The following is a 112580-nucleotide window of genomic DNA, read 5'->3' as shown; positions in this document are numbered from 1 at the left end:
ATCGCATCAACGGCGCTCCGGGCACCCCGCTCGTCATCAAAAAGCCCGAACACCGTCGGGCCACTTCCCGACATCAGAGCCCCCTGGGCCCCGCGCTTCAGAAGCTCGCCCTTGATCTCCCCGATCACGGGATGACGGGGGATGGTAACCGTCTCAAGATCATTGGCCAGCACCGAACACAAATCGGAAACATTTTCAAAGAAGCGTGGAATTTTAGCCTCACCCTTCCCGCTTGTCAATTGCAAATTTTGGTACACCCAGGCCGTGGAGACATGGACATTGGGATTGACCACGGCAAGCCAGACCGCCGGAACACCGTCAAGAGGGGTCAGCACCTCGCCGATGCCTTCAGCAAGTGCGGTTTTTTTGAAGATGAAAAACGGGACATCGGCACCAAGCTTAACCCCGATTTCCATCAAGCGCTCATCCGAGAAGCCCAAACCCAGAAGCTCGTTCACCCCCATGAGCACCGTCGCCCCGTCGCTGCTTCCGCCGCCGAGTCCCGCCGCCACCGGGATGTTCTTGGTTATGGCAATATCGAGTCCAGCCGTTTTCCCGGCAGCCTCAAGGAGGGCATCGGCCGCGCGCCATGCGATGTTGCCCGGCCCGTCGGGAATCCCTTCGCGACCACAGGAGACCCTGATTCCCGGCGCGTCGGCCACGGTTATCGTGATCTCGTCACACAGGTCGATCCGCTGCATGATCATGCGCAGATCGTGGTAGCCGTCAGGACGGCGGCGCAGGACGTCGAGCCGGTAGTTGACCTTGGCCGGAGCCTTGAGCGTAAGGCTGTTCATGGCACGAAACCTCTCGGGGACTGATTTATGCGAAAGGGGTGACATCTTAATCCAATCGCTCGATAAATCAAGGAAGAAATTCCGCCCCCCCAGGGAGAACGGTCGGCGGCATCTCCCCGCTGGACCGGGACAGGACACAAAAAAAGCCGCATCCGGAGATGCGGCTTCTGATGCCTGAATCAGGCTGATTACTTCGCGGCCGGAGCAGCAGGAGCCTCGGCAGGCTTGGCTTCTTCCTTCTTCTCGGCCTTCTTGGCCTTCTTGTGCTTCTTGTGCTTCTTCACCGGCTTCTTCTCTTCTTTCTTCACTTCGCCAGCGGCCGGAGCAGCGGCGGGAGCAGCTTCCTTGGCAGGCTCAGCAGCGCAAACGATGCCGGCGAAAGAGATGGCGACGAGGGCAGCAACAACGGACGAAAGGACTTTTTTCATTTCGGGATCCTCCCCATTTGGTGTGTGATGCAACGCATCTGTCATCAACCTTAGCAGAGAGCGTGCCAGAATCATCGGAAGCCGCACGCCGCGGCGCGGCGGCATATTTATCGAAAATCCGACGACATCCTCCCCCTTTCGCTACCTCAATGGGGCAACCGGTCACCCTATTTGCGGCATACGCTTCACTCGCATCACTCCAGCGGCAAATCCGAGAGCCTCACAAACCGGAATCCCCGGGCGCAGAGAGTAGGGATAGCCGCCATCACCCCTGCAGCAGTCCCCGACTCGGGGTGGTTCATATGCAAAATGGCGACGTCCCCGGGACGGACTTTCAGAAGCGCAGCCCGCACCTGGTCGGCACCGTAGGTGGCACCGGCATCCCCCAGGACTGAAAAGCCCGCCACCTGTTGACCGAGGGCGGCAGCAACCTCCACCGCCACCTCGTCGTAATAGGCAGTCCCGGAGCGATAAAACACCGGCCGTCGTCCCGTAATCTCCCCGATGCGCCGCGCGTTCTTCTCGATCTCGTCCACCAGTTCGCCCACATCCCGGGTGCCGGCGATGCCGTAGGCCTTTCTCCCCCCGACGGATGCGGGGCGGTGCCGGTCGCCATGATTGGCGATCTCGAAGAGCGGGTTGGTCGCCAGGCGCATGAAGAGGCCGGGATTGGCCTCGATCCAAAGGCCGCTCACGAAAAGGGTGGCCGGAATCCGCTCCCGCTCCAGAAAGCCGATCAGAGCGGCATCGAACCCCTTCCCCCGCGGGCTTCCGCAGGCATCGAACGTGAGCGCCACAACCTTCTCGCCGGTTTTCACCCTGGTCCGGACACCCCGAACCGCCTCCCCCCACTCCTGTGGCCTCCGCGCACCGAACTGCGTCACGATTCGCCCGCGCAGGCGGCTGTATTCCTCCCCCTGAACCTGGCGGAGGGGCTCAACTCCGGTGCTTTCGGCTGCAGCAACGCCCCATCCGGCATTAAGCGCCAGCAGCAAGGCGACTGCGGCAACAAAAACACATTTTCGCTTCATGGCTTTAACCTCCTCTGAGGGCTCCAATCCTAACGCCATCGCGTTCAAGACAAAAGAAAAAAGCGGGCCCCGTCCGGACGGCCCGCTCCAATCTCCCCATCGGCGGGAGAGGCTATTTTTTCTTGACGACGAGACCGTCGCCCGACACGGAGAGATCGACCCGTACCGTATCCCCCTCCTGGAAGTGTCCGTCGAGGAGCATGATGGCCAGCGGGTCCTGGACCTTGCGCTGGATGGTCCGCTTGAGGGGGCGGGCGCCGTAGGCGGGATCATATCCCTCCTGCGCCAGATAGGCCCGGGCCCTGTCGGTGATCTCCAGGGTAAGATGACGTTCCGCGAGACGTTTCGCAAGCCCCTGGATCTGGATATCGACGATCTCCTTGATCCGCTCCAGCGGCAAGGCGTGGTAGATGGCGATCTCGTCGATCCGGTTGAGGAATTCGGGCTTGAATCCCTCCCGCAGGGTCTCGGTGACCATCTGCTTCATCCGGGCGTAGTCGCTGCTGCCATACTGCTGGATCCACTGGGAGCCGAGGTTGCTCGTCATGATGATGACCGTGTTGCGGAAATCCACGGTCCGTCCCTGGCCGTCGGTAAGCCGGCCGTCATCGAGCACCTGCAGCAGGACGTTGAAGACCTCCGGGTGGGCCTTCTCGATCTCGTCGAAGAGGACGATGCTGTAAGGGCGACGCCGGACCGCCTCGGTGAGCTGCCCCCCCTCCTCGTACCCGACGTAGCCGGGAGGGGCGCCGATGAGCCGGGCCACCGTGTGTTTCTCCTGGTATTCGCTCATGTCGATCCGGACAATGGCCTGATCGTCATTAAAGAGAAACTCCGCCAGCGCCTTGGCGGTCTCGGTCTTCCCCACCCCGGTGGGGCCGAGGAACAGAAAGGAACCGATGGGGCGGTTCGGGTCCGAGAGCCCCGAGCGGGCCCGCCGGATGGCGTTGGCCACCAGCACCAGCGCCTCGTCCTGGCCGATCACCCGGCTCTTGAGCCGATCCTCCATGTGGACGAGCTTCTCCGCCTCCCCTTCCATCATCCGGGAGACCGGGATGCCGGTCCACCGGGAGACGATCTCAGCCACGAGCTCGCCATCCACCTCTTCGGGGAGCATCTTCCCCTCCTTGCGGGTCTCCTCCAGCTCGGCGCTCTTCGACGCGATCTCCCTCTCGATGGCCGGGATCTCACCGTAGCGGATCTCCGCCGTCCGGCCCAGATTTCCCTCCCGCTCGGCCTTCTTCGCCTCCTCCCTCTTCTCCTCGAGCCGCTGCCGGAGCCCCCCCACCTGGCCGATGATCTCCTTCTCCCGCTGCCAGTGGGCCTTGAGCGCGGCGGATTTCGCCCGCAGCTCCTCCAGTTCGTCGGCGAGCTTCTTCAGCCGCTCCTGGGCGTGGGGGTCCTGACTCTCGCGGAGCAAGGCCTGCTTCTCGATCTCCAGCTGGATGACCCGTCGCTCCACCTCGTCGATCTCCGTCGGCATGGAGTCGATCTCGATCCGCAGCCGCGAGGCGGCCTCGTCGATCAGGTCGATCGCCTTGTCGGGAAGGAAGCGGTCAGTGATGTAGCGGTCCGAGAGGGTGGCGGCGGCGATGATGGCGCTGTCCTTGATCCGGATGCCGTGGTAGTTCTCGTACTTCTCCTTGAGCCCCCGCAGAATGGCGATGGTGTCCTCAACGCTCGGCTCGCCGGTGTAGACCTGCTGGAACCGACGCTCCAGCGCCGCGTCCTTTTCGATGTACTTGCGGTACTCGTTGAGGGTGGTGGCACCGATGCAGTGGAGCTCCCCCCGGGCCAGGGCCGGCTTGAGCATATTGGAGGCGTCCATGGCCCCTTCGGCAGCGCCGGCCCCCACCAGGGTATGGAGCTCGTCGATGAAGAGGATCACCTTCCCTTCCGACTTTGCCACCTCCTTGATGACCGCCTTGAGACGCTCCTCGAACTCCCCCCGGTACTTGGCGCCGGCGATGAGCGCCCCCATGTCGAGGGCAGCCAGCCGTTTGTCCTTGAGCGTTTCAGGCACGTCGCCCGAGACGATCCGCTGGGCAAGCCCCTCCACGATGGCGGTCTTCCCCACCCCCGGTTCTCCGATGAGGACCGGGTTGTTCTTCGTCCGCCGCGACAGGACCTGCAGCACCCGCCGGATCTCGTCGTCGCGGCCGATGACCGGATCGAGCTTCCCCTGCCGGGCGAGGTCGGTCAGGTCCCGGGCATACTTGGCAAGGGCCTGGTATTTATCCTCCGGGCTCTGGTCGGTCACCCGCTCACCGCCGCGGATCTCCTGCAGCGCCGCCAGCACCGCATCCCGCGTGACACCGGCATCGAGGAGAAGCCGGCTCGCCCCCCCCTGTTTTTCCGCGAAGAACCCGAGGAGCAGATGTTCGGTGGAGACGAACTCATCCTTCATGGCGTCGGCTTCCCGCTGGGCCCCGTCGAGAATCCGGTTCAGGGCGGGCGAAAGGTATGCCTGGGCGGTGGCCCCGCTCACCTGGGGAAGCTTTCTGAGAAGGGCGGCAACACCTTCCCGCACCGCCTCCGGGGCAACCCCCACTTTCCGGAGTATCGGGCCAACCAGGCCTCCCTCCTGTTCCAGCAGGGCCGCCAGCAGGTGTTCCGGCTCGATGGCACCGTTTCCCTGGCGCGCGGCAAGCTGCTGGGCCGAGGCGAGGGCCTCCTGGGTTTTTATGGTCATCTTCTCGGGTCTGATCATGGGGCGTTCTCCTTTCCTGGTCCAAGGAAAACATAGGCACGCCCCGGGGCGATGTCAAGGAAGGGGAACGACGAGAAAAGGGAGAGCGGGGACGGGGGGAGTCAGGGGGTGGACAGAAGATCGAATTCGAGCTGGGTCCAGTTCTGCCGTTTGATCTTCGGGCCGGGGTAGTAGCGGGGGCAGGAGGAGATGACGACCGTTGCCACCTGCTTGCAGTGGCGGCGGCAGGAGCTGCAGAGCTTGTTGGGCTCGGTGTTACGTTTCATGGCACCTCCGGCCGGGGTGGATGGGGAGCCGGACCGGCTCCGCTGACATCGCCATGGTAGCAAAAAACGGGACAAAAAGAAAAGGCGGCATCGTGCCGCCCTCTCTTTTCGTGTCACACGTCGTCGACCGGGTCAGGCAATCTTCCGCACCCAGCCGAAGCTGTCCGCGACCCGGCCGGTCTGGATGCCGGTCAGCGTATCGTAAAGCTGACGGGTAATCGGTCCCACGCCACCGTCGCCCACCGTATAGGTCTCGCCCTTGTAGGCGAAGGTGCCGACCGGGCTGACGACGGCGGCGGTTCCGCTGCCGAAGGCCTCGGTCACCTTGCCGGCGCGGATGTCGGCCAGCAGTTCGTTCACATCGATGAGCCGCTCTTCGATGGCATAGCCGAGGCTTGCCGCCAGCTTCAGGACCGAATCGCGGGTAACGCCGTTCAGGATGGTGCCGGTGAGGGGGGACGTAACGATGGTCTTGCCGTAGGCGAAGAGCATGTTCATGGCGCCCACTTCCTCGATGTACCGGCGCTGGATCCCATCGAGCCAGAGGACCTGGTCGTACCCCTTCTTCTTCGCTTCGAGGCCGGCCTTGAGGGAGGAGGCGTAGTTCCCCCCCGTTTTGGCCTCGCCGGTGCCGCCGGGGACGGAACGGACGTAGTGGTCCTCCACCATGATCTTTATCGGGTTGAACCCGGCGGCGTAGTAGGCACCGACCGGCGAGAGGATGACATAGAAGTAATAGTGGTCGGCCGGCTTGACGCCAAGAACCGGCTCCACGGCGATCATCGTGGGGCGGATGTAGAGCGAGGTCCCCTCCGAGGCGGGAATCCAGTCGCGCTCCAGGGATACGAGCTTCTCGATGCCGCCGAGAAAGAGCTCCTCCGGCACCTCGGGCATGCAGATCCGTTCGGCGGAGTGGTTGAAACGGCGGGCGTTCATCTCGGGACGGAAAAGAGCGATCGTTCCGTCGGCCCACTTGTAGGCCTTGAGCCCTTCGAAAATCTCCTGGGCATAGTGGAATACGGCACAGGCAGGATCGAAGACAAACGGCGCGTAGGGCTCGATGCGGGCATCGACCCAGCCCTGGCCGGCCTTCCATTCGGCCACGAGCATCCGGTCGGTGAAGAGCTTGCCGAAACTGAGCTGCGACTCATCGGTAAACTTGGGCTTTTTCCGTTCCTCCGGGAGCGGCGCGATTCTGATCTCCATCTGCGGGAACCTCCATTGTACGGCGCGGTGCGTCGGAATAGGAAACTCTTTCTTGTCTATCACACGCCCTCGTGGGGGGCAAGGTGTTTTTCCCTCGGCCCCCGTCGTTCGCCGTCACTCCCCCTCGATCCTGCCGATGAGCCGCAGGAGCCCATCCAGGATCGCGGCCGGATGGGGGGGGCAGCCGGGGATATAGAGATCCACCGGAAGGATGCCGTCCACGCCGTCGTGGGCCTCGGGGGAGCCGGCAAAGGGGCCGCCGCCGATGGCGCAGGCGCCGCAGGCGACGACGATCTTCGGCCCCGGGATCGCCTCCCAGGTCATCAGCAGCGCCTCCCGCATGTTCTCCGTCACCGGGCCGGTGACCCAGAGGCCGTCGGCGTGACGGGGGGAGGCGACGAACTGGATGCCGAAGCGCCCCAGGTCCCAGCCGATGGTGGAGAGGACGTTGGTGTCGGCCTCGCAGGCGTTGCAGCCGCCGGCGCTCACCTCGCGAAACTTGAGGGAGCGCCCGATGAGGGAGCGAAGCCCCGGCTCCAGGGGGTGGGCCAGGTGGCGTTCACCGCCGGGGCGGACCACGAGCTGCTCCCGTCTCGTGGCCGCCAGCCGGTGGTCGGTGGTGAAGCGGACGAACTCGCCGGCGGTGCATTCGGGGCAGAAGAGGCAGCGTCCCATATCGAGGACGATGCCGCCGTCGCAACTGATGGCGCCGTGGGGGCAGGCCGCGGCGCAGGCGTCGCCGCCGGCGCGCTCCGCCCCGGGAGTAAACTCCGGATATCCCCGGAACCGTTCGGGAAGGTGCACCGGCTCCTTCGGATAGGCCATGGTCCGGTGCCCCTGCTTCAGCCGTGCGATGATCGCTCTCAGCACTTACCTTTTTCCTTTCTGACGCCTACAGATCGAATCCGCAGTACGACAGGTTGAAGCTCTTGTTGCAGAGGGGGAAGTCGGAGATCTGCTCTCCCCGCAGCGCCATGGCAAGCCCCTGCCAGTTATGGAACGAGGGGTCGGTCACCTTGTAGCGGAGGAACCGCCCCGCATGGTCGGTGATCGCCACGTGGCAGATCTCGCCCCGCCACCCCTCGGTGAGGGCCACGGCGACCCGGTTTCCCTGCAGGTTCCCCGCTTCGCCCCGGCACCCTCCCTCCGGCAGGTACCGGAGCTGGTCATGGATGAAGTCGAGAGATTTTACCGCCTCCTGCCACCGGACCGTGGTGCGGGCGCAGACGTCGCCATGGTGGGCGGTGACGAGAGGGACCGGAGCCGTCCGGTAGATGCCGAAGGGGTGGTCGCGCCGCACGTCCCGGTCGAGACCGCAGGCCCGGGCCGCGGGCCCCACGAGCCCCAGATCCCGGGCGGTGTCGGCGGAGACGGTGCCGGTGTTCTCCAGCCGGCTCATGACCGACGGCGTGCTCCAGAGGAGCTCCACGGCGTTCTCCAGGTCGGTCCGGGCGGCGGCGAGGCGGGCCAGGAGGTCGTCGCGCTCCGCCTCCCCCAGGTCGAAGAGGACCCCGCCGGGACGGAGGAGCCCCCGGCCGAACCGGCTCCCGCAGAGGACCGCAGTCATGGTGAGGAAATCCCCCCGGATCCTCCCGCAGAAGGAGGAGGTGGGGAGATACCCCACGTCGCCGGCGATGGCCCCCAGATCCCCCGTGTGGTTCGCCAGCCGCTCCAGCTCCAGAGCGATCCCTCGCAGCGCCTCGGCCCGGGTCGGGACCTGGACGCCGGCAAGGGCCTCCATGACCATGCAGTATGCCTGCATATGGCCGATGGTGGTGTCGCCTGCGATGGTCTCCATCCGGAAGGGGGTGCGTGGATCGGGCCCCCCCGCGAGCCCCCGCTCGACCCCCCGGTGCTGATAGCCGAGCGATATCTCCAGGTGGAAGACCTCCTCGCCGTGGCACTGGAACCGGAAGTGCCCCGGCTCGATGATCCCCGCATGCACCGGCCCCACCGCCACCTCGTGGACCTCCTCCCCTTCCACCCGGTAGAACTCCATGACCCCGGGGAGGATCGGGTCGTCGGGGGCCCGTCCCCAGGCGTCGCGGCCCGGGACGAAGGAGCGGTGGAATCGCACCGGTTTGAACCACGGATGCCCCTCGGCGGGGATGCCGCACTGCTCGGCGATCTCCCGTTCGAAGAGCTGCACCTGGGGTACGAGGCGGGCGATGGAGGGGAACGCGCCCACCGCATCGGCCGTTGCGACGCCGATGACCCCGTCGGCAGCGGACGACAGGACGCAGCAGAGGGTGGCCCCGCTCTCCGTCGGGATGCCGAAATAGGAGGAGACGCGCCAGCCGCGGTCGGTGGCGTCGATGATCGCCTGGAGGAATGCGGTCGCCTCCAGGCGCGGCACCTCGCCGAAGGGGACGGCGGCGCCGTTGGGGAACGTGCGGAAGGGAACGGTCATGGCCGGGCCTCCAGGAGGGCGGCCCCGTCCCGCAGGAGCTGCCGGAAGGGCTCCGGCAGCCAGACCCCGAGCATGAGGATGAGCCCCAGGAGCGCCAGGGGGGGGCCGACGGTCAGGAGCCGGTCGCGGTACCCCGTCCGCTCCGCATCGGCCGGGGGCTCGCCCATGACGAGGGGGAGGACGGTGAGGGCCATGCCGATGAAGACGATGGCGAGAAAGAGGAGGAAGAGCCCCCCCACCAGGTAGCGCCCCTCCACGAAGGCGCTGCTCACGATAGAGAACTCACTCACAAAGGGGGAGAACGGCGGCGAACCGGTGATGGCGATGAAGCCGGCCAGGAAGAGCCCGGCGGACCAGGGGAGCCGCTCCAGGGCGCCGCGGACCACCTCGGTGCTCTTGCTGTTGTAGCTGCGGTGGATGTTGCCGGAGGAGAGGAAGAGGACCCCCTTGGTGAGGCCATTGTTCAGCAGGTGGAAGAGCGCCCCGAACAGAGCCCCCTTGCCGAGCCCCAGGGCGACCGCCAGGATGCCGACATGCTCCACGCTGGAGTAGGCGAGCATCCGTTTGAAATCGGCCTGGCGCGCCATGAAGACCGCCGCGAGCCCCATGGAGAGGAGCCCCATCACCAGAAGCGCCTTCTGGAAGAAGAGGTACTCGCCGCCGGCGGCGAGGCTGATCTGGTAGACCCGCAGGATCGCCAGGAAGGCGCAGTTCACGAGCCCCCCCGCCAGGAGCGCCCCCACGAGCCCCGGCGCCTCGCCGTAGGCATCGGGCTTCCAGGAGTGGAGCGGCGCGATCCCCATCTTGGAGCCGAACCCCACCAGCATGAAAATGAACGAGGCGTGGAGCCACCCCGGGTTCAGCTCCCGTGCCGAGGCAAGGATCGGCCCCAGCAGCAGCGTGGCGTCCCGCTGGGCCACCAGGGTGGCGTAGGCGAGGAAGAAGAGCCCGAGGAGCGCCAGGGCGATCCCCACGGAGCAGATGAGGAGGTACTTCCAGGTGGCCTCGATGGAACGGGCGTTACGGTTGAAGTAGATGAGCGGCGCCATGGTCACGGTGGTGGTCTCCACCGCCACCCAGAGGAGCCCCAGGTGCTGGGAGACGGTGACCAGGGTCATGGCCGAGAGGCAGGCGAGCATCCCCATGCAGAGGACGCGGCTGGAGCGGTCCCGCCGGTAGGCCAGGTACCCCACGGCGTAGACGGCACAGACCAGGAAGAGGATGCTGATGGTCAGGAGCACGATCTTCCCGAGGGGGTCCAGAGCGATCCACCCCTGGGGGGACGGCGGCGGGGTCCATGCCAGGAGCGCCACGGTCAGGGCCAGATGCGGGACGGCCACGGCCGGCAGCACCAGGGGGCGAAACCGGTTGTCCGGGACGATCCAGGCGGCCAGGGCGCCCACGAGCGGCAGGAGGATGGCGGCGGTCAGCATCGCGGTCACTCCTCCCTCAGGGCGCTCAGGCGCGAGGTGTCGATGGAGGAGAACTCGCGGCTGATGTGGTTGATGACGATCCCCATGACGAAGATCCCGACGAGGAGGTCCAGCAGCACCCCGGCTTCCACCATCACCGGCATGGCGGTGGTGAGCAGGAGGCTGAAGATGAAGATGCCGTTTTCCAGCACCAGGTAGCCGATCACCTGGGAGATGGCCTTGCGCCGGGTGGTCAGCACGAGAAAGCCGGTCATGAGGGTGGCGATGGCGGCAGGGACGAAGAGGAGATCCCGGTGCTCCGGCATCAGGGGGAGCCGCTCCGCGAAGACGAAGGCCAGGGCCGTGCCGATGGCGCCGAGGATCAGGGTCGGGACGTAGCCGATGAACGGCTCCACCTCACGCTTGATACCGGCCTTGCGGACGGCGTCGCTGATCAGCCGGGGGATGACGATCCCCTTGGCCGCGATGATGCCGGCGGTGATGGCCACCAGGTGCCAGGAAAAGGAGTGGATGATACCGGGAAGCACCCCGAGGATCACCCCCTGCAGCGCCGCCGCCCGGATACAGAAGGCCATCCGGCTCGACCCGAGGACGACGAAGTTGATGAGCATGACCAGCACGAGGAGTTGATCGGCAAGGGAGTCCATGGATTACCTCAGTATCAGGAGCATGGAGAAGGCGGAGAGGATCGTCGCCGCCACCAAAAGCTGCGGAACCCGCACCAGCCGCAGCCGGGCCATGACCGACTCCACCACGCCTATGGCCACCGCCAGGACGACCATGGACGCCACGAAGACTCCCCAGTCCGTCAGGGGATCGCCGGTCCGCAGCGGCAGCGCCACGTTCATGAAGAAGGCCCCGAGCACGAAGAGCTTGAGGGCCGCGCCGTAGAGGATGAGCCCGAAGGCCGGCCCGCTGTGGTCGAGCACCATAACCTCGTGGATCATGGTGAGCTCCAGGTGGGTGGTGGGGTCGTCGAAGGGAATGCGGCAGTTCTCCGCCAGGAGCACGATGAAGAGCGCCCCCACCAGGAGCAGCAGGGAGGCCCCGGTCTTGAGCCAGTCCGCCACGGAGGGGTGGGTGAGCATCGGCGTCAGGGAGAGACTCCCGCTCATCCGGGCCAGGGTGACGAGGGCGAAGAAGAGGGTCGGCTCGGCCAGGCAGGAGAAGGTCACCTCCCGGGCCGCCCCCATCCCCTCGAAGCTGGAGCCTGTGTCGAGGGCGGCGACGGTGGTGAAGAACCGGGCCAGGCCGAAGAGGTAGGCGAAGAGGACCATGTCGCCGGCGAAGGAGATGGGTGCCCCGTGGTTGCCGAGGGGGACCAGCAGCGCCGCCACGGCGGTGGCGGCCAGGGTCACCACCGGTCCGGCGCGGAAGAGCCAGGTGGTGGTGTCGCTGAAAACGCTCCCCTTGCGCAGCAGCCGGGCGATGTCATAGTATGGCTGCAGCAGCGGGGCGCCGACCCGACCCGCGAAGGCAGCCTTGGTCTTGCCGATCACCCCCAGGAGGAGGGGGGGCATCAGGATCGCCAGCAGCAGGTGGATGATCGTATCGAGCATGGTGCACCGTCCCCCGTCAGTGGGCCCAGACCATCAGCAGGAAGAGGGTGGTCAGGAAGTAGAGCATGTAGAGGTGCAGCCGGCCGTGCTGCAGCCGCCGCAGGAAGGCGAAGGAGAGTCCGGCGGCCCGGAAGAGCGGCATGATGATCCGCTCCAGAATCGTCTCCGTCGGCACGAACCGGAACGATGCCGGTGTCGGAAAGATCCCCGCGACGGCCGGTCCTTCCCGGCGGGGAGCGACGATTCCGTCGAACTGGCGCACCAGCGAATCGGCAAAGGAGACGCCGGTATACTGGATTCGCGGTGACGGCGCCAGGTAGCCGCACCCCCAGGTCCCCCCCCGGACGACGGCGGTGCGCTGTAGCCGGAGCGCCAGAAGCACTCCGACAAGGAGCACCGCTCCGCCGAGGAGCCCCATCCCCGCGGCGAGCCATCCCAGCGGCACCAGCGCTTCCAGGGCCGCCGGCGGGATGGTGCCTAAGGCCGCCACCGCCGGCGCCACCAGGCGGAGAAGCGGCGCGGGGGCGATCCCCGCCGCCAGGCAGCCAAGCGCCAGAAGCCCCATGGGCACCCCCATCTGCCAGCCGGGAACGTGGGGATGGGGAACGGCGCGCCGGGGGGTCCCCAGGAAAACCACCCCGTAGAGTTTCACGAAGGTGACGACGGCGACCCCTCCCACCAGGGCCAGAAGCGGCGCCGCCAGTGCCAGGAGCGGGACCGGCGCCGACACCGCCTCCCCGAAGAAGCCGGCATAAAGGAGGAATTCCCCCACGAAGCCGTTGAAGGGTGGCAGGCCGCAGATGGCCACCGCCCCCGCCAGGAAGAGGAGGGCGGTACGCGGCATGGAGCGGGCGAGCCCCCCCATCCGGTCGATCTCCCGGGTGCCGGTCGCGTGGATCACCGCGCCGGCCCCGAAGAAGAGGAGCGGCTTGAAGAGGCTGTGGTTGAGGAGGTGCAGGAGCGCCCCCGTCATCCCGAGGGTGAAGAGGGGAGCGTCGCCGGTCGCCTCCCCCACGAGGGCCGTGCCGATGCCGAGGGCGATGATCCCGATGTTCTCGATGCTGCTGCAGGCCAGGAGCCGCTTCATGTCCCGCTGGGACGCCGCCAGGACGATGCCGGTGAGGGCCGAGACCGCGCCGGTCACCAGGATGGTTCCTCCCCACCAGAGGGGGACCGCCGCGAAGAAGGAGACGGCTCGCAGGATGCCGTAAATCCCGATCTTCAGCATGACGCCGGACATGAGGGCGGAAACGTGGCTCGGGGCACTGGCGTGGGCCGCCGGCAGCCAGAGGTGGAGCGGCATGAGCCCCGCCTTGGCGCCGAAGCCGACGAGGGCGGAGACGACAAGGACCGTCGCCGGCACCAGAGCCGGATTCAGGGAGTGGGGAGCGGGAAAGAGGAACGAGCCGGTGATCCCCCGCAGCAGGGAAAAGAGTACGAAAAGTCCGGCGGTGCCGGCATGGGTCGCCACCAGGTAGACGATCCCCGCCTGCCGCACGGCGGGATCGCGGTGCTCGACGGTGACGAGGAAGTAGGCGGAAAGCGCCATGACCTCCCACGCCATGAGGAGGAGGACGCCGTTACGGGCGACAACCACGGCCGCCATGGCCGCGGCGAGGAGGCCGTAGAAGAAGGTGAGCTTCGGTTCGGTGGCGCGGTTGGCGGCGGCCGGCCAGTAGCCGAGGGCGTAGAGCGAGCCGCAGCCGAAGACGAGGAAAACGGGGATCAGGAAGAGGGCCGAGAGGGGGTCGACGGCGATGTCGCCGGGACCGAAGGGGAGGGTCCAGGCGATGATGAAGGTTGCCGTCCGGCGCTCCACGAGCATGCGGAGCGCGCCGCTCACCCCCAGGAGAGCGGCGCACACCGCCGTTACGGCGGCCAGGAGCTGGCCCGGGAGAAAACGGCGCGCCGTCAGCCCCGGCAACCCGGAAAGAGCCGCCAGAACCACGGCGGCAAGGATCTGTGAGGCGGGGTCTCCCCCGTCGAGCGCGGATTCCATGTTACGTATCACCCACAAAGACGTACGGCGCAACAACACACATAAAAATGTCTAACACCTTGCAAAACTATATGGTACTATTTTTTATACGTCAATAACATTTTATGACGCACAGGAGACAAAGATGCCGAACACCCGTCTGAACATCACGCTGCCGACCCACATCGTCGACGACATCAAGGCGCTCTACGGCCCCCGGGGGCTGAGCCAGTTTCTGGAGGAGGCGGCCCAGGAAAAGCTGGCAGACCTGAAGAAAAAGGCCTATAAAGGGCTCATCGAGGGATACCGGTCCACGGCGGACGAGACGGTGGAGGTCCTGAAGAAGTTCGAGGCGGCGGTGACGGAGGAGCGCGATGTTTAAGCGGGGGGGGATCTATTCGGTCAACCTGGCCCACGAAGGGGACGGCACGCCGGAGATCTGCCCCTGCGTGGTGGTGAGCAACAACATCAGCAACGAATTTTCACCGGTGGTCACCATCACCCCCCTCTCCTTCCGGAACCTGGAGAAGATCTACGAATTCGAGACCTTCCTCCCGGCGGAGAAAACCGGCCTGGCCGCCGACACCAAGCTCAGCTCCCACATCATCATCACCATCGACAAGTCCAAGGTGGTGGGGGAACGGCGGGGGTTCCTGAGCAGGCCGCTCATGGATCAGGTGGAGAAGGCGCTCCGCCTGCAGCTGGGGCTGTGAGTCCATGACGACTTCGGCGGAGATGGCGCCTGCCCGCGCTGCGGGGGGCGGGATCCGGCGATCCCGGGGAGGATGAGCCGATGGCCGGTGGAGGGGAAATGATATCACCCGGAGCGCTCCTGCTCTGCGCCTCCGTTCTGGCCGCCCTGTCGGGCGTGCCGTCCCTCGTCCGGCGGATCTCCCCCACCGTCGGCCAGAAAACAGCCACGGTGCTCATGGTGCTGGCCGCCGTGACGGGGGTCGGCGGAGCCGCCGCCACCCTCATCACCGGCCGGACCGAAACCTTTCTCCTCTCCTGGGGGCTCCCCTTCGGCCCCGCCGAACTGGCCGTCGATCCCCTCTCCGCCTTCTTCGCCCTCCCGATCCTCCTCGTTGCCGCCTGCTGCGCCCTCTACGCCCCCGGCTACCGCCCCGCCCGGGACAATCCCCGTTCCGTGCGCCGGATGACCTTCTTCTTCGGCATCCTCGTGGCAGCCATGATCGGGGTCATCGCGGCACGCAACGGCGTCCTCTTCCTCGCCTTTTGGGAAATCATGGCCCTTTCCGCCTATTTCGTCCTCACCACCGACCACGGCACCCCCGCGGTCCGGGAGGCAGGGACCCTCTACCTGATCACCACCCATATCGGGACCCTGGCCCTCTTCGCCCTCTTTTCACTCCTCAAGGGGACCGGAGGATCGTTCCTCTTTCCCGCCGCGGCATCGCTCTCCGCCGGCGGAGGGATCGGGGCGGGAATCTTTCTGACGGCACTCCTCGGGTTCGGCGTGAAGGCGGGGCTCATGCCGCTCCACGTCTGGCTCCCGTCGGCCCACGCCAACGCCCCCAGCCACATCTCCGCCATCATGTCCGGAGTCATCCTGAAAATCGGCATCTACGGCATTGTCCGGACGGTTTCGTTCTTCTCGGGGATTCCGCTCTGGTGGGGGATCGTCCTGCTGGCGGCGGGGATGACATCGGGAATCGCCGGCGTCGCCTTCGCCCTGGGGCAGCACGACCTCAAGCGCCTCCTGGCCTACCACAGCATCGAGAACATCGGGATCATCGTCATGGGGCTCGGCGTGGCGCTCATCGGGGCGGCCACGGGGGTTCCCTCCCTGACCCTCCTCGGCATGGCGGGGGCGCTCCTCCACGTCCTCAACCACGCCACCTTCAAGGCACTCCTCTTCCTCGGCGCCGGCGCGGTGATCCATGCCACGGGAACCCGGGAGATCGACCGGATGGGGGGGCTCGCCCGCACCATGCCGCGCACCGCCCTTCTTTTCCTCACGGGGGCCGTGGCCATCTGCGGCCTGCCGCCGCTGAACGGCTTCGTGAGCGAATTCCTCATCTACCTCGGGATATTCCGGGAGACGGTCCACGGCGGCGGGACTGCCGCGGCCGTCACCTCGCTGGCCGCCCCGGCCCTCGCCCTCGTCGGCGGGCTGGCGGTGGCCTGTTTCGTCAAGGTGTTCGGCGTGGTCTTTCTCGGTCTCCCCCGGAGCGGGAATGCCGTCGGCGGACATGAGGCGGGGCGGTCCATGCTGGCCCCCATGGCGCTTCTGGGAGGTGTCTGCGCCATCATCGGCCTCGTCCCCGTGGCGGTTGCGCCGCTTCTGGACGCCGCGGTCCGCGCCTGGCGGCCGGAACTGGCCCTCACGGCCCCTTCCCTCGCCGGAATCGCCCCCCTGGGGTGGCTGATGGCCATCGCCGCCGGCGTGCTCGCAGCCGTTGCGTTCCTGGCAGCCTTCTACGGCCGGAAGCTGGCCGCCGCGCCCACCACCACCGTCTCCTCCACCTGGGGATGCGGCTGCCGGGCCCCGACCCCCCGGATGCAGTACACCGCCTCGTCCTTCGCCGCGATGCTGGTCGGCCTCTTCGGCGGCATCCTCCGTCCCCACGGAGAGCGGCCCGAAATTCGGCACCCCTTCCCCCTTCCCTCCCGCTTCCGGAGCCATGTGCCGGAGGCGGTACTGGAATGCCTCTACCTCCCCTTCCTGAGCCGGGCGAACGGGAAACTTGCCACACTCCGAAGGCTCCAGCACGGTCAGTTGCACCTCTATATCCTCTACACCCTCGTCACCCTCGTGACGCTCCTCGTGCTCGGGATGTGAGCCGCGCGTGCTCTTTCGGGGCCCGGAAAACAAAAAGAGCCGCACCCCTTCTCGGGAGTGCGGCTCTTTTTGCGTCGGTCAAAGACGAGCTTACTTGGCAGCGGGAGCGACCGGGGCTTCGGCCGGCTTGGCCTCTTCCTTCTTCACGGTCTTCTTCGCCTTCTTGGCCTTCTTCACCTTCTTGGCGGCCGGCTTCTTCTCGGCCTTCACCGGCGGGTGGCCGGCAGGCATGGCCGGAGCAGCTTCAGTGGCCGGCTCAGCGGCGAAGGCAACGGCGGCGAAGGCAACGGCGACAAGGGATGCGGTGATGGCGGACAGAATGCTTTTCATGGTGAGCTCCTTTACGGGTTGGTGATGACTGCGTTCTGTCTAAACATGAGCAGCAATCGTGCCAGCGTCTCCCCGAACCATAACACGCCGTAATAATTGAAAAAACATTTCACTTCTTCCATTTTTCCCGTTCAGGGCACCCGAATCCCGCTGGATGTTGCCGCAAATGCGGTGACCGATCCCTCTTCCCTCAGTAGATCGCAAAGTTATCCGGATCGGAGAAGATCTCCCGCAAGAGCAGATTGTTGAGATGGTGGCCGGTCTTGAACGCCTCTACCTTGCCGAGCATCCGGTAGCCGCAGGTGTAAAGGTCGCCGATGAGGTCGAGGATCTTGTGGTTGACGAGCTCTTTCTTGTACCGCAGGCCGTGGGGGTTGACGATACTGTCGCCGCCGATGACGACGGCGTTGTCGAGGGAGCCCCCCTTGGCGAGCCCCGCCTTGCGGATCGCCTCGATCTCCTCATGGAGGACAAAGGTGCGGGAGTTGATGATGGAGACGGCGTTCTCCACGTCCATGACCCGCTTGCGCTGTTTGCCAACCGGGGGACGGAACTCGATGGTCATGGTGATGTCGAGGGTGTTCAGCGGCTTTACCCGCACCCAGGCGTCATTGTAGTGCGCCTCCACCGGCCGGAGCACCTTCAGGTAGACCCCGGGCTCGGGGAATTCGTAGAGTCCGGCCCGCCAGATCTCATGGTAGAACTCCCAGGCCGAACCGTCCATGATCGGCACCTCGGGGCCATCGATGTAGACGAGGCAGTTGGTGACGCCGGCATAGTAGAAGGCGGCCATCAGGTGCTCGATGGTGGCTACCGCGACCCCCTCGGCGGCCACCTGGGTGGAGAGGCGGGTGTCGGCCACCATATCATAGCGGGCCGGGATAGTGCGACCGTTATGGACGAAGGCGATGCCGAACTCGCGCCGGGGGAGGAATTCGAGGGTCACCTCCCGGCCGGTGTGGAGTCCGATGCCGCTCAGCTTGAATATCCTGTTGATGGTTGTCTGGCGTTTTATCATGATGGTCCGTCGCCTCGCGATCGAAGAGTGGTGCCCCATCATCGCATATTTCTGACGCATTGCCTACCGGCACGTGGGAGAGAGGAGGGATAACGACCCGACATCGGGCGACATGCACCGTGATGTCGATGGTTTGCCGCCGCTCCCCCTGCTAGCATGGAAGGCAGAAAAGGCGGCAATCAATGAAGGAGGGGAGGAACATCATGAAACGGATCATGGGTGCAATACTGGTAGGGTTCGCCATCATGCTGGCAGGATGCGGCAGCGAGGTCCAGGTATCGGCAACGGTGCCGGTGGTGGTTCCGGTCGTTTCCGGGCCGGGCATCGACTCCATGAGTTTTTCGCTCGACACGGCCCGGCATTTCGTGGTCGGCGCGGTCAACTTCTCGGCCCCCCACGCCGATCTGGACAGCATGACCATCGTGGTGGCCGACAACCGCGGACAGGAGGTGGCACGGACGCTGACCGATCTTCGCTCCTTCGCCGGCTATGCGGCAGGGACCATTTCGTTCTCCATCGACTACATCGCGTACCTGCCGGGGACCTACACCTTTACGCTCTACCTCACCGACCGTACCGGCCTGTTATCGAACCCGGTCTACGGCACCTTCGTGGTGATCTGACGCGGCGCCCCCTGTTCCGGCAGCCAGAGATCCACGGAGGGGGTCTCCCGCTCGTGGGCCTGGAGATCCTGGTGCCAGAGCCCCTGGTCGCGCCGGGCGACGATGAGGCTTCGCCGGTGGCGAACCTTGCGAACGAAAACGGCGCGGTCCCGGGTGTCGAAGTAGATGACCCGCCCCTGGTCACCCCCCAGATCGGCGGAGACGAGGGGAATCCCCTCCGTGCGGAGGAACTCGCGGATGAAGTCGCTGTTGACGCTCCCGACGCAGGAGAAGTTTCCCACTTCACGGGAGTTGGTCAGGATGGAGGCGCCGCCGAAGGCCTTGGCGCGGAGGCGTTCCCGCCGGGCACCGTGGCGGATGAGGGAGTTGACGAGGAGCTCCATGGAGTGGATGCCGTAGCGCCCCGCCTCGGTGATGCTGAAATGCATATCCCGGGCATACCGGCGGTTGCTCAGCATGAAGTGATTCATGCCGGCCACGCCGGCCTCCGGGTCGTAGAGGCAGGCGGCTACGCACGACCCCAGAAGGGTCGAAATGACCACATCTCCCGCCGTGACGAAATACTCGCCGGGGGCGATGCGGGCGACCTTGCGTCCTTTGAACCGAGGGGGATGGAGGGGCATGGGGTGCAGTATAGCAGATCGGCGGCGGGATGCACGCCGGCACATCAGCTACAGCTGCACGCAGATTTGCCGCACGACGCCTTGCACGCCAGGTCGGCCCGCCGGTCTCCCCCCGCCGCCGTAAACCGCTCGATGGCGGGGCGGAGGACGAACCATTCCCCCTCGACCATCTCCCCTGCAAGGATTCCCTGTTTCACGAGCATGAGGAGCCGGAGCGGGGTGGTTCCCAGCTCCCGGGCCGCGGCCTCCAACGATACGAGATCTGTCGCCATGGTGTGAGCCTCGCTTTCCGCCGGCGCCTGAAGCGTCCGGGCCGGCATACCCTCCATCTTCATAAGGCGTGCCAAGGGAAGATCTCTCCGCCCATCGTCCGTCCATCTCCTGCCGGCGGGCGTTTGGGCGCCCGCTGCCTCCGGGCATCCCCCTCCAGTCACGACAACCGTGCCGAATCGTTAGGCACCAGCATGGTCGGGATGGTCAGCAGCGCGCCATCAGGTTGATTTTTCGCACGATGCGGGTAGAGTCTTGAGGAACGATTCTTCAGCGGGAGGGAGCGATGCCCCATGATTCCTTCGATTTCACGGCGTTCGAGAGCGAGGTGACCGGACGGATCGTCCGCGGGATGGGGACGGGAGGAGATGCCCAGAAAATTGCGGCCGTCATGGCGGGGGTTGTCGCTTTCGTCGAGGCGGCCCTGGAGGGAGAGCTGGATGGGGCGGAGCGGACCCTGATGGCCTGCGGGCCGGGATGCGCCACGTGCTGCGTGGTGAACGTGACGGTCCTCTTCCCCGAGGCGGTCGCCATCGCCGCATACCTGCGGACGGCCATGGACGCCGAGGAGCGGGAGGAGCTGGCGGCGGCAATCGAAGGGACCGCCGGGATGGTGCGCTGGATGGACGACGCCGAACGGATCCGGCGCCATATCCCCTGCCCGTTCCTCGACCGGAGCGGACGGTGCCGGATCCACCCGGTCCGTCCCCTCACCTGCCGCGCGGTGACCTCCACCAACCCCGGAGCGTGCCGCCGGGCCCTCGATGCCGTCGCCGGCGGGGACGACGAAGGCGAACCGCTCCTGATGAACCTCTTCCAGAAATTCCTGCTGGAGACCGCCTTCCGGGGGGTGGCGAAGGGGCTGGCCCGCCGGGGGCTGGACGACCGGGGGGGCGAGCTCACGCAATCGATGGCTGAGCTGCTGCGGGGCTAACCGGGGATGATGATGCCTTGGCACCCTTCGGCGGACGCGTCGGTTATCCGCACGGTAATCTCGGTGTTGCCGCACGCCTCGTCCCCAGCAAAGGTCACGGGGATGTAGTTGCGCGACAGCCCCACCAGGAGCCCGTTGCGCCCCCGGTACTGGACAAGGACCGGCAGCTCCCGCCCCACGAACCGCCCGAAGAATTCGCGTTTTTTCCGTTCCGAAAGTGCTCGGAGAATCTCCCCCCGGGCACGGATCGTCCTGGGGTCCACCTGGTCCGCCATGCGGGCCGCCGGGGTACCGTCGCGGCGGGAATAGGGGAAGACGTGGAGCGCCGTCACCGGCAGCTCCTCCAGAAGCCGGACGGTGGTGCGGAACTCGTCGTCGCTCTCGCCGGGAAATCCGACGATGACGTCACAGCCGATGAAGATGTCGGGGAGCGCTGCCACGAGCTTCTCCACCGTCTGCCGGAAGTATTCCGCGGTGTAGCGGCGCGCCATCCGCTCCAGGACCCGGTCGTCGCCGCTCTGGAGCGGGATGTGGAGATGGGGGCAGACGCTCTCCGCCCGGGCCAGGAAGGCGATGAGCTCGTCGGTCACCTCCTGGGGCTCCACCGAGCCGACCCGCAGGCGCTGCACGCACCGCTCCGCCTCCGCCGCCTCCAGAAGCGTCAGAAGGGTTGCGGGGGGATCCAGATCCAGGCCGTATCCACCCAGATGGATCCCGGTGAGGACCACCTCCCGGAATCCCTTGGCGGCAAAGGTCCTGATCCCCTCCAGCGCCTGCGGAAAGGGGACGCTGCGGCTCCGTCCGCGGGCATAGGGGACGATGCAGTAGGAGCAGAAGGCGTCGCAGCCGTTCTGCACCTGGAGAAACGCCCGGGTATGCTCGGCAAAGCTCTCAAGCTGCAGCGCCTCGGTGCTCCGCTCGCGGGAGATGTCCGAGACGAGCACCTTCTCCGCCGGCACCCCCCCCTTGAGGATCTCGGCAAGCCCCTTCTTCTCGCTGTTTCCCACCACCAGCGACACCCCCGGCAACTCCTTCAGCTCGCCGGGAGCGACCTGGGCGTAGCAGCCGGTCACCACCACCCGCGCCCCGGGATTGGCGCGCAGGGCCCGGCGGATGAGGCGGCGCGACTCGGCATCGGTCTTCGCCGTGACGGTGCAGGTGTTGATGACGTAGACGTCGGCCTCCTCGCCGAAGGGGACAATCCGGAACCCCTCCTTGTCGAGACTCTCGGAGATGGCCGCCGACTCGAACTGGTTTATCTTGCACCCGAGGGTGGTTATGGCAACACGCTGCATCGCTACCGCCTCTCCTCGATCCAGCCGCCGCCGAGCACCTCGTCGCCGGCGTAGAAGACCACCGCCTGCCCCGGGGTCACCGACTTCTCCGGCTCCCGGAACCGGACCTCCGCCCGTCCCCCCTCACGCACCGTCACCAAGCAGGGGACGGGGTGGTGGCGATAGCGGATCTTGCACGTCGCCTCCACCGTCTCTGCGGCGGGGGGAGCGATCCAGGTCACGTTTGCGGCCGTGAGTCCCGCAGCCAGCAGTTCTTCCTTGGGACCGACGATCACCTGCCGCCGCGCCGCATCGACCCCGACGACGTAGAGGGGGTGGGGATGGGCGATGCCGAGCCCCCGGCGCTGCCCCACCGTGTAGCGGTAGGTCCCCTCGTGGCGACCGAGGACGTTCCCCGCACGGTCGACGATCTCTCCGGCCATCTCGCCGGCACCCCGCTCCTCCTCCAGAAACCGGACGTAGTCGTTGTCGGGGACGAAGCAGATCTCCTGGCTCTCCCCCTTCTCCGCCACCCGCAGGGCGTAGCGGGCCGCCAGCTGCCGCACCTCCGGCTTGGTCATCCCCCCCAGCGGGAAGAGGATCCGGCCGAGCTGCTCCTGGGTGAGGGTGAAGAGGAAATAGCTCTGGTCCTTCCCCGGATCGAGCCCCCGGAGGAGGTGGAGCCGGCCATCCTCCCCCCCCTCGATTCGGGCGTAGTGCCCGGTGGCGAGGTAGTCGGCGCCGAGCTCCCGCGCCTTGTGCAGCAGGAGCGCGAACTTGATCCGCTCGTTGCACCGGACGCACGGGTTGGGGGTGCGGCCGCGGAAATACTCGTCCACGAAGTCGTCGATCACGAGGCGCTGGAACTCCTCCTCGAAATTCACCACATAGAAGGGGATCCCGACCTGCTCCGCCACCCGGCGGGCATCGTAGATGTCGTCCAGGGAGCAGCAGGTTCCGAACTTCTCCCCGTCGGGTGCGGTGAACTTCGAGTAGTCCCAGACCTGCATGGAGATGCCGATCACCTCGTGACCTTCCTCCTTCAGGAGGGCCGCGGCGACCGACGAGTCGACGCCGCCGCTCATGGCGACGACGATGCGCTGTTTATCCTTAAGAGCCATCTCCTCCCCTTCTCATCCGCGCCACGATCCCCGGCAGCACCTCCAGCACCCGGTCGATCTCCCCCTCCGTGTTTCCCCTCCCCAGCGAAAAGCGGACCGACCCCCGGGCGACCTCGGGCGCAATCCCCATGGCGGCCAAAACCGGCGAAAGCTTGAGGGTGCCGGAGCTGCAAGCGGAGCCGGAGGAGGCGGCAATCCCCGCCAGGTCCAGGGCCATGAGGAGCGAATCGGCCTCCACCCCGGCAAAGGAGATGTTGGTGGTGGTCGGCAGCCGCCGCTCCCGGGAGCCGTTGACCCGCGCGCCGGGCACCAGCGCCAGGATCCCCTCTTCGAGCCGGTCCCGCAGCCTCTTCAGCCGCGCCATCTCCCCTGCCATGGTGGCGGCGGCAATCTCGCACGCCGCGCCGAAGGCGACGATCCCCGCCACGTTCTCGGTCCCGCCGCGGCGGTTCCGCTCCTGGGCCCCCCCATGGATCAGGGGATGGCACTTCACCCCCCGGCGGATCACCAGGGCGCCGACCCCCTTGGGGGCATTGAGCTTGTGGCCGGAGAGGGCGAGGAGCGCGATCCCCGACTCCCGGAACCCGAGGGAGATCTTCCCCGCCGCCTGCACGGCGTCGCAGTGGAGGTAGACCTTACGGCGTGCCGCGATCGCGCCGATCTCCCGCAGGGGAAAGAGGACGCCGGTCTCGTTGTTGGCCGCCATGGCGCAGACCAGGATCGTCCGGTCGGTGATGGCCCCCTCCAGCCGGTCCGGGTCCAGCACCCCGTCGCCATCCACGTCAAGCCAGGTCACGGTGCACCCCAGCCGTTCGAGGTGGAGAAGGGCGTTCACTACGGCGGGATGCTCGACCCGCGTGGCGACGATGTGGTTTCCCCGGTCGGCGAGGGCGGCCGCAACCCCCTTGATCGCCATGTTGTCGGCTTCGGTCCCCGAGGCGGTGAAGACCACCTCCCCCGGCTCGCACCCCACCAGATGGGCCACCCGCTCCCGGGCCTCCTCCACCGCCCCCTTCACGGCGCGGCCGGCCCAGTGGATGCTGGAGGGATTGCCGAATTTTTCCGTCAGAAACGGCAACAACGCCTCCACCACGTCAGGGTGGACCGGCGTCGTCGCGTTGTGGTCCAGATAGATCATCGCGTTGCCTGTGTGTTAAAGCGGGATCGTCGTCCCGCCGGATTTATTCCGCTTCGCCGCGTTCCCGGGCCTCCCGCGTCAGGTCCTCCAGGGTGATGGAGTCGAGAAATCCCCGGATCCGCTCACCGAGCATCTGCCAGACGTTATGGGTGGTACACGCGGCCGGCCGGGTACAGCGCCCCTTCTTCTCATCCATGCACGAAACGGGGGTCAGCGGCTCCTCCACGGTCGCCACGATCTCCCCCACCCGGATCGCCGCGCTCTCGCGGGCCAGGAGGTACCCCCCGCCGGGGCCGCGGACGCTCTCCACGATCCTGCCGCGCCGCAGGCGGTTGAAAAGCTGCTCCAGGTAGTTGAGGGGAATATCCTCGCGCTCAGCGATATCCCGAAGCGCCACGGGCCGCCCCCCCGAATGGAGCGCGAGATCAACCATGGCCCTCACCGCATATTGTGCCCTTGTCGAAAGCCTCATTGCGTCCTTTCGTTACCGCTCTCCCTCGACCTCGCGCCTGAGGGCGGCATGATCGGCCGAGAGTTCGGCATATTTGCGCTCCAGTTCCCGAAGCTGTTCGAACAGACAGGAGATCGCCTTCGCCTCGGGGTCCGGAAGCTTGCCGTGCTCGAAGTCCGCCTTTTCCTTCGGCTTCTCGGTGGCCATGACCACCCGCCCCGGAATCCCCACGACGGACGCGTTGGGAGGGACCTCCTTCACCACCACGGAGTTGGAGCCGATCTTGGCTCCGTCTCCCACCGTGAAGGGGCCGAGCACCTTGGCTCCCGAGCCGATGATGGCGTTGCTCCCGATGGTGGGATGGCGCTTCTTTTTCTCCAGGCTGACGCCGCCAAGGGTGACGCCGTGGTAGATCGTGACGTCATCGCCGATCTCGGCGGTCTCGCCGATCACCACCCCCATGCCGTGGTCGATGAAGAGCCGGCGGCCGATGGTCGCCCCCGGATGGATCTCGATGCCGGTGAAAAATCGTCCCAGGTGCGAGAGGAAACGCCCCAGGAAGAAGAATTCGTGCCGCCAGCACCAGTGGGAAAACCGGTGGAACCAGATGGCGTGGAGCCCGGGATAGCAGAAGAAGACCTCCAGCGCGCTCCGCGCCGCGGGGTCGCGCTCCTGGACCGATTGGATATCCTCGCGCAGTCGTGCAAACATCGATCTTCCTTCCCGGGGGAGAGCCCCCTGCTCGGGGTTGGCGCCGGAAACGCTGCCCCGTCGGCCGGCGTCCGACATCAAGGGCATTATCAGTCAGGTATCATACCATACAATTTTTGTCAACTATGGTTTCGGTTACTCCAGCTCCCACTCTCCCCGCTCCCAGCGATCGAGCGCGACACTGGCCCGAAAGCCGAGAAGACCCGGCTCTCCGGCAAGCCGGCGAAGAACGGGCACGCACCGCTCCGGAGCATGGCGAAGCGAATACACCGCCGCCATTCCGGCAACCGGCCCCCCGCCCCGCTCGGCCAGGAGCACAAGTTCCTCTCGTCCCTCCGCCCCACAGCGGACGATCTCCCCGTACAGCCGCTGGACGATGGCGGCATGGTGCCGGGCCCCCTCTTCGTCCATCGCCTCCACCGCCGCGGCATGGAGCGACGCCGCAGCCGCAAAGCGGTGCAGAAGCCGCTCCAATCGCTCATCAACCATCTCATTCCCCCCAAAGAAGAAAAGGGGCCCGGCCTCATTGGCCAAGCCCCCTGTGTTCCTACTGGCGCCCGGAGCCGGGATCGAACCGGCACAGCACTAAATGCCGAGGGATTTTACGTTTTCCAGACAACACATCTCGGCAGCACTGGGCAGATAAAGAGTACGACAATTCCAACACGTAACACAAGAATATTTATCGGCAGAGCATTGCCGTTACCAGACGAAGGTCGCGCCAGTTGCTCTGATTCTACACTCAAACCGGTGGCCAAAAATTGCCGGAGGCTAATCATCATCAGGCTGATTCACCGAGAAGAGGACCTTGCCGTCGGCATTTTTCCGGTGTGCCCGGTCCAGCCAGTCTGCCGCCTCTTGCGCCCCTTTCAGCTTGCCATCCAGCACCCTCAGGATCAGCTCCTGGGTGAGCACCGTATTGAAACGCCCCCGGTAGGTAAGCCCCTCCCTCTGATGCGGGAATTTAACCATGAACGGAACATGCTCGTAGTCGGTCTCCCCGTCATAGGTATTGGTCCTCCAGTGGTGATCCGAGGAGATCACCACCAGTGCTCCATCCCAGGTCCCCTCCCGCTCCATCTCGGCACGCAACTCCTCGAGACAGCGGTCGGCCAGCGTCATGTTGTCCAGGTACCCCTGGCGTTCGTCGCGGTTGAAGGCGAGCCGGCCGCTTCCCCTTTGGTAGATGTTTGGAGAATGCGGCAGCGGGTAGTGGAGGAAGATGAAGGAGGGGCGCTCTTTCCTCACCGCCGCGGCCACGTCCGAGCGCATCCGCTCGACGATCCGGATATGATTGTTGCCAAGGATGGTGTTGCTGAAGGGGAGAAAACGAAAGTCCCAGACCTCGTACAGCTGGAAGAGGAGCACGTCGCGCAAGCGGTCCGAGGTGAAGAAGTTGTAGCGCGGGTAGTCGCGGCAGAGATCGACGCCGTGCAGGAGCCGGCTGTAGGGGTGATACCAGCCGAAGAGGGCGGTGCTTCCCTGCCGTTTCTTGACCCGGTCGAAGATGGTCTCCTGGGCGGCGAAGTCGAGCCGCGTCCCGTCATTGGCGCGGACCAGTTCGAGGCGCCTCGCCCCGAGCGGGGTGGTGGTTTTGAGCGGGATCCCGGTCAACAGGGCCGGCAGCGATACCAGGGTGGCGTCGCTGGGCGAATAGGCCTGGGTCGCCCACAGGGCGTTCTCCCTGAACTTGTCGAAGGCGGGAAACGCGAGACCCGGCGGGCGTTTCTCGAAGAGTATCCGGTAGTCCGTCTCATCAAAGATCGCCCACACCACGGGGATCCCGATCCGGTCGACCAGAGGGGCGGGGGGATCGATCCGGTGCGGATGAAAGCGGGCTGGGGGCTCAATGGCGGCAAGCGCCGCGGCGGCCTGTCCGAAGGTGACCGGGAGGAACGGGACGAAAAGGAGCGGAAGCACGGAAAGAAACCGCGCTAAAACTTCCCGGTACCTCGCCACCACGTACACCGCGGTCAGCGTCGAAAGCCAGCAGGCGATCTCAAGGAACAAGACACTGTGGGGACCATAGAAAAAGGCGAACCGGGCCAGCGAAATTCGGGAGATCCCGACCCCGTAGAGGGCAGCCACCGCCACCAGGGGGACGAGAATGACGTGCAGCCAGGAGTTGAGGGTTCGGCTCCCCTTGGTCACGCGGAACAAGCAAAAGAATATCACCCCCCACATGGTGACGTTGAGCATCAGGGCGAGGTAGCTGTTGTAGGGAGAGGACGGCAGGAGGTAATCGCTGCCGCCGCGGTAGGGAAGGAGCTTCAGCCAGAGCCTCAGGAACATGAGGTTTGCCAGCGACAGTGAGGCGGCCAGATCCCGCAGCCTAGCGACCATTGTGTTTCTCCATCAGGTAGAGTATGCGTCCGTGATTGCCAATCCCGGTCTGTTTGAGGATCCGGAAGTGCGCCGCGGCGGCCTCCTCGAACACCTCGGGGGTCAGATGCCGATGCAGCGCCTCGTGCCCGCGGGCGATACGCAGAAACTGCGGGTCGTCGGGGGGGACGTACTCGGCGACCAGGTAACGTCGGGTCACCTGAGCCGCCAGAGAGAAGAGTTTCGGAAGCGGGATCCGGTCGGTTACCAGCAGGTGGTGGATCAGGGCGAGCATCAGGAGCGCATCGAAGCCCCCCCGGCTCCGCTCCAGGAAGGAGGGGGTCTCGGCATAGTCCCACCCAAGCGCCGGGGTGGGGCGTGCGAAGTCCACCACCAGGGGGAGAATGTCCCGTCCGTTCTGGCGTGCCTCCCTCCAGAGTGCGCCAACCACCGTTGGGTCCCGGTCGATCGCCACCACCTCCGCTCCCGCTTCTGCGGCGAGCCGGGAGAAATGCCCGGTGTTGCACCCGACGTCGAGCACCCGCGCAGGGCGGGCCTCCCGGAGGAACTCCTCGACGAAGGCGCTCTTGGCCGCAAATGAACTCTCGTCATAGCAACAGCTGCGGCAGTAGTCGTTCCAGGCGCTCCCTTTCACAGAAGCCGTCGGGATCCGATCGATATCGCGGCGCAGACGCCGGAACAGGGAGCCGAGCACGAAGCGCGCCTGCTCAGCGCTCCCCATCCGGCGCGGCCGGTAGATAGCGCTCCCCTTCGCCTCCGCCCTCCCCGAGAGCCAGACCGGCAGAGTCACCGTACCAAGAAAGGGAGGCAAGATCCTCCGCAGCGGACCCAACATCCGATAGAGTTCCATCGGTTCCAGGCCGTCGCGGCGGCAGAGGAAGATGGAATCGAGTGGAAGGCCGAGGCGGGCATGTGCCAAAAGAGGGAGGGTGAAGGTGCGGAGGAACTGGGCCTGGGGAAGCCAGATCGGATCGCACGGATGGCGTGGCTCAAAGGAGAGGAGATCGACAAAGACCGGGCGGGGCCCGCGGAACAGGACGTTGTAGGGGGAGGCGTCCTTAAGGCCGACCCCCTGAGCAAGCCCCCGCTCTGCCAGGTCCAGGGTGAGCGAGGCTGCGGCCTTGAGCATCTCCGCAGGCCATTCGGAGGGAAAGGAGGGAAAGGGAATGACCTCATGGGTAAGGAAGAGGTCTTCCTTGGCCGCCAGGGGTGGCTCGCACTCCTGGCGCCGGCAATGGTGCGCCAGCACGGTGTGGCCCCCATCGAGGATTTCGGTACCGATCAGGTCGCCCGAAGCGATCAGCCCGCGCAGGACTTCCCCTTGCAGCAGCGAGCGGTAGACCGGGGCGGCCTCGGCCCGGATCTGCCGGATCAGGTGCGGCCCGATGAAATGGAGACGCCCCGCGGGATCACGGAATGAGCGCACCTAATCGCCCTTCTTGATCAGCTTAACGAGTACCGACATGAACCTCTTGAGATAGAAGAGGAGCCCGAGGCAAAACGACACGCCGAGCTGCCAGAGCATCGTCCCGGAGCCAGGGTCCGTATAGGCGTGGACGGTGGCAGGGAAGAGGAGACCGAGGTACAGGATGAACAACATTTGCCTCATGGCGCACTCCAAGTGTCCAATTTTCATAATGGCCGGCGCGATTCGCCGGTTTCAAGCTACTCCGCGGCCGGCTCCTTTTCGTGGCGGTGCCGCTTACGGAAGATGGGGCAGGAGCCGAAATCACCGACGCAGTAATCAAGCAGGCGTGGGATGGTGGCCCCCGTGATGTTCATGCAATAGCAGTCGTCAAAGGGGTGCTGCAGGTATATGCAGACGTGCAGCCGGGGAGCCGCCACACCCGATTCGCATTCCTTGCGTGGTCTCAACAGAGGTTTCAACAAAGGATTTCTCCATGCACCAGGAGGACGGTGGCCCGGGGAGCGCAATTTAGGACTTCAGCCGGAAAGCCGTGGCCAGGAAGATGGGACCGGCACGGTCGTCAGGCCGTCAGGTTCCGCCCTTTCCTCTTAAGCAACAGCGGTGCCACTGCCTCAACATGCCGGAATTACCGGGCTCTAGGAGGTAAAAGGGGAGATAGGGGTGGGTAAAACGATGAATTGGACGGACGCGGGGGTGGGCAAAATGCAGAGTCGTCGGATTCAGAGGCGGTAGCGCTCCAGAAGGCGCTTGAAGCGGCCGTACTCCACGTCGAGCAGGCGTGCCGCCTCCATCTTCTTCCCTCCGGTGGCGACCAACGCCTGCTGGACCGCTTGGCGCGTCAGCTCGTCGAGGGTGAGCGGTACCCCGAAACCGTCCGCTCCTCCTTTGAGCGAGCTCAGGATGCCGGCAAGCTCCTCAGCGTCGAGGGTCTCTCCGGCAAAGAGGGCCGCCCGTTTCATGACGCTCTTCAACTCGCGGACGTTGCCGGACCAGGGCTGCCGGCTCAAAAGAAGGATGGCGTCGGGGGTGAGGCGCGGGGGGACTCGACTCAGCTCCAGCGAGATCTCGTTGAGAAAGGCCCGGGCCAGCAGCGCAATGTCCCTTCCCCGTTCGCGCAGGGGGGGAAGGGTGATCACCAGGTCGCTGAGGCGATAGTAGAGGTCCTCCCGGAAGGTACCGTCCTTGGCGTCGACGAGGAGGTCGCGGTTACTCGCCGCGATGATGCGGGTGTCGATCTGGACCTTGACGGTCCCCCCCACCGGAAAGAACCACTTCTGCTCCACCGCGTGCAGAATCTTGGCCTGAATCGCGGGGGAGGCGCAATCCACGTCGTCGAGAAAGAGGGTGCCGCCGCCGGCCTCCTCGAAGAGCCCCCGTTTGGCGCCTTGGGCGCCGGTGAAGGCCCCCTTGACGTGACCGAAGAGCTGACTCTCCACAAGAGATTCCGCCAGCGAGCTCACCGTCACCGTGACGAAGGGACGGTCCCGGCGCGGACTCAGCCCGTGGATGAGCGCGGCGAGGTAGGACTTCCCGACCCCAGTCTCCCCCTGAATGAGGATCGAGAAGTCGGTCTCCGCCACCCGCCGGGACTGTTGTATCACCCGCTGTATGGCCGGACTCTCCCCCAGGAGCAGTTCCAGCGATACCTGCTCGCGCCTTCTCGCCTCCTCCAGCTCACGGCGCTGGAGGACCGGCGCAGCCACCCGACTCACTGCAGCCACCAGCTCGCGACAGTCGAGCGGCTTGCGTATATATGCGGAGACGCCGAACTCGATCGCCTGGAGCAGATAGGCGGTATCAGTGAAGGCTGTGGAAAGCACCACCGGGGTCTCCGGGGCACGCTCCCGGATGCACCGGGCAAGCTCCAGCCCGTCCATGATCGGCATCTTGATGTCGCTCACCACCACATCGGGGTGCTCCCGATCGAAGAGTGCCAGCGCCTCCTTTCCGTCCGATGAGGCAATCACCGTCTCGAAGTACATCTCCAGAACGATGCGAATTCGCTCCCGCAGGTCGGGTTCGTCCTCCACGTAGAGGACCTTCAGGCGCCCCCGTTCATCCATTTCCCACCTCCCCGGCAGCGCTTGCTGCAAGCTCGATCCGGAAGACGGTCCCCTCAGCGGAACTGACGAAACTGATGCGTCCCCCCATGCTCTCCTCCACAATCAGTTTCGACATGTAGAGTCCGATGCCGGTCCCCTTCCCCTCCGGCTTGCTGGTGAAATACGGCTCGTACACTTTGTCCACAAATTCCGGGGGGATGCCGCAGCCATTGTCACGCACCTCAATCAGCACCCGATCCTCGGTGCGCCTCAGGGTTACCACCACCAGCCCCGGCAATCCGGTCGGCCGGGGGGCGGCGCCGTTTCTCGCAACCACGGCGTCGAAGGCGTTGCTCACCAGATTGAGCACGGACTGTTTAAACTCATTCTGGTAGCCGTGGATGAACAACCCTTCACCGTCGGCGGCATCGACCACCTCAAGATGCACCCCCGCGTTGGCGAACTGGGCATCGACCAGCAATACCACCTCTGCGATCTTCTCCCGGACCTCGAACTGCTCCGCCACCTTCTCGGGGCGGAAGAAGTTGCAGAAGTCCTCGATGGTTTCCGACATGTAGTAGAGCTGTTTCTGCGCGTCCGCCTCGGCGCTCTCCAGAAAGGCAGCATCCAGGCTCCCCCGCTCCCAGGCCATGCGCAGGCTCTGAATAGCCGCTCCAAGGGTGGCCAGCGGCTGGCGCCACTGGTGGGCTATGGCGCCGATCATCTCGCCCATGGCCGCCAGACGCGCGTGACGCGCCAACAGACGTTCCTGGTGCAAGCGCCGCTCGGTCTCGGCCTCCACCCGAAGCGTCAGGCTCTCGTTTAGGGCGTTCAGCTCGTTTTCCCGGCACGCGAGTTGTTGCGCCATCTCGTCGAAGGAACGGCCTAACTCCGCCATTTCGCCGCCGGCCAACAGCGGCGACACCCTGACCCCAAGATCGCCGCTGGCGAGCCGCTCCGAGGCCTCGCGCAGTTTATTGATCTGGTTGACGAAAAAGAACTTGCCAAGGAGGCTTGCCAGGACCACGGCCACCAACAGAAAGGGGGAGAGGATGGCGACCTGGAGCAGTTGGGCGCGCTGGGCCCGGGCCAGGGTATCCTTGAGCGGAAGGCCAGCCAGCACGTAGAGGTAGGGAACCTTTTCCTTCTTAAGTCCGATTCTGCCGTAGGAGGAAATCTTTCGCTCCTCGCTCCTTCCGAAATCGAGAAAACTTACCCGATCCGGTCCGGCCGCCATGCGCCGGAATACCTTCGGACAGAGCGGCTTCCCGATCTTCTCCTTGCGGCCCCAGTTCCGGTAGACGACTATCCCGTTGCGGTCGGCGAGGGTGAACAGAGCCCCCTTGGGAAGTCCTTCCTCCGTGAGCAGGCCGTTCAGGTATTCGAAGTTGACGGTGATGGCGAGGACTCCGTCGATTTCCCCCCGAGAGTTCAAAACCGGGTATCCGAAACCGATAGTCGGTTTTCCTGAGATCTTCTCGACGGTATACTCACCGGAGGAGAAACGCCTGGTGCGTACCACATTTTGGAAAGCAACGGTGTCGGCGATGGAAACCCTCCCGAGGGAAGGAAGGGCGGAGGCCCAGACGGTGCCGTGGCGGTCGGCAATCAGGATGTTGGCAAACTCTCCCTTCATTTGCAGGATGTTGGCGAGCACGGCATTGACCTCGCCCACCTTGCGTTCCTTCACGATGGGGAGGATGGAGAGCACGGTCCCCAACTGTTCCGCATCCCCGGTCAGGCTGTACTGCTCCGTGAGGATGCTGTGCACCAGCATCTTGGTCTCGGAGACGCCGGCGTTGAGCGCGTCGGTGCGTTCCTCGTATCCGGAATAGACGATGAAGATCACCGCCGGCAGGCTAAGCAGCAAGGCTATTAGCAGCAGGTGGGTTCTCAGTCGCCAGGAAAATAGAAATCGGGTAACCGCATTCATGCCATAACTCTTCGGTAACGCGCTCCAGGGTAACGATCCATTCTAACGCAGACGGTGGCGGGCGGACAAGGGAGATTCGACGGATCCAGCCGGGAGTCGGCAAGAGATGGAAAAAAGGAAAGCACGCAGCGGGAGGATCCGGCGGGGCGCCCGAAAAGGATGACCTTGACATGGAGGATCTCTGAGTGGTCATGCAACGGGGAATCGACGGAAACTGCACCCCATTTGCATAAAGTTCAAGCAGCGAAACGAATAAAGGCTTCACGGGTTATCCGTGAAGCCTTTATTCATGCTGGTGCCCGGAGCCGGGATCGAACCGGCACAGCACTAAGTGCCGAGGGATTTTAAATCCCTTGCGTCTACCAGTTCCGCCATCCGGGCGGCTTCAGACTACCCTTCCAGGTCGTTTACCCGCTCCCGAAGCTCCTTGCCGGTCTTGAAAAAGGGGGTCTTCTTGGCTGGGATCTTTACAATGGCGCCGCTCTTGGGGTTGCGCGCCTCGCGGGCGCCCCTCTCGCGGACGGTAAAGCTGCCGAAACCGCGGATTTCAACCTTCTCGCCCTTCCTGAGCGCCTCACTGATGCTGTCGAACACGAGATTAACGATCGTCTCCGAGTCCTTGCGGGTCAGCCAGGTATTAATTTCCGCCAATTGCTCGACCAATTCACTTTTCGTCATTACTGCACTCCTTGCTGCGATGGTAAGTGCGGCCCGGGCGCCGACTCGGCCCGGGCCAGTCTGCGGGGTGCCGCGAGGATCGTAAATCAGTCGTTGCTGTCGCCGTTCTTCTTGAGCCCTTCCCGGAGGAGCTCGCCGAGGTTCGAGGTGGCCTCGCCCTGGGCCTGCATGTAGGACTCGATCTCCGCCTTCTCGGCGGCGGCCTGGAGCGACTTGACGGAGAGCGCGATCTTTTTCTCGCCCTCGTCGACACTGAGAACCACCGCATCCATCTCGTCGCCGACGTTGGCGACATCCTTGGGCGAGGCGACCTTGTCGCGGGAAAGTTCGGAGACGTGGATCAGCCCTTCGATCCCTTCCTCGATCTCAAGGAAGACGCCGAAGTCGGTCACGGAGGTCACTTTTCCCTTGACGCGGGTGCCAGGACGGTACTTGACCGGAATCTCCCCCCAGGGATCGGGAGTGAGCTGCTTGATCCCGAGGGAGAGCCGCTCGTTCTCGACGTCGATATTCAGCACCACGGCCTGGACGGTTTGTCCCTTGGTGTAAATCTCGCCCGGGTGTTTCACCCGCTTGGTCCAGGAGATGTCGGAGACGTGAACGAGGCCGTCGATCCCCTCTTCGATGCCGATGAACACCCCGAAGTCGGTGATGCTCTTGATCTGCCCCTCGAGCTTGGTTCCGACCGGATATTTGTCCTCCAGCTGGGTCCAGGGATTGACCTGGATCTGCTTGAGGCCGAGGGAAATCCGGCGGTTCCCCATATCGACACCGAGGACGACGGTTGCCACCTCGTCCCCCACCGAGATGATCTCGGAGGGATGGCGGAGCCGGCGGGTCCAGGACATCTCGGAGACGTGAACGAGTCCTTCAACCCCTTCCTCAAGGGCGACGAACGCCCCATAGTCGGCGAGGCTCACCACCTTGCCGCAGACCCGGTCGCCGGCGCGGTACTTGTCCCCAACCGAAAGCCAGGGATCCGGGGCGATCTGCTTGAGACCGAGGGAAATCTTCCCTTTCTCCTGGTCGTACTTGAGGACCTTGACGCTGATCTTGTCGCCCGGCTTGAGCATCTCCGAGGGGTGGCCGAGGCGCCCCCACGACATGTCGGTCACGTGCAGGAGGCCGTCGACGCCGCCGATATCGACGAAAGCGCCATAATCGGTGATGTTCTTCACCACGCCGTCGCGCACCTGCCCTTCGGTCAGCGTTGCCAGCGTCTCCTTGCGGGAGCCTTCCCGCTCCTCTTCCATCAGGACCCGGCGGGAAAGGACGATGTTGCCCCGCTTCTTGTTGAGTTTGAGGACCTTGAACCGGTCGGTGACGCCGATGTAGCGGTCGAGATTCCCTCCCGGACGGACGTCGACCTGGGATGCCGGCAGGAACGCCTGGACGCCGATATCGACCGTGAGCCCCCCCTTCACCTTGCCGGTGATCGTCCCTTCGACGATTCCCCCTTCGCCGCCGGCAGCCTCGATGGAATCCCAGGCGGCGAGGCGCTCGGCCTTCTTCTTGGAGAGGACGGCATATCCCTTCTGGTTCTCCTTGCGATCAAAGACAACGCGCACTTCATCGCCGACCTTGATGGTCAGTTCACCGTTTTCGTCGTAAAACTCGTCGATGGGGATGCACCCCTCCGACTTGTAGCCGATATCCACCAGGACCAGTTCCTGGGTAATGTGTACCACGGTTCCCTTGACGAGCTCACCCACCTGGTGGTGGCGGAGACTGTCCTGGAAGAGCTCTTCGAATTCGCCCCCCCCTTGTTCCATCTCGTCGTCCGCATCGGCGAATCTCTTGATCGTCATGGCGGTACGGTTGTTCATCCCCTTGTCGTCACTCATTACAGCTGGCCTCCCTGAAGCTCGTGAATTAGGATATGCAAACGTAGCACATATCTATCGGAAAACTCAATCTTTTTTCTCAACATCAAGCGCCGCGATCCGGTCGATCACCTCGTCGATAAGCCATTTCGGCGTAGAGGCACCGGCGGTCACTCCCACCCGATTGACCCCTACGAACCACGCCGGGTCGAGCTCCTGGGCGGTCTCGATCTGGTGGGTGCGGGGCTGCAACTCGGTGCAGACCTCGGCGAGCCGCTTGGTGTTGGCGCTGTTGTACCCGCCGATGACCACCATGCAGTCGACCTCCCGGGCAAGGGACTTGGCCTCTTCCTGGCGGACGGCGGTGGCGTCGCAGATGGTGTTGAAGACCCGAATCTCGCCCCCCTTCATGAGGCATTCGAGGACCACATGCTTGAGGTTCTCGAACGACTGGGTCGTCTGGGCCACGATCCCCACCTTCTTCATCTTCGGCAGCCGGGCGGCCTCTTCCCACGACCCGACCACGAAGACCTTTCCCTCGGCGTAGGAGACGATCCCCTGGACCTCCGGATGATCGGCATCCCCCACCACCACCACGTCGTAGCCGGTCTGGGAGAGGCGCTTGACATGCTCCTGTGCCTTCTTGACGAAGGGGCAGGTGGCGTCGACGATCTCCAGCTCCTTGCGGGCCGCCTCCTCCAGTTCCTCGGACGTTACGCCGTGGGAGCGGATGATGATGGTTCCGTCGTTGAGGTTTTCAAGGGTCTTGAGAACCTTCACCCCCATCCCCTCCAGCTTCTGAACCACCTGCGGCGAATGGATGATGGGACCGAGGGTGAAGGTTGCCCCCCCCTTGTCGGCGGCTTCGAACGCCATCTGGGTGGCCCGCTTCACGCCGAAACAGAAGCCGGCACGCTTGGCAAGTACTATTTCCATCTGCTGCGACACTCCTGAACGATTGATACGACCGACACAGCTGTCAGCGTCCCGTCCCGACAAGGAGACGTTCCTTCTCCCGCACGATCGACTCCATCCGGGCAAGCACCTCTTCGAAGGAGAGGCCGGTGGAGTCCACATCCACCGCATCGCCCGCCCGCCGGAGGGGGGCATGCTCGCGGCCCGAGTCCTGTTCGTCCCGCCGGGCCACGGCGGCAATGGTCTCCTCCAGCGTGATCCGCTCTCCCCGGGCGGCAAGCTCCAGCCAGCGACGCCGGCCCCGTTCCTCCACTGAGGCGGAGAGGAAGAACTTCACATCGGCATCGGGAAAGACCACGGTGCCGATGTCCCGCCCCTCCAGGATAACGCCCCCCTGCCGCCCCATCCGCCGCTGGACCTCCAGCAGGAAGTCCCGCACGACCTTGCGGGCCGAGATGGCGGAGGTGAGGAGACTGATCTCCGGCGTCCGGATGGCGTCGGTCACGTCTTCGCCGTTGGCCAGCACGCGGCAGCAGCCGTTCGTCCGCGCGAAGGCGATCTCAAGGGACGTGCAGAGCCGGGCAAGCCCCGCGTCGTCGCCGCCATCGATCCCCGCCCGCTGTGCCGACAGGGCCACGGCGCGAAACATGGCGCCGGTGTCGATGTGGAGGTACCCGAGGCGGTCGGCAAGGGCCTTCGTGATGGTGCTCTTTCCCGCGCCGGAAGGTCCGTCTATGGCGATGATGAGTCCGGTTTTCTCTCCCCCCGCCGTCATCCCGCGCAGATCCTTTCGACAAGCCGGGTGAACGAGGGAAAGGACGTCCCGATGCACGCCACGTCGCTGACAGTGACGCCCCCCGTGGCCACCAGGCCGGCGACGAGCATCGACATGGCGATCCGGTGGTCGCCGAAACTCTCGACGGTGCAGCCGTCGAGCCGTTCCCGCCCGTCGATCTCCATCCCGTCGGCAGTCTCGGTGACCGTCACCCCCGCCGCCCGGAGATTCGTCGCCATGGCGGCGATCCGGTCCGTCTCCTTGACCCGCAGTTCCCGGGCCTCGCGGATCACGGTCCGCCCCTCGGCCAGAGCCGCGGCAACGCAGATGACCGGAAACTCGTCGATGGCGCGGGGGACCACGTCACCGGCGATCTCGATCCCCTTCAGCCGCGACGAACGGACCAGGATGTCGGCAACCGGCTCCCCCGACACCTCCCGCTGGTCGAGCAGCTCGATGGAGCCCCCCATGGCTGACAGGATGTCGAGAATGCCGGTCCGTGTCGGATTGATCCCCACCCCCCGGATGAGAAGCTCGGCGTTCGGCACGATGAGCCCTGCCACCAGAAAGAAGGCGGCGGACGAGATGTCGCCCGGCACAACGATGTCGCGCCCCTCCAGCTCCCGCCCCCCACGCACCACGGCACCGGACGGTGACACCTCGACGTCGGCGCCGAAGTGGCGGAACATCCGCTCGGAGTGATCCCGGGAGAGGTAGGGTTCCGTAACGCGGGTCTCCCCCGCGGCATAGAGGCCGGCCAGCATCAGGGCCGACTTGACCTGGGCGCTCGACACCGGCGAGTCGTAGGAGATGCCGGAGAGTTCACGGCCGACAATGGTCAGGGGTGCCTTTTCCCCACCTTCGCGGCCGAAGATCGTCGCCCCCATCCGCGCCAGGGGCTCCACCACCCGCCGCATGGGACGACGGCGCAGATACCGGTCGCCCGTCAGGACGGTGTAAAAGCGCTGGGGGGCCAGCAGGCCGGTCAGAAGGCGGATGGAGGTGCCGGAGTTGCCGCAGTCGATGACGTCGAAGGGCTCGACGAGGCCATGGAGCCCCTTCCCCGCGATCTTCAACGTCTCGCCGTCGTCGTCGATCGTCACCCCCATGGCACGGAAGGCGTTGAGGGTGGCAATGTTGTCCTCCCCCCGGAGAAACCCGCGCACCGTCGTCATGCCGCGGGCAATGGAACCGAGCATGATGGAGCGGTGGGAAATCGACTTGTCGCCCGGCACGGTGATCTCCCCGCGGATGCCGGTTACCGGCCGTGTAGCATAGGTCTGGACGCAGGTTTCGGTCATGGTGCACTCGGTCATGGGGTAGTTACAGGATTGCGTCCCTGCTCTCCTTCGATTCGCGGAAAAAACGCTCGAGGCCATCGGCATCACCGGCGGCGACCAGGGAGCGGAGCGTGGCGAAGTACGCCGCGAAGTGGTCCATCATCTCGATGACCCCCTCCCGGTTCATGAGGGCGATGTCGCGCCACATGGCGGGATCGGAGGAGGCGATGCGGGTAAAATCCCGGAAGCCACCGGCGGAATACCGGAGAATCCCCTCCTCGAACCGGTCGTATCCCTCCACTGCGTTTACCAGGGCGTAGGCGACCATGTGCGGGAGGTGGGAGATGGCGGCGACGAGGCGGTCGTGCTTCTCCGCATCCATGAGAACCACCTCGGAACCGGCCGCTTCCCAGAGCCGGACCACCGTCCCGAGAGCCGTGACGTCGGTCCGGGGCGTCGGGGTGACGATGCAGCGCTTCCCCTCGTAGAGAGTCGCAAAGGAGGCCTCCACACCGGAATGCTCCGTACCGGCGATGGGGTGTCCTCCCACGAAATGGGTGCCCGGGGGCATCAGCGGTTCGCAGGCGGCGACAACCTCCCCCTTGACGCTTCCGCCATCGGTCACGATGGCCCCCGGAGCGAGATGGGGGATGAGGTCCCGGACTACCGCGGGAATGGCACACACCGGCACGGAGAGAAACACCAGATCGGCTCCCGCAACGCCGGCGGCAAGCGTTTCTGCACCGCAGTCAACAACCCCGAACTCGTGGGCCCGCACCAGGTTGTCCCGGTCGAGGTCGACCCCGACGATCTCCCCCACCACCCCCGCCCGGCGGAGCGCCCGCGCCAGGGAGCCGCCGATGAGGCCGACGCCGATGACGGCCAGCCGTCTGACGATCACTCCCGACATGCTCATTTCGCCCGCGGGTACGACCCGAGAATCTTGACGAACTGGCAGTACCCTTTCAGTTCCTGGACTGCATCGGCGACCATCGGGTCGGTGACGTGCCCCGTGAGGTCGAGGAAGAAAATGTACTCCCACGCCTTTTTCTTGAGGGGACGCGACTCGATCTTGGAGAGACTCACGCCGCGCTTTGCGAACGGTTCGAGCATCCGGTAGAGGATCCCCGGCTCATCCTTCACCGAGAACATGAGGGAGGTCTTGTCGTCTCCCCCCTGCTCCGCCATCTTCTTGCCGATCACAAGGAAGCGGGTGAAGTTGTTGACCTGATCCTCGATCCGCTTCCGGACCACCTTGAGGTCGTAGAGGGAAGCGGCGAATTCGCTGGCGATGGCGGCGGCGGTGTAGTCGTCGCCCACAATCTGGGCCGCGAGGGCGGTGGAGGCGACGTCCACCACCGGCACACCGGGAAGGTTCTCGTCAAGCCAGGTACGGCACTGGGCTATGGCCTGGGGATGGGAATAGACCTTCTTCACGTCCTCCAGCCGGCCGGTGCGGGAGAGGAGATCGTGGGAGACCTCCAGCAGGACCTCGGCGTTTATCTTGAGGTCACTCTCCATAAACATGTCGAGGGTATGGGAAACCATCCCCTCCGTGGAATTCTCCACCGGCACCACCCCGTACAGCGCCCGCCCCTTCTCCACCTCTTCGAATACCGCGGGGATGGACTTCTGGGGAACGAACTCCGCCGAGAGACCGAAGTGCTGCATGGTGGCAAGGTGGGTAAACGTCGCCTTGGGGCCGAGGAACGCCACCTTCATGGGTGCTTCGAGAGAAAGGGATGCGGAGATGATCTCCCGGTAGACCCCCCGGATCGCTTCACTGGGGAAGGGGCCCGGATTGGCACGGGTGAGGCGTTCGTAAATCTCGCGCTCCCGCGAGGGAGAATGGAAGTCGCGCTTTTGTCCCGCCTTGACCCGGCCGACATCGATGGCGAGTCCGGCACGGCGGTTCAAAAGCTCCAGGATACGGTCGTCAATGGCGTCGATATCGCGACGCAACTCGTCGAGGCTTTTCGTTGTGCGCACAGGGACCATCCGGGGGAGGGAGAATGCGGGCGAGCCGTGGAGGGGGTACTCTAGCGGAAAGGGGGCTAAAATGCAAATATTTTTTGGTATACGGCATCATCGGCCGGAGCCGCTCCCGGCCGCGAGGGACGGCATCACTTGAGACAGACCTTCCGGATCTCCTGGATATCGGTAACCCCCTGAAACACTTTGAGAATACCGTCCTGTTTGAGGGTCGTCATCCCGTCGGCCTTGGCCTGGCGGCGGATCAACTCGGTATCGGCGCGTTTTTTCACGAGGGACTTGAGGGGATCGGTCCCTTCCAGCACCTCATGAATCCCCAGCCGTCCCCGGTAGCCGCTCTGCCCGCAGGCGGGACAGCCGACGGGACGCGCCAGCACCAGTTCATTCCCCATGAGGCCGGTGGCGGCAAAATCATCCTCGCCGTACTCGGCGATGATTTCGGCAAGCTCTTCCCTGCCGGGGCGGTAGATCTCCCGGCACTCCTCGCAGAGGCGCCGGGCGAGACGCTGGGCAATCACGCAGAGCAACGAGTCGGAAAAACTGAAGGGGTCGAGCCCGATCTCCAGAAGCCGGGTGACGGTCTCGGGGGCCGAATTGGTATGGAGAGTCGAAAGGACGAGGTGGCCGGTCAGGGATGCCTCCACGGCAATGGAAGCGGTCTCCTCGTCGCGCATCTCGCCCACCATGATGACGTCGGGATCGAGGCGGAGGAAGGAACGGAGAGCCGCCGCGAAGGTGAGGCCGATCCGCGGGTTCACCTGCACCTGCCGCAGCCCCTTCTGGGTGATCTCCACCGGATCCTCGGCGGTCCAGATCTTCACCTCCGGCCGGTTGATCCGCGCAATGGCCGCGTGAAGGGTAGTGGTCTTGCCGCTCCCCGTGGGGCCCACCACCAGGACGAGTCCGTAAGGCTTGCGGATCGACTCCTCGAAGACGCGCATGTTGCGCGCCGTCAGCCCGAGCTTGTCGAAGGAGAAGGTCTCGCCGGTGTTGACGAGCCGGATCACCACGTCTTCGAGGCCCCCGCGGTCGGCATGGTGGCGATGCGGAGCTCGCAGTCCAGCGGCCCGAACTTCTTGAAGTTGATCTTGCCGTCCTGGGGCTTGCGGCGCTCGGCGATGTCCAGCTCGGCCATGATCTTGAGCCGGGAAGGAATGGCGTACTTGTACTTGTAGGGGATGCGCTGGTACACCTTGCAGCCGCCGTCGACCCGCATCCGGACGATCACGTCGTTCTTGCCGGGGTACGGCTCGATATGGATGTCCGACGCCCGTGACTGGTGGGCGTCGAAAATGACCTTGTTGACCAGCTTCACGATGATGCTGTCCCGCTCGGAAACCCTGCGAACCTCGTCCTCGATGTCCGGCTCGTCCTCCACGACTCCGCTGAGAATCTCGGTGATGCTCCCGGGGGATATTTCCAGGTCGGCTTCGTCGAAGCTGTGCGCCGGAGAGGAACCGGCAGCGGTCTTGTAAAGCCGCTGCTGCGCCTGCGCGATCTCCCCCTCCGTCGCGATGACCGGGATGATGCGGCAACGGATGCTCTGCTCAAGCTCCTTCAACTCGTGGAGTTTGAGGGGGTAGGCCATGGCCAGGGTTATGGTGTTGCCAATCTTCGAGATGGGGACGATGCGCTGCTTCTGGGCGTAGCTGGCGTTAATGGCCCGGGCCAGCTCGGGCTCGATCTCGAGGGTGTTGATATGGACGAAGGAGAGGTCGTACTGGGAGGCCACCGCCTTGGCAAGGGGTTCTTCCTCCACGAAGCGGAGCTTGCGGAGCACCCGCTCCAGGGTTGAACCGTCGCGCTTGGCCGCTGCCCGAGCCTGCGCCAGACGCTCCTCATCGATGAGGCGCTCCTTCAGCAGGATGTCGCCGAGCCTCTGGCGCTTGCCGGTCTGTTCGAGAATGTAGGAAAGCTCGCTTTCGGAGAGAAATCCGAGCTTGCAGAGCAACTGCCCCACCGGACGGCCGGGAAAGACCTTCTGCAGCTCCAGCGCCTGACGGAGCTGGTCTTCGGTGATCAGCCGGTTTTCGAGAAGGATCTCTCCGACCTTTTTCTGGGACATGGTGCCGCAGTCCTCCTCACGTCGCCGTTGCGCGCCCCGCTACTCCCGGGAAACGACGGGCCGAATCAGTGGGCGACGATGGTGTAGCCGTTGGCGTCGAGCAGATCCCGGAAGAGCGGATCGAGCTCGGCGTTGGTGAGAAACGCCGGTTCCCCCGCGGCGCCCCGCAGCCGGAAACCGGACATCTGGACGCCGTAGGAGCTCTCCCGCACCGGCAGCAGATCGTGCCGCGCAAACACTCCCGGAATCCGCATCCGTGCGAAGAGCTTTTCGGAAACCTTGCGGAAATCGTCCTTGGGGTCGAGAACGACAACCCGGTAGCCACGGGTCTCGAGAAGCCGCGTCAGCGTGTAGGTGACCGGATCGCCGTCGAAATAGCTCACCACGAAGCGACTACCTCCCTCCTCGAAATAACGGTCGGCCCGCACATAGAGTCTCAGCCCACCGTCCCCCACACCATACAACTCCACGTTGCGGTCATTCTCGCAGTGGACGTTGAGGACGCGCAGGAGGCCGTCGACAACCCCCCGGGGATCGCGGGCAGTGATCTGGTAGAGGGTTTGCGGAGCACGCCCGGCACGGTCGTCGCGGGCCGAGAGCGGCTCAAGGACCTGGAACCCCTCGCGATTGAGGAACTGCACGAGCGAAGGGGGCATATTGCGCTGATTCTCGCCCACGTTCATCAGCACCACGTCATGGTGCAACAGGCTGTCGGGGCTCTTTTCGACCTTGAAGTCGGCGTTGACCGTCAACCGGGGATCGGAGCCGAACTCGAGCGAGATGTTTTCCTCCACCGAGTAGAAGCGGGCTCCCGCCAGCAGTGATGCCATGAAACGCTTGCGATTGCGGGGAGACTCGGAAACGATCCGGATCGACGGATCCTTCGCCTCGATGAGCGCCCGGACCAGAGGGGGGATCTTGCCGCCGGCGTCGACCAGGACCCTTCCCCCGTCAGGGGCGGCAAAGGTCGGAAAGTTTTCGGGATCGAGAGACAGGGAGAAGTTCTTGTCCTCAATGGCGATCGGCTGCGCCGCCTGCCCCTGGGAAGGGACCAGTCCGTCCCACAATTGGCGAACCGGCTCGACCCCTTCGGGCGCGCGCGCGGCGGCAACGCCGGTGAAGATGAGGCTGGCGGTGGGGAAGTACCCCTTCGGGCGCGCGCGCGGCGGCAACGCTCATCATTCGGAGAGAGTGCCCGGCAACCGGCGTGTCGCCATCCCCGGCAGCAACCGGCGCCGCGGCGGCGGGACGTTCGACCCGCTCGGGGCGCCGGGCCTCTTCGCCTCGCGCCGGCCGTTCCCCCGTCCCCGTACCCACTCCCGGAGCCAGAGGAATCCGAATGGACTGCCCCACCCGGAGCCGCCGGATGTCGGAGATGCCGTTGAGTCGTTTCACCTCGGGGACGAGGGCCTCCGCCTCGTCGTTGGAGAGGCCGTAGTCACGCATGAGGATCTTGAAGATATGGTCACCGGGACGGATGGTGTACTCGGAAATACCGGCCTCTGCCTTGGCGCCCTTGCGGGCTTTTTTCACGGCCTTGCCACGGTGCGACGCCTCCCCCGTGCTGTCGAGGAGCCGGGGATCGAGCTCAAAACGGGGATCGATGGCGCGGGCGTGCTCGGGACTCGCGGCAAGAGCGAGGGTTGTGAACGCCAGAGCAGCAGCGAGCCGGGCAGACAATAATCTCATTGAGACTCCCGTTGAATTGTTACTTGGAATAAATGAAGACGCATAATAACAACTTTTCATCCCCTGTCAACGCGCCCGGCCGCTCTGACGGACGGCCCCCCTCTGCAGGTCAGGGAAGAGAGATGACGACCCCGCGCAGCCCCCCCCGTTTCTGCCGATAGGCGACGAACTCTCCATTGCCGGCAGTCCGCCCGCGTTCCACGAGATACTTCCCCGTGACGGAGCGGGTAAGCACCGTCCGGCTGGGGGCTCCCGTGAGGTCCTTCAGTGCACCGTCGACGACCCCCTCGGGGAGCACGGCGCTGCCCCGGGGAATAATCTGAACCGCCCGCAGGGCGCCGTTCTCCCGAAACAGCCGGAACTCTCTCGTTTTTGCCACGTACCGCTCCCAGCCGGGATTGGTCTTGGTGTAGGCAGCATCCCGGTGCGCGGCTGGGATGAACGCGGGAAGGCCCGGTGACGATGCCGCCGGCACCGGCGCTGGCGACGGGGGATGTGGGGCGGGAGCGGGCGGGGGTGCCGGCACTGTTCCGGCCGGCTTTCGCTCGGGGAGCTCCGTCCGGGGAGTTGCGCTGTAAAAGTAGACTCCGGCGCAGACCGCCGCGACGAGCGCGACTCCGGCCACTGACGAGAACAGCACGCGGTTGCCGCCGCACGCCGTTTCGGCGGCAGTGGCACCTGGTGGATCGAGCGGCTCCGGCGGCGGGACGATGATGGTTTCGGCATTGAAGTCGGCAACCGTCGGCAGGCGGCGCTGGTCCGGCACGGGAGGAGGTGCAGCGGGCTCGACCGGTGGCGTTTCAGGCGCGGGAACCGCTACCGGCACTGCAACATCAGCCGGAGTAACGGCTGCAGGAGGAACGAACTCCGCCGGGGTGAGATCGACAGGGAGAGATGCCACGGCTTCCGGCGGGACGGACGGTTCAGGCTCCCCCATCCTGCCATCAGAGGCAAGAATGGGGTGAAACTCTTCCACTTCCGGTACCACCGGAGGAGCCGGAGGGGGCTCGGCGGAGGTGGCCGGTGCGGATGCAGAAGCGGGGGTTTCCCAATCGAAAAACTCGAACTCTCGCCCCTGTTCCGGAGAAGACGCCACCTCCGACACCGAGGGGGCCGCTGCCTCCTCTTCCTGCAAGGAGAATCCTGCCACGGGTGTCGGATTCACGGCGTCAACAGCCGGACTTTCCTGCCAGAGGCCGGCGCTGGCGGCAGTCACCTCGGCACGGAACGATTCGCGCAGCTCCGCCTCCGGCAGAGCGAGATCAACCGTGCCGTCGAACCACTTCTTCCCCCCCTGCGGCTTGAGGGGAGCGGAATGAACCAGTACGATCCGGGGAGCGTCTCCCCGCAGCAACGTCTTGATATGGCGGGCAACCGTCTCGCCCGAGATGCCGGAAATCTCGCTCTGGATGAAGACGGCAACCGGCCGGTTGTCGAAGACCTCCTTGAGCCCCTGGTCGAAATCGGGGGAAAGCCTGATCCTCGCCGTGCTGTGAGACTGCAGATCGGCAATGAGCTCGGCCGCTCGCATGTCGTCTGAGATAAAAAGCAATGAGTTCATATTCCGTCCCTGGATGCCCGGCTCCCACAAGGGCATGCTTTCATTTTAAACACCCATCTTGCCAATGCGACCAAACATGGCGTAACCACTTGCAAATACAAGGCCAGACGTGCCTCATCCGGCATGTCTCAGCCTCCTCCGTGCAGCCGCTCTCACGGGCAAACGTTCACCGTACGGGAAAAAAGCTCGCGCCGCTCGGTCGAAAGGGCCCGAACCTCCACCAAACAGCGGAGATCCGTTTTCCTGCCGACGAGCGCCCCCCCCTTGACGGCAACGATCGCCTGTCCCGACGGCGCTCCGGCGGCTTCTCGAGCCACGTGGAGCACCCCCTGTTCCAGATCGTCAGAAGGAGCGAGATAGCGCGGCTCGCCGACCTGTTCGACCCAGCCGTCGCGCAGGGCGAGATCGTAGACCTCGAGGGGGGCATTCTCCGCCTCCCCCGTGGGCCGGGTCAGCGTGACGTGGAGACGGGCCCCTTCTGAACCGGCGACGTGGGCGGTCCACCCGCCGCGGGTGATGTCCCGCCGGCTCTCGGCCGCCTCCAGGGCAAGCCGCTCGGCGCTGTTTCGCGGCCGGTGCCGCTCCCCCTCCAGGCCGGCGGTGGGGGTTCCCACGGGAGAGCCGGCGCAGGAGACAAGCACCGGCATCACCATCGCAACAATCGAAAACCTCAGCCTCATGACACCCTCCTCCAACTGCAGAGATGACGATCAGCGCTCCGGCATGACCTGCCGTTTCGTCCTTATCGTATCGGCATTCCGGGGCTCTTCCTTGAGTTTTCCGTCTCCCTTTCTTTGGATGGGGGCCGTCCTCCGCCCCCTATCACAGCCGTTCAGCGAGCATGAATCGCGAAATCGCGGAGCACCCGCCGTGCCCCTATCCCACCGTGAAGAAGGTGTTGCCTGCGGCGCCGCAGGCAAACATGTCCTTCAGGTCCAGGATCGATTGGGGGGTCTCTGCCATGGATACCCCATTGGGGATTGGTGTCGCCCGAGCAGTGGCGCGCTCAGAGCCGGATGAGGTCCTCGTGCGCTTCGTCGTGGGGATTGATATGGATCATCACGTCCCCCACGTTGGGAAACCGCTCGAAAATGAGCCGTTTCACGGCGGTGGCAACGTCGTGGGAGCACTTGACGGTCATCTCCGGATCCATGTCGAGCTTGAGGTCGATGATGACGTACTGGCCCGATCGGCGCCCCCTGATCTCGTGGACATGCTCCACCCCCGCGACGCTCTCGGCCAGCGCCGTCACCTCCCGGAGGAGCTCCGCGGCGGGCTGGGCGTCCATCAGGTCGTGGACGGCAGAGGTGAACGTCTCATAGCCGATGTGAAAGATGAAAAATGCCGTGAGCCCCGCTGCCAGGGGGTCCATGAAGCCGACGCCGAAATAGGCCGCGGACACCCCGATGAGGGTGGCGACCGACGTCACGGCATCCTTGCGATGATCCTTGGCCACGGCGAGGAGGGCCGGGCTTTCAAGTCGGCGCCCCGTGGCGACGGAGAAGCGGTAAAGCCACTCCTTGACCCCGATCGTCACCAGGGCGGCGGCAACGGCGAAAAGGTCGGGGGGCTGAAAGGTGCGGTCAACAATGGCATGAACGGCGCTGACGAGGATTCCCGCGCCGGTGCCGAAGATCACGAGGGAGACGATGACCGCGGCGATGCTCTCCGCCTTGCCGTGACCGTAGGGGTGCTTGTCGTCGAACGGCTTGCGGCCGACCCGCAGCGCCACCAGAGTGGAGAAGATGGCGATGAAATCGCAGGCGCTCTCCACCCCGTCGGCGAAGACGGCGTCCGACTTCCCGTAGTGGCCGGCCGCCAGCTTCATGACCATCAGCAACGCATTCACCCAGAACCCGATGGTCATGATCCGTTCGGCACGCGCGAACCGTTCTTCCCGTGGCAGCGACATCGTCATCGGGCCTCTCTGATATCCTTGAGGGCAAGCTGCATTCCACGCCCGCCGTTCCACTCGTTCCAGCGGAGAGAGAAGGCGACGTCCACCGTATCCCCCGCCGAGCGCCCCTGCTCCGCCAGGTTGAAGCCGATGGCGTCGAAGGTGCGGCCGGCGGCCGCGAGGCGCAGCTTCAGATGGTGCTCCTTCAGGATCCGGCGCTCCGTCACCGCGGCGCCGCGCAGGATGAAGAGTGGCTCGGGGTTCCCCATCCCGAAGGGTTCCAGGGCCGCCACCGCCTCCAGCAACTCCGGCGTCACCTCCGCGGGCGAGAGTTCCGCATCGGCGACGAGGACGGGGGTCAAATCCTCGGGGGTGAGAAGGCCGGCGGCCACCTCCTCGAAACGGGCGACGAACGCATCGAGCGTCGCTTCATCGATGGAGAGCCCCGCCGCCTGCCGATGGCCTCCAAATTTCTCCAGATGCTCGCCGCAGGCCGCCAGCGCATCGTGGAGGTGAAACCCGGCGATGCTCCGCCCCGATCCTCGGCCGCTGCCGTCGCGGAGGGCAATAAGGATGGTGGGGCGGTGAAAGATGTCAACCAGCCGCGACGCCACGATCCCGATCACCCCCGGATGCCACGTTTCGGAAGCGAGGACGATGCTCCGTTTCTCCCGCAGGGAGGGATCCCCCTTCACCTGTGCCAGGGCGTCGGCGAGGATCTCCCGCTCCACCTCCTGGCGCTCGGCGTTGCTCTCGTCGAGGAGGGTGGCGATCGTTGCGGCCCGCCCATGATCGCCCTCAAGGAGGAGCTCCACCCCCAGGGCCGCATCCTCCAGCCTTCCCGCCGCATTGAGCCGTGGCGCCAGCCGGAACCCCACGGCGCCGCATCCCACCTCGCCCGTAACGCCGGCCACCTGCTTGAGCGCCCGGATTCCGGCCCGCGGCGCGGTGGTCAGCTCCTTCAGCCCATGTTTCACGAAGATGCGGTTTTCCTCCGCCAGCGGCACCACGTCGGCAACGGTGCCGAGGGCCACCAGGTCGAGGTACTCCCGCAGGTTCGGCTCGCAACGGCCGGCAAAGAGGCCGGTCGCCCGCAGCCGCCTCCGCAGGGCGATCGCCAGATTGAAGGCGACGCCGACCCCCGCCAGGGCCTTGAAAGGGTACGGACAGCCGTCCTGGTTGGGGTTGATGACGGCACAGGCCCGGGGAAGCGCCGCTCCCTGGGTATGGTGGTCGGTGACGATCAGATCGACCCCGAGGGAGGTGCAGAGGTCGGCCTCGGCGCAGGCGGTGATGCCGCAGTCGACCGTGACGATCACCCGCGCCCCCGCCGCGGCCGCGGTCCGGATGCCGTCAGCGGAGAGGCCGTACCCGTCCGTCAGGCGCCGGGGGATATGGGAAAAACAGCGCAGGCCGACGCTCCTGAAAAACCCCATCAGCAGGGCCGTGGAGCTCACCCCGTCCACGTCGTAATCGCCATAGACGCAGACCGGCTCGTCGTCACGGAGTGCCGCGGCAAGCCGTGTCACGGCCTCGTCCATCCCCTTGAGCAGGAACGGATCGCGGATGTCGGCGAGGGTCGACGCGAGAAAACGCCGGGCGCCCTCTCCACCGGACACCCCCCGGCCGGCGAGGAGGCGCGCCACCAGCGGCGCAACTCCGCCATCGCGGGCAATCGCCTCCGCCACGGCGGGGTTGCTTTCCCGCACGATCCAGCGCCTCTCGCTAACAGGTTCCATCGGCACGACCTTGCTTCACGGAATAATCCTCCGGCACGTCATCCGGCAGCACCGCCATCGACGTACCCGGAACAAAAATCCCCGCCGGAGCGGGGAGTTTCTGTCTGTCACTTCTTGAAGAGCGGCGCCGGCGTGGCGCCTTTCGACTGTTGCGCCCCCCGGGCCTGCTCGATGAGCCCTCGAATCTGCTGGGCGCTGGGGCTTGTCGGATCCAACTCAAGGTAGCGGGTCCACACCGCGATCGCCTTGTCGGGCTGCTTCAGATCGTCCATGTAGACGACCCCGAGGTTATAGAGGCTCTGGACATGCTTGGGGTCGATCTTCTGCGCCTTTTCGAAGTTAGCCACGGCCCGGTCGAACCACCCGACCCGCTTGAACATGATCCCCTGGTCGGTGAGGATGTTCGGATTGTTGGGATCCAGTTCCAGGGCCTTGCCATAGGCATTGACCGCCTTCTGGGGCTGATCGGTGTCGAAATAGTCGTTGCCGAGCTGGACCCAGGCCTGAAGATTCCCCGGTTCGCGGGCCACGACCTTTTCGGCCTCGGCGATCCGCTGCTGGTAGTCGACGGGAGCCCCCCCGCCGGCGGGGATTCCGGCATTGACCGGCGATTGACTCTTACCGCTGATGCTGAAAACGAGGTATCCGCCGAGGAGACCTACCAGGAGCGCGACGACTGCGTACAGGACGTTTTCCTTTTTCATCTGACTCTCCGCTTACGCCTTGCTCACCTTCACCCGGTCGCCCCAGACCTCGACGATGGGGCTCGCCACGAAGATCGAGGAATAGGTTCCGACCGCCACGCCCACGAGGAGCGCCAGAGCGAAGTCGTGGATCACCTCGCCGCCGAAGAAGAAGAGGGCGGCCGACGCGAGGAACGTGGTAAGCGACGTGATGATGGTACGGGAAAGGACCTCGTTGATGCTCCCATTGAAAATAGTAACCAGGGAATCCTTCGTATTCTTGTGCATGTTCTCCCGGATCCGGTCGAACACGACCACCGTATCGGTGAGGGAATAACCCGCGATGGTGAGAACGGCGGTGATGAAGAGGAGGTTCACCTCCTTGTTCATGATGAAGAAAACGGCGAACATCGCCAGAACATCGTGGAGGGTCGCCACCAGGGCGCCGATACCGAACTTGAAATCGAAGCGCCAGGCGATGTAGATGACGATGCCGAGCATGGAGATTGCCACGGCGACCAGGGTGTCCTTGCGGAGCTTGTCACCGATGGCGGGGCCGATCTCGGTGGAACTCTCCACCACGAACTGGTTGCCGGCCAGCTCCTTGCGGAACGCATCCTGGATCAGATCGGCCGCATTGGCCTGGGCGACGGAAGTCTTCCCGACCTTCACGAGGAGCTTGTTTCCTCCCGTGATCTCCTGGAGATTGGCCTCCTTCATCCCGTGCCGCGCCAGGGCCTCCCGGGCCTTGTCGATATGGACCGGCTGGGCGAATTTGAGCTGGACCGCAGTGCCGCCCGAGAAGTCGATCCCCATGTTGGCGGTCCCCAGGGCGATCCGGACGATGCCGATGATGCCGATGATGGCGATGATGGCCGAGATGGCAAAGGAAATGTTCTTCTTGCCGATGAAATCGATGTGGGTCTTTCCGATGAATTCCATGCGCTCCCCCCTATACGCTCAGACGCTTCACCCGCACGCGGCCGAGGACAAGGTCGAAGATCGCCTTGGTCCCGAGGAGCGAGGTGAAGAGGTTGATGATGACCCCGAGGCTCAGCGAGACCGCAAAGCCCTTCACCGGTCCGGTTCCGAACTGGAAGAGGACCGCAGCGGTGATGAGGGTGGTCACGTGGGAGTCCATGATGGTCAGGAACGCCTTGTCATAGCCGGCGTCAAGCGCCGCCTTGGGGGGCTTGCCGAGCCGCAGTTCCTCCCGGATCCGTTCGAAGATCAGGACGTTGGAGTCGACCGACATCCCGATAAGAAGAACGATGGCCGCGATCCCCGGCAGGGTGAGGGTTGCCCCCAGTGCCGCCAGCGAGCCCATGAGGTAGACCACGTTCAGCACCATCCCGATGTTGGCGACGATGCCGCAGAGCTTGTAGTAGATCGCCATGAAGACCACCACGAGGGCGACCCCCACGAGACCCGCCATGAGCCCCTTGGTGATGGAGTCCTGGCCGAGGGAGGGGCCCACCGTCACGTTCTGGGCGATCTTGACCGGGGCGGGGAGAGAGCCGGCGCGGAGCACAATGGCGAGGTCCGCCGCCTCCTTTTCGGAGAACGAGCCGGAGATCTGGGCGCTTCCCCCGGAGATCCGCTCCCGGATCACCGGAGCCGAGTAGATGGTGTTGTCGAGGACGATGGCAAAACGTTTCCCCACGTTGGCGGCGGTCACCTGATCGAAGAGCCGGGCACCGGTGGAGTTAAACTCGATGGCGACGTAGGGACGGTTGAACTGGGAATCGATCCGGACCTGGGCGTCGGTCAGGAGGTCGCCGGTGATGATCGCCTTCTTCTTCACCACCAGGGGGGTCTCGGTCACGGCGCCGGTGGTGACGTCGGTCCGCTTCTCCACCAGCATCTCGTCATCCTCGGGCACGGTCCCCGGGGTGGCGGTGGCGGCATTGACTGCCTCATCCACCAGTTTGAACTCGAGGCGGGCGGTGCGGCCGATGAGCTCAATGGCCCGTTTCGGATCCTTGATGCCAGGGAGCTGCACGACGATGTTGGCGAGCCCTTCACGGGCGATGACCGGTTCGGAGACGCCGAACTGGTCAATCCGGTTGCGGATCGTCTCCAGGGCCTGGGCCACGGCGCGGTCCTTGCGCTCCTGGGCCTCCTTCTCGCCCATCCTGAGCTGCATGCTCACGAATCCCCCATCGTCGTAGGGAGGGACCAGCTCCAGCGTCGGATATTTCTCCTTGAGCATCTTCTGGACCGCATCGGCGGTCCCCCGCTCGTAGAAGGTGAGCTGAATCCGGTCGGCAGCGACCCGACCGATCTTCTTGAACCGGAGGGTCTTGGTGGCGAGGGAATCCTCGAGGTCGGTGACGATGAGGTCGAGCGTCCCTTCAACCGCCTTGGGGGTGTCGACCTCCATTACCAGGTGGGTTCCCCCCTGGAGGTCGAGGCCAAGATGGATCCGGTCCTTGGGAAGAATCCCCTTCCACCACGACGGCAGCGGAGAGACCAGGGTCGGGGTCAGGTAGAGGAATGACAGCAGGATAAAGAGCACGATGAGGCTGAAGCGCCAGGTAAGCCCCTTGGACATGCGCGCAGCTCCTTTCGAAAAAGTCAGTGGGTAACGTGGGGTCATTCCCGATCACCACCGGCACGGCGGGCAGACACCGGCGCCGGGGTGATCGGGAAGCGCGTGCTACTTGTCGGCCTTGGTCAGGCTGGCGATGTACCCCTTACCGACCTTGATATTGATGCCGGGGGCGATCTCCAGCGTCACCACGTCGCCGTCGATGCCGCTCACCTTGCCGTGGATCCCGGCGGCGGTCACCACCAGGTCCCCCTTCTTGAGGGAGTCGAGCAGTGCCCGGTGCTCCTTGGCCTTCTTCTGCTGGGGACGGATCAGGAGAAAGTAGAAGATCGCAAACATGAAGATGAGCGGCACGATGTTCATGAATGCCGCTTGGGCGCCCCCTTGGGGAGCTCCTCCCGGTTGTCCCGCCATGGCAAACGCAAGTCCTAGCATCTGTGTAACCTCCGAATAACAAGTAAAGTGAAGAGCTAAACGCTCAGGGTCCGCTTGGCGTAGAATTCACGCCGGAACGCGGCAAACCTCCCCTCGGCGATGGCGGCCCGCGCCTGCGCCATGAGGGAAAGATAGTAGTGCAGATTGTGGTACGTGTTCAGCCGGGCGGAGAGGATCTCCCCCGAACGGTAGAGGTGGCGCAGATAGGCCCGGCTGTAATTGCGGCAGACGTAGCAGTCGCATTCGGGGTCCAGAGGGCCGTTGTCCTCGGCATAGGCGGCCCCCTTGATGTTCACCCGCCCGAAGGAGGTGAAGAGCATCCCGTTGCGGGCGTTACGGGTCGGCATGACGCAGTCGAACATGTCGAAACCGTGGTGGACCGCCTCGATCAGATCCTCCGGCGCCCCGATCCCCATCACGTAGCGGGGACGGTCCGCAGGGAGCATCGGCGCGGCATATTCCATCACCTCGTACATCAGCTCCTTCTCTTCGCCGACCGAGAGCCCTCCCACCGCGTAACCGTCGAATCCGATCTCCCGCAGCTCCATGGCACTGCGCTCCCGCAGGTCGCGGTACATCCCCCCCTGGACAATGCCGAAAAGCGCCTGATCCTCGCGGCGCCGCGCCTCCTTGCAGCGCCGGGCCCAGCGGGAGGTCATCTCCATGGAGCGGCGGGCGTAGTCGTGGGTCGCCGGGTAGGGGGTGCATTCGTCGAAGCACATGGCGATGTCGCTGCCGAGGGCCTCCTGGATGGCGATGGCATCCTCGGGAGAAATGAAGTGATAGGAGCCGTCCAGATGGGAGCGGAACCGGACCCCCTCTTCGGTGATCTTGCGCAGATCGTTAAGGCTGAAAACCTGGAATCCGCCGCTGTCGGTCAGGATCGGGCGGTCCCAGTGCATGAAGCGGTGGAGGCCGCCGAGCCGCCGCACCACCTCGTGCCCGGGGCGGATATAGAGGTGATAGGTATTGGCCAGGATGATCTGCGCCCCGATGCCGGTCAGCTCCTCCGGGGTCATCGCCTTCACCGTCGCCTGGGTCCCCACCGGCATGAAAATCGGTGTCTCGATGGTGCCACGGGGGGTTGTCAAAGAGCCGAGACGGGCGTTGCCGTCCTGCGTAATCAGTGTGAAATCGAGTGCGGGCAAGGAAACCTTTCAAACCTCTCAAACGTTCCGGCGCCGGGCGACGGAGGCCACGATGCCGGTTTTCATGATACGAACATGGCGTCTCCATAGCTGAAAAAGCGGAAACGCCGTGCCACCGCCTCGCCGTAGGCCCTGAAGAGCAACTCCTTTCCCGCAAAGGCGGAGACGAGCATCAGCAGGGTCGACTTCGGCAGGTGAAAATTGGTAATGAGGGCATCCACGGTCTTGAACCGGTAGCCGGGATAAATGAAAATACCGGCCTCCCCCTCCCCCGCCGGCACGGTGCCGTCGGCGGCAGCCGCCTGTTCGAGGGTCCGGCAGACCGTAGTTCCGAGGGCGACCACCCGTCCGCCGTTTCGTTTCCGCTCAGCCACCGCTCGGGCTGTGGATTCGGGGATGGCGTAGCGCTCGCGGTGCATCCGGTGCTCCTCGATGGACTTCACCCGGATCGGCATGAAGGTGCCGAGGCCCACATGGAGCGTGAGGGGTGCGACCTCCACGCCACCCCCTCGCAGTTCGGCGAGGAGGTCGTCGGTCATGTGCAGCCCCGCCGTGGGAGCCGCCACGGCACCACGGTTGCAGGCAAAGACCGTCTGATACCGTTCCCGGTCGTAATCGCCGGACTCCCGCCGGATGTAGGGGGGAAGCGGCATGGCCCCCACCCGGTCGAGCCAGGCGTCGAACCCTTCGTCCGGCGAAAACGCCACCTCCCACGTATCGCCGTCCACGCGGGAGACGACCGTCGCGGTCACCCCCTCGGCAAGGGAGACGACCGTTCCGGGACGGGACGGCTTCGACGAACGGAGCAGGCAGAGCCACCGCTCACCCTCCGCGGGAAGCCGCCTGACCAGAAAGATCTCCACCTTGCCGCCGCTCTCCTTGCGACCGTGGAGCCGTGCCGGGATCACCCGCGTATCGTTCACGACGAGGAGATCTCCGGGAGCGAAGAGTGCTGCGATCTCGCGGAAGGGGCGCTCGCCGATCTCTCCCCGCGCCCGATCCACCGTCATGAGGCGGGTGGCGTCGCGCCGGGGGAGCGGCTCCTGTGCCACCAGTTCGGGAGGAAGGGGGTAAGCGAAGTCGTCAACGAGCATCGTCACGCCCCGCGGCGCTTCGCTCGAGAACTGCGCCGGGATAGTAGTAGTTCAGGATCTCCCGGTAGGAAAAGCCGTCCGCGGCCCGCTGCTTGGCTCCCCACTGGCAGAGCCCCACCCCGTGGCCGTACCCCACTCCGGTGAGCGTCACCCCGTCGTCGGCGACCTTTACCTGAAAGTTCGTGCTCTTGACGACCGTGTAGCCGACTATCTTGCGGAAGGTGACCGCCGAAACGGTGGTCGTTCCCCGCGATGAGACGAGAATCAGGTCGGCAAGCCGCCCGCTCTCGTTCCGCTTCCCCTCACGGATATCCCGAAGCCCCGGCACCGACACCCCCCCCCCTTTGAGGAGCGATTCGAGCTTCTTCAGGGAAAGGGTCTGTTCCCACCGGGCGGAGGGGTTGGCGGCGCAGTAGGCGCACTCGACGCTACGCAGGTACGGGAGCCGGAACCCCCAGACGTTTTCCGCCACCTCGGTCCGGCCGCCGCAGTTCGAGTGATAAAAGGCCTGAATCGGCTGCCCTCCATAGGTCAGCACCTCGCCGGCAGTCTCTTTGACCCCGCGGGCGGCGCGGCTGTCCTCGATGTCGCACCCGTCGTAAACCTGGTCGAGGACTGATGACTCCAGATGGTAGAGAGCGCCGGCCCTGACCCGCTTCTGGTAAACCGCATAGGTCCGGGCCACCACGGCCTGGGCCTTGATCGCCTCCATCGGCCAAAGGGACGAGATCTCGCAGTTGATGAGACCGACCAGGTATTCCTCGATGGGGAGCTCGTCCACCACGAGAAGCCCCTTATCCTGGGGGAGCACCTCGATGGTGCCGCGGTACCGCTTGCCGTTCACCTGAACGGCTCCGGGGGAGGCGAGGACGAGCCTGCGGACGGTTTTCCCGCCGATCGAAACCCCCTCCCGGACACGTTTCGCCGGGAGCGGAAGCGCCAGCCGGAGGGGCGTCCCCCCTTCGTCGGTAGCCAGAACACCATCCCCGTCGATGCGGATGCTTTCTACCCCCTTCACCAGGGCAACCCTGACATTTTCCTGCCGGACCGACGCGCCGCAAGCCGGTGCCACAAGCAGGACCAGCAACGCGGCTATGGCAACTATGTTCTTCACGGTACTCCAGCTACCTTCCGCTCAACTTTTCCCGAAATCTTCCGATAAATACAAATGGGGGAAGAGACGCTCCCCCCTGCTCGCCCTGCTTCGGACACCCGACAGAGCCATCGGTTTTGGCAAACGAATTGCTATATCGAATTGATAACTGCCATTTCGTTCCATTCCGGTTCGTAATCATAGGTGCAGACCGGCGCATTGTCAAGCATTTCGGGCCAGCGCCGGAGCCCCTCCGCCGCAGGCGCGGCGCACCCTGACCGGCGTCGGCGGCACCCTCTTTCAGGAAGCGTCCGAGCAGCCCGAAGAGACCTATAATGAAATGAAAATAATCGCCATTTCGCCGAAAAATATTGCAATAATAAGTCATATGATGACTTCGCGCCGTCGATTCGCCCCGAGGCTCACATAGTGAATTCCCTCAAGATAAAAATTCTCGGGCTGATCACCCTGATCGTGGTGGTGATCGTCGTGGCGGTGAGCTATCTGGAATACCGCAACCAGCGGCAGATCGTCACCCAGATCTCGGCCCGGAACGCGGCCCTCCTCGCCGCCACCGTCCAGAACAACATCGAGGGGGTCATGCTGGGGGGGCGTTCCGACGAGGTGCAGCGCATCCTTGCCCGCCTCAAGTCCCGCGACACCATCGAGGAGATCCGCATCTTCGACGAGAAGGGGAAGATCCTCAACTCCGCGGACAAGGCGGACATCGGCAAGACGGTCAGACCCGATGAACTCGCGTTGTTCAAGAGCGGCAGCCGCGTCAGCCTCATCACCCATGAGGAAAACGGGGACGAGCCGGTATTCGAGAGCATCTCCCCCATCTACAACCGTCCCGCCTGCCACGGTTGCCACGACGCGCGACAGGTCCTCCTCGGCGCCCTCGAGATGGAGCTGTCGGTCAAATACCTTGAGGCGTATCTGACGAAGGGGAAGCAGTACTCCTCGGTGTCGACGCTCGTCATGGTAACCCTCATCCTCATCACCATCGCCCTCTTCCTGAACGCCTACGTGAACCGCCCCCTCAAGACGATCATCTCGTCGATGCAGCGGATTGAAAAGGGGGACTTCACCGTTTCGGCCAGCCTCACCAGCAGCATGGAAATGGCGGCCCTCTCCGACAACTTCAACATGATGGTGAACAAGCTCCGGTTCTACATGGACACCACCATCGGCCACGAACGGGAACTCGCCCGCGCCCAGTCGAAGCTTGCCCACCACCACGAGATGCACCTCATGAACCAGAAGCTGGAGGAGCAACTCCGGGAGATAGAGAACCTCAACGTCAACATGGAGGAGCGGATCGAGGAGATCGAAGAAGCGAACTACAAGATCGCCGACCTCGCCAGCGAACTGGAAGACAAGAATGCCACCCTGGAGCGGGCCGTGGCGCGACTCTCAACGCTCTACAAGGTGGGACTCGCCGTCAACTCCACCATCGACCTCGACCGGCTCTTCACCCTCGTCGTCCAGACCGCGGTATCGACGCTGCAGGCCCAGATCGGCTACATCATCCTCTACTCCCCCGGCGACAGCCTGCTGCGGGTGACCACTCTCCTGGGGCACGATCACCGGCCGGCAGGGGCGACGATCCCGATGAAGCCATCCAGCGTCTCCACGTGGGTCATCGAGAACCGCAAGCCACTGCTCATCACCGACATCAACGAGCATCCCGAATTCGACCGTTACAGCGCCCTCGGCTACGAGCGCAAGACCCTCGTCTGCGCGCCGCTCATGGTGAAGGACGAGATCATCGGCACCATCACCGTCGTCAACAAGGTCGACAACACCACCTACAACGCCGAAGAGCTGGAACTGCTCGCCACCATCGCCGCCCAGGCGAGCATCGCCATCAAGAACGCCCAGCTCTACGACGAGCAGCAGGCGACCTACCTTCACACGATCCAGGCCCTGGTCTCCGCCATCGAGGCGAGCGACAGCTATACCCGCGGCCACTCGGAGCGGGTCACCCGCTACTCCATGGAACTGGCGAAAAAACTCGGCCTCCCCGCCGACCGGCTCAAGGTGATCGAACGGGCCGCCATCCTCCATGACATCGGCAAGATCGGCATCGACCTGAGCCTCCTCCACAAGGAGGGGAAGCTGACCCCCGACGACATCCACCAGCTTCACCAGCACCCGGTCATCGGCATGAAGATCCTGGAGCCCATCGGCTTCCTGCAGGACGTGCGCACCTGCATCGGCCAGCACCACGAGCGGGTCGACGGCCGCGGCTACCCCAACCGACTCACGGCGGACGAGATGCTCTATGAATCGCGGATCCTCGCCATCGCCGACGCCTTCGACGCCATGACCTCCGACCGCCCCTACCGCAAGGCCCTCCCCGTGGAGGCGGCGGTGAAGGAGCTGCTGGACCACTCCGGCAGCCAGTTCGACCCCGAGCTCGTCCGCCACTTCGTCGAACTCCTCGCCAGCGGCGCCCTCGGCTTCACCTTCGCCCGCACCGCCCCGGACGACGCGGCAGCACCCTCCGAAGAACGGTACCTTGAGCGGAAAGTGGTCGCCATGAGCGACTACAGCAGCCGCCCCCTCTGACCGCGCCCCCGTCCCGATTTACGGTTTGCCGCCCCCCGGGGATCGTGGTATAAGGTTTCCGACCTTCGCGAGTCGTCGCCCTTCTCGCCACCCCCATTTTCCGACAGGATCTCCGCGTGCCAGTTCTCCTCTCCATCAAGGGGCTCACCACCCGCTTCCGGGTGCCAGGCGGAACCGTTCACGCCGTGAACGGCATCGACCTTGAGCTCCAGGCCGGCGAAACTCTGGCGCTCGTGGGGGAATCGGGGTGCGGCAAGAGCGTCACCGCCGCGTCCATCCTCCGCCTCGTCCCCCCTCCGGGAGAGATCGCGGGGGGGGAGATCCTCTTCGAGGGGACGGATCTCCTGCGGGCAAGCGATGAAGAGATGCGGCGCATCCGGGGCGACCGGATCTCCATGGTCTTCCAGGAGCCGATGACCTCCCTCAACCCGGTCTTCCGGATCGGAAGCCAGATCGCCGAAGGGCTCATGCTCCACCGGAAACTCTCCCGGGCGGAGGCCCGGGAAGAGGCGGTCCGGCTCCTGGTCCAGGTCGGGATTCCCTCTCCCGCCGCGCGCCTCGGCGACTATCCCCACCAGCTTTCGGGAGGGATGCGGCAGCGGGTCATGATCGCCATGGCCCTGGCCTGCCGGCCCAGGCTTCTCATCGCCGACGAACCGACCACCGCCCTCGACGTCACCATCCAGGCCCAGATCCTGGAGCTCCTCGACCGCCTCAGGCACGAGATCGGCATGGCGCTGCTCCTCATCACCCACGACCTCGGGGTGGTGGCCGAGCGGGCGGACCGCACCATGGTGATGTACGCCGGGCGGATCGTGGAGGAGGGTCCGACGGAGCGGCTCCTGGCTGCCCCCCTTCACCCCTACACCGAAGGGCTCATCGGCTCGCTCCCCCAGCGAAGCGAGCCGGGCCGCCCCCTGCGGACGATCCCGGGACAGGTGCCGGGACTGCGGGAAGAGCTGACGGGATGCGGTTTCTGCGACCGCTGCCCCGACAAGCGATGGGAATGCGCCCGGGAAACGCCCCCTCTCAAGGAAATCGAGCCGGGCCGCCGCGTCCGGTGCTGGAAATACCGATGAACACACCTCTTCTCGAAGCGGACAACCTGATCAAGAGCTTTGCCGTCTCGGCGGGGCCCTTCGCCCCGAAGCGCGAACTCAGGGCAGTGGACGGGGTCAGCCTCCGGATCGCACCGGGCGAGACCCTCGGGCTTGCCGGCGAATCGGGGTGCGGAAAATCCACCGTCGGCCGGATCCTCACCGGCCTCCTCCCGGCGGACGGCGGCGTTATCCGTTACCGCGGCAGGGAGCTTGCCGGGATGCGCCGGGAAGAGCTCACCGCCTTCCGCAAGGATGTGCAGATGGTCTTCCAGGACCCCTTCTCCTCCCTCAACCCACGGATGCGGGTGGGGGAGATCATCGGCGAGCCGCTGGCGATCCACCGCATCGGCCCGAAGGAGGAGCGGCGGGAGCGGGTTGTGGAGCTGATGGCAAAGGTGGGGCTCGCCGCGGACCAGATCAACCGCTACCCCCACGAGTTTTCCGGCGGCCAGCGACAGCGGATCGGCATCGCCCGCGCCCTGGCGGCCGCGCCGAAACTGATCGTCGCCGACGAACCGGTCTCGGCCCTCGACCTCTCCATCCAGGCCCAGATCATCAACCTTCTCCAGGCACTCAAGGAGGAGTTCGGGCTCTCGTTCCTCTTCATCGCCCACGACCTCTCGGTGGTGCGCCACATGAGCGACCGGGTCGCGGTGATGTACCTCGGCCGGATCGTGGAGCTCGGCACCCGCGATGCCGTCTTTTCCCGCTTTCAGCACCCCTACACCGAGGCACTCCTCTCAGCCGTTCCCCACGTGGGGGGAGCGCGGGAGAGAAAGCGGATCATCCTCACCGGTGATCCCCCCACCCCCCTCGACCCGCCCACTGGTTGCCCCTTCCACCCCCGCTGTCCCTATGCGGAGCCGCTCTGCGCCACGGTTTCGCCCCCCCTCGAAGAAAAAGAAACCGGCCACCAGGCCGCCTGCCACTTCAGTAAAAAACTGTTCTGCAGAGCCTGACCTTTTTCTTGACAGTTCTGGTTGGGAACTATATAAATATATTTGGATATTGTCTGTAGCCTGCCGGGAGCGCGCCGTTTCCGGCGCCGCCTTCCCGGTCCGTTTGCGAGGAGACCCATGGAATTCGACAAGAGCAGAAACTTCACCGAAGAAGCGGAGATTTTCAAGGTCCTCGGCCATCCGATCCGGCTCAAGATCGTGGCCGGCCTCTGTACGCGGGAGTGCAACGTGAAGCACATCTGGGAATGCCTGGGGCTCCCCCAGGCCACCGTTTCCCAGCACCTCGCCCTCCTCAAGAACAAGGGGATCATCGAGGGGAAACGCGAAGGGGTCGAGGTCCACTACTCGGTGGTCCACCCCCTGGCCAAGAAGCTGATCGAGGTCCTCGGCTGACCCGTTCCCGCCACACCACAACACAACCGAATCCCCTCCCGTGAGGGGATTTTTTTTGGAGATGACCAATGGAAGAGCAGACCATCCGCATCACCCTCGCCCGCGGCGAAGAACGGAGGATCAAGGGGGGGCACCCCTGGGTCTTCAGCAACGAGATCCGGGAGATCCGGGGGGAAAAGAGCCCCGGCGCGGCGGCCGAGATCTACGACGCCGGCGGGGGATTCCTCGGCACCGGCTACTACAATCCCCACTCCCTCATCGCCGCGCGGCTCCTCTCCCGGGAGCGGACCGACATCGACACGGCGGCATTCTTCCGGGAGCGGATCGGCTGGGCGGCGGAGCTGCGGCGCCGGCTCTACCCCGATCTGACCACCTGCCGGGTGGTTCACGGCGAGGGGGATTTCCTCCCCGGCCTGGTGGTGGACCGGTACGGCGACTGGCTTTCAATCCAGATCCTGACGGCGGGGATGGAGCGGCGGCGGGAGGCGATCGTGGCGGCGCTGGTGGAGCTCTTCGCCCCCCGGGGGATCATTGCCCGCAACGACGTGGCGGTCCGGGGGCTGGAAGGACTCGACGAGCGAATCGAGGTGCTCTGCGGCGAGATTCCGGAGACGGTGGAAGCGGTGGAGCACGGGCTCCGCTTCCGGGTTGATCTCGCCGGCGGGCAGAAGACGGGACATTTCCTCGACCAGAAGGAAAACCATCTGGTGCTGAAGGGGATGGCGGCCGGGAGGCGGGTGCTCGACTGTTTCTGCTACTCGGGGAGCTGGGGGGTCCATGCCGCCCGCTTCGGCGCGGCGGAGGTGACCTGCGTCGACATCTCGGAACGGGCGGCGGCCCTTGCCCGGGAAAACGCGACGCTGAACGGGGTGGAAAAGGTGGTGCGGACAGAGGTCTGCGACGCCTTCGAGCGGTTGCGGAGCCTCAGGCACGAGGGGCGGCGCTTCGACGTGGTGGTCCTCGACCCCCCCGCCTTCGTGAAGAGCCGCAAGCAGCTGAAGGAGGCGGAAAAGGGATACCTGACCATCAACCGGCGGGGGATGGAGCTTCTGGAGGAGGGGGGGTACCTCATCACCTGCACCTGCTCCTACCACATGGGGAGGGAACCGTTCCGTGAGCTCCTCGCCCAGGCGGCCCGGCAGGCGGGGCGGCCGATGCGGCTCGTGGAATCCCGCTCCCAGGCCCCGGACCACCCGGTACTCCTCTCCGTTCCGGAGACCGAGTACCTGAAATGTTTCATCCTGCAGGCGGTGTAACGCCCCCTACCCCTTCGCCCCCACGCCGTAGATCACGCTATAGGTGGCCGGAATCCCCTCCGGCCCACCGAAGCGCTCCCCGTAGAGCCGCATCATCTCCACCATGACCCGGCGATCCGCCAGCCCCGCAGAGTGGCGGGGCGAGGCGTTCCCCGCCCCGATCCGCCGTACCGACCGGAGAAAGGCCGGCACGTCGGAGTGCCATTCCACCTCCTCCTCGCAGGAGAGGGCCCTCACGCCGAAGCCGACCCGCTCCAGCGAGTGCCGGACCTCGTCCGCCGAAAAGAAGTGCTGGGTCCGGTCCTCACTGTCCCGCCCCGCGGCCGCCAGGGCGACACGGTAGGATTCCTGCAGTTCGCGGAAGGTTCCCGCACCGAAGAGGGCGAAGGCGAAGAGGCCGCCGGGGACAAGGACCCGCCACGCCTCGGCGAAGGCCGTATCGAGGCGTTCAAGCCACTGGAAGGTGGAGGAGGAGGCCACCAGATCGAAACGCTCCGCCGCAAAAGGGAGGCGCTCCGCATCGGCCACGGCGACCACCGCATCTCCCCGGCCGGCGAGGGTCCGCCGGGCGGCGGCCGCCATCCCCGGAGCCAGATCGACGCAGGCAAGAACGGCGTCGGGATGGCGCTCGCCGAGGGTGCGGCCGAGGAGCCCCGTCCCGGTCCCCACATCGAGGAGCCGCTTCGGGCTCCCTCCCGCGGCGGCGATGATCTCCAGCAGCCTCGCCACCACCCGCTTCTGGACCACGGCGTGGGCATCGTACTCCTCCGCCTGGCGGTGGAACGCGTTCTGAACCCGGGTGCGATCAATCACCGGCAATGACCTCTTCGAGAAATTCCCCCACGAGCCGGTTGAACCGGGCGGGATCCGACAGAAACGGGGCATGCCCCGCACCGTCGAGGAGCGCCAGCCGCGCCCCCCCGATCCGCTCCGCCAGGAAGCGCCCGGCATCGGGGGGGCAGATGGCGTCCTCCCCGCCGTGAATAACGAGGGTCGGCGTCTTCACCCGGCCAAGCATAGCCCGGTGGTCGCCGCCGGCGAGGGTATCGAGGGTGGCTGCCACCCCCCGGGGGTCAGGGAGGAGCCGGGGGATGACGATCTCGCGGGCGATGCGCTGGTTCGCCTCCCGGTCGAGCTCCCCGGCGGCGAACATCCCCCGGAAGAACTCTCCCATGGTCCGATCGTAGCCGCGGCGGAGCCGCAGCGCCAGCCCCCGCGCCTCGGTGGCGGGAAGGCCGAAGGGCCACTCCGCGGATGCGGTGAATTTCGGCGTCCCCCCCACCAGCACCAGGGCGGCGAGGCGGGCGGCAAGGGGGGGATATGCTTCCAGGGCCACCTGGGCCCCCAACGACCAGCCAACCAGCCCCCCCCGGCGGATCTCCAGTCGGTCGAAAAGCGCCACCAGATCGGCGGCGAAATCGGCAAAGGCGTACCCCTCCTCCGGGGCGGCCGACTTTCCGTGGCCGCGGAGATCGGGCGTGATGAGCCGGAAGCGCCCGGCGAGCTCACGCTGGAAGGCCCAGACCCTCCCGGACATGGCCCAGCCGTGGACGAGGACCACGGGGAACCCGTCCCCCTCCTCCTCGTAGTGGATCGAAACGTTCGGTGCGGTGTCGATGAACGCCATGGTCAGACCACCCCCAGATCCCGGCCGACCCGCTCCATCACCCCCACCGCCCGCAGAATCTCCTCCTCCCCGTGGGTTGCCATGAAGGTGCAGCGGAGGCGGCAGGTGCCGGCGGGGACCGTGGGGGGCCGGATCCCCTGGGCAAAGATCCCCTTGTCGAGGAGACGGGCGGTAAAGGTCATCGCCTCCTCCGCCCCCCCCACGAAGAGCGGGACGATCTGGGTCGCGCTCCCCATGGTATCGAACCCCGCTCCTGCCGCCGCCTCCCGGAAGAGGCGGGCGTTGCGGTCCAGACGCCGGCGCAGCTCCTCCCCCTCGGGGGAGTCGACGAGGCCGATGGCCGCCAGCGCCGCCGCCAGGACCGCCGGGGGGAGCGACGTGGAGAAGATGAAGCTGCGGGCCCGGTTCACGAGGTATTCCACCAGCTCCCGGGAAGCGGCCACGTACGCGCCGAAGCTCCCCAGGGCCTTGCCGAGGGTTCCCATCTGGAGGTCGATCTCTTGCGCCACCCCGAGCATCTCCCCGCTCCCCCTTCCCCCTCCCCCGAGGACCCCGGTCCCGTGGGCGTCGTCCACCATAAGGAGGGCGCCGAACTCCCGCTTCAGCGCCGCCAGCTCCCGAAGCGGCGCCACGTCGCCGTCCATGCTGAAGACCCCGTCGGTGACGATGAGCCGCCGCCCCGTGGTCGGGTTCGCCTCCAGCAGCCGGCGCAGGGCGGCCACGTCGTTGTGGGGGTAGCGGACAAACTTCGCGCGGGAGAGGAGCGCCCCGTCCACGATGCTCGCGTGGTTCAGCCGGTCGGAGAAGATCACGTCCCCCTTCCCCGCCAGGGCCGGAATGATCCCGCTGTTGGCGGCGTATCCCGAGTTGAAGAGGAGCGCCGCCTCGGTTCCCTTGAAGCGGGCGAGCCGCTCCTCCAGGGCCTCGTGGAGCTCCATGGTGCCGGAGACGAGACGCGAGGCGCCGCTCCCCGTCCCGAAGCGCTCCGTCGCCCGCACCGCCGCCTCCTTGAGGCGCGGATGGTCGGCAAGGCCCAGATAGTTGTTAGAGCAGAGGAGCAGCACCTCCCGCCCCGCCACCGTCACCCGGCTCCCCTGGCTCCCGGCGACAAGACGGAGCCGGCGATGGAGCCCCTGCCGGCGCAGTTCTTCAAGTTCGTCGGCGATACTTCCGGACACGCGATCCCCCTCGGAATGATTGACTCGAAGCCCCGTTGTAGCACAGTGGCAGCGCTATCGTCAACTTCAGCAGGAGTCATGGTTAACAAGACATTTCTCAAATTACCCGCCAACTCCTTGCGCCCTGCCGGACGGCACTAAAAATTTTATTGCAACGGCGAGCCGGGATGCTATAAGGAAGAAGACCTTCCACCGCCACCGTCAACGCATTTCCCCTTGTTTTTCATAACGATCCCGAGACTCCCGGAGCCCTTCAGCCCATGAAAAAACGCGTCATCCTCGCCATCGCCGGCCTGATCGTCCTCATCGCCATCCTCGGCGCCGTCAAGGCACTGCAGATCGGCGCCATGATCGACCAGGGGAAGAAGTTCGTCCCCCCTCCCGAAACCGTCTCCACCGCCATGGTCACGGCGGAATCGTGGGAGACCGCTCTCACCTCCGTCGGCACCCTGACCGCCGTGCAGGGGGTCACCGTGGCCGCCGAACAGCCGGGGAAGGTGGTGCAGATCGCCTTCGAGCCCGGCGCCCCGGTGACGAAGGGGACCCTCCTGATCCGTCAGGACACGAGCTCCGAGGAGGCCCAGCTCCCCGGCGCGCTGGCCGAGGCGAAGCTCGCCCGCATCAACCAGCAGCGCACCGACCAGCTGCTGAAGGACGGGGTCATCTCCCAGGCCGACCATGACCGGGCCGTGGCCACCACCAACCAGACCCAGGCCCAGGTCGACACCATCCGGGCCGCCATCGCCAAGAAGACGGTCCGCGCCCCCTTCACGGGGCGGCTCGGCATCCGGCAGGTGAACCTCGGCCAGATCCTGAAGGAGGGGGACCCCATCGTGACGCTCCAGTCCCTCGATCCGATCTACGTCGACTTCACTCTCCCCCAGCAGCAGCTCCCCAAGCTTCACCGGGGATTTCCGGTGCGGGTGGCCACCGACGCCCTGCCCGGGGAGACCATCGAGGGGCGGATTACCGCCATCAACCCCCAGGTGGATGCCGATACCCGGAACATCAAGGTCCAGGCGACGGTTGCCAACCACGCCGAGAAGCTCCGCCCCGGCATGTTCGTCACCGTGGCGGTGGGGCTCCCCGTGCAGCAGAAGGTGCTCGCCATCCCGGCCACGGCGGTCCTCTACGCCCCGTACAGCGATTCGGTCTTCGTGGTGGAGGAGGGAAAGGAAAAGAAGGGGAAGGTGCTCCGGCAGCAGTTCGTCCGCCTCGGCAGCAAGCGCGGCGACTTCATCGCCGTCATCAGCGGCCTCCGGGAGGGGGAGGCGGTGGTGAGCACCGGGGTCTTCAAGCTCCGCAACGGGCAGGGGGCGGTGGTGGACAACCGGCTCGCGCCGCCGTTCCAGCAGGCGCCGAAGCCGGAGAACAACTGACCAGCCATGAAAATAACCGACCTCTTCATCCGCCGTCCCGTTCTCGCCCTGGTGGTCAACCTGATCGTCATCATTGCCGGGCTCCAGGCGATCCGGACCCTGAACGTGCGCCAGTACCCCCGCAGCGAGAACGCGGCGGTGACGGTCACCACGGTCTACACCGGCGCCAGCGCCGACCTGGTGCGGGGCTTCGTCACCACGCCGCTGGAGCGGGCCATCGCCGCCGCCGACGGGATCGAGTACATGGAGTCCCAGAGCACCTTGGGGCTCTCCACCATCAAGATCCGCCTGAAGCTGAACTACGACGGCACCAAGGCGCTGGCGGAGATCAGCTCCAAGGTGGATCAGGTGCGCCGGGACCTCCCGCCGGAGGCCGAGGTGCCGGTGCTCAACATCGAGTCGGCCGACAGCGAGTTCGCCTCGGCCTACCTCAGCTTTTCCTCCGACATCCTCCAGCAGAACGAGATCACCGACTACCTCGTGCGGGTAGTCCAGCCACGGCTCTCGGCCATCCAGGGGGTGCAGCGGGCCGACATCCTCGGCGGCCGCACCTTTGCCATGCGGGTCTGGCTCAAGCCCGACCGGATGGCCGCCCTGAACGTCACCCCGACCCAGGTGCGCCAGGCCCTGGCCGCCAACAACTTCCTGGCGGCCCTGGGGCGGAGCAAGGGGTCCCTCATCCAGGTGAACCTCACCGCCAACACCAACCTGAGCACGGTGGAGGAGTTCAAGCGCCTGGTGGTGCGCCAGCAGGACGGCACCCTGGTGCGACTCTCGGACGTGGCCGACGTGGTGCTGGGGGCCGAGGACTACGACGCCGAGGTCCGCTTCTCGGGACAGACCGCCGTCTTCATGGGGATCTGGCCGCTCCCCAACGCCAACTCCCTGGACGTCATCAAGCGGGTGCGAGCCGAGATGGCGGCGATCCAGAAGGACCTCCCCAGCGGCCTTTCGGCCCGGGTTGCCTACGACGCCACCAACTACATCGACAACGCCATCCACGAGGTGCTCAAGACCCTGGGGGATACGCTGCTGATCGTGGTGGTGGTCATCTTCCTCTTCCTCGGCTCCTTCCGCTCGGTCTTCGTCCCGGTGGTGGCCATTCCCGTGTCGCTCATCGGCGCGGTCTTCCTGATGCAGGCCTTCGGCTTCACGGTGAACCTCCTGACGCTCCTGGCCGTGGTCCTCTCGGTCGGTCTCGTGGTGGACGACGCCATCGTGGTGGTGGAGAACGTGGAACGCCACCTGGGGGAGGGGAAATCCCCCCTGGAGGCGGCCCTCATCGGCGCCCGGGAGCTGGTGGGACCGATCATCGCCATGACCATAACCCTGGCGGCGGTCTACCTCCCCATCGGCCTGCAGGGGGGGCTCACCGGGGCGCTCTTCCGCGAGTTCGCCTTCACCCTGGCCGGCGCGGTGACCATCTCGGGGATTGTGGCCCTGACGCTCTCGCCGGTCATGTCGGCGAAACTCCTCAAGCCGGAGAGCGGGGAGCATGGCCTGGCGGGACGCATCACCCGTGACTTCAACCGCCTGAAGGGTGCCTACGGCCGCTGGCTCGACCGGACCCTGGCGGCCCGGCCGGCGGTCTACATGGTCTGGATCGTGGTGAGCCTCCTGACCGTGCCGATGTTCGTCATGTCGGCCAAGGAGCTGGCCCCCACGGAGGACCAGGGGGTCATCTTCGGCATCCTTGACGCCTCGGCCAACTCCACCCTGGACCAGACCAGCCGCTACGCCGCGGCGGCCAACAAGGTCTTCCTCGGGATCCCCGAGACTGACTTCACCTTCCAGATCACCTTCCCCAACTCCGGCTTCGGCGGCATGGTCACCAAACCGTGGGACAGCCGGAAGCGGACCGTCTTCCAGATCATGCCCGAGGTGCAGCGGAAGCTCGGGGCGATCCCCGGCATCCAGATGTTTCCGGTGACGCCGCCGGCGCTCCCCGGCGGGGGGCAGTTCCCGGTGGAGTTCATCATCGCCTCCACGGCCGACACCGGCCAGATCCTGGAGTTTGCCCGCAAGCTCCAGCAGAAGGCGATGCAGAGCGGGATGTTCGCCTTCCCGCCGATCATCGACGTGAAGATCGATCAGCCCCAGACGGAGTTCGTCATCGACCGGGACAAGGTGGCGGCCCTGGGGCTCAGCCTCGAGCAGGTCGGCGCCGACATCGGCGGGATGGTGGGGGGGAACTACGTCAACCGTTTCGACATCGCGGGGCGGAGCTACAAGGTGATCCCCCAGATCGAGCGGGTCGGCCGCCTCAACCCGGAGCAGCTGAAATCGGTCTACGTCACCGGCCCCGGCGGCAAGCTGGTGCCGCTCTCCACCGTCGCCACCCAGCGCGAGTCGGTGGTCCCCCGCTCCCTCAACCGGTTCCAGCAGCTGAATGCGGTGAAGATCAGCGGCGTGGCCATGCGCCCCCTGGACGAGGCGCTCCGCTTTCTGGAGGGGGAGTCGGCGAAGATCCTCCCCCAGGGATACGTCCTCGACTACACCGGCGAATCGCGGCAGCTCCGGACCGAGGGGAACAAGTTCCTCCCCGCCTTCGGCCTCGCCGTGGTCCTCATCTTCCTGGTGCTGGCGGCCCAGTTCAACAGCTTCCGCGACCCCTTCGTCATCCTGGCCGGGTCGGTGCCGCTGGCGCTCTTCGGGGCGCTCATCTTCACCTTCCTCAAGATGCCCGACCCGAACACGCCGTTCTGGACCAAGGGGTGGACGACCACCCTCAACATCTACTCCCAGGTGGGGCTCGTGACGCTGGTGGGGCTCGTCTCCAAGAACGGCATCCTCATCGTGGAGTTCGCCAACAAGCTCCAGCTCCAGGGGCTCCCCAAGCTGGACGCCGTGCGCCAGGCGGCCATGACGCGCCTGCGGCCGATTCTCATGACCAGCGCCGCCACCATTGCCGGCCACTTCCCTCTCACGCTGGTCACCGGGGCCGGCGCCGCCGCCCGGAACTCCATCGGCCTCGTGCTGGTGGGGGGAATGTTCGTCGGCACCCTCTTCACCCTCTTCGTGGTCCCCTCCATCTACATGCTCGTGGCAAAGGACCACGGCCGGGACCGGGAGCGGGAGGCGGCGGTGGTGGTGGCGGAAGCCTGAGCTATCGCTCCGTCAGGGTCTCGGCCAGCTCACGGTAGACCGCTTCCATGACCCCGTACTGCTGGCCGGCGAGCTTCCGGTCGGGATCCTTGTGACACCATCACGACAGCGCCGAGGGAGAACCACCATGACCATGCCGTTCAAAAACTATTTTTCCACCGGCTCCGACGCCTACCGGACCTTCCGCCCGGGATACCCGCCGGAGCTCTTCTCCTGGCTGGCGGGGCTGCCGCCGCGGCGGGACGCGGCACTGGACTGCGGCTGCGGCACCGGTCAGGCATCGGTGGCGCTGGCGGAGCACTTCGCAACGGTGTACGCCGTCGACCCGAGCGCGGCCCAGATCGAAAACGCCCGACCCTGCGAGCGGGTCGACTACCGCGTGGCCCCGGCGGAGGCGACCGGCCTCCCCGACGGCTGCGTCGACCTGGTGATCGCCGCCCAGGCGCTCCACTGGTTCGACTTCGACCGGTTCTACCCGGAGGTGCGGCGCGTGGCGCGGCACGGTGGCGTCTTCGCCGCCTTCACCTACGGGCTCCTCGCGATCGACGGTGAGATCGACCGGGTGATCGGCCGCTTCTACCGCGACACCATCGGCCCCTACTGGCCCCCGGAGCGGGCCCACGTGGACGCCGGTTACCGCACCCTCCCCTTCCCCTTCGCCGAGATCGCCACCCCCTCCTTCGGCATGACCGCCGAATGGGAGCTGGGACACCTCATGGGATACCTCGCCACCTGGTCGGCGGTGGCGGAGTACCGGCGGCTCACAGGGGGCGACCCGCTCCCGGCGCTGGCAGAGGAGCTCTCCCCCCTCTGGGGGAGGCCGGGAACCGCGCGCCCCGTCTCGTGGCCGCTGGTGCTGCGGGCCGGCACCATTCACCCCTGACCCCCCATCCTCTCCCGGAAGGAGCATCCTCCATGATCCGTCCCATTGCCCTGACCCTGGCCCTCACGCTGCTGACCGCGCTCCCCGCCGCCGGGGACGGCTCCCCCCTCGAACGGGCCATCCTCGACGAGCTGAACGCCGCCCGCACCGCCCCCCGCGCCTTCGCCGGGCACCTGGAGGAGTACCGCTCCCATTTCCAGGGGACGAACTACCTGGTCCCCGGCAGCCGGACCCGCATCATCACCCGGGAGGGGACGAAGGTAGTGGACGAGGCGATCCGCTTCCTCCGGCGCCAGAGGCCCCTCGCCCCCCTCACCTGGTCCGACGGGCTTTCCCGGGCTGCAGCGGAACTCGTGCGTGAGCAGGAAGCGAACGGAACGACGGGTCACGGCAGCGGCAGCACCGGGATGCGGCTGAGGATCGACCGGCAGGGGAGGTGGGAGCGGACCATCGGCGAAAACGTGAGCTACGGCCCCGACGAGGCCCGCTCCGTGGTGATGCAGCTCATCATCGACGACGGCGTCCCCGGTCGCGGCCACCGGAAGAACATCTACACCCCCTCCTTCGGCGTGGCCGGAGCCGCCTGCGCTCCCCACCCCGTCTTCGGCACCGCCTGCGCCATCGACTTCGCCGGGGGGTTCACGGACCAATGAGGATGTGACGATTTTTCCGCACCCGGGGGAGTGCATGCCTTGGGGGATGAATCGTTTTCAGGGGGAATCACGCTGCCGAAGGGATCTGGCGTCAGAGGGAGATTGAACGGCAACCGCTGGAGTAGAGCTCCTCGCGGCCCCGGTTGACGCGGCAGTGGTCGAAGATGTGGAGCCGGGTCGATTCGGCGCGAAACGGCGGAACCTCGTACCGGCGCTCATCGTCCGGCAGGGGGTCGGCATCGCCTCCGCGGCCGGTGCGAAAGAAGGGAATCCCCCGCTCATCCGCCTGGTCCCGGACCCCCCGCACCCACCCCTGCCGGTGGGCGAGACCGTCCCCTGCGGGGGCGCCACAGACCACCCAGTCGATGGAGCCGAAGCCGGCGACGCAGAGGGTATTCACCTGCCGCAGATCGAGCGATCCCCGGAGCGGCTCGGCCAGGACGCCGACCACTGGCCACCGGACTCCGTCCGCCACCCAGCAGTTCTTGAGGGCGATGGTGGCGGGGATGCGGAGGTCGGCCTCGGCCTGGTCTCTCATCCGGACGAGGAACCAGAGGTTGTGCAGGGAATCGTCCTCCTCCAGGAGCCGCCGGGGAGTTTCCGCCGTGATGCCGTAAAGGCGGGCGAGGGAGAGTTCGGGGCGGTCGGTGACGGCGATGAAGAGGTGCTGAGGGTTCGACGCCACCGCCGAGAGGATGCGGTCCACGTCTTCAAGGGGGAGTCCGGGATGGAAGAGGTCGCCCCCCACCAGCCAGGCTTTTCCCGTCTTCTCGGCGGCGGGGCGCCACAAGGCCTCCGGGCTCACCGCCGTCCGCCGGACGATCACCTCCCACTCCTCGTCCCAGTATCTCCCCTCTCCCACCCCTTCGAACATCGTCGCCCTCCGCTGTCCCTGCGCGGCCGCACCACTACGGCATCCTTATCGGCATCGAAAGAGAAAACTTTAGTCAATTCCTCCCTTTCTGCAGATCACCCGTTGCAATCACCCCGGCGGCCGGTAGACTTCCCCTTGAGGAAACTCTCTTCCCGGAGGATGTGGATGGAGATCGTCAGGAAAATCGCGAAGGCATGGCAGAGCAAGGCGACCGTGGAGGGGGCGGGGGTCCATCTCAAGCGCGCCTTTGGCTACCACCAGGTGCCGCAGCTCGACCCGTTCCTCCTCCTGAACGGCGGCACGGTGGTCCGAGTCATCTGCGGCGAGGTGAACAGCGTGCGGGGGCCGGCCCGCTTCCTTCTGGTCCCCGGACGCCCCGTCGGCGAACCGGCGGCATGGTACGGCCCCGTCGTCATGAACACCGAGGATGAGCTTCGCGTCGCCTTTGAGGAATACCAGAACGGTACATTCACGAGGAACGGCTGATTTCGTGCCCGCCGCGGAGGGGGGAGACACCATGGAAAAAGGAATCGTCATCTTCTCCCACGGCAAGGAGAGCACTCCGGCAGGAGCAAAGATCAGCGCCCTGGCCGAGGTGGCCCGGGAACGGGGCTTTGCCGCCGAGAGCCTTGACTTCGCCGATCTTCCCAACCCGGACGGACGGGTGCAGCGCCTCGTGGAACGCTGCGTCCGGGAAAAGAGGCCCCTGGTGCTGGCAGGCTCGAGCATGGGAGGCTACGTGGCCACCGTGGCCTCCAACGCCGTGAAGCCGGTGGGGCTCTTCCTCATGGCGCCGGCGTTCTACCTCTCCGGCTACGCCGAGCAGTCCCCGGTCCCCCGTGCCCAGAAGACCGTCATCGTCCACGGCTGGAACGACGACGTGATCCCGGCGGAGCATTCGGTCCGGTTTGCCGGCCGGCACCGGGCTGAGCTCTTCCTGGTGGACGGCGACCACTTCCTCTCCAGCCAGCTCCCCTTCCTGGTGGAGCTCTTCGGATTGTTTCTCGACCGCCTGAATGACTCCCCCCGCTACTCCCTGGGGGTCGTCCGCGCCCTCCACCGGGGCCACCGCGCCGCCGGGATGTGAACCGGCGGCGCGTTCCCCCCTATTTCCCGAACAACTCCCGGAAAAACCGGCTCATCTCGTCCCACGACTGACGGTCGGCGGCGGCATCATAGGCGAGGTCGAGGCCGAACTTCTTCGCGAAGCTCCCGGCGTCGGGATTGGTGAAGCTGTGTTTGGCGCCGGCATAGTTGATGAACCGGAAACCGGCCCCCGCCTTCGCCATCTCGGCGGTGAACGCACCGATCTGCTCCGGGGTGATGAAGCGGTCCGCGCCGCCGTTCATGACCAGCACCCGCGCCTTCACCCCTCCTTGCCCGGGAGGGCGGACGGAGGCGAGGCTCCCGTGGAAGCTGGCGACACCGGCGAGCCCCCCCTGGCGGACCATGTTCAGCACCACCGCACCGCCGAAGCAGTAACCGATGGCGCCGATCCGGGCCGGGTCGACGGTCGGCTGCTTCTTCAGCAGCTCCAGCGCCGCGGTGAAGCGGGCCGTCATGAGGTCCAGGTTCTTCGTCACCTCCGCGGCGAACTTCCCGGCATCGTCGGGATGCCCCGCCACCTTTCCGCCGCCGTACATGTCCACCGCCAGCGCCGTATACCCCAGCTCCGCCAGCATCCGGGCCCGCGTGCGGGCGTAGTCGTTGAGCCCCCACCACTCGTGGACCACGAGCATCCCGGGGCGTTTCCCCGGCACCGCGTCGTCCCAGGCAAGATACCCCTTCATGGTCACCCCGCCGTCCCGGTAGTCGACCTCCTTCGTCTGCAGCGCGGCGAGCGCCGCCGACGGAGTCCCCCCCAAGGCCAGAAGCCCGAGGCAGCAGAGCGTCAGCATCCCCTTTTTCATGGTCTCCTCCTTCCGTGTGTTTACCCAGCTAACGGTATCACATGGCGAAACCTTGGCAACGGGGGGAGGCCGGGGCGCTTGATTATCCCCGGGGGTCATTTAGAATTATTTAATTGTACCCATTCTCGCGCCGGAGGAACCAGTCATGACCATTCGCGACCGTATCGATGCGCTATTCCCTGCGCCGGAGCAGCTTGCCGGCAGAAACCGCCTGGCGGAGCCGGTGGAGATGCGGGAGTACCTTGTGAACGGGGAACTGCAGCCATGGAAAGGCCCGACCCAAGAGGTCTTCTCCCCGGTCTGCGCCAGGAAGGCCGACGGCCCCGAACGGGCCAGGATCGGCAGCTTCCCCCTCATGACCGAGGCCGACGCGCTGGCGGCGCTGGAGGCGGCGGCCGCCGCCTACGACAACGGCCGGGGGGAATGGCCCACCATGACGGTGGCAGACAGGATCGCCCATATCCAGCGCTTTGCCGCCCGGATGAAGGAACGGCGCGAGGAGGTGGTGCGGCTCCTGATGGCGGAGATCGGCAAGACCGCCGGCGACGCCGGCAAGGAGTTCGACCGGACCGTCGCCTACATCGCCGAGACCGTGGACGCCCTGAAGGAGCTCGACCGGGTCTCCTCCCGCTTCGTCATCGAGCAGGGGATCATCGGCCAGATCCGCCGCGCCCCCCTGGGGGTCACCCTCTGCATGGGCCCCTACAATTACCCCCTGAACGAAACCTTCACCACCCTCATCCCGGCCCTCATCATGGGGAACACGGTGCTGCTCAAGCCGCCGCGCCACGGGGTGCTCCTCTTCGCGCCGCTGCTGCGCGCCTTCCGCGACTGCTTCCCGCCGGGGGTGGTGAACACCCTCTTCGGATCGGGGCGCACCATCACCCCGCCCCTCATGCGGACGGGACGGATCGACGTCCTCGCCTTCATCGGGACCAGCAGCGCGGCCAACTCCCTGCAGAAGGAGCATCCCAAGCCCCATCGCCTCCGGTCGGTGCTGGGGCTCGAAGCCAAGAACCCGGCCATCGTCCTTCCCGACGCCGACCTGAACGTGGCGGTGGAGGAGTGCCTTGCCGGCAGCCTCACCTTCAACGGCCAGCGCTGCACCGCCATCAAGATCGTCTTCGTTCACGAATCTATCGCCGACGACTTCCTCGCCCTCTTCTCCCGGACGCTGGCCGCCATCGGCATCGGCCTGCCGTGGGACCCGGCGGTGATGATCACCCCCCTCCCCGAACCGGGGAAGACGGTCTATCTCGCCGGCCTCGTCGACGATGCCGTGCGCCACGGCGCTCGGGTGATGAACGAGGGGGGGGGGACCGTGTCCGGCACCTACTTCCACCCCGCCCTCGTCTATCCGGTCACCCCGCGGATGCGCCTCTACACCGAGGAGCAGTTCGGGCCGGTGGTGCCGGTGGCCCCCTTCTCCGACACCGCCGAGCCGATCCGGTACATCGAGGAGTCGGACTACGGCCAGCAGGTGAGCATCTTCGGCCGTGACCCGCAGCTCCTGGCAACCCTCATCGATCCGCTGGTGAACCAGGTCTCCCGGGTCAACATCAACAGCCAGTGCCAGCGCGGCCCCGACGTCTTCCCCTTCACCGGGCGGAAGGACTCGGCGGTGGGGACCCTCTCGGTCTCCGACGCCCTGCGGGCCTTCTCGATCCGGACCCTGGTGGCGGCCAAGGAGAGCGCGGTCAACAAGGAGATCATCTCCGACATCGTGCGGGAGCACCGCTCCAACTTCCTCTCCACCGACTTCATCCTCTGAACCGCAGGGGGGGCGGTGCCGCCCGAGCGCCCCTCCCCGCCTTTACATCCCGCCATCTTCACCTATACTTTTCCGGACACCACCATTGCGGGAGCCGCCACGTGCGCAACACCATCGAAAAACTGGGCGCCGTCACCCTCTTCGTCGTCCGCGAGATGGGCCGGATGCTGATCTTCATCCTCTATGCCCTCTACATCATCGTCCGCGACCCGGGGAAACCGATCCACATCTTCAAGCAGATCCACTTCATCGGCGCCAAATCACTCTTCGTCATCGTTCTGACCGCGGCATTTACCGGGATGGTTCTCGGCCTCCAGGGGTACTACACCCTGGCCAAGTTCGGTTCCGAGGGGCTCCTCGGCTCGGCGGTGGCCCTCTCCCTCATCCGGGAGCTGGGTCCGGTGCTCTCGGCCCTGATGGTGACAGGGCGGGCGGGAAGCGCCATCACCGCCGAGATCGGGATCAAGAAGATCACCGAGCAGATCGACGCCCTCAAGACCATGGCGCTGGAGCCGTTCAAATACCTCGTCTCCCCCAAGGTGCTCGGCGCGCTGGTGGCGCTGCCGCTGCTCTGCGCCATCTTCGACGTGGTGGGGATCTACGGCGGCTACCTGGTGGGGGTGAAGCTCCTCGGGGTGAACGAGGGGGCCTATTTCTACGAGATGGAGAAGAGCGTGGTGGGGAAGGATGTCTGGTCGGGCTTCGTCAAGTCGGTCTCCTTCGGCGCCATCATCTCGTGGGTCTGCTGCTACAAGGGGTATTACGCCGGCCACGGCGCCGAAGGGGTCTCCCGGGCCACCACCGAGGCGGTGGTGATGTCGTCGGTGCTGGTGCTGGTGTGGGACTATTTCCTGACGTCGGTGATGCTCTGACCTATGATCAAGCTCGTTGAGGTGCAAAAATCGTTCGGCAGCCAGGTGGTCCTCGACCGCCTCACCCTGGAGGTCCCGCCGGGAAAGATCACGGCGGTGATCGGCCCATCGGGAGAGGGGAAGAGCGTGCTGCTCAAGCATATGATCGGCCTGCTCCAGCCCGACGCCGGCAAGGTCTTTGTCGAGGGGGAGGATATCACCGTCATGCGGCGCTGGGAGCTGAACCGGGTGCGGGAGCGGTTCGGGATGCTCTTTCAGAACGCCGCCCTCTTCGACTCCATGAGCGTCTTCGAGAACGTCGCCTTCCCCCTGGAGGAAAAGACGAAACTCTCCCGCCCGGAGATCGACGCCAAGGTCCACGAGGCGCTGGAGCACGTGGGGCTCAGGGGGGTGGACCGCAAATTCCCCGACGAGCTCTCCGGCGGGATGAAGAAGCGGGTGGGGCTCGCCCGGGCGCTGCTTCTCAACCCGCGGATCATCCTCTTCGACGAGCCGACCACCGGCCTCGACCCGATCATCTGCCGGGCGATCCACCAGCTCATCAAGGATACCCACAGCCGGTTCGGCTTCACGGCGGTGATCGTCTCCCACGAGATCCCGGAGATCTTCGACATCTCCGACTACGTGGCGATGCTCTATCGCGGCCGGATCATCGAGATGGGGACACCGGAGGAGATCCAGCGTTCGGATCATCCGGTGGTGAAGCAGTTCATCAGCGGGAGCCTGGAGGGCCCGATCCACTTCGTGTGAGGCGGTCTCTTCCGAAGCGGCCAGGAGCCTATACTCCGCCGCAAGCAATCACGGCACAGGTGCAACCATGAAAAGAATCACCCTTGAACTGATTGTCGGCATCTTCGTCCTCGCCGGACTGCTCTGTCTCTCCTACCTCTCCGTCAAGCTCGGCAAGATGGAGCTCGTGGGGGGGGACTTCTACGACGTAACGAGCGAGTTCGACTCCGTTTCCGGCCTCAAGAAGGGGGCCTCGGTGGAGCTTGCCGGGGTCGAGGTGGGGCGGGTCGACCGGATCGACCTCGACCCGAAGACGGACCGGGCCCGCCTCCACCTCAAGATCCGGCAGGGGATCAGGCTCCAGGACGACGTCATCGCCTCGGTCCGCACCCGGGGGATCATCGGCGACAAGTTCATCAAGCTCTCCCCCGGCGGGTCGGAGACGCTCATCGCCGCCAACGGCAGGATTCGGGACACCGAGTCGTCCGTCGACCTGGAGGAGCTGCTCAGCAAGTACATCCACGGAAAGGTTGATTGACGGAGGGAGACCATGAAGACGAAAGCGGCATCAGCAGTTATCTACGGCATACTGTTTCTCGGCGCGACAGTGGGTCGCGCCGCCGGGACCGACGGGGAGAAGCAGCTCCTGGATCTCAACGACTGCGTCAAAAATGCCCTCGCCGTCGCCCCCGAGCTTGGCGAATCCCAGGCGGACATCGACCTGGCCGCGTCGAAGCTGGTCGAGGCCAAGGCGCACCGGTATCCCCAGCTTGATTTCCTCGGGCTGATCGGCCCCGTCCCCCAGGCGCGGGGAAATCAGGTCGCTTCCCCCGACAGCATCAACCAGACAAGCCGGCTCACCTGGTTCACCCGGGGCGATGCAACCCTGGTGCAGCCCCTCTATACCTTCGGCAAGATCAGCGAGAGTATGAAGGCGGCCAGCCACGGGATCGAGGTGGACCGGGCGAAGAAGGAACAGCGGCGCAACGAGGTGGCGCTTCAGGTGAAGGAATACTACTACGGCCTCCTCCTCGCGCGGGAGCTGAAAGAGGTGGTTCTGGAAGTACAGGAGGACCTCGACAAGGCGAGGAAGAAGGCCCGGGAATACCTCGACAAGGGCTCCCCCAACGTGGACGACCTGGATATCTACAAGCTGGACGCCTTTTCCGGGGAGGTCGCCAAGTACCTCGAAGAGGCGAAGAAGGGGGAGACGCTCGCCCTTGCGGCGCTGCGCTCCCGAATCGGGCTCTCCCCCGACGCGCCGTTCGACATAGCGACCGCGCGGCTCGCTCCCGATGAGACGACGGCAGCGGCGTTGCCGGCATATCTCGCGGCGTCCCAGAGCCAGCGTCCCGAGTATCGGCAGGTCAAGGAAGGGCTCCTGGCGCGCCAGGCGCTCGTGGAGGCGGCAAAGGCGGCCTACTGGCCCGACCTCTTCCTCGGCGGCTACCTCTCCGGGGCCTATGCCGAGAAACGGGACCGGGTCAGCAACCCGTGGGTCCCCGACGAATTCAACCACCTCTGGGGGGGAGTGGCACTGGGGCTCAAATGGAAGCTCGACTTCGGGATCACCGGAGCCAAGGTGGCGGCGGAGCAGGCCCAGTACGACCGGCTCATGAGCACCAAGACCTACGCGGAGACCAACATCCCCCTCCAGATCAGGAAGGCCTACCTCGATCTGCAGGAGGCGGAGAAGAGCATCGCGGCAACAAAGGATGCCTACAGCAACGCAAAGAAATGGGTCGTCGCAGCACTTGCCAACTTCGATTTCGGCATCGGTCCCGCAAAGGAGATCTTCGATGGCCTGGAGAACTACGCCAAGATGCGGAGCGACTACTTTCACTCAATTTACAACCAGAAGATGTCCCGGGCGAACCTGGAGTATGCCGTCGGCGCCTCGCCGCTTGAGCAGAGATAAGGGAGGAACTATGTCCATGAAATGGTTGATACTCCAGGCCCTTCTCCTGGGCTTCGCGATCAGCACTCCCGCCTTCGCCCAGGGCACCCCCACGGAAGTCGTCAAAAAGGCCGTGGACGAGGTGATCCGGATCGTCTCCGACAAGGAGCTTAAAAAACCCCAGAACGAACCGAAGCGCCGCCAGGGGCTCAAGAAGGCCATCGGCGCCGTCTTCGATTACGGCGAGATGGCCCAGCGCTCCATGGCCCGCCACTGGAAAGAGCGGAGCGCCCCCGAGAAAAAGGAGTTCACGGAACTCTTCGAGACGCTGCTGGAAAACTCCTACGCCGGCAAGATCGAATCGTACAACCAGGAGAAGGTGGTCTACGGGAAGGAGATCGTGGAGGGGGAGAGCGCCGAGGTCCGCTCCCGGATCATCACCACCAAGCGCGACGAGTACGCGCTGGACTACCGGCTGATGAAAAAGGGCGGGAAGTGGATGGTCTACGACGTGGTGATCGAAGGGGTGAGCCTGGTGGCCAACTACCGGACCCAGTTCAACAAGATCATCACCAGCGAGGGGTACCCCGCCCTGGTCAAGAAGCTCCGGGCCAAGAGCGAGGAGATCAAGACGCCGTAGGGGTGGCGCAGAGGGTCATCCCCCGCAGCAGTTCAACGAACTGCTCTTCGGGCATCGGCCGATGGAAGAGGAACCCCTGCATCTCGTGGCAGCCGAGATTCAGCAGGAAATCCCGCTGCTCGACGGTTTCAACCCCTTCCGCGACCACGTTGAGGTTGAGTTTGTTCGCCATGGCGACAATCGCCTCCACGATGGAGCGGTCGTCAGGGTTGTCGCAGATGTCCATAACGAACGAGCGGTCGATCTTGATGTGATCGATGGGGAAATTCCTGAGGTAGCCCAGGGATGAATAGCCCGTCCCGAAATCGTCGACCGCGATCCGCAGATCCAGCTCCTTGAGCTTATGGAGTGCGCTGACGGCGGCATCGGCATCTTTCATGAGGCTGGTCTCGGTCAGCTCCAGTTGGAGACTCCGGGCATCGACCCCTGTCTCCTTCAAGATGCCGTGGACCACAGCGGTGAAGTCCCGCTGCTCGAACTGTCGCCCCGAGACGTTGACCGACAGCTTGACGGGGGGAAGGTCGGCGTTGCGCCACTCCCGCACCTTCTCGCAGACGTTTCGCAGCACCCACTCGCCAAGGGGGATGACCATTCCGGAGTTTTCCGCTGCAGGGATGAAGGTGCCCGGCATGATCCGCCCCTGGACGGGGTGCTGCCAGCGGACAAGGGCTTCGGCCCCCACCAGGCAGTCGCCGCGGGCATTGATGATGGGTTGGAACTCCAGAAAAAACTCGTGCCGGTCCAGCGCCTGGCGGAGGCTCATCTCCAGCTCCATCCGCTCATGGGCTTTGCGGTTCATTTCCCCTGAATGGAAATGGTAGCCGTTGCGCCCCGCTTCCTTGGCCGCATACATGGCCATGTCGGCGCATCGCACCAGCGTTTCCACGTCCCGACCGTCGTCGGGGAAGATGGAGATGCCGATGCTTGCGCTGGTGTACACGTCACGGCCGCCGATCTCGCAGGGAGGGGAAATCCGCTCCAGGAGGTGCTGGGCCAGCTGCGCGGCGTTGCGGTCCTCATCGGCAGAGGAGATGAGGACCATGAACTCGTCCCCCCCTAACCGGGCGAGGGTGTCACTGCGCCGGATCCCCTCCCCCAGCCGCTGCGCCACCGTCATCAGAAGCAGGTCCCCCTGGGCATGCCCCAGATTGTCGTTGATGAGCTTGAAGCCGTCGAGATCGATGAAAAGCAGCGCCACCTTGCCGTTTCTGCGGGAGGCCCCTGCCAGGGCCTGGTTGAGGCGGTCGAAGAAGAGGGTGCGGTTCGGCAATCCCGTGAGCGTGTCGTAATAGGCGAGCCTCTGGATCTGGGCGTCGGACTTCTTGCGCTCGGTGACATCCTCGAACAGAGTGGCGAAGAGTCCCTCTTCCGGATAAAACACCGAGACGTCGAAAAAGCGGTTCTTCTCCGGCAGCGGCAGTTCGAACGTCAACGCCTCGCCGGTCTGGGCCCCGCGCACAATGTCGACGAAAAAGTCCATGACGGCGCCGCCGAAGAGCTCGGCTCCCCGCCTGCCGACAACGGCCGTTTTCCCCATTCCCAGGATCGACTCGCACGAGGGGTTGATGTCGACGACCTCGAACGATACGGGATTCCCGTCCCCATCGCGGATGAATCGGTACAATGCCATCCCCTCTTTCATCGATTCGTAGAGAGAACGGTATTTCGCCTCGCTCTCCGCCAGGGAGTGGTGGGCCTTCTGAACGGCCCGCAGGGGGATGGTGCGAAGGATGATGAAGCCGAGGCCGCCGAGCAGTATCGCGCCGGCAGCGACCAGGGTCGTTTCCAGCAGCAGGGGGCGAAGGGAGCAGGAAATCTCGATCTGCGCCACCGGCGTGCCGGCATCATAGATGGCGTGGCGCCGGGAGACCGCCGGCGCTCTTAAAGGGTCCGCGCTCTCCGCTATGATCTTCCCCTGGCTGTCCAGAACCCGCCGCACTTCGGGGAGGTCCCGCCGGGCGCGGCGCTCCAGCAACGCCATGAGCCTGACTTCCTCGTACCGCCACATTTGCGGATTCGCCATCACCAGCTGGGTGACGGCCCGGGCGTTGATCTCGGCCTGGGTATCGAGGCTCCCCACCATGTACTGGTAAGATACGAGGAAATAGCCCGCCGGGGCCAGAACCGATACGGCAACGGTTATGATCGCCGCGAGGATGGTGGTGATACGGGCTATGGAGCGCTCCTGCGTTTTCACGGCCCTTTTTTGCCCTCCGCGGTGACGAGCACGCCCGCCTTTTCGGCGATGGCGCGCCCCTGGGGCGATGCGACGAAATCGATGAATTTATGGGCGGCAGAGGAGGTGTGCTTCGTGGTGATGAAGCGGATATCCTTGGCCAGCGGATAGGTTCCGTTGGCCAGACTCTTCACGGTGGGCTTCACGCCGTTCAGGGTGAGGACATTCAGGGGGGTCCTCTCCACCAGCAGCGCCGGCAGGGCGGCGGCCCCCAGGGAGCCCGAGGTCTTCACCACCGCCTCATCGGACTCGGGGTCCGTTACCGCCACGATCATGCCGTGACGGGAATGGGCCTCTTTCACCACTTTGCCCATGGCCGGAGACAATCCCTCGAGAATCTTGGTGTCGATATCGGCATCGGGACGCAGGACCAGCCGGACCGGCTCGCCGTTGGGCCAGGTTTTCACCTTTCCGGAATAGATATCCTCCAGCTCCCGGGTGGTGATGTTCGTTTTGGGGACTTTCTTCCCCGTGACAATGGCCAGGGGCATCCTGCCGTACTCCCGGGAGATGGCCCCCTGCGTCACCTCTTCCGCCTTGAGGACCTTGCTGCTGGCGGCCAGATCCAGCGCCCCCGCAAGGAGGGCCTTGATCGCCCCGGAACTCCCCAGGGGTTTCTCCATCTCGATGCGGACTTCGGGGTGGGCCTTCGCGTAGGCCTTTATCAGCGGCTTCATCACGTAGAGGGCGCTGCCGGATCCGTTGATCCGTACGGTTTCGGCAGCCTCGGCCCGCCACTGTCCCATCGGCAGGGCGCAACACAGGGCTACGGCAACGGTGGACAAAATGCGGCCAACAGAATGTTTCATCAAACTCCCTCCTCGGGTCTTCTCGTCTTTGGTGGCCAACGCAATCCCACGGGTCAGGACACGGGCCCGGCCGCACTGAATCGGCACGACATCGCACTCCGGGATATACATGTCTTTCGTATCTGCATTTATGTAAAAAAATCAAGTAAAATCCATTGTTCGTTCCTCCCGATTATCCGTTTTTCTCCCGGGCGGCTCCCCCCACCATTCCACCTCTCTCCCCTTGCATTGCTGGCCCCATTTGTATAGAGTGGCATTGTTGCAATTTTGCTACAGTAACGGACCGTCAATGGATCAGAATCAGCATCAGCAGGCACCGCTCATCCCGCCACCGGAGCGGGAACTGAGGAAGCGGCGGCGGGAGGGGGTCATCATCGTCCTCTCGCTCCTGCTCATCATCGCCCTGACCTGGACCGAGATGCACCTCTCCCAGCTCAGCAGCGACGCGCCGATGGGGAGCAACATCCTCATCTTCGGCATCATCAACGTCATCATCCTCCTGATCCTGCTCCTCATCTACCTGGTCTTCCGCAACGTGGCGAAGATGCTGATGGAACGCCAGGGGAAGGCCCTCGGCCGAACGCTCCAGACCAAGCTCGTCATCGCCTTCATGGGGCTCTCCCTCGTCCCCACCATGCTCCTCTTCTTCGTCTCGGCCTCCTACGTCAACATGAGCATCCGCAACTGGTTCAATAACCAGATCGAGAGCTCCCTCGCCGAGTCGCTGGAGGTGGCCCAGACCTACTACCGGAACTCCGCCGCCAACGCCCTCTACTACGGCCGCCAGATCAGCACCATCATCCGCGACCAGCGACTCCTGAACGAACAGAACCTGCCGGTCCTCAAGGAGCTCATCCGCCAGAAGCAGAAGGAGTACAACCTGGGGATCGTGGAGGTCTACTCCTCCCAGAACGAGGAGCTCGTGCGGGCAGCTAACCCGGGAATTCCCGGCGGGGAGTTCACCACCCCCTCGTCGGAGGATATCAAGGCGGGGCTCAACGGCAGGGAGCTCACCCGGGTGAACACCATCGGGAAGGCCGACCTGATCCGCGGCATCGTGCCGATCTATTCCACCTGGAAGGCCGATGAGGTGGTCGGCGCCGTGGTGGTCAACTACTACGTCCCCTACTCCCTGGTGGAGAAGATGCGGGAGATCACCGGATCGTATCAGGAGTTCCGGCAGCTCAAGCTCCTCAAGAACCCGATCCGCACCGGCTATATCCTGGCGCTCTTCCTCGTCACCATGGTGATCGTCTTCCTGGCGGTCTGGTTCGGCCTCCACCTCGCCAACAGCCTCACCACCCCCCTCAAGGAGCTGGCGGAGGCGACGCGGCAGGTGGCGGAGGGAAACCTGGAGGTACAGCTCGGCCAGCGGACGAACGACGAGATCGGGATGCTGGTGGCCGCCTTTAACAAGATGACCGAGGATCTGCGCCTCAACCAGGCGGCCCTGAACCAGACCAACGAGGAGCTGCTCCGGAGCAACCAGGAGCTGGACGAGCGGCGCCGCTACATGGAGATCGTGCTCCGCAACGTCACCGCCGGCGTCATCTCCGTGGACCGGACCGGCATTCTCACCACGGTCAACACGTCGGCGGAGCGGCTCCTCCAGATCAACACGAAGCAGGTGCTCGGACGCAATTTCCGCGAGGTGCTCAAGACGGAGCAGCTCGACGTCCTCAAGGGGCTCCTGCGCGACATGGTCATGGCCAAGCAGGACACCATCAGCCGACAGATCACCATCCCGGTCCACGACACCAGGGCGACCCTCCTCTTCAACCTGACGGTGCTCCGGGACGAGAGCGGCGAATTCCTCGGGACGGTGGTGGTCTTCGACGACCTGACCAAACTGATCAAGGCCCAGCGGATGGCGGCCTGGCGCGAGGTGGCCCGCCGCATCGCCCACGAGATCAAGAACCCCCTCACCCCGATCCAGCTCTCGGCCCAGCGGCTGCGCCGGCGCTACCTCCCCCGGTTTGCCGCGGAGGACACGGTCTTCGACGAGTGCACCGCCATGATCGTCAAATCGGTGGACGAGCTGAAGACCCTGGTGGACGAGTTTTCCTCCTTCGCCCGGATGCCGGCGGCGACCCCCTCCCCCAACGACATCAACGGCATCATCCGGGAGGCGGTCACCCTCTACCGGCAGGGGCACCGCACCATCGACTTCAGCTTCCGGGAGGAAGAGCGGCTCCCCCCCCTGCTCCTCGACCGGGACCAGATCAAGCGGGTCTTCATCAACCTCCTCGACAACGCCGTGGCGGCCATCGACGGCGAGGGGCGGATCGAGATCGAGAGCAGCTACAACGCCGAACTGAAAATGGCGACGATCACCGTGGCCGACACGGGGCACGGCATCGCCCCGGAGGACAAGCCGCGGCTCTTCGAGCCGTATTTCTCCACCAAGAAGACGGGGACCGGCCTCGGGCTCGCCATCGTCAACACCATCATCGCCGACCACCACGGCTACATCCGGGTGCGGGATCACGAGCCCCGGGGAACGAAGTTCGTCATCGAGCTGCCGGTGACGGTGTAGAAAGGTTTTTCACATGAACGAAACGATTCTCGTCGTCGACGACGAACAGGACATCCGCACGGCGCTGGCCGGCATTCTGGAAGACGAGGGATACCGGACCGCCTTCGCGAAGGACGGGATCGAGGCCGTGGAAAAGGCGAAGAAGGAGCGCCCCGACCTGGTCCTTCTCGATATCTGGATGCCGCGGCTCGACGGCCTGGGGACCCTCCAGAAGCTGCGGGAGATCCACCCCGCCCTGACGGTGGTGATGATGTCGGGGCACGGCACCATCGAGACCGCCGTCAAGTCGACCAAGCTCGGCGCCTTCGACTTCATCGAGAAGCCCCTCTCCCTGGAGAAGGTCCTCGTCACCGTCCGCAACGGCCTCGATACCCGGCGCCTGCGGGAGGAGAACGACACTCTGCGCGCCCTGGCTTTCAAAGGGCACGAGATGATCGGGGAGACGCCGGTCATGCGGCAGCTCCAGGAGCAGATCCGCCTCGTGGCCCCCACGGGGGCGTCGGTCCTCATCACCGGCGAAAACGGCACCGGCAAGGAGCTGGTGGCCCGGGCCATCCACCACGAGAGCCCCCGCCGCGACCGCCCCTTTGTGGAGATCAACTGCGCCGCCATCCCGGAGGAACTCATCGAGAGCGAGCTCTTCGGCCACGAGAAGGGGGCATTCACCGGCGCCATCGCCCAGAAAAAGGGGAAATTCGACCTGGCCGACGGTGGCACCATCTTCCTGGACGAGATCGGCGACATGTCGCTGAAGACCCAGGCCAAGGTGCTCCGCATCCTCCAGGAACGGAAGTTCGAGCGGGTGGGGGGAACCAGGACCATCGAGGTGGATGTGCGGGTGATCGCCGCCACCAACAAGGACCTGCAGGAGGAGATCCGGGCCGGGAGCTTCCGCGAAGACCTCTTCTACCGCCTGAACGTGGTCCCCTTCGGCGTCGCCCCGCTGCGCGACCGGGTCGACGACCTCCCGCTCCTCGTGGAGCACTTTCTCGACCTCTTCGCCCGCCGCGAGGGGCAGGAACGCCGGACCATGCTCCCCGAGACGGTGGCGGCGCTCAAGCGCTACGACTGGCCCGGCAACGTGCGGGAGCTGCGCAACATCGTGGAGCGGCTCGTCATCATGACGCCGGGACGGGTGATCACCCCGGCTCACCTGCCGGAGTCGATCACCGGCGGCACTCCTTCCCCCCACGGCGCGCCGGGACGCCCCGGCGGCGTCATGGAAATCTCGTCGCTGCGGGAGGCCCGGGAAGGGTTCGAGAAGGAATTCATCATCCAGAAGCTGGAGGAACACGGCTGGAACATCTCCAAGACCGCCGAGGCGATCGAGCTGGAGCGGAGTAACCTCTACCGGAAGATGAAGAGCTACGGCATCGACATGAAGAAGTAAGAAAAGGGGGGCACCATGGAAGGATCCGCTCACCCGCAGGGCACGACAGCGGCCGGAAAGAACATAACAGCCCTCCTGGCGGCACTGGTCTTCGCCGTCTCCGCGGCAGCCTACGCCATCACCCTACGCAATGGCTTCGTTTGGGACGATGTGGGAACGCTGACCGACGGTACCGCCGCCACGGTCCGCAACCTGTGGGAGGTGATCGTCCGGGGGATTGGCGGTCCCGTCGAGGGAATCGGCTATTACCGCCCCCTGATCGGCATCCTCAACACCCTGGTCCGGATCGTCTTCGGGGACGACCCCCGGGGGTTCCACCTGCTGAATGTGGCAGTGCATGCCGCGGTTGCAACGGCGTCGTTCGGGGTTCTGCTTCGGCTCCTGGCGGGCAACGGGCCGGCAACCAGGCGCGATGGCGTCATCTCGTGCGCCGGCGCCCTCCTCTTTTCCCTCCACCCCGTCCACGCCGAGTCCGTGGCATGGGCGTCGGGAATAACCGATCCGGCGTACTCGTTCTTCTATCTCAGCGCCTTCTACTTCTACCTCGCAGCCCTCGGGGAGCACACCCGCCCGCCACGCCGGACCGCGTTCTCCCTCGTCTCGCTCGCCTGCTTCCTCGTGGCGACCCTCGCCAAGGAACCGGCGCTCACCCTGCCATTGCTTCTGATGGCCCACGACGGCGCCTTTCCGGAGCGGCTCCACGTCCGCTCCCTGACCGAGTTCCTCAAGCGCCACGGCCCCTACCTGGCGGTGGCGGCCCTCGCCCTGCTGCTGCGTGCCCACGCCCTGGCAGGCCTCCACCTCGGAGGAGAAAGCCAGCACCTCCCCCTTGCCGGCGACGGCCGAACGCTCGACACCGTCGGATATGCCATAAACGCCCTCCCCCTCTTTGTGAAATACCTCGGAACCCTTCTCCTGCCTGTCAACCTCTCCGCGTATTACGAGGTTCGCCTGATCAGCTCTCTGGCGGAACCCGCGGCTCTGCTCTCGCTTCTGGCCACGCTCTGCTTCATTGCGTTCTCGGGAGTCGCATGGCACAGGAACCGCCCCCTCTTCTTCGCCCTTGCCGCAATGACCATTCCGCTCCTTCCGGCACTCAACTTTCGCGCCACGGGAACCACTGCCTTCGCGGAACGCTACCTCTACCTTCCCTCCTTCGGGTTCGTTCTCGCCCTCGTCTTCCCGGCCGCAGATCTGTGGCGGAAGAACGCGCAGAGTGCACGGTACCTCGCCGCGGCCGGTGCCGGGATCCTGGTTGCTTATGCGGCGATCACCATCCCCCGCGGCGCCGTCTGGCGGGACAACTACACCCTCTGGGCCGATACTGTCAGAAAGTTCCCCAACAGCGGCATGGTCCATTACAACCTGGCGTACGAGCTGAAGCAGAGGGGTGAGCTGCGGGAGGCAATCGCCCAGTACCGGACCGCCATCGACCTGAGCCCCGGCCTGGCCGATGCCCACATGAACCTCGGAAACATCTACGCGCAGACGGGATTTCCGGGCATGGCGATCGACGAATACCGGGCGACACTCCGCATCAGGCCGAACTACGGGGATGCTTTTTTCAATCTCGGCAGGACCTGCTTCGTCCAGGGAAAGACCCGGGAGTCAATCGACGCCCTCTCCCGGGCCGTGGCCATCACCCCGGACAACCCGATGGCCCACAACACTCTCGGCATGGCCTACCAGCAGGCTGGAGCGCCGGACAAGGCACGGGAAGAGTTCCTGGCAGCCGTCCGGCTGAACCCCGGGGAAAGCCGCTACCGCGTCAATCTCGACGCCGCTATCCAACGGCACAACTGAAGCTGCTGCCGGATGACATGCAAAGAGGGCCGTCCTTGGGAGACGGCCCTCTTTTTACACCATTTCGTTCCTTCCCCTATTCGACGGCGCAGTCTATCACCGCGTCGACGCGGCGGTTCATCGCCCGTCCCGCCGGGTCGGTGTTGTAGCCGACGGGTCTGGTCTCGCCATACCCCTTGGCGGAGAGGCGCGAGCGCTCGATGCCGAACTTATCCACCAGGTAGTTCACGACCGCCTCAGCCCGGCGCTGGGAGAGCTTCATGTTGTAGTCGGCAGCGCCGACGTTGTCGGTGTGCCCTTCGAGGACCGCGGTGGTGGTCGGGTGCTTCTTCAGGAAATCGGCCACCGTGGCGATCTTTTCGTCATACATCGGCTTGACGACGGCCTGGTCGGTGTCGAACTCGATGTTCATGCTGATGCAGAGGTACTTGGGAAGGCGGGCGTACTGCTCGGCATCGATGAGGGCGCAGTCGATGACCGCCTCCATGCGGCGGTTCTTCTGGCGTCCCTCCTCCGTGGCGTTGTCGGCGACGGGGCGGCTGTAGCCGTACCCCTTGGCCGAGAGGCGCGATCTCTCGATGCCGTATTTGTCCACCAGGTAGGTCACGACGCTGTCGGCCCGCCGCTGGGAGAGCTCCATGTTGTGCTCGGAGGTGCCGACGTTGTCGGTGTGCCCCTCAATGACCGCCGTGGTGGTCGGGTACTTCTTCATGAAGTCGGCGACCCGGCCGATCTCTTCGTGGTACTGGGGCCGGATATCAGCCTTGTCGATGTCGAACTCGATCTTGAGCGGGATGCAGTACTTGACCATCTCCTTCGGCGCGGGTGCAGGTGCCGGCGGCGGTGGCGGGGCCGGTGCGGGGGCCGGTTCCACCATCGGAGCGGGTACGGGAGCGGGAGGAGGCACCGCAGCCTTGGGAGCGGCCTGCTCGCCGCCGAACTGGAAGTTCACGCCAACGGTGTACTCCCAGTTGCTCGTGGAGCGGTTCGTGACCAGCAGGTGCCGGGCGTCGCCCCGCAGGGCGATCATGTCGGTCAGGTAGTACTTGAGACCGCCCCCCCAGCCGAAGACCGCATTGGTCCGGTCTTCATAGGGGGAGCCGAGATTCGACGGATAATCGACGGTGATCCCGCCGAAGCCGAGGGCGACAAACGGCACGAGCCGGTTCTCGGGCATGAAGTGATAGAGTCCTTCGAGGCGGTAGCTGTACGCCTTGGTGTCGTTATCTCCCCCGACCCGGGTCAGCTCCGTGGCATTGTAGTGGAAAAGCCCTTCGAGCCCCAGGTTCCTGGTGAAGTTGTACCCCCCCCGGATCCCGTAGATGGGCCGGGTTCGCAGGTGCTCGATCCCGTCAAAGGTGTATCCCCCCACAAACGGCTCCACGGTGAACGAGCCGGCCCTGACTTCGGCGGAAGCCGAGGTGGCCAGACCTGTCAGCAGCAACAGACAAACTATCGCCATCTTTTTCATGTTCACACTCCTTCCTGTCGCGTCGGATTCATCCCCTCTTCGGGGCAATTAAGCGATTATAATCATTCAAATGCTATCCCATTGCCGGCGCTTGTCAAACGCCGTACCGCGTCCCCCCGAATCGATGTCCGGAAAGTGGTTGACAAGGAGAGAACCGTTCCGGTAAGAATGGCCTCTCAGCTCGTATCTCAGACCGCCGCGAAGGAGACACCGGATGACCCTTCTCGACTCGATCCTCGACGCGAACAAGACGTTCGTCCGCCCCGGAGCGTTCCCCCCCCTTCCGAAGAACCCGAAGAAGCAGTTTGCCATCTTCACCTGTATGGACACCCGCCTCGTGGACTTTCTCGAACCAGCCATGGGAATCAAACGGGGCGACGCCAAGGTCATCAAGAACGCCGGCAACACGATCATCGACCCTTACGGCGGCGTGATGCGGAGCCTCGTGGCGGCCGTTTTCATGCTCGGGGTCGAGGAGATCTTCGTCATCGGCCACCAGGACTGCGGTATGGCCTCCGTGGATGCCACGGACCTGAAGCGGCGGATGATCGGCCGGGGGATCGATCCCGCGGCGATCGAGACCCAGGTCCCCGACCTCGCCCAGTGGATGGGGGCCTTTTCCTGCCCCGAAGAGAACGTGGCCCGCGTGGTGTCGGTCATCCGCGGAAATCCGCTGATTCCGAAGGACGTACCGGTCCACGGCCTGATCTTCTGCCCCAACGACGGCCACCTGGATGTCGTGGTGCGGGGCTACTGAGGGAATTCATGGGCATGAGCATCCCCCCCTTCAGCGCCACGGAACTGGAACAGATTCCGCTCTTCCGGTTCGTCCCCCTCGAATGCATCGAGGGGATCCTGGAGCATTGCAGCGTCACGGAGCTTGACGGAGGGGAGCGTTACGAACCGTCCCTCCCCCTGGACCGTGGCCTTCACCTCCTCCTTTCCGGCCGCTTGTCCCTCCACTACGACGTCCGGGAGACCGCCGACCCGCTCCTTCTGGAGCCGGGGGACATCATCGGCGAAACCTTTGCCGCCGGCGAACCGGGGGTGCCGTGCCTCCTGGTGACAACGGAGCCCTCCCGGATCATGGTAATGGAGGAAGACCTCATCTGGTCCCTCGCCCAGGCATCCCACGCCGCCGCCTGCAACCTCCTCGGGGTTCTGCTCCGGCGCCGCCACGACCCGCAGCGCGAGAACTTCACCGGCACCATCCGCGAATACGCCCTCCACGACCAGGGAATCGTCGACCCCCTCACCGGATTCCAGACCCGGCGGTGGCTCGAACGGATCCTGGAGCGCCAGGAGGCCCGGTCGGCAGCCAACGGCCGACCCCTCTCCTTCGTCATGGTCGACATCGACCGGTTCCGCGGCTTCAACGAGACCCACGGCCGCCTCGGCGGCGACCGGGCACTCCATGCCGTGGCAAAGACCGTGCGCAACTACCTCCGCCCCACGGAACTCGTGGCCCGCTACGGAGGGGACGCCTTTGCCATCCTCCTTCCCGAAACCGACGCCGACACGGCCCGCATGATCGCCGAGCGTCTCCGCCAGCGGATGCTCGACACCGTCATCGACCTCCAGGACGGCCGCCTGCTCCCCCCCCTCTCCATCTCCGCCGGCTATGCGTCCTACGACGAGGGGATGGAGCGCGGCGACCTGGTGACGGCAGCCCTCGCCGCCCTGGAACGGGCCAAGGCCAGCGGGGGAAACACCGTCTCCGCCTGACCGTATACGTATTGGCTTATCCGTTTCCGCCGTGCTATACTTATGCAGTTCAGCCTTTCGAATCAGCAGGTTCCATCGATTTTCCCGGTAATTACCACGGGATTCACGCACCATCTTCCTCCCCCCGGCACGGGGACGATCAACAAAGGAGAGTGGATGAACGCTTCGCGCATCATGGAGATCGAGCGGTTTGCCCAGGCCCTCGTCAAGGGAGCCGCCATGCAGCTCTACCTCACGCCGAAGCCGGGACTCGTGGATCTCGTCGACTGCGGTTCCCACCCCGATCTCTCCCTGGCGAAGATGGAGCGCTCGCTCCACATCATCGGCGATTACCTGGCGGAGACGATCCGCTCCCTCGCCGACGGCGAACGGTTCCTCTGCCAGGCGGTCATCGGCCGCCGCGCCGAGCAGGTGATGCTCGACGAGCTCGGCACCAATACCCACAGGGGATACATCTTCCTGAGCGGACTTCTCCTCATCAGCCGCTGGCATGCCGGCTCCGACGACGCTCACCGCCTCGGTCAGGCCGTTGCCGCCCTGGCGCGAGAGTACTTCGCCGTCAGCGAAGAGCAGGAAAGCAACGGCCACGCCGTCCGCAAACGCTTCGGCGCCGGCGGCATCGTCCGGGAAAGCCTCGCGGGGCTCCCCTCGCTCTTCTCCTGCGCCGTGCCGGCGTACCTCGATGCCATTGACCGCGTCGGCTGCTTCACCGCGGCATCCTTCTCCACCCTCGCCCGCCTCATGCAGACCGTTGAGGACACCACCACCCTGCACCGTTGCGGCACCATGGGACTCGCCCGGATCAGGCGCGACGGTCAGCTCCTGGAGCAGACCATCGACGAGGGGGCCGATTTCATGCCGCTGCTCGCGGAGCTGAACCGCGAATACACCCGGATGAACCTCACCATGGGGGGGGTGGCAGACATGCTGGGCCTTGCCTACGGCTACCTCACCGCCGCCGGGCTCCTGACCGGCGATGCGGGCAAGTCCCGCCGCCCGCGCCCCCTCTCCCTGCACCGCTGCGCCTCTGGCACCTGACCACACCCTCCGCGCAATCATCAATCAGGCCCTCGACCTCTGGCTGCAGAGAGAATTCGCCGGCACCAGCCTCATCATCCGCAGCGTTTAAACCACCCATAAACCTCTCCCTCCGATTGCATCGCCGCCGGATTGCGATACGCTTTCCCCTGCCGGTCACATCTTCTTGCAGGAGGACAACCAGCCATGAAAGTTCTCGTTCTTTTCTATTCCATGTACGGTCACATCCACCGGATGGCCGAGGCAGTGGCAGAGGGAATCCGGGAGGTCCCGGGTGCCGAGGTGCTGCTCCGCCGGGTCCCCGAGACCCTCCCCGCCGACGTCCTGGAAAAGATGGGAGCCACGGAGCCCCAGAAGGCGTTTGCCCACATCCCCGTGGCCACCGTGGATGACCTGGCCGCCGCCGATGCCGTCATCTTCGGCACCCCTACCCGTTTCGGCAACATGTGCGGCCAGATGCGCCAGTTTCTCGACGCCACCGGCGGCCTCTGGATGAAGGGGACCCTCGTCGGCAAAGTGGGGAGCGTCTTCACCAGCTCCGCCACCCAGCACGGCGGGCAGGAGTCGACCATCCTCACCTTCCACACGTTCCTTCTCCACCAGGGGATGGTGGTGGTGGGACTTCCCTACGCCTTCGCCGGCCAGATGCGCAACGACGAGATCACCGGCGGCTCTCCCTATGGCGCTTCCACCATCGCCGGAACCCAGGGCGAACGGCAGCCCACCGAGAACGAGCTCGCCGCCGCCCGGTTCCAGGGAAAGCATGCGGCGACCATCGCCGCCAGGCTGGTAGCGGCCTGACCCCCCTCCGCACTCAGACAGGGATGTCTCCGCGCCCAGGGACGGGCTCCAATCATCGCGGGACAGGGGAAACCACGCATGGGGAGAGAGGAGTCGCCAATGTCTCTCGGCGAAAAAAAAGTGGTAGTAATCGGCGGCAGTTCCGGCATGGGACTCGCCGTGGCGAAGATGGCGGCGAACGAAGGAGCCGATGTGGTGATCGCCGGCCGTTCCGTGGAGAAACTTCGGCGGGCGGCGGACGAGATTCGCCAGCCGGTGGAGACCCGCCCTCTCGACGTGACCCAGGAGCGGGAGGTGAAGGAATTCTTCGCCGAGACTGGTGAGCTGGACCACCTGGTGGTCACCGCCGCCACCGGCGTGACAGGGGGGTTCCTGGAACTCGACACCGCCTCTTTCCGCCAGGTATTCGACAGCAAGTTCTGGGGCCAGTACTTCGCAGCCCGATACGGGGCGCAGCGGATCAGGGAAGGTGGTTCCCTCACCCTTTTCTCCGGGGTCGCCGCGGCAAAGCCGATGGCCGGACTCTCGGCCTACGCCGCCGTCAATGGTGCCGTGGAGGCCCTGTGCCGGAGCCTCGCCGTGGAACTGGCGCCGCTGCGGGTGAACGCCGTCTCGCCGGGGATCGTCGACACCCCCGCCTACGCCGGCATGAACCCCTCGGAGCGGAAGAAGATGTTCGATTCCCTCGCCGCCCGGCTCCCGGCCCGCCGCGTGGGGCGCCCCGAAGATGTGGCCGCCGCGGTGGTGGCGCTCATGAAGAATGGGTACGCCACCGGCTCTGTGGTCTGCGTGGATGGGGGGTACCGGCTGGTGTGAGGAAGGCTTGACGCCCCTCCACATTTCTGCAATAATCCGCGTTCGGTAATGCTAAATTATTGTTCCATGCAGGTAAATTTTCTCCAAGGAGAGGTGCCGAACGTGAAAAAACTCGTCATGCTGTTCGTCTCCGCGCTGCTCGTGGCGCTCACCGCAACTGCCTTCGCGGCCGACGGTTCCTGGAACCGGGTCAAGACCGCCGGGAAACTGGTCATCGGCCTCGATGACGCCTTCCCCCCCATGGGATACCGCGACGCCAGCGGCAAGCTGATCGGCTTCGACATCGACGCCGCCGAAGAAGTAGGCAAGCGTCTCGGCATCAAGATCGAGTGGCAGCCCACCGCCTGGGACGGCGTCATCCACTCCCTCAACTCCAAGAAGTTCGATGCCATCTGGAACGGCATGACCATCACCGACGAGCGGACCAAGGAAGTCGCCTTCACCAAGCCGTACATCATGGACGGTCAGATCGCCATCGTGAAGTTCTCCGACAAGCGCTTCAAGAAGCTCGCCGACCTGAAGAAGGTGAAGGTGGGCGCCCAGAAGGGCTCCTCGGCCCTGAGCGCCGTGAAAAAGCTCCCCTCCGCTCCGGCAGAACTGAAGGAGTACGAGGACAACCCCAAGGCGCTCCTGGACCTTGAGGCGGGCCGCATCGACGTGGTGGTGATCGACAACGTCACCGGCCGCGACTTCATCGCCAAGCGTCCGGGGCAGTTCAAAGTGGTCCCCGGCTTCATCAGCAAGGAGCCGTTTGGCGTCGCGTTCCGCAAGGACGAGACGGAACTGCGCGAGAAGGTCCAGAAGACCCTCGACAAGATGGTGAAGGACGGCACCATGGCGAAGATCTCCCGCAAATGGTTTGCCGAGGACATCACCAACCCCAAGAAATGGTAAACCCGAATCGGGGCGCGAATGCTGGGAGATCTTCCCTGCAACCGCGCCCCGTTCTTTTTTCGAGGACATGACCGCCATATGATCAACGTACTCGGCAGGGTCGCCACGGCCCTGCTTTTTTTGTGGATTACCGTTGCCGCCGCCCTCGGGGCCGAAGCGGATTACGACCAGCTCTTCCGCGAGGCCAACGACCTCATGGGAGCAGGGGACCTTCCCGCCGCCGTAGAGGTGTTGAAGAAGGTCCCCAGGCCGAAGCCCGGCGGGGACGGAGAGGCTTTCGTCCGGAGCCGGATGCAGATCGCCAAGCTCCACTTCGCGGCAACGGAGATGGAGGGGGCCCTCTCCGCGGCCCGGGAAGTGCTCGCCCTCTACCCCGACAACAGCGAGGCGAAGAACTTCGTCGCCTCGGTGGAGCGGGAGCAGAAGCCCCGCTACGTCACCTTCCTCCAGGACTGCCTGAAGTTCCTCCCGGTTCTCCTGAAGGGGGCGGTGATGACGCTGCTGCTGGTCGTCTGCACCATGCTCATCTCCCCCATCGGCGGCCTCCTCATCGCCCTGGGGCGGATCAGCACCTTCAAGCCCCTGTCTGCCCTCTGCTGGTTCGTCATCTGGCTCTTCCGGGGGACGCCGTTACTGCTCCAGCTCTTCTTCATCTACTACGGCCTCCCCTCCATGGGGATCACGCTCAAGCCAATTACGGCGGCAGTCATCGGCCTGGGGCTCAACTATTCGGCCTATCTCGGCGAGATCATCCGGGGGGCGATCCAGAGCATCGACCACGGCCAGACCGAGGCGGCCAAGGCGCTGGGGATGACCTACGGCCAGACCATGCGCCGGGTGGTGATCCCCCAGACCTACAAGCGGCTCATGCCCCCTATCGGCAACGAGTTCATCGCCCTCATCAAGGACACGGCGCTGGTCTCCACCATCGCCATGGTGGAGCTGATGCGGGCCGCCGACCAGATGTTCAACACCTACTTCAACGTGACGGCCCTCATCCTGGCCGCCGTCATCTACCTGGTCTTCACGACGTTCTTCACCTTCCTCTTCGAGAAGATCGAGCACCGGGCGGGGATCTATGAGCGACGTTAGACCACTCATCCAGCTGGAAAACATCACCAAGCGCTTCAAGAGCCTGACAGCGGTGAACGGCGTGAACCTCAAGGTCCATCCGGGGGAGAAGCTCGTCATCATCGGCCCGTCGGGATCGGGGAAGTCGACGTTGCTCCGCTCCATCAACCTCCTGGAGGAGATCGACGAGGGGACCATCCGCTTCGAGGGGAACGAGGTCGGCTACGTCCGCCGCCACGGCAAGCTCCACCTGGACAAGCAGCCGGCCATCTGCCGGCTTCGGGCCGAGATCGGCATGGTCTTCCAGCACTTTCATCTCTTTCCTCACATGACGGTGCTCGGCAACGTGATGGAGGGGCCGCTGACGGTGCAGAGGAAGAGCGCCGCCGAGGCCCGGGAGATCGCCCTCGCCATGCTCGCCAAGGTGGGGCTCACTGACAAGAAGGACGTCTACCCGGCCACCCTCTCCGGAGGGCAGAAGCAGCGGGTCGCCATCGCCCGGGCCATCGCCATGCGGCCGAAGCTGATGCTCTTCGACGAGCCGACCTCGGCCCTGGACCCGGAGCTGGTGGGGGAGGTCTTCGACACCATCCATGCCCTGGCCGACGAAGGGATGACTATGATCATCGTCACCCACCACATGGGATTCGCGCGGGAGCTTGCCGACCGCGTGATCTTCATGGAAGGGGGGAACTTCCTGGCCGAGGGGACCCCCCAGGAGTTCTTCGCCGAGGGGATGAACAACGAGCGGATCCAGTCGTTCCTGAACCGGATACTGTGACATGAATGCGTACATCAACTTCTTCGTCGCCATCTGGCTCAAGTTCTTCTTCCTCCTGACCCCGTTCTTCGTGATGTCGGTCTTCCTCTCCATGACTCAGGAGATCGCCCCGCGGGAGCGGCGACGCCTCGCCCTCAAGGTGACCGTGGCAGTGCTGGCGGCCTGCTTCACCCTCTTTTTCTTCGGCAATCACCTCTTCTCCCTTTTCGGGATCACCATCGACTCGTTCCGGATCGGCGCCGGCGCCCTACTCTTCCTCTCGGCAGTGCAGATGGTCCAGGGTGACGCCGCCGTGGCCCCCGGCGAACGCCAGGGAGACATCTCGGTGGTACCGCTGGCGATCCCTGTCACCGTCGGCCCCGCCACCACCGGAGCGCTCCTCGTCATGGGGGCCGAGCTCCAGGGGGCATGGCAGACCGTGGTCGGCTGCGCCGCCCTGGCCGCAGCGGTTCTCTGCGTCGGGATGCTGCTGGCCTCCGCCGCTTCCGTCGAGCACGTGATCGGCAAACGCGGCATCACCATCCTCAGCAAGCTGACCGGCCTCATGCTGGCCGCCCTGGCGGCCCAGATCATCTTCACCGGGATAAAGAGTTTCCTCGCGCTGAAATAAGCTATACTTAACCGCAGAACAAAGGAGCTCGCACCATGTCATCACAACCGGCCACCGAACGGCGCAACGCAACGGTCTGCCCTGCCGATGCCGGAAAGCCCCGTGACGCCTTCACCACAAGCCTGGGGATCATCGCCGCCACCCTCGGCTCCGCCGTGGGGCTCGGCAATATCTGGAAGTTCCCTTCTCTCACCGGCGCCAACGGTGGCGCGGCGTTTCTCGTCATTTACCTGGTGAGCACCCTGCTGGTGGGGCTGCCGGTTATGATCTCGGAGCTGATGCTCGGCCGCCAGGCCAAATCCGACGCCATCACCACTCTCCGCACCCTGGCTCCGCGACGCCAGCCGTGGTGGCTCGTGGGAGCAGCAGGAGCCCTGGCGGCGTTCCTGATACTCGCTTTCTACACCGAGGTGGCGGGTTGGGTCTTTGCCTACATCGTCAAGGCGGCCGCAGGCGGGCTCCTCACCACCGACCCCGCCGTCACATCGAAAGCCTTCACCATCCTCGTGGCCGACCCGGCCCAGTCTCTTTTCTGGCAGTGGCTCGTCCTGGCCGTTATCGGCTCCATCATCGTTCTCGGGGTCTCCAAGGGGATCGAGAAGACCACCAAGCGCCTCATGCCGGTCCTCTTCCTGCTCCTTGTAGCCATCGGGGTCAGAAGTCTCACCTTGCCCGGGGCGAGCGCCGGACTCGCCTTTCTCTTCCGGCCCGATTTCTCCAAGGTGACCGGTACCACGATCCTCACTGCCATGGGGCTCTCGTTCTTCAAGCTCTCCACCGGCATGGGGACTATGATCACCTACGGCAGCTACTTCCGCGACGATCAGAACGTGCCGATGACCGCCATCCGCGTCATGCTCGCCGACCTGACCGTCTCGCTCCTGGCGGGGATCGCCGTCTTCCCCGCAGTCTTCGCGTTCGGCTTCAAGCCCGAGGCGGGACCGTCACTCCTCTTCATCACCATTCCGGCGGTTTTTGCGGCTATGCCCTTCGGCAGCGTATTCATGGTCCTCTTCTTCATTCTGGCCGCCATCGCCGCCACAGGAGCCATGCTTTCGCTGCTGGAGGTGCCAGTGGCGTTCCTTCACGAGCACTTCTGCCTGCCGCGGCTCAAGGCGACGGCCATCACCGTTCTGCTCCTCGGCCTCCTCGGCTCCACTGCGGCGCTCTCGGGGAGCGTCCTGGCCACCGTGACCCCCTTCGGCATGACTTTTTTTGACCTCTACGACTTCCTGACCTCCAACCTCCTCCTGCCGGTGGGGGGGATGATGATCTGCATCTTCACCGGCTGGGTTTACGGCTTCGGGCGGGTGGAGGAGGCTCTCTCCAACGGCGGGGTGATCGCCAATGCCAGGGTGATCCGAATATTCTTCGGCATCGTCAAATTCATCTCACCGCTGCTGGTGCTGACGATCCTGCTGAAGGGACTGAAGGTTTTCTGATCGGAGAGCAAAGGAGCAATACTATGGGATGTGGCACCACCGGACGGGTATGGACACTGATAGAGACTCTCCTCCCCCAGGACACGAACCCGGTAGGGTCGATCTTCGGTGGTGTTCTCATGAGTCTCATGGATAAGGCGGCAGCCATCACTGCCTGGCGCTACACCCGCGGCGTGGTGGTTACCGCCGGAGTGGAGGAGATCTCTTTCCTCCGTCCGGTGCGGGTGGGAGAAGTGGTGAAGGTCTGCGCGCGGGTGGTGAACACCGGCCGAACCTCCCTCGATATGGACGTGGTGGTGGAGGCCGAAGATGTCTTCACCGGCGAAAGCGCCATGGCGGCCCGGGGATTTTTCACCATGGTGGCTCTGGACAAGGAGGGAATGCCGACGGAGGTGCCACCATGGAATCCCCGTACCGCCGAGGAACGGCAGGAACGCGATCAGGCCCGCACACGCCGCGCCCTGCGCCGCCAGAACAACACACTCCCACTTCCCGAATAAGGAAGCCGGTAACGCCCTCCACTTCATTTCATGCGGGTGAAGGTAACGGCAGGCACAAGGTCGGGTCGACTTCCGAGGAAAGAGATGTCTACACGTATGACTGCAATTGTCGCGACGATTACCACAGGGGAAACGGCAGAAGCAGAATATTTTGACAAAAAAAGACGGCAAGGTTTCCCTTGCCGTCTCGGTACTGATCAATCAGAAAATCTCTATTAATCCGCTTTGGCCTCACAACCTTCTGCAGAATCTTCGACAGCCGTCTGTTGTTGCTCATTGACTGCCTCCTCCGCAACGGGTGCAGTCGGCACACTGGCTTCAGTCACCACCGTGGGAGCAACCTTGGTCGGTTTGGATTTCTTAGTCTTCTTCTCTACCGTCTCCTCAACAAGTTCGATGATCGACAGCGGAGCATTATCGCCAGGGCGGATGCCAAGCTTGATGATTCTGGTGTAGCCGCCGGCACGTTCAGCGTAACGTGGTGCAATGGTCGAAAAAAGTTTTGTTACGACCTTCTTGTCGCGGATGTAGGCAGCAGCCTGACGCATAGCATGGAGATCTCCCCGCTTGCCGAGCGTAATCATCTTCTCCGCAATCGAGCGCAGTTCCTTTGCCTTTGCATCGGTAGTCGTAATCCGCTCATGATTCAAAAACGAAGTCACCATGTTCCTGAACATGGCCACCCGGTGACTCGTTGTCCTTCCAAGTCTTCTTCCCGCCTTATTGTGACGCATGACGTTTAATCCTTTCTATCAAGCCCGTGCGTAATTATTCTTCGTCCTTACGATCGCCACGCAATCTACGGATGACTTCCGGGTCAGGAAAATCCTCTAGCTTCATGCCAAGAGTCAGCCCCATCTCTGCCAGAATATCCTTAATCTCATTAAGCGATTTGCGCCCAAAATTCTGTGTTTTGAGCATCTCGGCCTCCGTGCGAGACACGAGCTCACCGATCAACTTGATGCCAGCATTCTTGAGGCAATTGGCCGAACGGACAGAAAGTTCAAGTTCGTCAACCGTACGGTAGAGATTCTCGTTGATTTTTTCACGATCCTCTTCACCAGCCATCTCAAGAAGAGGCTCCGATTCTTCATCAAAGTTGATAAAGATGGTGAGTTGCTCTTTGAGAATCTTTGCTGCATACGCAACGGCATCTTCCGGAATGACGCTTCCGTTGGTCCATACCTCGAGCGTCAGCTTGTCGTAGTCGGTCATCTGCCCAACCCGTGCGTTCGATACCGTAAAGTTGACCTTTTTAATCGGGGAGAAAATTGCATCGATCGGAATCGTCCCAACTGGCGCCTTTTCATCCCGGTTGCGATCCGCAGGCACGTAGCCCTTGCCGATCTTTACCACCATATCCATCTCAAGATTCGCATCCTTGGAGCAGGTAGCGATATGATGGTCTGGGTTCAAAACCTCAACATTGGGATCCGTGATGATATCACCGGCCTTGACCGACCCCTCACCTTTGAGGATGATGCGCACGGTACGCGGCTCAATGCCGTGCATCTTGAGCGCAACCCCTTTGAGGTTGAGAATTATATTGGTCACATCCTCCGTTACGCCAGGGATCGCAGAAAACTCATGCAAAACCCCTTTGATCCGAACAGAAGTAATAGCGGCACCTTGGAGCGAAGATAACAACACGCGTCTCAGCGAGTTACCGAGCGTTGTACCAAACCCACGCTCAAAAGGTTCAGCAAAAAACTTGCCATATGTATTGCTAAGCGAATCGCTCTCAACCTGAAGCTTCTTCGGGCTGATCAGGTCGCGCCAGTTTCTATACATGTATATCCTCCCTGTTACGGGTCTGATCAAACCTTACTTGGAGTACAACTCGACAATGAGCTGTTCTTGAATCGGCATAGTAACGTCTTCTCTAACAGGGAGAGTCTTTACCGTCCCCTTATAGGAGTCCTTATCCAAATCCAGCCACTGGGGAATTCCGCGACGCACAACAGCCTCAAGCGATTCGTTAATGCAGGAAATCTTACGGCTCTTCTCCTTGAGCTCAACCACATCTCCCGGACGAAGTTGAATCGAGCCAATATTCGCCTTTCTTCCATTCACCGTAAAGTGATTGTGGCGAACAAGAATCCTAGCCTCCGTACGCGATGCGGCAAAACCGAGACGATACACAACGTTATCGAGACGACGCTCGAGAAGAGAAAGCAGGTTCTCGCCGGTCACGCCCCTCAACCGATCCGCCTCTTGGAAGTATCCACGGAACTGCTTCTCCAGAATCCCATAGATACGGCGCACCTTTTGCTTCTCACGAAGCTGAACACCATAATTGGAAACCTTAGAACGCCCCTGGCCGTGCTGTCCCGGCGGATAGTTTCTCCGCTTGATTGCACACTTGTCGGTGTAACAGCGCTCCCCTTTAAGAAACAGCTCCATATTTTCCCTTCTGCAAAGCCTGCAGGAAGGACCTGTATATCTTGCCAACGGTAACCTCCTTGAATATGTTCGTTTTTACTGACTCTAAACCCTTCTGCGCTTCGGAGGACGGCAACCGTTATGCGGAATGGGCGTAACGTCCCGGATGAAATTCACATGAAAACCTGCCGCTTGCAGTGCGCGGAGTGCAGACTCACGCCCGGAGCCAGGCCCCTTCACGTAGACTTCTACATTCCGCATGCCATGCTCTTGAGCCTTACGGGCGCAGTCTTCAGCGGCGACTTGAGCAGCAAAAGGCGTGCTTTTCCTCGAGCCTTTAAAGCCTTTACACCCAGCAGTAGACCACGCAATCACGTTGCCTGCCGGATCGGTAATCGTTATGATCGTGTTGTTGAAAGTCGCCTGGATGTGGGCGACTCCATTCGGAATATTCTTCTTCTCTTTCTTCTTCTTAACGACCTTCTTTGCGGGGCTAGCCATTATTCCTCCAGACTTTCAAGCCTATTTTTTCTTACCAGCGACGGTTCGGGCCGGACCTTTACGGGTACGAGCATTTGTCTTAGTCCGCTGCCCTCGAACAGGGAGACCCTTTCTGTGACGCAGACCGCGATAGCATCCAAGGTCCATCAACCGCTTAATGTTCATTGAAACATCACGTCTCAGGTCGCCTTCAACCTTGACATTCTTGTCAATATACTCACGAATTTTGGCTACTTCAGCCTCAGTCAAGTTGTCGGTCCTAGTATCAAAACCAACCCCTGTCTCGGTAAGAATCGTTTGTGCTGTCGAACGTCCGATACCAAAGATGTAAGTCAGCGCGATTTCAACTCGTTTGTTCCTTGGTAGGTCTATGCCTGCAATGCGTGCCAATGCCCGATCCTCCTCTGTACTCTCTTAGCCTTGTCTCTGGGAATGTTTAGGGATTTCGCAGATTACCCGCACAACCCCTTTTCTTTTAACGATCTTACATTTGTCACAAATTTTCTTTACCGATGCACGTACTTTCATTTTTCACCCTTTCAGCACTTCATGTCGATAACTACAACCTGCTCAATATGTCAGGACCGTTGTCTGTAATCGCCACCGTATGCTCACAATGTGCAGAGAGGCCACCATCACACGTCACTGCAGTCCAACCATCGTCAAGCACTTTGACTTGACAACCCTTTTCATTAATCATCGGCTCGATTGCAAGGACCAAACCTGGCCGAAGTCTTACACCGCAACCGGGCTCGCCAAAATTTGGCACCTGAGGACTTTCATGCAGTCGCTTGCCGATCCCATGACCAACAAAGTCACGAACAACCGAATACCCATTTGCCTCCACATGCTTCTGGACAGCATGCGAAATATCTGACAAACGTCCACCCGGCACTGCAGCGGCAATCGCCAGATCTAGCGACTCCTCAGTAACGCGAATAAGGCGCCGTGCCTGTTCACTTACTGTTCCCACCGGAACCGTAATAGCCGCGTCTCCATAAAAGCCGTGGTAGACAACACCGAAATCGAGGCTGACAATGTCCCCCTCGACAAGTTCCTTCCGCGTCGGCATACCATGAACTACTTGACTATTCGGCGAACAACACAGCGAATAAGGATAGCCACTATACCCTTTAAACGCAGGCCGAGCCTTTCGCCTTGCAGCCTCTCGCTCCGCAATCTCATCAAGCTCAAACGTTGTCACACCCGGCCGCACCGACTCACGAAGAACTGCAAGTATTTCCGCGACAATACCCGAGGCAGAACGCATCTTCTCAATTTCGCGAGGCGACTTAAGAAGAATCACCCGATATGACTCGCAACAACCTGACAGATACTACTCTGCACATCTTCAATCGATGCGAGTGCATCTACCTGGCGAAGTAGCCCCTCACCAGCATAATAAGCCTTCAAAGGAGCGGTTTGCACCTCGTAGACGTCAAGCCTACGTTGCACAGTCTCCTGACAGTCATCTTCTCTCTGATAGAGCTCCCCACCACACCCATCACACTTACCAGCCACCTGCGGCGGATCATGAACAATGTGGTACCCGCGGCCACATACCTTACAGGTCCTTCGCCCCACTATTCGATCAATCAACACACTTGGATCCATCTCAAAAGAGATTACGTGTTCAATCTCACGAGTCATCCCCTTGAGCATCTTGGCAAGCGCATCCGCCTGGGGAACAGTGCGCGGAAATCCATCAAGTATAAATCCAGGAGTACAATCAGGCTGAACAATCCGCTCCTCAACAATGCCAACAACAACATCATCAGGAACAAGCACTCCCGCGTCCATGAACCCCTTGGCCCTTATCCCCATCGGAGTCTGAGCAGCCACCGCCGCTCGAAGTATTTCTCCGGTAGATATCTGCGGGATGCCATACCTCCTAGAGATGAGGCCCGCCTGCGTGCCCTTGCCCGCGCCTGGCGGACCAAGAAAAACGAGATTCATAATACCCCACCCACAAAAATCAACGCCTACCCCTCACCCTAACACCACGCATAAACCCTTCATAACTTCTGGTGATCAAGTGAGACTCAATCTGGGCAGCCGTGTCCATTCCAACACCAACAGCAATCAGCAAAGCAGTCCCGCCAAAGTAAAACGGCAAATTAAACTTACCGACCAATATAGACGGCAACACGCAAACGGCAGAAATATACAGCGCACCAGCAAAAGTTAGCTTTGTCAGCACCCGATCAAGATAATCAGACGTCTCTTTCCCGGGACGCACCCCCGGGATATATCCACCATGCTTCTTGACATTTTCAGCCACATCTACTGGGTTAAACGAAACAGCCGTATAGAAATAACAAAAAAAGACTATGAAGGCAACATAAAATATATTGTAGACCCAGTTACCAGGCGTCAGACTTTTTGCAGCTTTCTGAACCCACGGGATGTTGATAAAGTTTGCAACCGTCGCAGGAAACATGATAATCGATGATGCAAAAATCGGAGGGATCACACCTGCCATATTCACTTTTAGCGGCAAATGAGAGGTTTGACCACCATAGGTCTTTAATCCGACGACACGCTTCGCGTAATGGATTGGCAAACGACGCTGCCCTCTTTCTACATACACAATAGCTGCAATGGCGCCAAACATCACGACAACAATAAATATGATTACGAAGAGGGAAATCTGACTCGTTTTCAGAAGACGACCAGTGTTAATAATAGCAGTAGGTATCCGCGCAATGATCCCGGCAAAGATAATGAGGGATATACCGTTTCCGATCCCCTTTTCTGACATCTGCTCACCAAGCCACATAATAAATGCTGTGCCTGCCGTCAAGGTAACAACTGTCAACAGACGGAATCCCCAACCGGGGTTCGGCACTACAAGTTCCCCTGCGGGCCCCCTCATGCTCTCAAGACCGATACTGATGCCGAGCCCTTGAACAACACTCAGCACTATCGTGCCATATCGGGTGTACTGAATGATTTTCTTTCTTCCAGATTCGCCTTCCTTTGAAAGCTTCTCAATAGCAGGCACTACCACCGTAAGCAACTGAAAGATAATTGACGACGAAATATACGGCATTATCCCCAGTGCAAAAACGGTCAGCTTTTCAAGGGCGCCCCCCGAAAACATGTCAAAGAGCCCGAGGAGAGTTCCACGGGCTTGTGCGAAAAAATGAGCTAACGCTTTACTGTCTATGCCAGGTGTGGGGATATGGCACCCAACACGATAGACAGCGAGCATCCCAAGAGAAAACAACACTCTTTTTTTAAGTTCTGGTATCCGGAATATATTCTGGAATGCTTCAATCAAAGTGCGATCTCCTCCGCCGAACCGCCGGCAGACACAATCTTCTCCTTTGCTTTCCCGCTAAACTTGTGTGCTTTGACCGTGAGTGACTTCGTCAACTCTCCGTCCGCAAGGATCTTAATTCCGTCCTTAGCACTTTTGATAAGTCCTGCCGCGATCAGCGCATCAACATCAACGTTGCTCCCGGCCTCGAACATATCAAGCTGCCCAACATTTACCACTGCGTACACTTTCTTGGAGAGCGGAGTAAAGCCGCGCTTCGGCAGGCGACGCTGCATAGGCATTTGGCCACCCTCGAAGCCCGGCTTGACACTCCCACCACTGCGAGCCTTTTGTCCCTTGTGACCTTTGGTTGCAGTCTTGCCGTGACCGGAGCCCGTACCACGACCAATACGCTTTCTATCTCTTACGGCGCCAGCGGCAGGCCTGAGTTCATTCAATTCCATCATGCACCCCTTAGCAGATTACTCTTCGACTCGTACCATGTGATTAACTTTTGCTATCATGCCAAGAACTTCTGGCGTAGCTTTAAGCATCACTGACTTATTACACTTTGTCAGCCCCAAGCCGTCCAACACTGCTTTTTGGCGAGCTGACACACCAATTTTGCTTCTTACGAGTGTTATCTTAATCTCAGCAGACATTAAATCCTCCAGCCTAGTCCCTATTCAACCACACCACGCCTAGCCATAATCTCTTCAGGACTCTTCAGCTGCTTAAGCCCATCAAAGGCAGCCTTAACAACATTATGCGGATTATTCGATCCAAGGCACTTGGAAAGTACGTTATGAAGGCCCGCAGACTCGAACACCGCACGAGCCGCACCACCCGCTATCACACCAGTACCAGCAGATGCCGGCTTGATAAGAACGCGTCCAGCACCGAAATGACCGAGAACTTCATACGGAATCGTCTGCCCATTAACGATCGGTACCTTGATCAAATTCTTTTTTGCTTGCTCAACGCCTTTTCTAATAGCCTCAGGAACCTCATTTGCTTTACCGAGGCCATATCCAACGCAACCGCTGCCATCACCCACAACAACAAGCGCAGAAAAACTGAAACGGCGTCCGCCTTTGACAACTTTGGCTACGCGGCTAATATGTACAACCCTGTCTACCAAATTAAGCTCATTCGCATTTATCTTCTGCAAGGGATTCCTCCTTGTGGTTCCGGCTAGAAGGACAGGCCATTTTCGCGGGCTGCATCAGCAAGCGCTTTGACCCTACCATGATACAGGAAACCGTTTCGGTCGAACACAACAGTTGAGATGCTTTTTTCAAGGGCTTTCTTAGCAATCAAAGCACCAACCTGCTTCGCTGCATCGACATTTCCCGTGTAAGCGGTCCCTTCACCTGCGGCCGAGTTCAATGTCGAAGCGGCAACAAGAGTAGCACCGGTGCTGTCATCAATGATCTGAGCATAGATATGACGTGCGCTCTTGAAGACATTCAGCCTCGGACGCTCGGTCGTTCCACGGATCTTCTTTCTCACCCGCGTTTTACGCTTGAGGTGGGCCACTTTCTTTTGAGCAAGAGGACTCAATTTACTTCTCCTTAAGACTATTTTTTACCGGTCTTGCCGGCCTTCCTCAAAATCTTCTCATCCGCATACTTAATACCTTTACCTTTATAGGGTTCAGGACCGCGGAAATCACGAATCTTCGCCGCTGTCTGGCCGACAAGCTCTTTATCAATGCCTTTGACCAGAATCTTCGTCATCTTGTCAACTTCTACGGTAATACCCTTGGGGAGATTGAAATTGATCGGATGCGAATACCCGAGACTAAGATTAAGAACATCCCCTTTTGCCTCAGCACGGTAACCAACCCCGTTGATTTCCAAAGCTTTCTCAAAACCTTTGGTAACACCAACCACCATATTGTTAACAAGAGTTCTCGTAAGTCCGTGAGCAGCACGGGATTTAAGCCCCTCATCGGCACGATTGACGGACACACTCTTGTCTGTAATCTCAAGAGCAACACCATCCATAAGTTGGCGTGTAAGCGCTCCCTTCGGACCTTCAACTTTAAGTATCGTGTCGGAAAGCGTTAACTTTACTCCACTCGGTATTTCAATAGGGCGTTTGCCGATCCTGGACATGATTAATAAACTCCTTGCATCCCAATAATTGCGTTTTTACCAGATGGTGCAGATAATTTCTCCGCCAACACCGGTCTCACGAGCAGTTTTGTCTGTTATTATACCCTTTGATGTAGACAACACCGCTATACCCATTCCATTCTTTACGGACGGTATCTTGTCACTGCCAACGTACACCCTGCTCCCAGGCTTACTCACACGTTTGATCTCATTGATAACGGAATCTTTCTCATCAATATACTTCAAGTAAACCCTTAGTACGCCTTGCTTGTTATCAGCAATAACTTTAAAATTCTTGATAAAGCCTTCCGCCTTGAGAACGCTCGCAAGACTCACTTTCAGATTTGAAGATGGAATGTCCACTTTTTGCAGTTTCACCATATTGGCATTCCTAATTCTGGTGAGCATATCGGCGATAGGGTCAGTCATCGACATTGAACTTACTCCTCTTTATTAATACGGTTTGCTGTTACCAGCTTGACTTGATTACGCCAGGGATTTGCCCGGTCGAAGCAAGTTTCCTAAGGCAGATTCGGCACATGTCAAACTTGCGATAATACGCACGGGGCCTGCCACACAGCGGGCACCGGTTGTATTCACGTACCTTGAATTTACTACCTCTCTGTGCTTTTATAATCATCGATTTCTTTGCCACTGGATTCCTCCAAGATGTATTAATTCCTAAAAGGCATCCCAAAAAGCTTGAGAAGTGCCTTGCTCTCCTCATCAGTTTTAGCAGATGTCACTATCGTTATATTAAGACCTTTAATCTTGTCGATTTTATCGTAATTGATTTCAGGGAAAATAAGCTGCTCTTTGACGCCGAGCGAGTAGTTCCCACGACCATCAAACCCTTTACCCGAAATTCCCTTAAAATCTCTAACCCGCGGAAGCGCAATATTGATTAAACGGTCAAGAAATTCATACATTTTTTCTCTACGCAACGTCACCATGCAACCGATCGGCATACCTTGACGGAGCTTGAAACCGGCAATCGATTTCTTGGCCTTTGTGATGACTGCCTTCTGACCGGTGATCGCAACAAGCTCTTCGACTGCAGAATCAAGGATTTTGACGTTTTGAATCGCTTCACCAAGCCCCATATTGACAACAACCTTCTCAACCTTTGGGACCTGCATCACATTGGTATAATTGAATTCTTTCGTCAACTGAGAGACGATTTCATTATTATAAAGCTCTTTCAGCCTGGCCATCTGCTCCTCCGTCACTATTTGTCAAACGAATCGCCGCACTTGATACAGACACGGACCTTCTTGCCATCTTCGAGAATACTCTTCTTCGAGCGTACTGGTCCCTTACACTTGTCACAATACAACATCACATTGGAGATATGAACCGGAGCCTCTTTTTCAACAATGCCACCGACCTCGTTACCACGAGCCCGGGTATGTCTTTTGACTATGTTCAATCCCTCGACAAGTACACCATCTTTCTTGGGGAGGATACTGATGACCTTGCCAGTCTTGTTTTTGTCTTTTCCTGCGATGACTGCAACCGTGTCACCCTTTTTCACATGAAACTTCTTGTCAAGCATGGGGAATCTCCTGATAAATAATTACAGAACTTCGGGCGCAAGAGAAATTATCTTCATGAATTTTTTTGCCCGTAATTCCCTGGCGACCGGCCCAAAAATTCGAGTGCCTACAGGCTCGCGTTGATTATTGATCACCACACCAGAATTGCCATCAAAACGAATGTATGAGCCATCCGGACGACCGATCTCTTTAGCAGTGCGAACAACCACCACCTTGACAACGTCACCCTTCTTTACCTTCGAATTGGGAATGGCTTCCTTAACCGATGCAACAATTACATCGCCAATGCTGGCATACTTGCGCTTCGACCCACCAAGTACCTTTATACAAAAAAGTTTCTTGGCTCCGGAATTATCCGCTACATCAAGAATTGTCTGCATCTGAATCATGGCTTATCTCCTGCCTATTCGAACCTATCGATAATCTGACGAACCTTCCAACGCTTATCTTTACTAAGAGGCCGAGCCTCAACGATCAGCACTCTGTCGCCAACTTTGCAGCTGTTATCCTTATCATGCGCCTTATACTTAGCGCTACGTTTAATGTACTTATTGTACACAGGGTGTTTGACAAGGTGTGAAACCCTTACAACCACAGTCTTATCCATTTTGTCACTTACAACTACACCCACCTGGGTTTTTCTATTTCCGCGCTCACTCATGTGTGCCTCTCTCTAGCCTCTTTTCTCACGGAGGACGGTATTAATCCGGGCAATATTTTTCTTCAGCGCCGATATCTTAGCCGTATTTTCAAGCCTGCCGGTATGGAGCTGAAAGCGCAGATTGAACAGTTCTTGCGTGAGCTCGTTGTTTTTAACCGCCAGTTCTTCAAGGGACATATTCTTAAGGTCACTAGCTTTCATAACCTTCCTTCCTGGAAATGAATTTCGTTCCAATCGGAAGTTTATGAGCCGCCAGACGGAACGCCTCGCGAGCCACTTCCTCAGTCACTCCCTCCATCTCATAAAGTACTCGACCTGGCTTCACGACACACACCCATGAATCCGGGGAGCCTTTTCCTTTACCCATCCGGGTTTCAGCAGGCTTGGCAGTCAATGGCTTATCCGGAAAAATTCTGATCCAGATCTTACCGCCACGCTTGATGTAGCGTGTCATGGCAATACGTGCGGCTTCAATTTGCCGTGAATCAATCCAGCCACACTCCATCGCTTGCAGACCGAATTCACCAAATGCAAGCGAAACGCCTCGTTGCGGCGCTCCCTTCATGCGCCCCTTCATCTGCTTTCTATGCTTAACTTTCTTGGGCATTAACATCGTGAAAAGCTCCTGTTTCTATTTTTGACCGGGGAGAACTTCACCTTTGAAGATGAGCACCTTAACACCAATGATGCCATAGGTAGTCTTCGCTTCGGCAAACCCGTAGTCTATATCAGCACGAAGTGTATGCAGGGGAACACGACCTTCACGATACCACTCGGTTCGAGACATTTCCGCACCACCAAGACGCCCTGAGCAAGTGATCCGAATTCCTTTAGCACCAAACTTCAGAGACGAAGTGACACTTTTTTTCATTGCACGACGGAAAGCAACTCGGCGCTCCAATTGCAATGCAACGTTCTCTGCAACCAATTGAGCGTCTAACTCCGGCTTTCTAACTTCCTGGATATTGAGAAAAACCTCTTTATCAGTAAGCTTAGCCAGCTCCTTCTTCAGCGTCTCGACCTCAGCGCCCTTTTTGCCGATGATGAGCCCTGGTCTCGCCGTAAAAATGTTAATCTTGGCCTTGTTGGCAGCACGCTCAATCTCAATTTTCGAAACGCCTGAATTATAAAGACGCTTCTTGAGAAAATTTCTCAACTTGAGATCTTCGTGAAGCAGTTTCGAGTAATCTGCCTCTGCATACCAACGAGAATCCCACGTTCTTATTACACCAAGCCGGAATCCAATAGGATTTACTTTCTGACCCAAGAGATCACCTCCGTCCGATTACTTATCTGCCAAAACCACGGTAACGTGGCTGGTCGGCTTTCTGATCTTGCTCGCTCGCCCTTGTGCACGGGGAGTGAACCGCTTAAGGACCGGACCACCATCTACAAATATGGTCTTCACAAAAAGCCGATCAACATCCGACGTTCCCTTCTGCTCAGCATTTGCGACTGCAGACTTAAGCAGTTTTGATATAAGCTTTGCGGACGGCTGCGGGGAGAATCGGAGTATCGTGAGAGCATCCTGAATCCCCTTGCCCCTCACCATATCGACAACCAAGCGTGTCTTTCGTGGTGAAAGGCGGGCAAATGACAATTTTGCTCTTGCTTCCATTTTCTGCTCCTTTAACGATTACTTCTTCTTCAGCTTGCTTTTCTTGTCCGCAGCATGCCCGTAAAAGGTTCGCGTCGGAGCAAATTCACCGAGTTTGTGACCGACCATATTCTCGGTAACAAACACAGGGATAAACTTCTTGCCATTATGAACCGCAATCGTCAGCCCGATAAAATCAGGAGTTATCGTAGAACGACGCGACCATGTCTTTAGTACTTTTTTTGAACCAGGACCTTCGGCAACAACCTTCTTTTCAAGGTGAGCATCTACAAAGGGGCCCTTCTTAATCGAGCGTGCCATGGTTTGAATCCTTTAAATGCAGGTATTATTTAGTACGTTTCTTGATGATAAAGCGTGAAGACGTTTTATTCGTCCGGGTCTTGTAACCCTTCGTAGGGATACCCCAAGGAGTAACAGGATGGCGCCCTCCCGAGGTTCTACCTTCACCACCACCGTGGGGGTGATCAACAGGGTTCAT

At 63.3% G+C, this 112580-nt stretch carries 117 protein-coding genes, 1 tRNA gene and 1 pseudogene (2 of these 119 only partly in view); 36 read left to right on the top strand and 83 right to left on the bottom strand.

Features of this window, described 5'->3' with window-relative positions:
* From ispE to GPICK_RS03865, 12 genes are all read right to left on the bottom strand, one after another.
* A protein-coding gene (gene ispE, locus GPICK_RS03915; RefSeq protein WP_039740678.1) for a 4-(cytidine 5'-diphospho)-2-C-methyl-D-erythritol kinase crosses the window boundary here: on the bottom strand, positions 1–797 show its 5' portion. The gene continues 43 nt to the left of window position 1, outside the view; the window shows 797 of its 840 coding nt (coding positions 1–797); the start codon lies at positions 795–797; the stop codon falls past the left edge of the window.
* A gap of 188 nt (positions 798–985) precedes the next feature.
* Positions 986–1225: a hypothetical protein gene (locus GPICK_RS03910; protein WP_039740676.1), complete on the bottom strand. Its 240-nt coding sequence runs from the start codon at positions 1223–1225 to the stop codon at positions 986–988.
* Between the two features lie 194 nt (positions 1226–1419).
* Positions 1420–2256 (bottom strand): polysaccharide deacetylase family protein, encoded by an 837-nt coding sequence (locus GPICK_RS03905; RefSeq protein ID WP_039740674.1) that lies wholly within the window; start codon positions 2254–2256, stop codon positions 1420–1422.
* Positions 2257–2368: 112 nt separating this feature from the next.
* Entirely contained in the window at positions 2369–4966 is a 2598-nt protein-coding gene (gene clpB, locus GPICK_RS03900; protein WP_039740672.1) for an ATP-dependent chaperone ClpB, read from the bottom strand.
* A gap of 101 nt (positions 4967–5067) precedes the next feature.
* Complete coding sequence (locus GPICK_RS17540) at positions 5068–5232, bottom strand: hypothetical protein (protein ID WP_144400033.1); 165 nt, start codon at positions 5230–5232, stop codon at positions 5068–5070.
* A 132-nt stretch (positions 5233–5364) separates the two neighbouring features.
* Entirely contained in the window at positions 5365–6438 is a 1074-nt protein-coding gene (locus tag GPICK_RS03895) for a branched-chain amino acid aminotransferase (protein WP_039740670.1), read from the bottom strand.
* A gap of 114 nt (positions 6439–6552) precedes the next feature.
* Positions 6553–7308, bottom strand: a complete 756-nt coding sequence (locus tag GPICK_RS03890) for an NADH-quinone oxidoreductase subunit B family protein (RefSeq protein WP_039740668.1) — start codon at positions 7306–7308, stop codon at positions 6553–6555.
* Positions 7309–7330: 22 nt separating this feature from the next.
* Complete coding sequence (locus GPICK_RS03885; protein WP_039740666.1) at positions 7331–8848, bottom strand: hydrogenase large subunit; 1518 nt, start codon at positions 8846–8848, stop codon at positions 7331–7333.
* Positions 8845–10281, bottom strand: a complete 1437-nt coding sequence (locus tag GPICK_RS03880) for a proton-conducting transporter transmembrane domain-containing protein (RefSeq protein ID WP_039740665.1) — start codon at positions 10279–10281, stop codon at positions 8845–8847. The genes GPICK_RS03885 and GPICK_RS03880 overlap by 4 nt, the downstream gene beginning before the upstream one ends.
* A 5-nt stretch (positions 10282–10286) precedes the next feature.
* On the bottom strand, positions 10287–10928 hold the full coding sequence (locus tag GPICK_RS03875; protein ID WP_039740663.1) for a hydrogenase: 642 nt from the start codon (positions 10926–10928) through the stop codon (positions 10287–10289).
* Positions 10929–10931: 3 nt separating this feature from the next.
* Entirely contained in the window at positions 10932–11840 is a 909-nt protein-coding gene (locus tag GPICK_RS03870; RefSeq protein ID WP_039740660.1) for a respiratory chain complex I subunit 1 family protein, read from the bottom strand.
* A gap of 16 nt (positions 11841–11856) precedes the next feature.
* On the bottom strand, positions 11857–13839 hold the full coding sequence (locus tag GPICK_RS03865; protein ID WP_039740658.1) for a proton-conducting transporter transmembrane domain-containing protein: 1983 nt from the start codon (positions 13837–13839) through the stop codon (positions 11857–11859).
* Positions 13840–13963: 124 nt separating this feature from the next.
* On the opposite strand from GPICK_RS03865, the gene GPICK_RS03860 reads away from it, so the two are divergent.
* The 3 genes from GPICK_RS03860 to GPICK_RS03850 all read left to right on the top strand — a co-directional run bounded on the left by GPICK_RS03860 (position 13964) and on the right by GPICK_RS03850 (position 16621).
* Positions 13964–14200 carry a hypothetical protein gene (locus GPICK_RS03860; RefSeq protein ID WP_039740656.1) on the top strand — a complete coding sequence of 79 codons (237 nt, stop codon included), beginning with the start codon at positions 13964–13966 and terminating at the stop codon, positions 14198–14200.
* Positions 14193–14531: a type II toxin-antitoxin system PemK/MazF family toxin gene (locus tag GPICK_RS03855; protein WP_039740655.1), complete on the top strand. Its 339-nt coding sequence runs from the start codon at positions 14193–14195 to the stop codon at positions 14529–14531. The genes GPICK_RS03860 and GPICK_RS03855 overlap by 8 nt, the downstream gene beginning before the upstream one ends.
* Before the next feature lie 80 nt (positions 14532–14611).
* Complete coding sequence (locus GPICK_RS03850) at positions 14612–16621, top strand: proton-conducting transporter transmembrane domain-containing protein (RefSeq protein ID WP_039740653.1); 2010 nt, start codon at positions 14612–14614, stop codon at positions 16619–16621.
* 90 nt (positions 16622–16711) lie between these two features.
* Here the strand turns inward: GPICK_RS03850 and GPICK_RS03845 are convergent, their stop codons facing one another.
* Positions 16712–16951: a hypothetical protein gene (locus GPICK_RS03845; RefSeq protein ID WP_039740651.1), complete on the bottom strand. Its 240-nt coding sequence runs from the start codon at positions 16949–16951 to the stop codon at positions 16712–16714.
* A gap of 190 nt (positions 16952–17141) precedes the next feature.
* A complete protein-coding gene (gene lpxC / locus GPICK_RS03840; protein ID WP_039740649.1) occupies positions 17142–17969 on the bottom strand; it encodes a UDP-3-O-acyl-N-acetylglucosamine deacetylase in 828 nt (275 codons plus the stop codon).
* A gap of 203 nt (positions 17970–18172) precedes the next feature.
* Here lpxC and GPICK_RS03835 point away from each other — a divergent pair, with 203 nt between their 5' ends.
* Positions 18173–18592 carry a hypothetical protein gene (locus tag GPICK_RS03835; RefSeq protein WP_039745253.1) on the top strand — a complete coding sequence of 140 codons (420 nt, stop codon included), beginning with the start codon at positions 18173–18175 and terminating at the stop codon, positions 18590–18592.
* Here GPICK_RS03835 and GPICK_RS03830 read toward each other — a convergent pair.
* Positions 18568–19215, bottom strand: coding sequence for a chemotaxis protein CheD (locus GPICK_RS03830; protein ID WP_052263267.1), 648 nt, complete (start codon positions 19213–19215; stop codon positions 18568–18570). The genes GPICK_RS03835 and GPICK_RS03830 overlap by 25 nt on opposite strands.
* Before the next feature lie 44 nt (positions 19216–19259).
* Entirely contained in the window at positions 19260–19562 is a 303-nt protein-coding gene (locus tag GPICK_RS03825) for a hypothetical protein (RefSeq protein WP_236685639.1), read from the bottom strand.
* A 209-nt stretch (positions 19563–19771) separates the two neighbouring features.
* Here GPICK_RS03825 and GPICK_RS03820 point away from each other — a divergent pair, with 209 nt between their 5' ends.
* A complete protein-coding gene (locus tag GPICK_RS03820; protein ID WP_052263266.1) occupies positions 19772–20419 on the top strand; it encodes a YkgJ family cysteine cluster protein in 648 nt (215 codons plus the stop codon).
* Here the strand turns inward: GPICK_RS03820 and mtaB are convergent.
* The 33 genes and pseudogenes from mtaB to GPICK_RS03655 form a co-directional block, all read right to left on the bottom strand.
* A complete protein-coding gene (gene mtaB, locus GPICK_RS03815; RefSeq protein WP_039740648.1) occupies positions 20416–21714 on the bottom strand; it encodes a tRNA (N(6)-L-threonylcarbamoyladenosine(37)-C(2))-methylthiotransferase MtaB in 1299 nt (432 codons plus the stop codon). The genes GPICK_RS03820 and mtaB overlap by 4 nt on opposite strands.
* Positions 21715–21716: 2 nt before the next feature.
* Entirely contained in the window at positions 21717–22814 is a 1098-nt protein-coding gene (gene mnmA / locus GPICK_RS03810) for a tRNA 2-thiouridine(34) synthase MnmA (RefSeq protein ID WP_039740646.1), read from the bottom strand.
* Positions 22804–23952 (bottom strand): cysteine desulfurase family protein, encoded by a 1149-nt coding sequence (locus GPICK_RS03805; protein WP_039740644.1) that lies wholly within the window; start codon positions 23950–23952, stop codon positions 22804–22806. Before GPICK_RS03805 ends, mnmA begins: the two co-directional genes overlap by 11 nt.
* A gap of 43 nt (positions 23953–23995) precedes the next feature.
* Entirely contained in the window at positions 23996–24424 is a 429-nt protein-coding gene (locus tag GPICK_RS03800; RefSeq protein WP_039740642.1) for an Rrf2 family transcriptional regulator, read from the bottom strand.
* 12 nt (positions 24425–24436) lie between these two features.
* Positions 24437–25114: a serine O-acetyltransferase gene (gene cysE, locus GPICK_RS03795; protein WP_039740641.1), complete on the bottom strand. Its 678-nt coding sequence runs from the start codon at positions 25112–25114 to the stop codon at positions 24437–24439.
* Between the two features lie 135 nt (positions 25115–25249).
* Complete coding sequence (locus tag GPICK_RS03790) at positions 25250–25603, bottom strand: hypothetical protein (RefSeq protein ID WP_039745245.1); 354 nt, start codon at positions 25601–25603, stop codon at positions 25250–25252.
* A gap of 282 nt (positions 25604–25885) precedes the next feature.
* Positions 25886–27457, bottom strand: a complete 1572-nt coding sequence (locus tag GPICK_RS03785; protein ID WP_039740638.1) for a sulfatase-like hydrolase/transferase — start codon at positions 27455–27457, stop codon at positions 25886–25888.
* Positions 27447–28883 carry a methyltransferase domain-containing protein gene (locus GPICK_RS03780; protein ID WP_052263265.1) on the bottom strand — a complete coding sequence of 479 codons (1437 nt, stop codon included), beginning with the start codon at positions 28881–28883 and terminating at the stop codon, positions 27447–27449. The genes GPICK_RS03785 and GPICK_RS03780 overlap by 11 nt, the downstream gene beginning before the upstream one ends.
* Entirely contained in the window at positions 28884–29066 is a 183-nt protein-coding gene (locus tag GPICK_RS03775; protein WP_144400032.1) for a hypothetical protein, read from the bottom strand.
* A 56-nt stretch (positions 29067–29122) separates the two neighbouring features.
* Positions 29123–29332 carry a hypothetical protein gene (locus GPICK_RS03770; RefSeq protein WP_236685638.1) on the bottom strand — a complete coding sequence of 70 codons (210 nt, stop codon included), beginning with the start codon at positions 29330–29332 and terminating at the stop codon, positions 29123–29125.
* Positions 29333–29605: 273 nt separating this feature from the next.
* Entirely contained in the window at positions 29606–30949 is a 1344-nt protein-coding gene (locus GPICK_RS03765) for a sigma-54-dependent transcriptional regulator (protein WP_039740632.1), read from the bottom strand.
* Entirely contained in the window at positions 30942–32798 is a 1857-nt protein-coding gene (locus tag GPICK_RS16540; protein WP_052263264.1) for a sensor histidine kinase, read from the bottom strand. Before GPICK_RS16540 ends, GPICK_RS03765 begins: the two co-directional genes overlap by 8 nt.
* Before the next feature lie 356 nt (positions 32799–33154).
* A tRNA-Leu gene (locus GPICK_RS03755) sits at positions 33155–33242 on the bottom strand.
* A gap of 9 nt (positions 33243–33251) precedes the next feature.
* Positions 33252–33539, bottom strand: a complete 288-nt coding sequence (locus tag GPICK_RS03750; protein ID WP_039740630.1) for an integration host factor subunit beta — start codon at positions 33537–33539, stop codon at positions 33252–33254.
* Between the two features lie 86 nt (positions 33540–33625).
* A complete protein-coding gene (locus GPICK_RS03745) occupies positions 33626–35383 on the bottom strand; it encodes a 30S ribosomal protein S1 (protein WP_039740628.1) in 1758 nt (585 codons plus the stop codon).
* Between the two features lie 66 nt (positions 35384–35449).
* Positions 35450–36298, bottom strand: coding sequence for a 4-hydroxy-3-methylbut-2-enyl diphosphate reductase (locus GPICK_RS03740; RefSeq protein WP_039740626.1), 849 nt, complete (start codon positions 36296–36298; stop codon positions 35450–35452).
* A gap of 43 nt (positions 36299–36341) precedes the next feature.
* Positions 36342–37052 (bottom strand): (d)CMP kinase, encoded by a 711-nt coding sequence (gene cmk, locus GPICK_RS03735; protein WP_039740624.1) that lies wholly within the window; start codon positions 37050–37052, stop codon positions 36342–36344.
* Positions 37049–38353, bottom strand: a complete 1305-nt coding sequence (aroA, locus tag GPICK_RS03730; RefSeq protein ID WP_039745238.1) for a 3-phosphoshikimate 1-carboxyvinyltransferase — start codon at positions 38351–38353, stop codon at positions 37049–37051. Before aroA ends, cmk begins: the two co-directional genes overlap by 4 nt.
* A gap of 22 nt (positions 38354–38375) precedes the next feature.
* The gene (locus GPICK_RS03725) at positions 38376–39242 is read right to left on the bottom strand and encodes a prephenate dehydrogenase (protein WP_407920193.1); all 867 of its coding nucleotides are present in this window, start codon (positions 39240–39242) and stop codon (positions 38376–38378) included.
* Between the two features lie 2 nt (positions 39243–39244).
* Positions 39245–40321, bottom strand: a complete 1077-nt coding sequence (gene pheA / locus GPICK_RS03720) for a prephenate dehydratase (RefSeq protein WP_144400030.1) — start codon at positions 40319–40321, stop codon at positions 39245–39247.
* Between the two features lie 134 nt (positions 40322–40455).
* A pseudogene (locus GPICK_RS03715) lies at positions 40456–42389 on the bottom strand (GspE/PulE family protein).
* A 65-nt stretch (positions 42390–42454) separates the two neighbouring features.
* Positions 42455–43561 (bottom strand): peptidoglycan-binding protein LysM, encoded by a 1107-nt coding sequence (locus GPICK_RS18145; RefSeq protein WP_236685637.1) that lies wholly within the window; start codon positions 43559–43561, stop codon positions 42455–42457.
* A 626-nt stretch (positions 43562–44187) separates the two neighbouring features.
* The gene (locus GPICK_RS03705; protein WP_052263263.1) at positions 44188–45609 is read right to left on the bottom strand and encodes a hypothetical protein; all 1422 of its coding nucleotides are present in this window, start codon (positions 45607–45609) and stop codon (positions 44188–44190) included.
* 182 nt (positions 45610–45791) lie between these two features.
* Complete coding sequence (locus GPICK_RS03700) at positions 45792–46319, bottom strand: hypothetical protein (RefSeq protein ID WP_039740618.1); 528 nt, start codon at positions 46317–46319, stop codon at positions 45792–45794.
* Positions 46320–46645: 326 nt separating this feature from the next.
* Positions 46646–47545, bottom strand: coding sequence for a cation diffusion facilitator family transporter (locus GPICK_RS03695; RefSeq protein ID WP_039745234.1), 900 nt, complete (start codon positions 47543–47545; stop codon positions 46646–46648).
* Between the two features lie 8 nt (positions 47546–47553).
* Positions 47554–49275 carry a single-stranded-DNA-specific exonuclease RecJ gene (recJ, locus tag GPICK_RS03690; protein ID WP_039740616.1) on the bottom strand — a complete coding sequence of 574 codons (1722 nt, stop codon included), beginning with the start codon at positions 49273–49275 and terminating at the stop codon, positions 47554–47556.
* A gap of 107 nt (positions 49276–49382) precedes the next feature.
* Positions 49383–49979 carry a tetratricopeptide repeat protein gene (locus GPICK_RS03685; RefSeq protein WP_039740614.1) on the bottom strand — a complete coding sequence of 199 codons (597 nt, stop codon included), beginning with the start codon at positions 49977–49979 and terminating at the stop codon, positions 49383–49385.
* A gap of 12 nt (positions 49980–49991) precedes the next feature.
* Positions 49992–50900, bottom strand: a complete 909-nt coding sequence (gene secF / locus GPICK_RS03680; protein ID WP_039740612.1) for a protein translocase subunit SecF — start codon at positions 50898–50900, stop codon at positions 49992–49994.
* Between the two features lie 10 nt (positions 50901–50910).
* On the bottom strand, positions 50911–52512 hold the full coding sequence (secD, locus tag GPICK_RS03675; RefSeq protein WP_039740610.1) for a protein translocase subunit SecD: 1602 nt from the start codon (positions 52510–52512) through the stop codon (positions 50911–50913).
* 105 nt (positions 52513–52617) lie between these two features.
* Positions 52618–52944: a preprotein translocase subunit YajC gene (yajC, locus tag GPICK_RS03670; RefSeq protein WP_039740608.1), complete on the bottom strand. Its 327-nt coding sequence runs from the start codon at positions 52942–52944 to the stop codon at positions 52618–52620.
* Positions 52945–52979: 35 nt separating this feature from the next.
* Complete coding sequence (gene tgt, locus GPICK_RS03665; RefSeq protein WP_039740607.1) at positions 52980–54092, bottom strand: tRNA guanosine(34) transglycosylase Tgt; 1113 nt, start codon at positions 54090–54092, stop codon at positions 52980–52982.
* A gap of 62 nt (positions 54093–54154) precedes the next feature.
* Positions 54155–55186 (bottom strand): tRNA preQ1(34) S-adenosylmethionine ribosyltransferase-isomerase QueA, encoded by a 1032-nt coding sequence (gene queA, locus GPICK_RS03660; RefSeq protein WP_039740606.1) that lies wholly within the window; start codon positions 55184–55186, stop codon positions 54155–54157.
* Complete coding sequence (locus tag GPICK_RS03655) at positions 55176–56291, bottom strand: SpoIID/LytB domain-containing protein (RefSeq protein WP_039745232.1); 1116 nt, start codon at positions 56289–56291, stop codon at positions 55176–55178. Before GPICK_RS03655 ends, queA begins: the two co-directional genes overlap by 11 nt.
* Before the next feature lie 414 nt (positions 56292–56705).
* Between GPICK_RS03655 and GPICK_RS03650 the strand changes: the two genes are divergently transcribed.
* From GPICK_RS03650 to GPICK_RS03630, 5 genes are all read left to right on the top strand, one after another.
* A complete protein-coding gene (locus GPICK_RS03650; RefSeq protein ID WP_407920195.1) occupies positions 56706–58853 on the top strand; it encodes an HD domain-containing phosphohydrolase in 2148 nt (715 codons plus the stop codon).
* Between the two features lie 116 nt (positions 58854–58969).
* Positions 58970–59932 (top strand): ABC transporter ATP-binding protein, encoded by a 963-nt coding sequence (locus GPICK_RS03645; RefSeq protein WP_039740602.1) that lies wholly within the window; start codon positions 58970–58972, stop codon positions 59930–59932.
* Positions 59929–60912, top strand: coding sequence for an ABC transporter ATP-binding protein (locus GPICK_RS03640; protein WP_039740601.1), 984 nt, complete (start codon positions 59929–59931; stop codon positions 60910–60912). The genes GPICK_RS03645 and GPICK_RS03640 overlap by 4 nt, the downstream gene beginning before the upstream one ends.
* A 117-nt stretch (positions 60913–61029) precedes the next feature.
* Positions 61030–61305: an ArsR/SmtB family transcription factor gene (locus GPICK_RS03635; protein ID WP_039740599.1), complete on the top strand. Its 276-nt coding sequence runs from the start codon at positions 61030–61032 to the stop codon at positions 61303–61305.
* 68 nt (positions 61306–61373) lie between these two features.
* A complete protein-coding gene (locus GPICK_RS03630; RefSeq protein ID WP_039740597.1) occupies positions 61374–62561 on the top strand; it encodes a class I SAM-dependent rRNA methyltransferase in 1188 nt (395 codons plus the stop codon).
* Between the two features lie 6 nt (positions 62562–62567).
* Here GPICK_RS03630 and GPICK_RS03625 read toward each other — a convergent pair whose 3' ends face one another.
* The 3 genes from GPICK_RS03625 to bioF are packed head-to-tail and all read right to left on the bottom strand — an operon-like array spanning position 62568 to position 65366.
* On the bottom strand, positions 62568–63374 hold the full coding sequence (locus GPICK_RS03625; RefSeq protein ID WP_039745230.1) for a methyltransferase domain-containing protein: 807 nt from the start codon (positions 63372–63374) through the stop codon (positions 62568–62570).
* Complete coding sequence (locus GPICK_RS03620; protein ID WP_039740595.1) at positions 63367–64188, bottom strand: alpha/beta fold hydrolase; 822 nt, start codon at positions 64186–64188, stop codon at positions 63367–63369. Before GPICK_RS03620 ends, GPICK_RS03625 begins: the two co-directional genes overlap by 8 nt.
* A gap of 2 nt (positions 64189–64190) precedes the next feature.
* A complete protein-coding gene (gene bioF, locus GPICK_RS03615; protein WP_039740593.1) occupies positions 64191–65366 on the bottom strand; it encodes an 8-amino-7-oxononanoate synthase in 1176 nt (391 codons plus the stop codon).
* A 260-nt stretch (positions 65367–65626) separates the two neighbouring features.
* Here bioF and GPICK_RS03610 point away from each other — a divergent pair, with 260 nt between their 5' ends.
* The 4 genes from GPICK_RS03610 to GPICK_RS03595 all read left to right on the top strand — a co-directional run bounded on the left by GPICK_RS03610 (position 65627) and on the right by GPICK_RS03595 (position 71386).
* Complete coding sequence (locus tag GPICK_RS03610) at positions 65627–66745, top strand: efflux RND transporter periplasmic adaptor subunit (RefSeq protein WP_039740591.1); 1119 nt, start codon at positions 65627–65629, stop codon at positions 66743–66745.
* A gap of 6 nt (positions 66746–66751) precedes the next feature.
* Positions 66752–69850: an efflux RND transporter permease subunit gene (locus GPICK_RS03605; RefSeq protein WP_039740588.1), complete on the top strand. Its 3099-nt coding sequence runs from the start codon at positions 66752–66754 to the stop codon at positions 69848–69850.
* Positions 69851–69977: 127 nt separating this feature from the next.
* Positions 69978–70733 carry a class I SAM-dependent methyltransferase gene (locus GPICK_RS03600; protein ID WP_039740586.1) on the top strand — a complete coding sequence of 252 codons (756 nt, stop codon included), beginning with the start codon at positions 69978–69980 and terminating at the stop codon, positions 70731–70733.
* A gap of 32 nt (positions 70734–70765) precedes the next feature.
* The gene (locus GPICK_RS03595) at positions 70766–71386 is read left to right on the top strand and encodes a CAP domain-containing protein (RefSeq protein WP_039740584.1); all 621 of its coding nucleotides are present in this window, start codon (positions 70766–70768) and stop codon (positions 71384–71386) included.
* 91 nt (positions 71387–71477) lie between these two features.
* On the opposite strand, the gene GPICK_RS03590 is transcribed toward GPICK_RS03595, so the two are convergent.
* On the bottom strand, positions 71478–72260 hold the full coding sequence (locus tag GPICK_RS03590; RefSeq protein ID WP_052263262.1) for a DUF5131 family protein: 783 nt from the start codon (positions 72258–72260) through the stop codon (positions 71478–71480).
* A gap of 165 nt (positions 72261–72425) precedes the next feature.
* Here GPICK_RS03590 and GPICK_RS03585 point away from each other — a divergent pair, with 165 nt between their 5' ends.
* Both GPICK_RS03585 and GPICK_RS03580 read left to right on the top strand, forming a co-directional pair.
* On the top strand, positions 72426–72746 hold the full coding sequence (locus GPICK_RS03585; RefSeq protein WP_039740582.1) for a pirin-like C-terminal cupin domain-containing protein: 321 nt from the start codon (positions 72426–72428) through the stop codon (positions 72744–72746).
* Between the two features lie 31 nt (positions 72747–72777).
* The gene (locus GPICK_RS03580; protein ID WP_144400028.1) at positions 72778–73347 is read left to right on the top strand and encodes a YqiA/YcfP family alpha/beta fold hydrolase; all 570 of its coding nucleotides are present in this window, start codon (positions 72778–72780) and stop codon (positions 73345–73347) included.
* Between the two features lie 19 nt (positions 73348–73366).
* Here the strand turns inward: GPICK_RS03580 and GPICK_RS03575 are convergent, their stop codons facing one another.
* Positions 73367–74170 (bottom strand): dienelactone hydrolase family protein, encoded by an 804-nt coding sequence (locus GPICK_RS03575; protein ID WP_039740579.1) that lies wholly within the window; start codon positions 74168–74170, stop codon positions 73367–73369.
* A 145-nt stretch (positions 74171–74315) separates the two neighbouring features.
* On the opposite strand from GPICK_RS03575, the gene GPICK_RS03570 reads away from it, so the two are divergent.
* The 6 genes from GPICK_RS03570 (at position 74316) to GPICK_RS03545 (ending at position 80079) form a co-directional block, all read left to right on the top strand.
* A complete protein-coding gene (locus GPICK_RS03570; protein ID WP_039740578.1) occupies positions 74316–75941 on the top strand; it encodes an NADP-dependent glyceraldehyde-3-phosphate dehydrogenase in 1626 nt (541 codons plus the stop codon).
* Positions 75942–76042: 101 nt separating this feature from the next.
* A complete protein-coding gene (locus tag GPICK_RS03565; RefSeq protein ID WP_039740576.1) occupies positions 76043–76813 on the top strand; it encodes an MlaE family ABC transporter permease in 771 nt (256 codons plus the stop codon).
* 3 nt (positions 76814–76816) lie between these two features.
* Positions 76817–77563, top strand: a complete 747-nt coding sequence (locus GPICK_RS03560; RefSeq protein ID WP_039740574.1) for an ABC transporter ATP-binding protein — start codon at positions 76817–76819, stop codon at positions 77561–77563.
* 67 nt (positions 77564–77630) lie between these two features.
* Positions 77631–78080, top strand: a complete 450-nt coding sequence (gene mlaD, locus GPICK_RS03555; protein WP_039740573.1) for an outer membrane lipid asymmetry maintenance protein MlaD — start codon at positions 77631–77633, stop codon at positions 78078–78080.
* 12 nt (positions 78081–78092) lie between these two features.
* Entirely contained in the window at positions 78093–79460 is a 1368-nt protein-coding gene (locus GPICK_RS03550; RefSeq protein ID WP_039740571.1) for a TolC family protein, read from the top strand.
* 16 nt (positions 79461–79476) lie between these two features.
* Positions 79477–80079, top strand: a complete 603-nt coding sequence (locus GPICK_RS03545; RefSeq protein WP_039745224.1) for an MlaC/ttg2D family ABC transporter substrate-binding protein — start codon at positions 79477–79479, stop codon at positions 80077–80079.
* On the opposite strand, the gene GPICK_RS03540 is transcribed toward GPICK_RS03545, so the two are convergent.
* A complete protein-coding gene (locus GPICK_RS03540; RefSeq protein ID WP_039740568.1) occupies positions 80066–82276 on the bottom strand; it encodes a putative bifunctional diguanylate cyclase/phosphodiesterase in 2211 nt (736 codons plus the stop codon). The two genes, GPICK_RS03545 and GPICK_RS03540, sit on opposite strands and share 14 nt — an antisense overlap.
* Positions 82273–83124, bottom strand: coding sequence for a substrate-binding domain-containing protein (locus tag GPICK_RS03535; RefSeq protein ID WP_039740566.1), 852 nt, complete (start codon positions 83122–83124; stop codon positions 82273–82275). Before GPICK_RS03535 ends, GPICK_RS03540 begins: the two co-directional genes overlap by 4 nt.
* A gap of 289 nt (positions 83125–83413) precedes the next feature.
* On the opposite strand from GPICK_RS03535, the gene GPICK_RS03530 reads away from it, so the two are divergent.
* Genes GPICK_RS03530 through GPICK_RS03520 form a run of 3 tightly spaced genes read left to right on the top strand, consistent with a single transcriptional unit; the run spans position 83414 to position 88853 of the window.
* The gene (locus GPICK_RS03530; RefSeq protein ID WP_039740564.1) at positions 83414–85660 is read left to right on the top strand and encodes a sensor histidine kinase; all 2247 of its coding nucleotides are present in this window, start codon (positions 83414–83416) and stop codon (positions 85658–85660) included.
* 13 nt (positions 85661–85673) lie between these two features.
* Positions 85674–87050: a sigma-54-dependent transcriptional regulator gene (locus GPICK_RS03525; RefSeq protein WP_039740562.1), complete on the top strand. Its 1377-nt coding sequence runs from the start codon at positions 85674–85676 to the stop codon at positions 87048–87050.
* A 15-nt stretch (positions 87051–87065) separates the two neighbouring features.
* Positions 87066–88853, top strand: coding sequence for a tetratricopeptide repeat protein (locus tag GPICK_RS03520; protein ID WP_039740560.1), 1788 nt, complete (start codon positions 87066–87068; stop codon positions 88851–88853).
* Between the two features lie 76 nt (positions 88854–88929).
* Here GPICK_RS03520 and GPICK_RS03515 read toward each other — a convergent pair whose 3' ends face one another.
* The gene (locus tag GPICK_RS03515; RefSeq protein ID WP_039740558.1) at positions 88930–90324 is read right to left on the bottom strand and encodes an OmpA family protein; all 1395 of its coding nucleotides are present in this window, start codon (positions 90322–90324) and stop codon (positions 88930–88932) included.
* A 214-nt stretch (positions 90325–90538) separates the two neighbouring features.
* Here GPICK_RS03515 and GPICK_RS03510 point away from each other — a divergent pair, with 214 nt between their 5' ends.
* From GPICK_RS03510 to GPICK_RS03460, 11 genes are all read left to right on the top strand, one after another.
* Complete coding sequence (locus tag GPICK_RS03510) at positions 90539–91081, top strand: beta-class carbonic anhydrase (RefSeq protein WP_039740556.1); 543 nt, start codon at positions 90539–90541, stop codon at positions 91079–91081.
* An 8-nt stretch (positions 91082–91089) separates the two neighbouring features.
* Positions 91090–92049, top strand: coding sequence for a diguanylate cyclase domain-containing protein (locus GPICK_RS03505; protein WP_236685636.1), 960 nt, complete (start codon positions 91090–91092; stop codon positions 92047–92049).
* Positions 92050–92205: 156 nt separating this feature from the next.
* Positions 92206–93087, top strand: a complete 882-nt coding sequence (locus tag GPICK_RS03500; protein WP_039740554.1) for a triphosphoribosyl-dephospho-CoA synthase — start codon at positions 92206–92208, stop codon at positions 93085–93087.
* A gap of 186 nt (positions 93088–93273) precedes the next feature.
* Positions 93274–93888, top strand: a complete 615-nt coding sequence (wrbA, locus tag GPICK_RS03495; protein ID WP_039740552.1) for an NAD(P)H:quinone oxidoreductase — start codon at positions 93274–93276, stop codon at positions 93886–93888.
* A gap of 99 nt (positions 93889–93987) precedes the next feature.
* Positions 93988–94704, top strand: coding sequence for an SDR family oxidoreductase (locus GPICK_RS03490; protein ID WP_039740550.1), 717 nt, complete (start codon positions 93988–93990; stop codon positions 94702–94704).
* A gap of 102 nt (positions 94705–94806) precedes the next feature.
* A complete protein-coding gene (locus GPICK_RS03485) occupies positions 94807–95598 on the top strand; it encodes an amino acid ABC transporter substrate-binding protein (protein ID WP_039745221.1) in 792 nt (263 codons plus the stop codon).
* Between the two features lie 78 nt (positions 95599–95676).
* Complete coding sequence (locus GPICK_RS03480; protein WP_039740548.1) at positions 95677–96690, top strand: amino acid ABC transporter permease; 1014 nt, start codon at positions 95677–95679, stop codon at positions 96688–96690.
* Positions 96677–97450: an amino acid ABC transporter ATP-binding protein gene (locus GPICK_RS03475; RefSeq protein WP_039740546.1), complete on the top strand. Its 774-nt coding sequence runs from the start codon at positions 96677–96679 to the stop codon at positions 97448–97450. The genes GPICK_RS03480 and GPICK_RS03475 overlap by 14 nt, the downstream gene beginning before the upstream one ends.
* 1 nt (position 97451) lies before the next feature.
* Positions 97452–98060 (top strand): MarC family protein, encoded by a 609-nt coding sequence (locus GPICK_RS03470; RefSeq protein ID WP_039740544.1) that lies wholly within the window; start codon positions 97452–97454, stop codon positions 98058–98060.
* A 35-nt stretch (positions 98061–98095) separates the two neighbouring features.
* Entirely contained in the window at positions 98096–99502 is a 1407-nt protein-coding gene (locus GPICK_RS03465; protein ID WP_039740542.1) for a sodium-dependent transporter, read from the top strand.
* A gap of 23 nt (positions 99503–99525) precedes the next feature.
* The gene (locus tag GPICK_RS03460) at positions 99526–100002 is read left to right on the top strand and encodes an acyl-CoA thioesterase (RefSeq protein ID WP_039740540.1); all 477 of its coding nucleotides are present in this window, start codon (positions 99526–99528) and stop codon (positions 100000–100002) included.
* A gap of 215 nt (positions 100003–100217) precedes the next feature.
* Here the strand turns inward: GPICK_RS03460 and rplQ are convergent, their stop codons facing one another.
* The 26 genes in view from rplQ to rplB are tightly spaced (at most 36 nt apart) and all read right to left on the bottom strand, a layout consistent with a single transcriptional unit that may run on beyond the window.
* The gene (gene rplQ / locus GPICK_RS03455) at positions 100218–100736 is read right to left on the bottom strand and encodes a 50S ribosomal protein L17 (RefSeq protein WP_039740539.1); all 519 of its coding nucleotides are present in this window, start codon (positions 100734–100736) and stop codon (positions 100218–100220) included.
* Between the two features lie 34 nt (positions 100737–100770).
* Positions 100771–101793, bottom strand: a complete 1023-nt coding sequence (locus GPICK_RS03450; RefSeq protein WP_039740537.1) for a DNA-directed RNA polymerase subunit alpha — start codon at positions 101791–101793, stop codon at positions 100771–100773.
* A gap of 33 nt (positions 101794–101826) precedes the next feature.
* A complete protein-coding gene (gene rpsD, locus GPICK_RS03445) occupies positions 101827–102453 on the bottom strand; it encodes a 30S ribosomal protein S4 (RefSeq protein ID WP_039740535.1) in 627 nt (208 codons plus the stop codon).
* A 36-nt stretch (positions 102454–102489) separates the two neighbouring features.
* Entirely contained in the window at positions 102490–102885 is a 396-nt protein-coding gene (rpsK, locus tag GPICK_RS03440; RefSeq protein WP_039740533.1) for a 30S ribosomal protein S11, read from the bottom strand.
* A gap of 21 nt (positions 102886–102906) precedes the next feature.
* The gene (gene rpsM, locus GPICK_RS03435) at positions 102907–103275 is read right to left on the bottom strand and encodes a 30S ribosomal protein S13 (RefSeq protein WP_039740531.1); all 369 of its coding nucleotides are present in this window, start codon (positions 103273–103275) and stop codon (positions 102907–102909) included.
* Between the two features lie 24 nt (positions 103276–103299).
* Positions 103300–103413 (bottom strand): 50S ribosomal protein L36, encoded by a 114-nt coding sequence (rpmJ, locus tag GPICK_RS16830; RefSeq protein WP_084201331.1) that lies wholly within the window; start codon positions 103411–103413, stop codon positions 103300–103302.
* Positions 103414–103444: 31 nt separating this feature from the next.
* Entirely contained in the window at positions 103445–104191 is a 747-nt protein-coding gene (map, locus tag GPICK_RS16825) for a type I methionyl aminopeptidase (RefSeq protein WP_084201330.1), read from the bottom strand.
* A complete protein-coding gene (locus GPICK_RS03425; protein WP_039740528.1) occupies positions 104188–104841 on the bottom strand; it encodes an adenylate kinase in 654 nt (217 codons plus the stop codon). The genes map and GPICK_RS03425 overlap by 4 nt, the downstream gene beginning before the upstream one ends.
* Before the next feature lie 19 nt (positions 104842–104860).
* Positions 104861–106168 (bottom strand): preprotein translocase subunit SecY, encoded by a 1308-nt coding sequence (secY, locus tag GPICK_RS03420; RefSeq protein WP_039740526.1) that lies wholly within the window; start codon positions 106166–106168, stop codon positions 104861–104863.
* On the bottom strand, positions 106165–106611 hold the full coding sequence (gene rplO, locus GPICK_RS03415) for a 50S ribosomal protein L15 (protein ID WP_039740524.1): 447 nt from the start codon (positions 106609–106611) through the stop codon (positions 106165–106167). The genes secY and rplO overlap by 4 nt, the downstream gene beginning before the upstream one ends.
* An 18-nt stretch (positions 106612–106629) precedes the next feature.
* Positions 106630–106809 (bottom strand): 50S ribosomal protein L30, encoded by a 180-nt coding sequence (rpmD, locus tag GPICK_RS16820; RefSeq protein ID WP_084201329.1) that lies wholly within the window; start codon positions 106807–106809, stop codon positions 106630–106632.
* Positions 106810–106829: 20 nt separating this feature from the next.
* Positions 106830–107318, bottom strand: a complete 489-nt coding sequence (gene rpsE, locus GPICK_RS03410) for a 30S ribosomal protein S5 (protein WP_039740521.1) — start codon at positions 107316–107318, stop codon at positions 106830–106832.
* 23 nt (positions 107319–107341) lie between these two features.
* Positions 107342–107710 (bottom strand): 50S ribosomal protein L18, encoded by a 369-nt coding sequence (gene rplR / locus GPICK_RS03405; protein ID WP_039740519.1) that lies wholly within the window; start codon positions 107708–107710, stop codon positions 107342–107344.
* A 17-nt stretch (positions 107711–107727) separates the two neighbouring features.
* On the bottom strand, positions 107728–108267 hold the full coding sequence (gene rplF, locus GPICK_RS03400; RefSeq protein WP_039740517.1) for a 50S ribosomal protein L6: 540 nt from the start codon (positions 108265–108267) through the stop codon (positions 107728–107730).
* A gap of 36 nt (positions 108268–108303) precedes the next feature.
* Positions 108304–108702 (bottom strand): 30S ribosomal protein S8, encoded by a 399-nt coding sequence (rpsH, locus tag GPICK_RS03395; protein ID WP_039740515.1) that lies wholly within the window; start codon positions 108700–108702, stop codon positions 108304–108306.
* 34 nt (positions 108703–108736) lie between these two features.
* Positions 108737–108922 carry a type Z 30S ribosomal protein S14 gene (locus GPICK_RS16815; protein ID WP_084201328.1) on the bottom strand — a complete coding sequence of 62 codons (186 nt, stop codon included), beginning with the start codon at positions 108920–108922 and terminating at the stop codon, positions 108737–108739.
* 19 nt (positions 108923–108941) lie between these two features.
* Complete coding sequence (rplE, locus tag GPICK_RS03390; RefSeq protein WP_039740513.1) at positions 108942–109481, bottom strand: 50S ribosomal protein L5; 540 nt, start codon at positions 109479–109481, stop codon at positions 108942–108944.
* A gap of 14 nt (positions 109482–109495) precedes the next feature.
* Positions 109496–109822 carry a 50S ribosomal protein L24 gene (gene rplX, locus GPICK_RS03385; RefSeq protein WP_039740511.1) on the bottom strand — a complete coding sequence of 109 codons (327 nt, stop codon included), beginning with the start codon at positions 109820–109822 and terminating at the stop codon, positions 109496–109498.
* Between the two features lie 21 nt (positions 109823–109843).
* Positions 109844–110212: a 50S ribosomal protein L14 gene (gene rplN, locus GPICK_RS03380; RefSeq protein WP_039740510.1), complete on the bottom strand. Its 369-nt coding sequence runs from the start codon at positions 110210–110212 to the stop codon at positions 109844–109846.
* A 14-nt stretch (positions 110213–110226) separates the two neighbouring features.
* Positions 110227–110484: a 30S ribosomal protein S17 gene (rpsQ, locus tag GPICK_RS03375; RefSeq protein ID WP_039740508.1), complete on the bottom strand. Its 258-nt coding sequence runs from the start codon at positions 110482–110484 to the stop codon at positions 110227–110229.
* A 12-nt stretch (positions 110485–110496) separates the two neighbouring features.
* On the bottom strand, positions 110497–110685 hold the full coding sequence (gene rpmC / locus GPICK_RS03370; RefSeq protein WP_039740507.1) for a 50S ribosomal protein L29: 189 nt from the start codon (positions 110683–110685) through the stop codon (positions 110497–110499).
* Positions 110675–111097: a 50S ribosomal protein L16 gene (rplP, locus tag GPICK_RS03365; RefSeq protein WP_039740504.1), complete on the bottom strand. Its 423-nt coding sequence runs from the start codon at positions 111095–111097 to the stop codon at positions 110675–110677. The genes rpmC and rplP overlap by 11 nt, the downstream gene beginning before the upstream one ends.
* Positions 111098–111115: 18 nt before the next feature.
* Positions 111116–111751, bottom strand: a complete 636-nt coding sequence (gene rpsC / locus GPICK_RS03360; protein WP_039740502.1) for a 30S ribosomal protein S3 — start codon at positions 111749–111751, stop codon at positions 111116–111118.
* Between the two features lie 18 nt (positions 111752–111769).
* Positions 111770–112102 (bottom strand): 50S ribosomal protein L22, encoded by a 333-nt coding sequence (gene rplV / locus GPICK_RS03355; RefSeq protein WP_039740501.1) that lies wholly within the window; start codon positions 112100–112102, stop codon positions 111770–111772.
* An 18-nt stretch (positions 112103–112120) separates the two neighbouring features.
* Complete coding sequence (rpsS, locus tag GPICK_RS03350) at positions 112121–112402, bottom strand: 30S ribosomal protein S19 (RefSeq protein WP_039740499.1); 282 nt, start codon at positions 112400–112402, stop codon at positions 112121–112123.
* Between the two features lie 25 nt (positions 112403–112427).
* Positions 112428–112580 carry the 3' end of a 50S ribosomal protein L2 gene (gene rplB, locus GPICK_RS16810; protein ID WP_084201327.1) on the bottom strand. The gene runs 672 nt beyond the window's last position, so only the last 153 of its 825 coding nucleotides appear in the window; its start codon lies off the right edge, out of view; the stop codon is at positions 112428–112430.

The organism is Geobacter pickeringii (assembly GCF_000817955.1).
Lineage (GTDB): Bacteria > Desulfobacterota > Desulfuromonadia > Geobacterales > Geobacteraceae > Geobacter > Geobacter pickeringii.
Note: the sequence above shows the minus strand (reverse complement) of the source record. Positions and strands in the feature narration are given on the sequence as shown.

What these genes read in the sequence shown, in the direction of transcription:
- GPICK_RS03855 (WP_039740655.1), top strand. Translation starts at nt 14,193, where the DNA reads ATGTTTAAGCGGGGGGGGATCTATTCGGTCAACCTGGCCCACGAAGGG.
- cmk (WP_039740624.1), bottom strand. Translation starts at nt 37,052, where the DNA reads ATGACGGCGGGGGGAGAGAAAACCGGACTCATCATCGCCATAGACGGA.
- GPICK_RS03800 (WP_039740642.1), bottom strand. Translation starts at nt 24,424, where the DNA reads ATGAGGCTTTCGACAAGGGCACAATATGCGGTGAGGGCCATGGTTGAT.
- GPICK_RS03850 (WP_039740653.1), top strand. Translation starts at nt 14,612, where the DNA reads ATGGCCGGTGGAGGGGAAATGATATCACCCGGAGCGCTCCTGCTCTGC.
- GPICK_RS03560 (WP_039740574.1), top strand. Translation starts at nt 76,817, where the DNA reads ATGATCAAGCTCGTTGAGGTGCAAAAATCGTTCGGCAGCCAGGTGGTC.
- GPICK_RS03550 (WP_039740571.1), top strand. Translation starts at nt 78,093, where the DNA reads ATGAAGACGAAAGCGGCATCAGCAGTTATCTACGGCATACTGTTTCTC.
- GPICK_RS03600 (WP_039740586.1), top strand. Translation starts at nt 69,978, where the DNA reads ATGACCATGCCGTTCAAAAACTATTTTTCCACCGGCTCCGACGCCTAC.
- GPICK_RS03450 (WP_039740537.1), bottom strand. Translation starts at nt 101,793, where the DNA reads ATGTATAGAAACTGGCGCGACCTGATCAGCCCGAAGAAGCTTCAGGTT.
- wrbA (WP_039740552.1), top strand. Translation starts at nt 93,274, where the DNA reads ATGAAAGTTCTCGTTCTTTTCTATTCCATGTACGGTCACATCCACCGG.
- GPICK_RS03525 (WP_039740562.1), top strand. Translation starts at nt 85,674, where the DNA reads ATGAACGAAACGATTCTCGTCGTCGACGACGAACAGGACATCCGCACG.
- GPICK_RS03875 (WP_039740663.1), bottom strand. Translation starts at nt 10,928, where the DNA reads ATGGACTCCCTTGCCGATCAACTCCTCGTGCTGGTCATGCTCATCAAC.
- mnmA (WP_039740646.1), bottom strand. Translation starts at nt 22,814, where the DNA reads ATGGCTCTTAAGGATAAACAGCGCATCGTCGTCGCCATGAGCGGCGGC.
- GPICK_RS03475 (WP_039740546.1), top strand. Translation starts at nt 96,677, where the DNA reads ATGAGCGACGTTAGACCACTCATCCAGCTGGAAAACATCACCAAGCGC.
- lpxC (WP_039740649.1), bottom strand. Translation starts at nt 17,969, where the DNA reads ATGATAAAACGCCAGACAACCATCAACAGGATATTCAAGCTGAGCGGC.
- rplE (WP_039740513.1), bottom strand. Translation starts at nt 109,481, where the DNA reads ATGGCCAGGCTGAAAGAGCTTTATAATAATGAAATCGTCTCTCAGTTG.
- GPICK_RS03700 (WP_039740618.1), bottom strand. Translation starts at nt 46,319, where the DNA reads ATGAGGCTGAGGTTTTCGATTGTTGCGATGGTGATGCCGGTGCTTGTC.
- mtaB (WP_039740648.1), bottom strand. Translation starts at nt 21,714, where the DNA reads ATGCAGCGTGTTGCCATAACCACCCTCGGGTGCAAGATAAACCAGTTC.
- rpmD (WP_084201329.1), bottom strand. Translation starts at nt 106,809, where the DNA reads ATGTCTGCTGAGATTAAGATAACACTCGTAAGAAGCAAAATTGGTGTG.
- GPICK_RS03910 (WP_039740676.1), bottom strand. Translation starts at nt 1,225, where the DNA reads ATGAAAAAAGTCCTTTCGTCCGTTGTTGCTGCCCTCGTCGCCATCTCT.
- GPICK_RS03635 (WP_039740599.1), top strand. Translation starts at nt 61,030, where the DNA reads ATGGAATTCGACAAGAGCAGAAACTTCACCGAAGAAGCGGAGATTTTC.
- GPICK_RS03865 (WP_039740658.1), bottom strand. Translation starts at nt 13,839, where the DNA reads ATGGAATCCGCGCTCGACGGGGGAGACCCCGCCTCACAGATCCTTGCC.
- aroA (WP_039745238.1), bottom strand. Translation starts at nt 38,353, where the DNA reads ATGACCGAAACCTGCGTCCAGACCTATGCTACACGGCCGGTAACCGGC.
- yajC (WP_039740608.1), bottom strand. Translation starts at nt 52,944, where the DNA reads ATGCTAGGACTTGCGTTTGCCATGGCGGGACAACCGGGAGGAGCTCCC.
- GPICK_RS03620 (WP_039740595.1), bottom strand. Translation starts at nt 64,188, where the DNA reads ATGGCGTTCATCGACACCGCACCGAACGTTTCGATCCACTACGAGGAG.
- GPICK_RS03520 (WP_039740560.1), top strand. Translation starts at nt 87,066, where the DNA reads ATGGAAGGATCCGCTCACCCGCAGGGCACGACAGCGGCCGGAAAGAAC.
- rpsQ (WP_039740508.1), bottom strand. Translation starts at nt 110,484, where the DNA reads ATGAGTGAGCGCGGAAATAGAAAAACCCAGGTGGGTGTAGTTGTAAGT.
- GPICK_RS03505 (WP_236685636.1), top strand. Translation starts at nt 91,090, where the DNA reads ATGGGCATGAGCATCCCCCCCTTCAGCGCCACGGAACTGGAACAGATT.
- GPICK_RS03545 (WP_039745224.1), top strand. Translation starts at nt 79,477, where the DNA reads ATGAAATGGTTGATACTCCAGGCCCTTCTCCTGGGCTTCGCGATCAGC.
- GPICK_RS03580 (WP_144400028.1), top strand. Translation starts at nt 72,778, where the DNA reads ATGGAAAAAGGAATCGTCATCTTCTCCCACGGCAAGGAGAGCACTCCG.
- GPICK_RS03750 (WP_039740630.1), bottom strand. Translation starts at nt 33,539, where the DNA reads ATGACGAAAAGTGAATTGGTCGAGCAATTGGCGGAAATTAATACCTGG.
- GPICK_RS03515 (WP_039740558.1), bottom strand. Translation starts at nt 90,324, where the DNA reads ATGAAAAAGATGGCGATAGTTTGTCTGTTGCTGCTGACAGGTCTGGCC.
- GPICK_RS17540 (WP_144400033.1), bottom strand. Translation starts at nt 5,232, where the DNA reads ATGAAACGTAACACCGAGCCCAACAAGCTCTGCAGCTCCTGCCGCCGC.
- GPICK_RS03605 (WP_039740588.1), top strand. Translation starts at nt 66,752, where the DNA reads ATGAAAATAACCGACCTCTTCATCCGCCGTCCCGTTCTCGCCCTGGTG.
- GPICK_RS03610 (WP_039740591.1), top strand. Translation starts at nt 65,627, where the DNA reads ATGAAAAAACGCGTCATCCTCGCCATCGCCGGCCTGATCGTCCTCATC.
- GPICK_RS03745 (WP_039740628.1), bottom strand. Translation starts at nt 35,383, where the DNA reads ATGAGTGACGACAAGGGGATGAACAACCGTACCGCCATGACGATCAAG.
- GPICK_RS03785 (WP_039740638.1), bottom strand. Translation starts at nt 27,457, where the DNA reads ATGGTCGCTAGGCTGCGGGATCTGGCCGCCTCACTGTCGCTGGCAAAC.
- GPICK_RS03705 (WP_052263263.1), bottom strand. Translation starts at nt 45,609, where the DNA reads ATGCGAGCGGCCGAGCTCATTGCCGATCTGCAGTCTCACAGCACGGCG.
- GPICK_RS03835 (WP_039745253.1), top strand. Translation starts at nt 18,173, where the DNA reads ATGAAACGGATCATGGGTGCAATACTGGTAGGGTTCGCCATCATGCTG.
- rplN (WP_039740510.1), bottom strand. Translation starts at nt 110,212, where the DNA reads ATGATTCAGATGCAGACAATTCTTGATGTAGCGGATAATTCCGGAGCC.
- mlaD (WP_039740573.1), top strand. Translation starts at nt 77,631, where the DNA reads ATGAAAAGAATCACCCTTGAACTGATTGTCGGCATCTTCGTCCTCGCC.
- GPICK_RS03490 (WP_039740550.1), top strand. Translation starts at nt 93,988, where the DNA reads ATGTCTCTCGGCGAAAAAAAAGTGGTAGTAATCGGCGGCAGTTCCGGC.
- GPICK_RS03895 (WP_039740670.1), bottom strand. Translation starts at nt 6,438, where the DNA reads ATGGAGATCAGAATCGCGCCGCTCCCGGAGGAACGGAAAAAGCCCAAG.
- GPICK_RS03830 (WP_052263267.1), bottom strand. Translation starts at nt 19,215, where the DNA reads ATGCCCCTCCATCCCCCTCGGTTCAAAGGACGCAAGGTCGCCCGCATC.
- secD (WP_039740610.1), bottom strand. Translation starts at nt 52,512, where the DNA reads ATGTCCAAGGGGCTTACCTGGCGCTTCAGCCTCATCGTGCTCTTTATC.
- rpsH (WP_039740515.1), bottom strand. Translation starts at nt 108,702, where the DNA reads ATGTCGATGACTGACCCTATCGCCGATATGCTCACCAGAATTAGGAAT.
- GPICK_RS03535 (WP_039740566.1), bottom strand. Translation starts at nt 83,124, where the DNA reads ATGAAACATTCTGTTGGCCGCATTTTGTCCACCGTTGCCGTAGCCCTG.
- GPICK_RS03425 (WP_039740528.1), bottom strand. Translation starts at nt 104,841, where the DNA reads ATGAATCTCGTTTTTCTTGGTCCGCCAGGCGCGGGCAAGGGCACGCAG.
- GPICK_RS03905 (WP_039740674.1), bottom strand. Translation starts at nt 2,256, where the DNA reads ATGAAGCGAAAATGTGTTTTTGTTGCCGCAGTCGCCTTGCTGCTGGCG.
- rplV (WP_039740501.1), bottom strand. Translation starts at nt 112,102, where the DNA reads ATGGAAGCAAGAGCAAAATTGTCATTTGCCCGCCTTTCACCACGAAAG.
- rplP (WP_039740504.1), bottom strand. Translation starts at nt 111,097, where the DNA reads ATGTTAATGCCCAAGAAAGTTAAGCATAGAAAGCAGATGAAGGGGCGC.
- GPICK_RS03480 (WP_039740548.1), top strand. Translation starts at nt 95,677, where the DNA reads ATGATCAACGTACTCGGCAGGGTCGCCACGGCCCTGCTTTTTTTGTGG.
- secF (WP_039740612.1), bottom strand. Translation starts at nt 50,900, where the DNA reads ATGGAATTCATCGGAAAGACCCACATCGATTTCATCGGCAAGAAGAAC.
- queA (WP_039740606.1), bottom strand. Translation starts at nt 55,186, where the DNA reads ATGCTCGTTGACGACTTCGCTTACCCCCTTCCTCCCGAACTGGTGGCA.
- GPICK_RS03790 (WP_039745245.1), bottom strand. Translation starts at nt 25,603, where the DNA reads ATGGTTGATGAGCGATTGGAGCGGCTTCTGCACCGCTTTGCGGCTGCG.
- clpB (WP_039740672.1), bottom strand. Translation starts at nt 4,966, where the DNA reads ATGATCAGACCCGAGAAGATGACCATAAAAACCCAGGAGGCCCTCGCC.
- GPICK_RS03510 (WP_039740556.1), top strand. Translation starts at nt 90,539, where the DNA reads ATGACCCTTCTCGACTCGATCCTCGACGCGAACAAGACGTTCGTCCGC.
- GPICK_RS03870 (WP_039740660.1), bottom strand. Translation starts at nt 11,840, where the DNA reads ATGCTCGATACGATCATCCACCTGCTGCTGGCGATCCTGATGCCCCCC.
- GPICK_RS03590 (WP_052263262.1), bottom strand. Translation starts at nt 72,260, where the DNA reads ATGTTCGAAGGGGTGGGAGAGGGGAGATACTGGGACGAGGAGTGGGAG.
- cysE (WP_039740641.1), bottom strand. Translation starts at nt 25,114, where the DNA reads ATGTTTGCACGACTGCGCGAGGATATCCAATCGGTCCAGGAGCGCGAC.
- GPICK_RS03685 (WP_039740614.1), bottom strand. Translation starts at nt 49,979, where the DNA reads ATGAAAAAGGAAAACGTCCTGTACGCAGTCGTCGCGCTCCTGGTAGGT.
- GPICK_RS03460 (WP_039740540.1), top strand. Translation starts at nt 99,526, where the DNA reads ATGGGATGTGGCACCACCGGACGGGTATGGACACTGATAGAGACTCTC.
- rplF (WP_039740517.1), bottom strand. Translation starts at nt 108,267, where the DNA reads ATGTCCAGGATCGGCAAACGCCCTATTGAAATACCGAGTGGAGTAAAG.
- GPICK_RS03805 (WP_039740644.1), bottom strand. Translation starts at nt 23,952, where the DNA reads ATGATCTATCTGGACCACAACGCGACGACGCCGGTCCACCCTGACGTG.
- GPICK_RS03595 (WP_039740584.1), top strand. Translation starts at nt 70,766, where the DNA reads ATGATCCGTCCCATTGCCCTGACCCTGGCCCTCACGCTGCTGACCGCG.
- GPICK_RS03740 (WP_039740626.1), bottom strand. Translation starts at nt 36,298, where the DNA reads ATGGAAATAGTACTTGCCAAGCGTGCCGGCTTCTGTTTCGGCGTGAAG.
- GPICK_RS03500 (WP_039740554.1), top strand. Translation starts at nt 92,206, where the DNA reads ATGAACGCTTCGCGCATCATGGAGATCGAGCGGTTTGCCCAGGCCCTC.
- GPICK_RS03530 (WP_039740564.1), top strand. Translation starts at nt 83,414, where the DNA reads ATGGATCAGAATCAGCATCAGCAGGCACCGCTCATCCCGCCACCGGAG.
- GPICK_RS03465 (WP_039740542.1), top strand. Translation starts at nt 98,096, where the DNA reads ATGTCATCACAACCGGCCACCGAACGGCGCAACGCAACGGTCTGCCCT.
- GPICK_RS03880 (WP_039740665.1), bottom strand. Translation starts at nt 10,281, where the DNA reads ATGCTGACCGCCGCCATCCTCCTGCCGCTCGTGGGCGCCCTGGCCGCC.
- GPICK_RS03775 (WP_144400032.1), bottom strand. Translation starts at nt 29,066, where the DNA reads ATGAGGCAAATGTTGTTCATCCTGTACCTCGGTCTCCTCTTCCCTGCC.
- GPICK_RS03470 (WP_039740544.1), top strand. Translation starts at nt 97,452, where the DNA reads ATGAATGCGTACATCAACTTCTTCGTCGCCATCTGGCTCAAGTTCTTC.
- rpmC (WP_039740507.1), bottom strand. Translation starts at nt 110,685, where the DNA reads ATGAAAGCTAGTGACCTTAAGAATATGTCCCTTGAAGAACTGGCGGTT.
- GPICK_RS03570 (WP_039740578.1), top strand. Translation starts at nt 74,316, where the DNA reads ATGACCATTCGCGACCGTATCGATGCGCTATTCCCTGCGCCGGAGCAG.
- GPICK_RS03765 (WP_039740632.1), bottom strand. Translation starts at nt 30,949, where the DNA reads ATGGATGAACGGGGGCGCCTGAAGGTCCTCTACGTGGAGGACGAACCC.
- GPICK_RS03860 (WP_039740656.1), top strand. Translation starts at nt 13,964, where the DNA reads ATGCCGAACACCCGTCTGAACATCACGCTGCCGACCCACATCGTCGAC.
- GPICK_RS03630 (WP_039740597.1), top strand. Translation starts at nt 61,374, where the DNA reads ATGGAAGAGCAGACCATCCGCATCACCCTCGCCCGCGGCGAAGAACGG.
- rpsK (WP_039740533.1), bottom strand. Translation starts at nt 102,885, where the DNA reads ATGGCTAGCCCCGCAAAGAAGGTCGTTAAGAAGAAGAAAGAGAAGAAG.
- recJ (WP_039740616.1), bottom strand. Translation starts at nt 49,275, where the DNA reads ATGGAACCTGTTAGCGAGAGGCGCTGGATCGTGCGGGAAAGCAACCCC.
- rplQ (WP_039740539.1), bottom strand. Translation starts at nt 100,736, where the DNA reads ATGCGTCACAATAAGGCGGGAAGAAGACTTGGAAGGACAACGAGTCAC.
- rplX (WP_039740511.1), bottom strand. Translation starts at nt 109,822, where the DNA reads ATGCTTGACAAGAAGTTTCATGTGAAAAAGGGTGACACGGTTGCAGTC.
- GPICK_RS03585 (WP_039740582.1), top strand. Translation starts at nt 72,426, where the DNA reads ATGGAGATCGTCAGGAAAATCGCGAAGGCATGGCAGAGCAAGGCGACC.
- GPICK_RS03575 (WP_039740579.1), bottom strand. Translation starts at nt 74,170, where the DNA reads ATGAAAAAGGGGATGCTGACGCTCTGCTGCCTCGGGCTTCTGGCCTTG.
- rpsS (WP_039740499.1), bottom strand. Translation starts at nt 112,402, where the DNA reads ATGGCACGCTCGATTAAGAAGGGCCCCTTTGTAGATGCTCACCTTGAA.
- rplO (WP_039740524.1), bottom strand. Translation starts at nt 106,611, where the DNA reads ATGGAATTGAATGAACTCAGGCCTGCCGCTGGCGCCGTAAGAGATAGA.
- GPICK_RS03885 (WP_039740666.1), bottom strand. Translation starts at nt 8,848, where the DNA reads ATGACCGTTCCCTTCCGCACGTTCCCCAACGGCGCCGCCGTCCCCTTC.
- GPICK_RS03640 (WP_039740601.1), top strand. Translation starts at nt 59,929, where the DNA reads ATGAACACACCTCTTCTCGAAGCGGACAACCTGATCAAGAGCTTTGCC.
- GPICK_RS03845 (WP_039740651.1), bottom strand. Translation starts at nt 16,951, where the DNA reads ATGAAAAGCATTCTGTCCGCCATCACCGCATCCCTTGTCGCCGTTGCC.
- GPICK_RS03725 (WP_407920193.1), bottom strand. Translation starts at nt 39,242, where the DNA reads ATGTCGGGAGTGATCGTCAGACGGCTGGCCGTCATCGGCGTCGGCCTC.
- GPICK_RS03820 (WP_052263266.1), top strand. Translation starts at nt 19,772, where the DNA reads ATGCCCCATGATTCCTTCGATTTCACGGCGTTCGAGAGCGAGGTGACC.
- rpmJ (WP_084201331.1), bottom strand. Translation starts at nt 103,413, where the DNA reads ATGAAAGTACGTGCATCGGTAAAGAAAATTTGTGACAAATGTAAGATC.